The organism is Ochrobactrum sp. Marseille-Q0166, from assembly GCF_014397025.1.
Taxonomy (GTDB): Bacteria; Pseudomonadota; Alphaproteobacteria; order Rhizobiales; family Rhizobiaceae; genus Brucella.
Genome location: NZ_JACJUO010000002.1, coordinates 1,257,094 through 1,372,436 on the forward strand (window position 1 = coordinate 1,257,094; position 115,343 = coordinate 1,372,436).

A 115,343-nucleotide genomic window follows, 5' to 3' on the forward strand; every position below is an offset into this window, starting at 1 on the left:
TCTCTGCCAAGCCAGAAACAGGTTAGGCAAATCGCTGACGCCGTCACCAAGGCACTTAGACGATGGGAGCCGCCGTTCGCGGTGAACGCTCTCGTCACCTTCGATTATTGGCGGACTGACTACATCCGCGCTCCCGGCATCAATCAGGTTTCGATCCAATACACGGCCATCATCGAGACGCCGTAGTTCGCGCCGCAACCACCCCCAAAACACGAGGACCAATATGGCCCAAGCTACGACGATCAAGTCGGGCAAGATCCGCGTCTTGCTCGGCAATGACGCCACCCCGACAGTTTACTCCGCACCTTGCGGTTTTACACAGCGATCAATCACTATCACCAAGGGCCTCGAAGAGGTCAATGTTCCCGACTGCACCGATCCTGATAAGGTCGATTGGGTTGGTCGCGACGCAACCAGCCTTTCGATGAGTGTAAGCGGCGAGGGTGTTCTTGCTGCTGAAAGTGTGGATACATGGCTAGATGCTGTTGATAGCATTGATTCAGTGCCGGTGAAGATTGAATGGGAATTCCCTTTGAAGACGATCACATGGACTGGGTCGATGCATGTCGAAAGCATGGAAGTTGGTGCAACCAACGGCCAGCGTGCCACGAACAACGTCAGCCTACAGTCTGACGGCGTTATGGTTCGCGTGGCTACACCATAATGAGCCGGGACGCATCGATCGAGCTAACCTGGGCAGATGATGATTACAAATTCCGCCTTGGGTGGAGCGAACTTGAAGCACTTCAGGAGGCCTGCAACGCGGGCCCCTGGGTTATTCTTGAGCGCTTGATTTCGAAACAGTGTAACGTTGGTGATATTTCACATGTCATCAGGCAGGGGCTTATCGGCGGCGATATGAAGCCGACTGATGCAACAAAGCTCGTGCAACGTTATGTTGAAAGCCGTCCTCCTGCCGAAAACCTTTTGTTTGCCATCGCGATCCTGCAAGCTGGCATTCAAGGCGTACCGGAGGAGCCAGTGGGGGAGCAGGGAGCGGCAAGTCAGAGCAAATCGACAGTCTCCCCAACGGAAAGATCAGATTTGCCGCCATCTACGGAAACGGAGCTGCAATAGGCTTTAGTCCGCAAGACGTTGGTAAAATGTCTATGTGGAAGTACATGGCTGCACTTGATGGTTACATCAAGGCGAATACCCCAGACGAGCCAGGTAAGCTTTCAGAATCCGAAAAAGACGATCTTTGGGATTGGATTAAGGCTGGGTGATGCTGGTGACTAGCTATTGCAACCGTAATGGGTACGCCACATCAAGTTTAACCCCGAAGTGTCCGTCGCCGCGACGACCTCTTACCCATCCTCCTACAATGACTGCGTCTACTGACGCGGATCTTCCGTTTAGGATGTTGTGAAAATCAGATGTTTCGTCCCGAGGAATATAACCTACGGGGCGTCCATCTATATCCACACGGATAGCTCGCTTATCGTATTCATTAGTAGGTTCAGGGATTAGCTGAGCTGTGCAGTAATATTCAGCAGATTCGTCGCTTCGTCCAGCGATGGCTTCAAGCGCATGCTGATAGTTAGATTCTCCGACAACATTAAAGTCATAATCACCGTCGCCTGAAACTATAATCTGACCCGAAAGTGCGGGTAGCCCGTCGTCGTGTTTAGTGCTTTTTGCTAAACCCCACACAATTCCAATTAAAACGCCGACGCCAACTAAAAACCAAAGCATAATATCCCCCGACTATGTGATGCATTAGACTTGCAAAAACAATTTGGGGTTGTCCAGTTTTTATTCTGGAATCTCTATTTCTTGTCGGAAAGGTAGTCTTCGATAAATTGCTCGTAGATAGACTTTTCCATATTGCCCGACTCAACCGCATTTTGCGTTGCAAGGCCAGCAAGTAGAAGCTGCCGTATAGCCTCGCCTCGCGACCTTATCCTGTGCGCGAAAGACCAGTCATCAACAGCCTCCAACTCTGAAGGCGTGAGCATAACTGCAATGCGCTGATCTTTAAGCTCTTTTGTCATGCCGATTTAATAACCCAAGTTTACAACTTGGGCAAGTTTGTTGACATGTCCAATTCTTCATGGCAACTTGTGCAAGTGTGAATGTTGCACAAGTTGCGGTGAGGCTGTTGGTAGCAGTCCTCACCGCTGGCCCCAGAAGGATTAAAAAATGACCAGAGCCGAAACAATTGATACCAGAAGATTGATCTCTGTCGCAGACCTAAATACCGAAATTGACAAAGAGCCGCGTGTTGTTGACGTGCGTCTCGGCGAGGCTCTAGGCTTTGCTAGACCGCGTAAAATACGAGAAATTATCGAAAGAAACCTCGAAGAAATAGAGGTGTATGGCTCTAGCGCCCCACGGCGGGGCGCTTATCGCGGCAATGCTTTTACAGAGTATTATTTGAATGAACCACAGGCGCTACTGATTTGCATGTTTGCGAGGACAGTTGCAGCCGCAGCAGTTCGCAAGGCTCTGATCGACGTATTTATGGAATACCGACTTGGACGAATCGAAAAGCCAGTCAAGGTGCAGGCGCACAATCGCCGCACATCTACGAAGATTGATGACGCGCTTCGTCTCAAGCAGAACGTCGACCGGCTAGAGAGGGTTGCAGCTTCCTTGCAGCAACCCGAACTAAAGCCCCAAAATGTGTGCGCCATGATAATCGACGGCGAACCAGTCTGGGTTGATGTAAACAAATATGATGGAGATGGACGTGCCGTTGTGATTGAGCACGACGGTCGCATGCGTATTCAATCAGTCGAGCGCGAAACGATAAATCTTAAACCGTTTGGAGAGCGCACAGCGCTCGGTCCGCGATTCCGATCACCATATGGCGGCACTTGCCGAAACTCTGTTGCGGTCGTCGGTATGGTGATTGAGAATCGAAGCGACCAATCTTCAATCGTGCATCACGGCAAAACAATCGATCACGAAGCAATACGTAAGCCGAAAGCGCCTTACCGTGATCGTATCATTCCGTTGTTAGGGACTGGCCTTTCAAAGCGGCAAATAGCTGAGAAGGTTGGATGCAGCGTTCATGGCGTAGATTACTGGCAACGGCGCGTTAGTGCCGTGTAGGCAGTTTGCCGGTTTTGAGAAAATCAACGCAATCTTGAATTCTTTTTGACGCTAGGCGCTTGTCGCTTGGCGTCTCATCTGGTGGGCCGTTCTGCGCAATTGAATGACAATTGGCAGCGAATTGCTGTCGTTCAACTTTTTGCCCATTCCAAAAATAGTAGCCAACGAACGCGATAATCGCGATGCAGGCTGCACCAATCAATAATTTCATCAGCTTCCCCAAGCTCGCATTCGTGCGGGCTTTTTTCTTATCAGGACATCGTTGACCATGGCAAGAACCGACCTTGAAAGTCTGGTTGTTCAGCTTTCTGCTGACTTCAAGTCGTTTGAAAAAAGCTTGGCGCGCGCCAACGATGTTTCTAATCGCCAATTTAATGCGATTGAACGACGCGCCCGCCAGATGAACAAGAATTTGGATAGTATTTTCACGCGCTCGTTTAGCGGCCTCACGGCACCGCTCGCCGGAATCGGCGCTGCACTGGGTGTCGATCAGCTTCGCAAGATGACTGATACGTGGACGGATATGACGTCCCGCGTTAATCTTGCAGCAGGTTCTATCGATAAGGGTACTGAGGTTATGGGCCGTCTCGGAGAGATGGCTCGGCGTACCTATTTGGATTTTTCGCAGACTGCTGAGAGTTACCTATCGAATGCTACAGCACTGAAAGAACTTGGTTACAACACCGATGAATCTCTGAACTACACCGAAGCGTTGAACAACGCTCTCGTCGTGTCAGGCGCTAAGGGTGATCGAGCTAAACGAGTTATCGATGCTCTTGCCAAAGCTATGGCTCTTGGAAAGCTTCAAGGCGACAACCTCAACACAGTGATTGATTCTGGCGGTCGTGCTGCTAAAGCATTAGCCGCAGGCCTTGGAACAACCGTTGGCGGGCTGCGCAAGCTCGGCGCAGAAGGTAAAATCACAGGTCAAGACATTGTTCGCGGATTGTCGAGCCAGATGGAGAAGCTGCGGCAAGAAGCATCTGACATGCCTGCTACCATCGGCGACGGCTTCACTCTACTGAATAATGCTCTGTTGCAATACGTTGGCAATGCCGACAGTGCTGCTGGTGTCTCGGCCAAGATTTCTGAAGCACTGGTCATAATTGCTGACAACTTCGACAAGGTTGCTGACAATGGATTAAGGCTTGCAGGAGTTATCGCTGGCGCCTTGGTTGGTAGATCGCTTCTTGGCATGATCCGTACACTTGGACTTGGAATAACGGCTCTTGGTCAATTTAGAAAAGCACTTGCCGCTGCTCAGACGATGGGCGGCTTGGCCACTGCTTTTGGTGGCCTTGGCGCAGCTGCTGGCCCAGTAGGCATGATTATTGGCGGCGCAGTTGTCTCATCGCTCATTCTCTACAATAACACCGTGGGCAAGGCCAGTGAGGCGTCAGAAGTTTATGCTGCGGCCCTAAAAGAAGTTCAGGACGCTGCAAAAAACACAGGCGATGCAGTCGAAGAGGCGGGCGGAAAAGTCGCCCGCGGACTCCCTGAGAAGCTTGAGGGCGGTATCGCTTTTTCGTTGGAAGAAATAGCACAAGCCACTCAAACCGTTACAGATCAGTTCGATAATCTTCGAAATGTTAGTTTTGAAGGCGTCCCGCAAGATGAAGTCGATAAGGTGAGATCACTTGGCGAACAGTTCCGTTCAGGTGCAATTACAGCGCAAAAGTTAGCATCAGAGCTTGACGGCATCACACGCGCAAACCCTGCCTGGGAATCTCTCACAAGTTCCGTGGAGCTTTTCGTTGGTAAGCTGGTTGAAGCAGAGAAAGCCGCTCGCTTATTACAGGCAAGGCTGGCGGACACGCGTGCCGATATGGGGCGCTCTGCCAAAGATGACGTTATCAAAGTCGATTTAAACGAGATTGCTGCGGGAACTTACGAGAAAGAAGCTCTTCGCCGGGCTGCACTTGGTAAAAGCCAACTCACACTTGAAAACGAGATTGCCAAGGTTCGCAATGATGCCCTCAAAGAAGGTATTACGCTAACAGAAAAGCAGATCGAGACGATTGCTAAGGCTAATATCGCAGGTGATGCGGCACGGTCAGCCGAAGGCAAGAAGCCGAAGAAGGAGAAGAAGGAAAAAGAAACGCCAGAGGAAAAATTCTCTAAAGGCGACCTTCAGTCCATCACGGATCGCACTGCCGCACTTGTCGCTGAAACCGAGGCTTTGCGTCAGCTTAATCCTTTGATTGACGACTATGGCTTCGCTGCTGAAATGGCTCGAACTGAGCAAGAGCTTCTTAATGCTGCTCAGAAGGCCGGTATCGAGCTTACACCAGCCCTCAAGGAAGAAATCAGGCAAACTGCTGAACAGTGGTCACTAGCAACCGTTGAGGCGAATAAGCTTGCAGAGGCTCAAGGCGAACTTCGTCAAAAGGCGGAAGAATGGCGCGATGCTGAGAAGGATGCATTGGGTGGCCTCGTTTCTGATCTTGCTGCTGGGAAGAATATGGCCGACGCCCTTGCCGATGCGCTCCAGAAGGTTCTCGATAAGCTGTTAAGCTTCGCATTCGATGGCTTGTTTGATGGCATTTTCGGTAAAACGGGCTCAATCTTTGGCGGTCTATTCCGTAAGGACGGTGGCCCTGTCAAAGCTGCAACTGGTGGCTTGATCCGTGGCCCCGGTGGCCCGCGTACAGACAGTATTCCAGCAATGCTCTCGGATGGCGAATACGTCATTAATGCCAAGGCTACAAAGCAGAACCGCGCGCTGCTTGAGGCAATCAACAGTGGACGATCACTAGCGCTTGCTGGTGGCGGTATGGCTTCGCTTCGTGCTCCAACCATGCCGGTTTTGCAGGCGCCGCAGCGCCAGGGCGTTATGGACAGAACAAGAATTGATATTGGCGTTAGCGTAGATGAGAAGGGCAATCTTCTCGCTAAAGTCAAAGACATAGCGAAGGCGGAAAGCAAGAAGGAAGTTGGGAGGTATGACAAGAGCGGTGCATATCGCTTTAAGCGGGATAGCCGTGAGGCATCAAGACGAGGTTATCGTCTGAGAGTTCAACCCAAAGAGGTAAATATGAAACTGTTTTTTGTTACGAACGATCCGTCAGGCGATGATGATGGCGAGTTCAACTTTGCCGCAGCACCTCAGAACGTTTCAGCTTTCCTCACTTATGAGGATGCAGTTGAGGAAGCAGAGTTTAACGCCCGTTCATATCCGGGAACTAAATTCGTAATCCATGAGGCTAAAGCGCTCGCATCGTTTGAATGCGAAGCTTTACCTGTCAAAAAGACTGATCTGTAAATCGCTTGAAACATAGAATTTAGAAATTAGGCATCCTCAGCGGTGCTTTTTTTATTGGGGTTTTCATGATCGACCTTCCTTCAAATATCCGCTTTGCACCTTCTTATCCGCAGCTGACTATTCCTGTCAGTCAGACAAAATTCGGCGGTCGGGTAATCTCGACCGTTGAATATGCTGATCGGTATCGCACCGTGGACATGGAAACGCTGCCGATGAAGGCAAGTGAGGCCGTACAGCTTCAAGCCTTCATTGCAGCGGCGCAGGGTGGCATGGAAACGATAGTTTACCGTCCAAAGCATATCTGCATCCCTCGTGCATACTGGGGCGATCCTGATAATGCGCACATCACTGGCACCGGATCACGCGGCACTGTGACGGGCGGATACACGGTTCAATTAACCGGAGTTGCTCCCGGCTTGCAGCTTATGGACGGTGATATGTTCTCGCTCAAGAGCGGCGACTATCGCCAGTTCTTGCAGGTCGCCTATGGCGGAGGCGCTACAGCTGTCGGCACGACAATAACCGTTAAGGTCGATCAGCCAATTGCGTCTTATATCGCGACCGGAGCAACGGTGCGGTTCAAGCAGCCGGAGATGAACACGCGTCTGGTGAAAGACAGCTTTCAAATGACAAAAGGCCCACGGCCTACAGCATCTTTCCAACTGATTGAGGTGCCGAAGTAGCTCGTGTTGGTTCATTCTCATTAAACTTAAATGGAACAACAATTGGACCCGATATGGAAGTTTTATATGGCTCGCATCTTTTGATTGCTCGTATCGCGAATACACCAACGATGTAGTTGATCAAATTTCCTGATTTTACGACTTTCGCATCAGTGACCGTACCGTCAGAGTTTAATTGAAATTCAATCGTTGCCTCACCTGATTGCTTGATTGGCATAATAACACATCTTCTAATCTGCTGAGCCAAAGACCATGCCTCATCACGGCCTGGCTGTCCGCTTGCAAGTGCTGCATTTGCACCTATGCAGATCATGAAGACGATCAGACAAGATATGAGCTTCATTGGATATCCTCTGTTAAACTCGATTTCTGCAACATAGTCGTTTGTCATAGAAAGAATATAGCAACTATGGCTTTCCCAACTCGTCTACAGCAATTGCTGGAAGAGGGGCGCATTGTTGTGCGCTCCCTTGGTGATTTCCACTTCGGAACCGGCTTCTGGTACATGTGGAATGGATCGTCGGAACTGGTCTGGAACGGCAATACCTATATTCCGAACCAGCTTATTGCGATTGAAGAGCCGCCTTACCAGATGGGCGCGGAGGCTTTGCCAATCACCATAACTATGCCGACAGCGGCGGATTACGGTGTGACGCCGGATAAACTCGCTGAGATTGAAAGCGTTGATTACAAAGGCCGCACGGTCATTCTGTATGATGCTTACTTCGATCCTGATACGCGTGAACTACTTCACGTCGAGCCGATGTATCGCGGATATATCGATACAATTGATCATGTGATTGACGATGGCGAAATGGTGCTGAAAGCAAACATTGAAACGTCAGCACTGGAAAACCACCGTGACGGTTACCGCACCGCCTCGCACGAAGATCAGCAGCTTATCTCACCCGGCGACAAGTTCTTTGAATATGCCTCAACCGTGAAGCGCGAAAACTTCTACATCACGCCTTATCAATAAGCCTATTCATCAGGATATATCGTCAATGAAAGCTGCTCTGACTGCACACGAAGGTCATGTGCTGGTGTGTCTGCGTAATTGGACACAACGGCGCGTAATTGATCCATCGCTTTTTTCAGAAGAAGCTCTTCGATCTGCGAAAGCGTTAAATCGTCGTGGGATTGTATCCGCAGATCAATTGAAATGCCTTGATGTACTGCCACGTCACCGGCTTCGTCGGGTAGGTTGAATTCGACTTTCCCGCCAATAATGCCGCTTTCAATATCGAATTTGGTAATGTCTTTGATAATGAATTCCATCGATGCGGCTCCACTTCGCATGAGTGCGATGGCAGATAAGCACACCCTTTCCAACTAAGGCAACAGATATGCACCAGCAATGGGAAAAACGCCTCGTGGCAGTCACGGAGGCGCACATAAACACGCCTTTGGTTTGGGGGAAGTCTGATTGTCTCCTGACCACCTGTGACGCGATAGAAGCCATGACTGGCGTTGATCCGGCTGCGGATATTCGTGGCAAATACAAGAGCACGGCCGGAGCTTATCGTCTGATTAAACAGCGTGGCTATGACAGCTTGGGTGCTGTTCTGGCTGATCGATTTGCCGAAATCCCGGTTGCAATGGCGGGGCGCGGCGATGTTGGCATTTACCAGAACACGGTCGGCTACTTCTGTGAATATGGCTTCGCTGTGAAAGGCGAGGACGGGTTGCGTTTCCTGCCACGCACGATGGCTGAGCGAGCTTTCAAGGTTTCCTGATGATTTACATTCTGGTGGCATTCTTCGCGCTTCTGGCCTCGCCAGCGGTGGCGGACCCTGTTTCTATTGTGACGGGCATTGTCGGCCTTGGTTCATGGCTGTTCGGCGGTACGGTTCTTGCGAATATCGTGCTGGGTGGACTTCTGGTTGCGGCTAAATACGCCCTGACTTCAATCTTCCAACAGACGCCGAAGTCATCCGCATCGGCTACGGAAACCAAGTACGGCGAAAACCTCGTGCGTGAGGTCGGGCTCGGTATCTTTGGCACCATGGGCCATCACGTCTACCGAAACGCGTTCGACAAGGGCAATCATATTGTCCAGGACGTGTTCAAGCTGTCTGACTTTCGCTGTCTTGAACTGCTGCGCTTTCAGATGGATGGTGAATGGAAATCACTGTCTCCCGATCAGCAGGGCGACGAAGGCCGCATCTATGGGCAGCGTATCCTTGGTGTAGAAAACGGCGGTCAGTGCTTCGTGCGCTTCTATCACGGTACGCTAGACCAGACTGCCGGTCCTGCTTTTATTGCTTTCGCCAATCCTCCAGGCCGCTGGGCTTCTGCGCATCGCGGCGCCGGCCTTTGCTATGCAATCGTCACGACTATAACAGACGTAGACAATCTCACATCTGTTCCGAACCTCATGTTCGAGGTGCGTGGCGCACCGCTTTACGATCCTCGCAAGGATAGCTCGGTCGGCGGTTCTGGCTCGCATCGCTGGAACGATCAAAGCACATGGGAATTCAGCAACAACAACGCCGTCATGATGTATAATCTTGAACGCGGCTTGTTTAACGGCGCTGAAAAGATTGTAGGGCGAGGCGTGGCAGCAAGTCGTCTGCCTTTGTCTGAATGGTTCACCGCAATGAATATCTGCGATGAAACCATGCCAGACGGCAGCAAGCGCTACACAGCTGCATTGATCGCTTCCTCTGGCGATGGCGTAACGCACGAAACCAATATGACACCGTTACGCGAAGCGTGTGCCGGGTCATGGATTGAAGGTGTAACAGGCGAATACCCGCTCGTTGGTGCAAATCAGGCTATTGTTGCGACGATCACCGATGATGACATTGCATGGGAAAAGTCGTTTCAGGTTTCGTTTTCACGTACCCGTACAGAATTGGTGAACACAGTTGCGGCTTCCTATGTCAGCCCCGATTTGTTCTATGAGACGACTTCACTCACCACGCGTATTGATGCAGTGGCTCTGGCTGAAGATCGGGAGCGTCTGGCGTCAAAAGTTGATTATACCGCTGTCACCGACCCTCGTGTGGGCGACCGGCTGGCAGACATTGCAATCCGTGCATCGCGCTATCAGCCGAATGGCGGCTTCACGATACGTCCGAAGTTTCTTTCACTTCAGGTCGGGCAATGGGTGCAGTGGGTTTCTGCCCGTTACAATCGCACAATCAGGATGCAGATCCATTCCAAGTCTCTTGGAGCGATGGGGAGTGACAGCGTTCGCGATGTCTCTATCTCTTGGCAGGAGGTCGGTGATGGCATCTTTGATCCGACTGCTTATGAAACCAATCCGCCTGTCTTAGTCCCAAATGGACAGCCAGATTATCAGTCGCAACTTGTCAACTTCAATGCAGTGCCGAACAAGGTCATTGGCGATGACGGTCAGGAACACCCCGGCATTCGTTTGTTTTGGGATGAAATCACTGACACGACAGTCGAAGGCGTAGAAATCCAGTATTGGCCGGAGAATGACCCGGACCAGATATTCACGGCCTACGTGCCGCGTGATGTGACTGTTTTCCAGATCGTCAACGGCCTTACCAGTTTGTCAGATTGGTGGGTTCGCACTCGGTTACGCGTAGCCGCTGGCACGCGTCCGGTTTCTTGGTCCACAGCTATTAAGGTCCGAACACTGAATGCACAGAGTGAGCAGAACCCGATCGATTACAGTGGGCTTGCTGAGGATTTGAAAGGCTATTTGGGATGGATCGGTCCCCAGTTACGCGAAATCATTCGTCAGGCAGAAGAACTCGCAACGCTGACTTCCGACAATCACAACTCGACCCATTCAAATATCCAAACCCTTAGCAGGAAACTGACCAGCACTTTCAACAATGCAAAGGCACAATGGGAAGAAGAGATCCTCGTTGCAACTGGCCCAAACAGTGCGATTGGTCAGCAACTAACCCTTATAAACGCGCAGCTGTGGGACAGCACTGGCGCCAGTATTACCCAACTTTTACAGGCACGTGTTGATGGTGTTGAGGATGAGATTGAGGCCCAGACAAATGCAATCACCAGTTTGACGGCGGTCGTCAATAATGTCAGCGCGAATGCGACATTCCGCATGGCAACGTCTGTCGCACCGTCTGGCTGGAACTCTCGTATTGGTATGCAGGTTGAGGGCGGGACGGTCGGCGACTGGAAAAGTGCAGGGCTGTTTCTTGATGCCAATGCATCGGGCGCTCGGATAGCCATGATTGCAGAGCAGATCGTTTTCACGAATGGCGAAGATTACTTCAAACCCTTCGTGATCCAAGACGGTGTGATGTATGGCGATGCCTTTGTTATGGATTGGGCAAAAATCCATAATGTTGAAATCACATGGGCGCAGATTGGTACGGCTGTTGTCGATAATCTGATCGTCGGAACGAGCAACCTCGACTTCAACGCCGTCACGCGTTCCTATTCCAATTCTGGTTCCGCCTCGGCTGCGGGTGCTTTCGTCACATTGAACACGACAAGTGGCCAGGGAAATACAGCTCTCATAGATTGTCAATTTACCACTTCCTTCACGACGACTGGCGGTAGCAATACCGTTACGATCAGACTGGAAAACCTAACCACAAACACTGTGCTTCGTTCATTCACTCAACAGTATGGGAATGGGGGACAGTCCTTTAACGGAAACTCAATGGCTATCGATAGCTCTGCCGTGGTTGGTCAAAATGTCTACAGACTAATGTTTGTATGGAATGGCACAGGAACCGGCAGCATTAACGCATCGGGCGCTTTGAAAGCCCTGATCTGGAACCGCTAATCATCAAAATTCAATCATTCGCACCGCATGAATACGCGGGGAGGTAACTCATGGCTGTATTGCCTGATTATGTCAGTGGCACCATTACACTCGCCAATGGCTCAACAAATGTGACCGGATCAGGGACGGCGTTTCAACTCGCAGCTTTCAAGTCTGGTGACACACTTCAAATCCAGAACCTGACCGCTGTCATTGCGAGTGTCAACAGTGATACATCGCTGACACTGACCTCGCCGTGGACAGGAACAACGCTGACCAACGCAGTCTACCGCGCTCGCTATCTGCCAGACGGTGCGCGTGTGACTGCGCAGACAACCACACTGATTGAACTTTTGGGCAACGGCAATCTTCAATCCATCGCGGGTCTGACAGGTGCCGCCGACAAAGGAATTTATTTCACTGGTGCCGGAACGGTTGATACGTTTAATCTGACTTCATACGCAAGGACGTTGCTAGGAAGGTCGTCCGGCTCTCAGGTCTATAGTGATTTGGGAACTGTTCCAGAAGCGCAAATTCCCGAAAGAATTAGAGCCGCTCAAACAAACGCTGTTACCGATTGTAATTCTGTGCAGTCTAGTGGATGGTCTTACGCTGGAGGAACTGCGCTAAATAAACCAACATCAAATGTTGGTATGTTGTTAACTTTGTTTCAGATTTCCGGTTACGGAACACAAATTTTCTTCGATCGTTCAAATGGTGCGGACACATACAGAAGGGTGTGCAATAATAATGTTTGGACGAATTGGTTACGTTTATCAGCAAACGACTTCACGCAAGGATTTAACGGTGATAACGGTTGGTGTCGATTACCTAACGATTTAATAATCCAATGGGGTAGACCTATAGTAACCTTAAACACTGGTAGTGCCGGAACAATAGTTTTACCGACTACTTTTCCTAACAATCACTTTACACATGTATTATCAAACGGTGATTGGGGCGTTGCAAACGCTAGAGCAGGAACATTTGTGACATTTAGCAAAGCAAACAATAATATAGGTTTTGCATGTAACGGGGTTCCTGCAAATGGAACTGTGAGAGTGAATTTTTGGGCGGTAGGAAATTAACATGACAAATTTTGCGATATTTGATGAGCATGGGTTTCCTGAAGCCTTCTTTTCCGAGGAGATCCTCGGATACAAAGAAATCGTAATCTCGGAAACGCCGATTTATGGTGAGAAGCCGGAAGCAACTGAAGATGATCCTCATCCGGTTGCACCTGTTATTGGTTTTACTCCCGTAATGGGTCCAAATCCCGATTGTCGAATTCCTGAAAACGCCATCCGTCTGACAGACGAGCAGTGGTTAGAATTCATCAACAACGCCGGTTTGCGCAAGTGGAATGGTAGCGAGGTGGTTGTTTACGATCCGCCGCAAGTTGATCCCATTACAATCCTTCCAGCCGTCACCCTCTGGGAGCGTATGACGGAAGCTGAGGCCAAACAAGTGGCGGAAGCGATGGCGACGCAGCCTTTCCGCACGCGTAAGATATTTGAGACAGCCGCAACATTCCGATCAGACCATGAGCTTTGGCCGCTTCTAGATCAGATAGCAAACGAGCTTTTTGGCGCAGAGAGAGCGGCTGAACTGCTGGCACCATAAGCCATCCACAATTGATCTAGTCGACCGCGCCGCCTTATGAGGCGGTCTTCATGCGCGCCTATCCCCGTCACGCTGGCGCAGGGTAATGTGGTGGGGTGACAGTACTAATAATCTGAGGCCCTGCATTACGGGCCTTTTCTTTTGCCGGAAGGAAAGCTCCGAGACACGACGCATCAATGCGGCGGGGCTTTCGCTTAGCTAATTCAAGGACAATCAAATGAACAAAACAACGTTCTTCGCGTATGCGAGGCGCGCGCCTTTTGGCGGCCGTTTGAGCCAGGCTCAGGTTGATGGCACATCGGCTATCTTGGCCGAAGCCGAGCGCCGTAATTTGCCCGACGAGCAAATCTCTTATATTCTGGCGACCGTCTTTCATGAGACCGGCGGCAAGATGCAGCCTGTTGTCGAGAATCTGAATTACACAAGTGCGGCCCAAATTCGGAAAACATGGCCGAAGCGCTTTTCGTCCATCGCAGCAGCCCAGCCTTATGTTAAGAACCCGCAAGCCCTTGCTAACAAGGTCTACGGCGGTCGCATGGGGAACAACGATGTCAACGACGGCTGGACCTATCGCGGACGTGGTCTGCCTCAGATCACCGGCAAGGATAATTACAAGAAATTCGGCATTGCTGATGCACCTGAGAAAGCGCTGGAGCTAGCCACGGCAATCCGCATCCTCTTTGAAGGCATGGTGTTGGGCAAGTTCACCGGCCGCAAACTGAGTGACTATTTTGGCGATGGCAAAGCAGATCCAGAAGGCGCGCGAGTCATCGTCAACGGAACCGATAAGGCCACGCTTATCGCTGGGTATTATCGCAACTTCCTCGACAGTCTGACCGCTGCGCGCGAAATGAAAGCCGCTGCTCCTGATGACGCCAAGCCAGACGACGTGCCTTTGCTCAAGGACAAGACGGTGCAGACCATTGTTGCAGCCGGCGGCGGTACGTTTGTGACCGGCCTTATTGGTGCGGTTTCAAATCCGTGGGCATTTCTGACTGTAGCCTTAATCGTGGTGGCATTGGGTGGCGGCTTTTGGCTCTGGCATACAGGCAGGCTGGAACTGAAGAGGGTGGCGGCGTGAAAATCGTAATTGAATACGACGCTGAAGCGCAGACTGCAGAAGTCGCAATTGATGGGAAGGTACAGCGTTGGACCCATGCGAGGCTAACTCTAGCGCAAGACATCACCGAAACACGCGACGGGTATCTGATCCGCCGCGAATGCGACGGCTCTAAGTCCTTGCTTCTTACAGGAGAGCAGACATGACCTTCCTCTTAGCCCTCCGCTCCAAACTGACAGGCTATGCCGTTGCTCTTAGCGCGGCGCTGGCCGTCCTTGTCAGCGCGTATCTGAAAGGCCGGTCTGACAGCAGAACAGCGCAGACCGCACGAGACGCGCAATCGGCAACCAAAGCACGGAAGATAGAAAATGAAGTCAGCCGTCTTGATGACAGCGCTGTTGACGCTCGGCTTGCTAAGTGGATGCGCGACAAGCGGTAATTACTGCGACGTGGCGCGGGCGATCTATGCCAGCCACAACGACACATCAGAAACCAAGCGCCAGATCCTGGCCGAGAATGAGAAAATAGAAAAGCTGTGCGGGGTACGGCCTTGAGGAATGCTGCAATGAACGAACTGATGGGTAAAACGAAATGACTGGAGCCGAAATTATGGGGGCTGTCGGCTTTATGGTGATGCTGTTCGGCGCAATCGGTGGTTTTTGGTATCGCTTAAACGGTGGCATAGACAAAAATAGAGCCGACCTTGCAGCCCACAAGCTTCACGTCGCTGAAACTTATGTGACAAAGGCAGGCATGTCTGAGCAAACAGCGCAGATCATGAAGGCAATCGACGGCGTTGGCTCCAAGATCGATCGAACAAATGATCGGCTGGATACCTTCATGCAGCCTAAGACAACGCGGGCGAGGGGGTAGGGCAGTAACCCGACAGGAATTAATGAGTTCGCGTAATGGATCAACATTAGCTAAGTAAAACATCGTGCGGCGACTTCCCGCCAGATCAAAAAAACAAGCTATTGTTTCATCTCGTGTGGATCGTGGTACTTCTCACTAATGTTGTTTACGCGCCCTCTTCTTTTTTGCCACTGGAGGAACAATAGTTTCTTCATATTCCATCCGAGCTTTCCTGAGGCGCAAGGTCTTTGCAATTCGAGCATCTGTCTCGACCTTCTGAATGGAACGTGCAGTACGATCTATTCTTTCCGCGATCGACTCTCTAACAGATGAGGTTGGCTTAAATAGTGTCTCTTTTGTGTAGGTTGGTTGCATTTCAATGGACATAAAAGAATTCCTTTTTAAATAAAAAAGGTTAGGTCATTGCCTGACCTCTAAAGCAAACTTCTTTCAACAGTGCCAGTACATCCGTGGTCAAAGGAAAGAAGGATAATATTTATGCAGCCTGGAGGTTGCCAGCCGACATCCTGCCCGACTTGCTGTCGCGTTCCAGATCGTAGCCGATTTTCTGGCCTTCGATGAGTTCGCGCATTCCGGCGCGCTCGACAGCAGATATGTGAACAAACGCATGGAGGCCGCCATTATCAGGCTGAATAAAGCCGAATCCCTTGGTGGAATCGAACCATTTAACTGTGCCAGTGCTCATAATGAACCCTTTCTTAGCAATAAAGATAGCAGCACGCATTTGCGTGACGCAAATTGATAACGATTTTTAAAAGGGGGTTCGTTCAGGGCGCGTTGCTAAACGCGCAATAAGCAAAACACATCAAGAAAATATCGATAAATAATGAATAAAGATTTATTTTGTTTTTGTCAAATTATATTTATTTTTGTTATTAAGGTGACAATCGTAGTTAGATTTTTTACATGTATTTATTCTTTAATTATTTTAAAAATTGCGAAAGAATATCTTTGGAAAGTCGGGTAGCTGCGGTATTTGCCACTCAGAGAATTAGGGACTTGCTGCCGTTATTTCGTCGACACACTTGACGCCCCTTTCACTTCCACCACAATGAAAATTGTGTAAATGTCTCTTGACATGTTGTCTCGAGACCCTTTCCATCCTTCGCGTCGGACAACCAATCCGACTCTGCCGCCAAGCAGAACAAAACCAACACGAGGAGACTGTATGTGTGAACAGGCACAGGGCGCGGGTGCGCGCGCAAATACGGGTGGTAACGCCTTTCCTTCACCAGACTGGAACGGCGACTGGAAAGGTCCAGAGGCCAGCCATGGCATGACGCTGCGTGATCATTTTGCTGGGCAAGCACTTCCGGCGCTAATCGAAAACGCCGATCTTTCTATTCTTGACAAGATAGCCAAGGTGCGCAGCGTCTCTATTATGCAGGTTTTTGGCATCATAGCCTGCGAATACGCCGACGCCATGATTGCTGCCAGAGGACACTAAATGCTCTCAAAACAAGAACTATCCCGCCGTGTTGCTGCGTATCAGCAGCACGGCACTATAACAAAGGCCGCTGCGGCTTGTGGCGTCAAGAAGTCTGCTTTTCACGACAGCATCAAACGCGCGGCTGAGCTTGGCTTGATGGGCCCGAAAGAAACGCTGCCGGGCTATGCAATCAAAAGCCTGACCGAGACGCCTAACGGCACATACATGCGCCAGACGAAAGAGGCTGGCCCTGTTTATGAGGCGACTGCCGGTCTGGCGGTGAAAGGCAAGACGACTCTCGTAAACAGCGAAGGTCGGATCGTTACGCAGCACATCATAGAGCGTGCGGACGCCGACCAACTGCGAGCCGCAATCACGGCCATGGTTGAAGCGCTTAAAGAGGATTTGCCCCGTGTTTCGATCATGCCGGCACCGAAGGGATGTCGCGAGGATCTGTTGAATCAGTTCACAATCACTGACAACCATTTCGGAATGATGTCGTGGCGCGAAGAGACTGGCAGCGATTACGATCTGCGGATTGCCGAGCAGCTATTGCTGGATTGGTTCTCTGCCGCTGTAGCGCAAGCGCCTGACGCTCACACCGCAATTCTGGCGCAGCTCGGCGACCTTATGCATCACGATGCGCTTGAAAGCGTCACGCCCGCCCACAAGCATGTCCTGGACGCCGACAGCAGGCTTCAAAAAGTCATTCGTATTGTGATCCGCACAATCAGGCGCATCATTGATATGCTGTTGCAGAAGCACGAGCGCGTTCATGTCGTGATGGCTTCGGGCAATCACGACCCGGCCTCATCTGCATGGCTGCGCGAAATGCTGGCCGTTATGTATGAAAACGAGCCGCGCATCACTGTCGATAATTCACCGTCACTCTATTACGCATTCGAGTGGGGCAGCACGATGCTTGCCTATCATCACGGGCACAAGCGAGGTGTCGCAAATATCGAGGGCACGATTGCTGGCATGTTCCGTGGGATGTTTGGACGTTCGCTACAAGCTTATGTGCATATCGGACACAGACACAGCGACGACGCAAGAAAAGGTACTCTGATGTACGTCGAGCAGCATGAAACGCTGGCGGCACCAGACGCTTATGCAGCTGGCGGCGGCTGGCTGTCGGGCAGATCAGCGAAGCGGATTACCTACAGCAAGCAATTCGGCGAAGTCGGCCGCGACATTCTTCGGCCCGAGATGGTCGCAGGAAAATATCAGGCTGCGAATGACAATGCGGCAAGCGAGAGGAGGGTGGCTTGAGAAAAATTGTACGATGGATTCTGACTAGGGCGGCCAATCTTACTCCGAACGTTACCTATTATGCGAAGTCATGGCCCATGCGAATAAATAACCAATTGGCTGAAGTCGCATCGCAACGTGGAGGCAAGTCAACTCCGATGACCGTTGCAGCGATCTCATTATGCTGCGCGATGCATGAAAGTCTTCGCGTCGGTGATGAGGCCACTATAGATCTGACAGGCGTTACAACGGGCGGATTAGACGTGGGAAGCTTCACTGTAACTCTGAAACGGGTCGCCGCTTAACGACCCACGCCGCCCACCAAGCGGCGTTTCACCACAACATGAGGAGTGAATATGCTTGAAGAAGCAGAAGACAAAGCTGCGCGTGCAGCTGTTGAAGGGCGTCCCATAGCGGAGTCGGCTACGCGCATTACATTCGGTGCCAGCGGCATAACGCTTAGCTCAAAAGACGAGCACGGCGTCTGGCATAGTGTGCCGTGGATATTCAATCTCGCGCCTGTGAAACAGCCTGCCGACCTCGTCATCATCGAAACGCCTTACAGCGGCGATGTGGAAGCCAACACCGCATATGCACGAGCTTGCCTTCTAGACAGCCTGCAACGAGGTGAGGCACCGATTGCCAGCCATTTGCTACATACTCAAGTGCTGGATGACACGCAGCCTGATGAACGGTCGTTGGGCATTGAGGCTGGCCTTGCCTGGTATCGCGTTGCAACGAAATGCGTTGTTTACACTGATCGTGGTATCAGCGGTGGAATGAGAAAGGGGCTAGTTCAAGCGATGCAGCACGATGTGACAGTTGAGTATCGAAGCATTGATGCGAGGGCAGCAGCATGACTGAGCGAGCATACACTGTGTCGGAATTAGACGCCCTTCGTTCTGCGATCGAATACAAATGGCTGTTTGGAAGCTACACGCCGCAAAGGCATGAAAGCGGAATAACATTTGGCCGCTCTTACAAGGAAAGCGAGAAAGCGGCGTGTGTCGAGGAGTTGGTGCGCACTCACATGGTGGCTGGTCACACTGCCGAAGACCTATATGCATCAGAGGAATCCGCATGACGATCCCAGAAGACATTATGGCCGCAGCAGAAAAGGCGTGCTTACGTCCAACGACGGCGCAAGACCGCATTAACAATGTCGCCAAAGCCATCCTCGCAGAGCGCCAGCGTTGCGCGGATGTAGCAAAGTCCGTTTGGAAAGATGCGCAAAGGCAAGGGCATTTCGACATAGTGAAGGCCATATCACAGATCCGCAGTCGCATTGATACAGGAGCAGCAGCATGAACCAATTCCACGTTGGCCAGAAAGTGGTCTGCATCGATTCAGTCGTTGGCTTTGAGCAATATCTTGAGGTGAAGGAAGGCGAGATTTACGAAATCGAGTGGATCGGACCTTTCGAACATTATATTCATGGCTCCTACATCGGCGTACGCCTCAAGAGCGTCGATCGCGGAACTTGCCCGCAGTTTGGTTATGAAAACCCGCCTTTTGCCGCGAGACGCTTCCGGCCGCTTGTGGAAGATAAGTTGTCAGCGTTGCGCGGTCTGCTTGCTGACGGGCCTGTGACAGAGAAGTTCGAAGAGCCGAAGCGTAAGGTGAGGGAGGATGTGTGATGGTTGTGAGTGACGGCGGCTCCACCAGCTATTACGAGCTGCCCGAGGGCGCGAGCGAGCTCAATGATCTGATCGAACACAAGGGCATGTCCTTTGCGCTCGGGAATATCTTTAAGGCTTGTTATCGATTTGGCGAAAAGGACGCGGCCAGCCGAATGTATGATCTGAACAAGATCATATTCTTTGCCGAGCGGTTGAAGGCTGTGGAACGAAAACGGGCGCAATAAACGCCGTCCCTCCCGGCACCGGTAGTATCCTCGTAGTCCACAGTCGAAAAGAAAAGGGCTTCGGATTTAACCGAAGCCCTGCTCTCAATTTTTATTAATCGTCGGATCTTACTTGCGGTAAGCTAAGCCACCCCAAATTCTGCCTTCATCGCGATGACGACCACCGTGTACGGCTCCGATATATGCGGCAGCTGCGGCAACAAGTGCAGATGCTGCAAGAAGGAATGCAGTGAGAATGCCAGTTATCCGAGCCTTTTCAGCAGCGTCTGCTGCTTTAGCTTTTACTTCTTCTGCCGTTTTTTGAGCCTGTGCCTGTATGTCAGCAAGTGTCTTTTGAGCTTCGTCAACCTTCTTTTGAGCGTCAGTGCGCAGAGTCTGAACGCGTTCAATCGTTTGGTTTACACGAGTTTGAGCATCGTTTTGACTTAAGCCGGTTCGAGCGGCAACCTGATTGGTGAGCCATGCGCGATCTGTATCGGAGATTTCACCAGTGGTAAGCAAGTTTCCAAGAATACCACTTATCTGCCGCTGAAAATCCGCCAAATTCTGCGTTTCCTGACCGGCAACAGAGTTACCTTGGCTATCTGTGCGTAGCAGAGTATCGGTGAGGTAATCTAACGGATTGGTTTTCAATCCTTGAGGCAGCATCTGTTCGACAGATGGAGCGGCAGCTTGTCCTGCACCCTGAGCCAAACCTGATACTGCCTGTCCAGCTCCTGAAATGACGCCACCTGCCAACTGACCAGCTCCTTGAGCTGAACCGCCAACAACAGTGCCTGCGGTTTGGACTGCTGTTTCAGCGGCACTTCCAACAGCTTTCGCACCGCCTGAAATAACGCTGATAAGCATGAGAGCAGATACGATTGTACCAAGGCCCCAAACCACTAGGCCATTCAATCCGTCTCGAACGGTTGCTTCATCGCGCGTTGCCGTTCCAGACGGGCGGCGCATTCTTCCGGTGATATAACCACCGAGCATATAAGAAGCTACCATTGATATGATAATAAAAAGGGCAGTAATCACTAGCCAAACTGCACTAATGTCTCCTCCATCATCGACGGAGAACGAACTTAAACCAAGTCCACCAGCAAATGTGGTCAGAACAACCATTACACCTGATGCGACCGTTGCTCCAGCAAAAATAGCCGCCCAATCGACATAGCTGCGATCAGGTGCGTTTTCTACGACAGTTGGATCTACCATCAACGTAATCCCAGAAAAGAGAGGATGAACAACACAATGACTACTAGTCCCACTAAATAGATGATGGAGTTCATGTTGGTTATCTCCTTTAAATAGTAACAGTGTCCGGCTGGCCGGCATATTATGTGTCGGGATTTACTCTCTCTTTGACAAAACTCGTTAGTCAGTAAAAGGTTTCAGTGATTGCTAAACTTATTTAAGCTATCAATCCTTTGATCGATCTGGATAGGGCTCATTCGGCAGCTTTTTCTTCGGATTACCTGGAGCATTGGTTTGCTCGTGCGTAGGCTTTTCCTGATGATCTCTTTGTTCAATTGGCGAAGGGTCAGTCGCTTGGTGCTCACGATGAAGATCATGGTCTGACCATGGGCTTTTCTTTTTATTCATTTAATCACTCCTGAAATGGGAAAACCCCGCCGAAGCGGGGTTCAAGAAGTTAGGCAGCCTTCAAATTAATTTTGGTTTCTGCCAGTTTGGTCAAATCATGATCGGTTTGACCCTCTTCCTGGAGTGTTGCATCGAGAAGCTTAGCTATATCTTTATGACCTAGTTCAATGGCCCAGCGCTTGAGCGTGCCGTATCGTGTAATTTCGTAATGTTCGACAGCCTGTGCGGACGATATGAGCCCGGCGTCAAGCGCTTTTGTACCCTTGAATTCGTCGATAATTTCTTCGCCCTCGGCGATAATCCCCTCAATTGCATCGCAGGTTTTTCCCTGAGCGCGCTTGCCGAGAAGTTCAAACACCTGCTGAAGCCGTTCAATGTGCTCCTGAGTTTGTTCCTTATGTTTTTCGAATGCTGTTTTGAGTTCAGGCGCTACAGCCGCCCTTGCCATCTTTGGTAACGCTTTAACGATTTTTCGCTCGGCGTAATAAATGTCCTTGAGCGTGTCGTAGAACAGATCGTCGAGGGTTTTTTCCTTGGAAGTTGGCATTTTTCTCTCCATTAGAGTTTATGCCCCTGCATGGATAGTCAACGCTCTTGGATGCTCTTGGTTCCTCGGCTGAAACCTAATTTATTTTGACGCAGATAGGATAAACTATTCATTCTTGAGGAATTAAATTCCTAAAACAGCTTAGGCTGGCCGTCATTGTCATTGCTTGGCGTTAGATCGATCAAGTCAGTGTCAGGCAATGGCTTCTGCATTTTCTTGGCTTCATCCCATGGCGCACTTAACCAGGTATCGATTTCCTCTGTCGTGCGCAGGATTACTGGCATCGCCTTGGGATGGACCGGCTTGACCACGGCATTGGGCTCGCTTGTCAGGAAGCCGAATATATCAACTTCAACTAGGCCTTCCTTCTTCTTCCGCACACCTTTCCAAGTCGTCCAAATGCCAGCGAAGGCAAAGAGCGGCTTTTCCTCGTTCAGAGCGAACCAGTGTAATGGTTTGCGTTTTGTCTTTGGGTCGGGTTCTTGCCCGTATTCTGAGAATGAAGTGGCGGGCACAACGCAGCGACTTTCAATGCCCTGCCAGCGCCGCCAATGAGGAGAGGTGAGGTTGCGTATGTTTGTCACGCCGCTGTCGGCTTCGCCCTTAACGTACATTGGCGGCGTAGGCATTCCCCAGCGAAGATGCGAAAGCTCGTGCTCACCGTCTGCTATATTTCGCAGCACAGGAGCGGGATAATCTGGGTACACATCCAATTGAGGATCAACGCGATTCGTCACATCGCCAAACTTTGGGAAAAGACGGCGCATAGCCTCATGTGTGGTGGTTAAATTATAAAGATTGCACATGCGCTCCTCCTGCTCCGAAGAGAATAGGGCGCAGTTTATCGCCGTCCAGCTAACGCGTCTTCGCCTTGCTGCTGGTGCTCGCAGCAGAACCAAAGCTGTCCATATTTTGTTTTGTATCCGTATGTGCCCCAAGCTTTGCAGCCGTCAGCATCGCACCAATGCTCAAACTTGCCACCACTTGTTACTGCGACACCACTATCAGCTTTATATCCTGACATTCTTTACCTCGGCGCTCGATAGACTACGAATTCGCTTTCACCCTTCATGGTGCAATCTTCACAGCGCAGCTTCCATTGATGAGTTTTCAATGGGTCGTGCGCAGCAATTTTGCGCCCGATGGATTTTTTATTAATGTCGCTAACGTGTCCGCACCTCGTACATAGTCCGCAAAGCATAGCCCACGGCTCTAAATCGGCTAGACATGTGAAAGCAGTGATCTTTTCATAGGTAGGTGGTCTTGCCATACGTTTTACCGAACGACGATTTGGTCCCAATTGCCATCATCCAAAGGCTTACCGCCATGGCGATTCATAAAGACGCTCATTCGCCTTTCTGATGGGAAGCTAAATACACAGAAGTCGATTCCAGCCTTACGCGCCATGCGATGAGGTAGATGGGCGCCAAGGCGACCGGCGTCTCTATGAACTTCTCGTCGAGCACACTTCAGTGCGTACGCTTCAGGAAGAGCTACTTGGAAAGTCTTCATTAAGCCGCCCTCTTAAAAGAATTGGTGCGTTTGCCGTGGGTGACAGCAATGGCCGCGTACTCAACTTCCTTGATCAGAAATTCCCGATCCTTGAGCAGTGATTCGATTGACGCACGCACGTCCCCCTTATGGTAAGCTAATATCAGATCAATCTCGGCGTCGTAGTTTTGCAATACTCCATTCATGGCATACTCCATAGCTTATTAACATTTGCTAATGTTCTTGTTGTGTTCTAATTTTAGGAGCGTGTCAACGGCTTGATTTGTACTGAAAATACAGGCTACATTTTGGGTTACATTTAGGTTGTTATTGAAGGTAACTAAGTTGCATATATAATTGAAATTATTGATAAAAGAGTTTGGTTCGATTTCCCTGAATAATCCGGCCCGGGGAGCCACTTCTCTTCAGAGGTTGCTTATTTCTCAGTATTTTCAATGCCTAAGGCTTCCTTTCAGTACACAGCGCGGTACGCTGAGGGATACACATGGGGCTTATCTTGAAATACGTTCAGAAGACCGCTGCTGGAACATTCCGATATCGTCGGCGGGTTTCCGAGGAACTGAGAGCAACCATTGGCAAAAGAGAATTGACCGAGTTTTTGGGTGATACTCAGAAGCAAGCGGCGGTTCGTTATGCTAAAACCCACAGCAAATTTGAAACCACCATCAAAAACGCATTGCTGAAATCAGCCGGTGCCACGCACGCATCGAGATCGACATTGCTAATCGAGATGACGTCGACCCACTGATTTTTAGATGGGTAGAAGCAAATGGTCCTCAGGTGACTAAACCCGAGCGAATTGGGTTTGGATTAAAACTTGTCCGAATGGAATTGAACGGCGGCGGTGTTAAAATGGAATTCCTGCCGACTGGTTTGAAGAGTGAGTTTTCTGGCCCACTGTATTCATTGTCAGAAGAAGCACGTCATTTACGTGAGATGTAGTTGCAATTATTCCGATACCAGCGCGTTGCTGATTTTTATCCAAATCGGTTATATTATTTTTGGCATTTAATATAGCGGAGAAAAATCAATGAGTGGCTTGTTAGCCCTTCTGGACGACGTGGCAGCAATTTCAAAAATTGCGGCAGCGTCTGTTGATGATATATCCGCTAATGCTATGAAAGCCGGTAGCAAGACCATTGGTGTATTGATCGATGATGCTGCCGTGACGCCGAATTACGTTGTCGGAATAGCCGCGGCGCGTGAACTGCCTATGATTGGAAGAATTGCGCTAGGAAGCTTGCGGAATAAAGCGCTTTTGATACCTGCGCTTTTGGCGCTAGATTATTTCTTACCAGTCGCAATAACGGTGCTACTTATGATCGGTGGCGCTTATCTATGTTTTGAAGGTGCTGAGAAGGTTTGGCACAAGTTTTTTCTGACTGAAGAGCATGATGGACACAGCAAGAGTGAAGAGAATGATCCCACCGCTCTTGAAGAAAAGCGTGTTGCGGGTGCTATAAAAACAGATCTTATTCTTTCAGCGGAAATTATGACTTTAGCTCTTTCTATGATTGAAACAGATTCAATTTGGATAGAGCTGGCTACGCTAATATGTGTAGGTATAATTATTACTGTTATGGTTTATGGAGTTGTTGCATTTATTGTTAAAATTGACGATTTTGGCGTATTCTTAGCAAGAAAAGGATATTTTTATGTTACAAGAGTATTTGGGCGATGGATCGTCAAAGGTGTTCCGAAATTGCTTGCCCTATTGACAGTTATTGGCACTGCAGCTATGCTTTGGGTAGGTGGTAATATATTTATTCATGGTTTGCATGAGCTTGGCATTCACCAGCCGTTTGCTTGGATTTCATCTTTTTCCACGATTTTAGCAGGTCAAGTAACATTGAGCCTTCGTAGTGCAACGAGCTGGCTGGTAACAGCATTCGCGGATGGTGTTTTTGGCTTCATTCTGGGATCGCTAATTACAGCCTGCTTATTAAAAATTATTACGCCAATTTGGAAACCGGTCAGTAGAAAAGCATGACATGATAAGAAACCTAGACATTTCTAAGTATGTCTGGCCATTGTTTTGTCTGCGCTTAATAGGGGGGGTATTAGATACTCTCGTTGAGCAATTCCATGCACAAAGTTTGTACATGATCAAAAGTTTCGGGGTTCCACACGAGCCAATAGCCCTTAGTGCTAGTAATGGTAATATCACATGCAGGAACCAATTGGCCTCGTTTGATGGCGCCGTCAATAAGACCTGACCAGCCAAGCGCTATTCCTTGATTTGCGATGGCCGCCTCCAGAACCAAGTTATAAGTGTTAAAGATCAGTCCGTAGTTTCTGTCGTCGATTTCTTCGTTGATCTTGTTAAGCCAGCTTTGCCACGTATACCACCGATCACCTTGCAATGTGTCGAGATGCAAGAGCGCCGATGATTTAAGTCCTTTTCCGTTGGGAAATGGACCATGTTGGCGGAGAAATGCTGGAGAGCAGACAGGAGTAACTGCCTCTGGAATAAATGGGATGGAATTTTTGGGAAAATCTTCGCGAGCGCCAAACAAAATCGCAATATCAGATTCTTTGTTATCTAAAGGCTGGAGCATGGACGATGCGGTAATACGAACATCCACATCTGGATGTTTAGAGCGGAATTGCGCTACCCTCGGCATCAGCCAAAACGCTGCGAAACCGTAATCGGTTGCAATGCGAAGACCGGGTGTTCGCTTTTTACGCAAGATTTGCTGCATCGCTTCGTCGATACCCTCAAGTCCATGTCGTACAGCTTCTAAAAGTATACGGCCGTCTGGTAAAAGTTCGACGCCTCTTGCACGGCGCGCAAATAACGCAACACCTAATTGATCTTCTATACGCTTTATTTGATAGCTGACAGCAGGTTGAGTCATTCCCAGTTCACGCGCGGCAAGAGTTAAATTTTCTAATCTGCCGACAGCTTCGAATACACTGAGGTTGCCGACTTCCCAAAACGGAGAAACCATAAAAAAATTTTATCCCTTTTATAAAAAATGAATGTCTTTCCCCTTCACTATAAAGATGTTTCTTTAAAAGAATCCAGAGAAGACATAACGATTTTTGATTGAAAATATCGTTTCGTTAAAGCGAAAAGGGAGTTTCAATGCGTTCTTTCAAACTTATTTCTTTAACGCTGGCGGCGTTTACCGGGCTCGCCGGTGCAGCCTACGCAGGCGATCCGGAAGCATGTGCAACTATTCGGTTGTCGGATCCAGGCTGGACAGACATTACATCAACCAATTCGATCGCTAGCGTTCTGCTTGACGGACTCGGCTATAAAACAGATATAAAAACCATGTCGGTGCCTATTGGATACGAAGCACTTAAAACCGGGAAAATAGATGTTTTTCTCGGTAACTGGATGCCTGCGCAGCAGAAATTCAGAGATGATCTTGATAAGTTAAATGCTGCTGAAGTTCTGGTTAAAAACCTCGAAGGTGCGAAATTTACGTTGGCCGTGCCTGATTATGTAGCACGTGAAGGCGTAAAGGATTTTGCTGATCTTGCAACACATGCTGAAAAATTTGATAAACAGATATTTGGCATTGAGCCGGGAGCGCCAGCTAATGAGAATATTCAGAAAATAATTGAAGACAAAAAATTCAATCTGGATGGCTGGAGCATCGTTGAATCGAGCGAACAAGCCATGCTGGCCCAAGTGGATCGGAAAAATCGCGACAAGCAATGGGTTGTTTTTCTGGCGTGGGCTCCTCATCCGATGAATACCAAGCTTAACATCGCGTATCTCACTGGTGGTGATGATTACTTTGGTGCAAATTATGGTGGTGCAGAAGTTTATAGTGTTTCACGAACTGGCTGGACCGCAGAATGTCCAAATGCGGCGAAGTTCTTTCAGCAATTAACATTCACTATCGATACAGAAAATGAGCTCATGGATAAAATCCTGAATGAGGGAGTTGACGGGCCTACAGCGGCCACAGAATGGCTTAAGAAAAACCCCGAACAGATCGATGCATGGTTGCAAGGTATAACCACTTTCGATGGTAAGCCGGGCGCTGCTGCCGTGAGGGCAAAGCTGGGACTTTAATCGTTTTTTGTATGGAGCAATCAACGGGCGTTAAGGCGCCCGTTTTCTGTATTTTTATTATTACCAGTGGTTATCAAAATGAAAAAACCAAATATTCTTATTCTGATGGCCGATCAGTTAAACGGAACTTTTTTCTCCGATGGGCCTGCAAATTTCCTTCATGTTCCTCATCTGCGTAAATTAGCGATTAGATCGGCTCGATTTTCAAATTGTTATACGGCAAGCCCGTTGTGCGCGCCTGCTCGAGCTTCATTCATGTCTGGTCAGTTACCGTCGCGTACTGGAGTTTATGACAATGCTGCGGAGTTCTCTTCAGAGATACCTACCTATGCGCATCATTTGCGAAACGCTGGTTATCAAACTGCACTGTCGGGAAAAATGCATTTTGTGGGACCAGATCAGCTGCATGGATTTGAACAGCGCTTGACCACAGATATATACCCCGCAGACTTTGGCTGGACTCCAGATTATCGAAAACCTGGTGAGAGAATTGACTGGTGGTATCATAACCTTGGGTCAATCTCGGGTGCAGGAATTGCTGAAATCACAAATCAGTTAGAATATGACGACGAGGTTGCCTACCAAGCTGAGGCAAAGCTTTATGACCTCGCTCGTGGTCATGACGAGCGCCCATGGTGTCTTACGGTAAGTTTCACCCATCCACATGACCCGTATGTTGCGAGAAAACGCTTTTTTGATCTTTACGCGGGCATACCGCAGCTTGATCCTGAGATAAAATTCTTATCGGCAGAAGATATTGATCCTCATAGTGAGCGTCTGTTGCGGGCGTGTAAAGCTGAAGATTATGAATTAACCGAGGATCAAATCAGAGCTGCCCGTCAGGCGTATTTCGCTAATATTTCTTATATTGATGATAAGGTTGGTATTCTTCTTGATGTACTTGGACGTTGTGGGATGGCGGATAATACGATTATCGTATTTACATCAGATCATGGCGATATGCTTGGTGAGCGGGGGCTATGGTTCAAGATGAATTTTTTTGAGGGTTCGGCCCGCGTACCTTTGCTTATTGCTGCTCCGCAGTTGCAACCGAAATGTATTAATAGTGCAGTATCGACACTTGATGTGCTGCCAACGATTTCGCAACTTGCAGGCATAGACCTTAACGATATCATGCCTTGGACTGACGGCGTATCGTTGGTTGATGTTGTATCCGGTATTAAGTCGCGTGGTGATGTCCCTATGGAATATGCTGCAGAAGGAACGATAGCACCGATGGTCTCGTTACGCGCCGGTGAATGGAAGCTCAACTTGTGTCGGGTCGATCCACCACAACTATTCAATATAGCCAAAGACCCTAACGAATTGGATAATCTTGCGTTTAAGCCTGCGTATTTTGAAATTTTGAATGAACTCGTTAAACAGGCAGAAAAGCGTTGGGATCTCGAGTCATATGATAAGCAGGTCAGGGCCAGTCAGGCTCGTCGACAGGTGGTCTACAAGGCGCTGCGTAATGGAGCTTATTATCCTTGGGACTATCAGCCGCTACAGAAAGCATCAGAACGCTATATGCGAAACCATATGGATTTGAATATTCTAGAGGAAAGTCAGAGATTTCCACGATGAATTTAATCAAGCGACTTTTTGTGAACTGCATTTGTATGAAAATGGAGTAGGGATAGTTCTTACGCTTATGGATAAGTTATGGATATCGTATATGATTTTTTATCTTCATTGAGCGCGGAAGAAATTGCGTTCACAGTTAACACTGCCACTCCAGTTTAAATGAGATGTTATGTCGGTCCAGCGCGTAAGCTTTTTTATTCTCCTTGCTCTGGTCACGATAGCTTTTGCGTGGCTACTTATTCCTTATTATTCCGCTGTTCTTTGGGGTGTTATTCTCGCCATTATATTCTATCCGGTGCAGCTGTGGTTCGTGCGCATCTTCAATGGAAAACGCAATTTTGCAGCACTCCTTTCCGTCTTGATGTGTTTATGTCTGGTTATTCTGCCGGCACTCGTAATTTTCGGGTCTTTGGTTCAGGAGGGCAATTCCGTTTATCAGCGATTGAGTACGCGTGAGTTCGATTTGAATAGCTATATTACAAGCATTCTGGGTGCTCTGCCTGAATCTCTGGAAGAGTGGATGGTGCGTTTCGAGTTGGGCAATTTTGCAGATTGGCGCTCACGTATATCTTCCGCAATCTTGCAGGGAAGTCAGATTTTTGCCGGCAGGCTCGTAAGCCTCGGTCAGAATACGCTGCAATTTTTCGTCAGCTTCGGCATCATGATCTACCTTTTGTTTTTTCTTTTTCGCGATGGAGCAGAATTGGGGGTAAAAATTCGTCAAGCCATACCGCTTAGCGATGAATACACCACACAGATAGTGGAAAAATTTACCGCAGTGATCCGCGCGACAGTAAAAGGCAATATTATTATTGCTCTTATTCAAGGGACGATCGGTGGTGTTACTTTTTGGTTGCTGGGGATCGAGGCTGCATTGCTCTGGGGCGTAATGATGACAATTTTCTCGCTTCTCCCTGTTGTCGGAGCATCATTGGTATGGGCGCCTGCTGCGATTTGGTTTGCCGCTAATGGCATATGGTTCAAGGCTGGATTTTTGATTTTTGTCGGAGTTTTTGTAATTGGTCTGATCGATAATTTCCTTCGTCCGCCATTGGTCGGCAAGGGAACGCGAATGCCCGACTTCGTCGTGCTTATTTCAACGATTGGTGGCATATCTCTTGTCGGCATTAACGGGTTTGTCGTGGGCCCGATGATTGCAGCGATGTTTATAGCTGCATGGTCACTTCTCGCGGAAGAGCAGAATGCGCCAGTAATATCTGAAGATAGATAGCCGAGAGAATAGGCAACTTTTTATAAGTGCTAGAAATAGAAAGCCCGCTGCACTGGGAGGAGGAGTGTGCAGCGGGCTGATCTGAAAAGCGCGACTGGGAGGAGGAGTGCCGCGCTTCGAGTTCAGTCTCTGGGAGGAGGAGTGAAACTGAACAATTTGAAAATAGGTGCGAGGCGATACATTTACAAGCGCTGATGCTGCAGGGCAGATATGCATTTCTGAATAGCTAAAAAAAGAAACCGCCCCGCTGCGATATACGCGCTGGGGCGGTTCTAACTCCTCCAAGTCGCGAGACAATAACAAGAGAATATTAAAAAGCAACCATTTTATAATCCAGAGCATATTTCACTAATTACTGAAAATTATGTAACCAGCTACCTCTTTAAAAAGTTTGTTACTGGCCCCAGGAAATCCTATAAAAGAAGACACGCAATACAGATCGATTTTTTGAACATCGAAATTTACAAATATGCAAAATTTTACATAAACTGTAATTTATTGCCGATTTTATAAATCGATTTAATGGTGTTTGATTTCCGCATTGGAGATGGCTTCTTATCAGCCAAAAAAGCGTTGATATTGCGGGCATAAATAAAGTTGACTCTGTAAATCAAGATTAATATAGCCTCCATTAACTTGAGTCTTTTTATCATCTTAATGAGTTGACGATGAAGGTCGTCACGGGGGTCGAAATGCAATCGAAGCGTGGTCGTTCTGGTTATTTGCTCGGGACAACTTTTCTCTGTGGTGTCGCGAGTTTAGGATTTTTGGTTTCAGGTCCTGCAGGCGCTCAAACAGCGAAGCTGCAAGATGAGAAGCAAAAACAAGAACAGCATAAGGAACAAGTGCTTCAACTTGACACGATTACCATTTCGCCAACGATTCAAAATGCTGCTGCAATCGACACGATGGCTTCAACAAGTGTGCTCACTCAGCGGGATATTGATCGCATTCAGGCGACAACTGCGGCTGATTTATTCCGGGCGATGCCGGGCGTTCATGCGTCGCTTAATGGTGACGATCCGGCGACCTCGATCAATATTCGAGGCCTTCAGGAAAAAGGTCGTGTTGCTGTGACGGTGGATGGTGCGCGTCAGGATTATTGGCGTGTTGGTCACGGTTCTGGATCGTTTTATATAGAACCTGAAATGCTAAAGCAGGTGACCGTAATTCGCGGCCCCGTATCCAATGCTTATGGAAATGGTGGAATTGGCGGTCTGGTAGCTTTCGAAACCAAGGATGCAAGCGACTTTTTACGCGATAGCGAAACCTGGGCGATAAGTGAAAAACTACGTTATGAAACGAATGGCAAGGGCTGGCTGACCAGCACTGTCGGCGCTTATCGCTTTAATGAAAATGTCGATGTCATCGGCAATCTGAATTACCGTGATAGCAGTGCATATAAGAATGGTGACGGCGATTTCGTTCGTTGGACGGGTGAACGTGTTGTTAGTGGGCTTGGTAAGATCACAATCCGTCCAGCTGAGGGGCACGAACTGAAGTTTGGTTATTCCCGTCAGAAATATAATGACGTTATGACCGGCAGCAGCGGTTCTAACTCCAAAACGCTCTCTACCTATGATGCAGATACAGTCGTTAATACCTATACCGGAAATTACACTTATAAGCCCGAGGACAACCCATTCTGGGACCTGTCCGTTAACGCTTACTACAGCGAGACGGATAATGATCAGTACCAAATCTGGACGAAAGCAAATATTGGAAAAACGCGTTTCTATAATGTTTCCACCGCTGGATTCCGTGCTTACAACAGCTCAAAAATAGAAACCGATGCTATGATCCACACCATTACCTATGGCGTTGATTATTATAAGATGCGCGGCGAGTCAGACACTGACAACTTCGGTAACGGTGATCAGCAGGCTTATGGTGGCGTTCTGCAGTGGCAGGGTGATTACCAGAAGTGGCTCGAATTGATCGCTGCAGTGCGTTACGACGGATACCGTCTTGACGGTACTATCAAGTCCGATGGCGCCAATCCAGCCCAGGATGTTAATGTTGATGGGCATCGTTTCTCACCACGCTTAAGCATTGGTGTGACGCCATGGGACGGTGTGCAGTTCTATGGTCTTTATTCGCAGGGCTATCGTGTACCGCATATGCAGGACATGTTCCGCCAAAACGGCGCACATGGCTCGGGGTATGAGCCAAATCTGCTGCTCGAGCCTGAAGTTGCAACATCGTTTGAAGCTGGTATTAATTTGCGACAGGATGGCTTGCTCGACGCTGGCGATCAGGTGCGTGCAAAGATAAACTTCTTCCACACCGATGTGAAAGACTACATCGAGACCGTATCCAAGGGCACTTACACAACCTCTGAGAATGTCGGTACTGCGCGCCTGCGCGGTTTAGAACTTGAAGCCACCTACGATAACTGGTGGGGATACATCAATCTGGGTGCTTCGTTCACGGACGCTGAAATGAAGGACGGCATCTACAAAGGTAACAGCCTGACGAATACGCCGCTCGACAATGTAAGCGCTACACTCGGCCTCAAGGCATTTGAGGAAAAGCTTGTCTATGGTGTTGAGTATGAAAGCGTTGGAAAAGTTAATCGGATAAGCAGTAATACGATCTATACTTACCCGCGGCACGATCTCGTCAACCTGTTCGCTAATTGGCAGGTTAATGACAATGTAAAGCTTGATCTTGGGGTCGATAACCTTTTCAACAAGGCATATACGGACCCACAGACGGGCTGGGCAACAACGTCGGATCAGAACCAGGGTAAGGGACGAACCTTCAAGATAGCGATTACTGGCCGCATTGGCGGCTGAAGTCTTCGATCAGGCATGAAACCATAAGGCTTTATTCTTTCAATCTAACACATAAATCGAGAAACTCCTTGTCGCAGTCAACTCTTGAAAATTCGCACGCACTGCTAAGCCATGCAAATATCGCTCTGCAAAATGGCCGCTCATATCTGCCCAATATCATTGATCGCCTGAATTCATATCATGCTCAATATGATATGGATGGTGACAGTCATAGGTTTGATTTTTCTTTCGGTCGTATTGAGATTGATAACAAAACAGACGGTTATCGCGTGGCGCTTCATGCTGAAGACGATACTGGCTTATATCGTCTCAAAGATCTTGCAGCTGTTGCAATCAAGCTTTACACCAAGGAAGAAGCCCCGGAAATTGTCTGGCAAGGAGACAGGGCAGGGCACCAGGTTTTACCGCAGTTTCGTCTGATGCAGGTTGTGTCAAGCAGTCTATTGACGCCGCGCATGTTGCGCGTGCGCCTAACAGGCGAAGACCTGAAGCGCTTTTCGATGTTTGGCGCCATGCATATTCGGTTGCTTCTTCCAACTGACGAGGTTCCACAGCCGGTTTGGCCAATTATGGGGCCGAATGGATTGCCTTTCTGGCCGGATGACTCTCGAAAGCCGCTATCTCGTGCTTATACGGTCCGTAATCTCGACATAGACCAAGGCTGGCTTGAAATTGACTTCTACCTTCACGACGTTGAAGGACTTGCTTGTGCGTGGGCGAAAAATGCAAAGGCAGGGGATCAGGTTGGTTTGATGGGGCCTGTCGGGCGTCCTCTCCGCCAGGCAGAACGCTATCTCATGGGTGCGGATGCAACCGGCCTTCCGGCGATCGGACGTATGCTTGCAGAGTTCCCTGAAGACGTGACCGGGCGTGTTGTGATTGCGGTGGATAGCCAGGCCGACGTTCAGAATCTGGTTCATCCATCGGGCATCTCTGTGGACTGGATTATCGATTCTAACCAGACACGTGCCGCGGAAACGTTGACACAGGTGCTTTGTGAAGCTGAGTGGCCCGAGGGACCGGATAGTTTTGGCTGGTTTGCAGGAGAGGCTGATCAAGCGAAGATTGTCAGAAAGCACTGGCGCGAAAAACTCGGTAAAAGCCGTGAAGAAACGCTGGTCGCAGGTTACTGGCACAAGGATGCGGTCGGTTTTATGGCCGGTTAAAGTATCAAGTCATAACAATGCTGAGCAAAGAGGTCATAATAACCTTTCGCTCAACCATATAATGCGCTAGGCACCCTATAAATTGTGATTGAAGGAGCCTCGCCATGGCTGAATTGTTGAAGCGCTTTGCGGGTTATTACAAGCCGCATCGCGCTTTGTTTATGCTCGACTTTTCATGCGCTGTGGCGGCAGGCCTTCTTGAGTTGGCGTTCCCTATTGCTGTGACGGTTTTTATTGATCGTCTGCTGCCGACAGGTCAGCTCGGTATTATCGGTTTGGCAGCAGTTGGGCTTTTTGCAATCTACGTCTTCAACGCTTTTCTACAGGTTGTTGTGACATATTGGGGCCACATGCTCGGCATCCGCATTGAAACGGAAATGCGGCGGAAGGCATTTGATCATCTCCAGAAGCTATCATTCGGCTTTTTCGATAATCAGAAAACGGGCCATCTCGTCGGACGCTTGACGAAAGATCTGGAGGAAATCGGCGAAGTTGCACACCACGGACCGGAAGATCTCTTCATTGCGGTTATGACCCTTATCGGCGCTTTTGCATTGATGATATGGGTACATGTTCCTCTGGCGTTGATTACAGCACTTATCGTGCCGTTGTCGGCATATGTCACGCTACGCTACGGTGGGCGGATGACATCGAATTGGCACGCGCTTTATCGGCGGGTTGGCGACTTCAATGCACGCATTGAAGAAAACGTCGGCGGTATTCGTGTGGTTCAGGCCTTTACCAATGAAGACCATGAACGCAAGCTGTTTGCCGAAAGTAACGAAAACTATCAGAAGACCAAGCTTGCCGCCTATAAAATCATGGCAGCGTCGATGTCGCTCTCTTATCTGTCCATGCGTTTTGTGCAGGTAGTCGTGATGTTGGCCGGCGCTTGGTTTGTCGTGCGTGGTGAAATGACCGCGGGTGGTTTTGTCGGCTTCCTTCTGTTGGTCAACGTGTTTTTCCGCCCTATCGATAAGATCAACTCCGTTATCGAAAGCTATCCGAAAGGCATTGCTGGCTTTCAGCGTTATATTGATTTTATGGATACGCGTCCTGACATTGCAGACCGTCCGAATGCCCAATCGGTTTCGCGTCTGAAAGGCGATATCGAGTATCGTGACGTCAGTTTTGGTTACAGCGACAAACGTCCAATTTTGAGCCATCTCAATATTGCAATTAAAGCCGGTGAAACGATTGCGTTTGTCGGGGCGTCTGGCGCAGGAAAAACCACGATCTGTTCCATGCTTCCTCGTTTTTATGAAGTGACAGATGGTGGCATTTTCATAGACGGTATCGATATTCGCGATATGACGCTAAAGTCACTTCGTTCAAATATCGGCATTGTCAGTCAGGATGTGTTTTTGTTTGCTGGTAGTATTCGAGAGAATATTGCTTATGGCCGCCTTGAAGCAACCGATAAGGAAATTGTCGAAGCGGCACGTCGCGCGCGTCTTGACGACGTAATAGCCAATCTTCCCGACGGCTATGATACTGTTATCGGCGAACGCGGCGTAAAGCTCTCAGGTGGGCAGAAACAGCGCTTGGCTATTGCGCGTATTTTTCTGAAGAACCCACCGATCCTCATTCTGGATGAGGCAACGTCTGCATTGGATACCGAGACCGAACGTGCAATTCAGCAATCGCTCGCAGACCTTTCGGTGGGCCGTACAACACTTGTTATCGCGCATCGTCTCGCAACTATTGTAAATTCAGATCGTATTCTGGTGGTTGAGGGCGGCGAGATCGTAGAGCAGGGAAGCCACAAAGAATTGCTCAATATAAATAATGGCCGTTATCAGCGCCTGCATAGCGTACAGTCAACATCGATCAATGGATTGCTGTCGGCCTGAATTCGCCGTGTTAATCCGCAAACTGCTTCTCACCAAACCATATATGGAGGAAGCTAAAATGCAGATTGCCGGTGTTAGATTGCGCCGCGAAAAGTGTGAAGCGGTTTTCGGGAAAAGATGCGAGATAAACAGAAGGATAGAGTGTCTATCTGATCCAATCAGATAGACACTCTAAATCAGCTTGTTGAAGGCTTTGCGGGAAAGCACATGAGTTTGCTTTATGGTGCAAAAGACGAGTACGATTACAAGCAATCTTATTGGGGAAATTCCTTATGAGTTTAATTTGAATTACATTATTAAGAATTATGATTAAATAGATGATAAATATAAAAAATAAGCACCGTGAAACGGTTATTTACGGTGCTTATTCTTATATCTTACCACTTCGTATGAATGCGCAATAATGCTTTTCTGCCTTCTCCATATCCACAAACAAAGACACCCTGACAGCCTGCAACGTAGTTTTTATCGAACAGGTTGGTGACGTTAAGATCGACGCCCCAATTGTCTTTTTCGTAGCCCAGTTTCAGGTCTGCCAGAGTAACGGCTGGAACTTTGAGCGAATTCTCTTCATCCGCATAGGATGAGCCCAAGTAGCGTATGCCACCGCCCAGCGTCACGCCTTTGAGCTGACCTTCAGGTACTGTGTATTGAACAAAAGCCGAAGCCTGCTGCTCGGGGAGCAGGTATGGGCGATTTCCAATGATGGATGGATTGGAGTCATTTTCCTTGATCTTCAGATCATAGGCCGTAAGCGAAGCCGTCACTTTCCAATCATCATTGATATTGGCCTGAACCTCCACCTCAACCCCACGGGAATTCACTTTTCCCAATTGTTCACGTGCAAAACTACTGCCCGTGAGAGCATTTTCTTTTGTAAGGTCAAAGAGCGAGGCTGTAATGAGGCCATCGAAAAGCTCAGGACGATATTTGACACCCACCTCATATTGCGTGCCTGTTTCTGGCTGCGCATAAGTGCCATCATACAGCGTCTCAATAATCGGATTGAAGAAGGTGGCTACGCTGAAATAGGGCGTAATACCATTTTCAAATTCATAACCGATACCGGCGCGCCCGGACAAACGGCCTGTATTATATTCATAGGAAGGCAAACCAGTTGCATCTGTCCAGACATAATCATAACGGCCGTTCATTGTAACAATCCAGCCGTCGCCAAATTCGATGCGGTCCTGCGCATAAATTCCAAGCTGATGACGCCGCAAATCCTGATCAATATAGGGTGGGTTCATCGGACCCTGCGGTGCACCATAAATCGGGTCATATGGATTAATCGAAGTCGTGTCCGCACCGGTTTGCTGCATTTGATTGATGCGGAAATAGCGGTATTCAGCGCCAAATAGCAGATTATGGGTTAGCGCCCCAGTGTTCACGACACCTTCAAGCTGGTTATCTGCTTGAAAGGTTTGCACTGTTGTGTCGTGCTTAAAGTTAATGCGCGAAACTTCCGGATTGCCGGGAGTGGGCTGTGGCAGGAAATTATAGCCATATGCATAGAGGCTATGTTCCTTCACATGTGCAAAGCCATAGCGGACATTCTGACGAACCGTCCAATCATCGTCGAAATGATGCTCAAATTCATAGCCGATTTGAACCTGTTCGCGCTTGTAGTCATCGATATCGGGTTCGGTCAGATTAGTCTTGCGTGAAATTGTTCCAAACTCTGTTGGAACAACTGTGCCGTAATAAGGCAGAAAACTGCCGCCATCATGCGTTAGGTCGAGATGCGTATAATTCGCAAGGATGGTAAGCCGGGTTGCTTCATCGGGTTTGTATTCGATACTTGGTGAAAGCACGCCGCGAAACTCTTTGGCGTAATCAGTGTAATTATCGCCGCCCTGTATCTTGCCGTTGATACGATAATTGACACTTTCTGTGGCTTTGTCGCCAATATCGAAACCGACATAGCCATTGCCATAACTGTTAATGCCTGTTTCCAGATAGCGGATGCGCTCACCATTGGGGCGCTTGCTGATGTAGTTGACAATGCCGCCCGGATTGGAGCCGCCATAGAGAGCGGAAGATGCGCCACGAAGCACATCGATGCGCTCAATATCGAAGCTATCGATCAGAAAGCCACCAAATCCGTAACTGAAATTCTGCAATCCATTGAGATAAGTGCCGTATTGTGTGGCTTCAAAACCGCGAATGTAAAGCCAATCCGTGTCGTTATCGACGCCAAATGGCTGTCCTAGAACCCCGGGTGTGTAGCGCAAGGCTTCATCAAGCTTCTGAGCGCCAATTGCGTAGATCTGATCACGCCCGACAACTGAAACAGATTGCGGGATTTTTTCAATCGCAACACTGCTTTTTGAGCCGGTCGTCGTTGCTTGAGGGACAAAGCCTTCCACAGGTGCGATGCCAGCGGCTGGGTTGCCTGTCCCGGTCTGCACTGTAACCGTATCGAGCTTGATTGTTGTACTCGAATCCTGTGCCAAAGCGAGCGCGCTTGCGAATGGCAGAAAGGCGAGTGCAGTTCCACTTGCAAGAGCCGTCTTCATTGTGTGCTTCTTCGAAGTGGTCATATAGCGATAGCCCCTCATAAAGTCAGATGAGTGCCGTCATTTTCGACGAAGATGTTGTCTTCGAGTGTTGTCAGGCACATTAGTTGCACACTCGAAACGAGTTGCAAATTAATATGAGTATTTACATCATGATATAGGTGCGGGATTGATCGTTATTTCGCTGAATTGAACGAATTTTTGATAATATACGTGACTTATAAATGTTGAATTATGCCTGCATCCGCGACCATACCGCGGGTGTCAAGCCCGTCAGCTTTTTGAAAACGCGTGTAAAATGCGCCTGATCAGAAAAACCTGAAATTGCTGCAATATGCGGAAGCGAAGCATTTGGCTGCAACAGGAGTTTTTGGGCGTACTCAATGCGTCGCTGCATTTGCCATGTATGGGGTGAAACACCGGTGGAAGCTTTGAAAGCGGTGCAAAAATAAGCTTCTGAGAGATCAGCTAAGTCGGCGATTTCTTTTAAACGTATGATACGAAAACAATTGCTTTCGATGAAATCCGTCACGCGCCGCAATTGCCAGGGGGAAAGTTTATTCGCCCGTGGATTTTGTTCCTGACGCACTTCAAACAATTCGCTTATAAGCGCACTGATCAATCCTTCGCCATACAGATCGTGAAGCGGAGCTTTCGACTGACATTCCTCTGCAAGCAGACTGCCAATTTGCTCAAGCTTGCGGTTTGAGAATGAAAGGCGAGGGCGCTCCATTGCATTGTAATCGAGCGTATTGCCAAAACTCTGCTGGAGTGCTCGGCTATCGATATGCAGATCCAGGTGTTTAAGCTTGCCGGGTTGCGCGACCCGGCTCCAGACTGTCATGCCGGCAGGTATATAGCAAAGGCGTGGTCGATCTTGTGTGGTAACCGGAAGTCTTGCTCTTTGATCGGGGCCGATTATCAATTCGCCAAGGCTTTCCAGAACCAGAAAAAGGCGTGGGGCCTGAGATACATATTCGCCACGTGCACCGGGGCCGCAGTCAACCGTCCAAACATCGGCAATCGCTCCATTCCAGACGCGGTAATGAAGATCGTCAAGCAAGCTGACATCTTCGATGTGGCTGGTCATGTTTGGATGAAAGCCCAATTTATCTTTCCACGGACAGAATTTGCAGTCGTTGATTGCGACAAAAGCAGCGCATGAGAATTATAACATGTATATAACGATCATGTTTTGGTATCAACCAGCAACCCTTTTTCACACGGGATAGACTTATGACTGCCGCATTGTTTGAGCTTGAAAATGTCAGTTTTGCAGTTCCGGGGCGCACCCTCTTGCAGCCCTTGACCATGTCTATACCTGCTGCAAGTTTGACTGCACTCATAGGTCATAACGGGTCCGGAAAATCGACACTCCTTAAAATTCTCGCACGACAACATCCCGCATCAGGCGGAACCGTGCGGTTCGCAGGCAGACCGCTCAACGAATGGGGCGACCGTGAATTTGCACGCAAGCTCGCCTATCTGCCCCAGCAAACTGCAGCCACACCCGGAATGTTGGCGAAGGAATTGGTGGCGCTGGGTCGCTATCCCTGGCACGGTGCTTTGGGTCGTTTCGGCGCCGTTGACCGACAGAAAGTAGAAGAGGCTATTGAACTAACAGGAATAGCTCCTTTTGCAGAGCGTATGGTCGATACACTTTCAGGCGGTGAACGCCAGCGTGTCTGGCTTGCAATGCTTGTTGCACAGGATGCCGAGTGTCTTTTGCTGGATGAGCCGACATCCGCACTCGACATCGCGCATCAGATTGAAGTTTTGTCCCTTGTGCAAAAGCTCTCACATGAAAAAAATCTGAGCGTATTTGTAGTTCTTCATGATGTGAACATGGCTGCCCGGTTCTGTGACGCGGTGTTCGCTCTGCACAGTGGCCGACTGATCGCAAAATCAACCCCAGAGGGCATCATGGTGCCTGATCGCCTTAAAGAAATTTACGGAATCTCGATGGACGTCATGCAGCATAAGACCACAGGCCATCTGATCGCCGCACCAGTATAATGCATTCGGATTGATTGATAAGGCCGCATCAGTTCCCGGTCTTATAGTCTGCTCTGTTGATGCCATGTCTCTGCATTTTATCGTAAAATGTCTTGCGTGGAATGCCGAGTGCTTCCAGCGTGTCCTGGACATTTCCATTGTTGGCAGCAAGCGTTTTCCGAATGAGATCGGCTTCAAAACGCTCCAGACGCTTTGGTAATGTCTCTTGTTCTTCCTGCAGGCTTACTTGCTGTTGTGAAACAGGCTTAACCCCCAAAGCGTACCGTTCAGCAAAATGGACGAGCTCTCGCACATTCCCCGGCCAGTTATGTTCCATCAGATAGCGGTGTGTCGCGCTATCCATTATCGGAATGTCGCGATTAAATCGCCGCGCAGCACGTTCAAGAAAATAAGAAAAAAGCAGCGGAATATCATCACGGCGCTCGCGCAATGGCGGGATCGTCAGTGTTACAACATTTAAGCGATAATAAAGATCTTCACGGAAATCACCGCGCTGTTTAGGGTCTCCGAGATCAATCTTTGCGGCAGCAACAACACGAAGATCAACGGGGCGAACTTCATTGGTGCCCAACGGTGTGATCTCGCGCATTTCCAAGACGCGGAGCAACTTCACCTGAGTAGCGGCGGGCATGCTTTTTTTTTTATCCAAAAAAAGAGGGCCACCGCCTGCATGTTCAATGCGACCAATGCGTTTTTTCTTAGCACCCCTGAACGCACCGGCTTCATGGCCGAAAAGCTCGCTTTCGATGACTGTTTCCGGCAATGCACCGCAATTAAGCGCGACAAAATTGCCTTTACAACGACTGCCCCAGTCGTGAAGCAACTGCGCGACAACTTCTTTGCCGCTTCCAGTTTCTCCAGCGATCAAAACATCGACATCGGTATCGGCAATATCGCGGATGGTTCGGCGGAGATTTTCGATAGCAGCGGTCTGGCCAATGAGGGGCATGTCATTCTGTGCGTCGACTGCCAGCCCCCGAAGTCTGCGGTTTTCCAGAACCAGTTTTCTATGTTCTGCGGCTCTCAGGATGCTGTGAATCAGCCTTTCCGCTGCAAAAGGTTTAGCAATAAAGTCATAGGCACCGTTCTGAATTGCCTGAACAGCCATTGGGATATCGCCATGGCCAGTAATTAAAATAACCGGCAAATCCGTATCAATGGACTGGATGCGCGAAAACAACTCCAGACCATCGATATTTGGCATCCGCACGTCTGTTACGACGACGCCTTCGAATGCGGAAGAGATTACAGTCAATGCTTCGACTGCTCCGCCAAAGTCCTGAACCTCATAACCCGCAAGCTCTAGCGTTTGCCGTGTGGCCCGGCGCAGGGCATTGTCGTCGTCGACCAGTATAACCGGAATGTTCTTCATGCTTTTTTGAATTCTACGCGGAATGATGTGCCTTGGGCATTGCTTTTTACTGATATTTTCCCACCGTAATCATTAAGGATTTCCTTGACGATCACGAGGCCAAGGCCAAGGCCATGGTCTTTTGACGTGTTAAATGGTGTGAACAGATTGTCCTGTATATGTCGCGGGATACCGGGGCCATTATCGGAAATCGTCAGAACAACAGTCTTGGAAAGAGACTTCGTTCTGACTTTAATCTTGCCACTATTTCCTTTGCCTTCAACGGCTTCCAGAGCATTTTGAAATAGGTTGATGAGTATTTGTTCAAGCCTTAGTGAATGTCCGGCGACTTTCAAATCCATGGGCGGCAATTCAATATCAAACTGATCCATATTGCCGGAAAAGCGGCTGCGTAACAGGATCAGTGCTCCAGATATAACATCTGCGAGCTGCACGGATTCCGACGGGCGATGTCCCTTGCGTGCAAAAGTGCGCAGGTCGCCGGTGATGATCCCAATGCGCTCTGTCAAAGCGGCGATTTCAGCAAGATTTTCTGTCGCAGCATCCAGTTGCTTCCGTTCAAGAAAGACTCGCGCATTGTCGGCATAAGCACGAATGGTTGCGACAGGTTGATTAATTTCATGCGCAACACCTGCTGCAACCTGGCCCATGATTGCCAGTCGATTGGCATGTACAAGATCTTGCTGCACGCCTTGGAGCATTGTTTCCGTTTTATGATGGTCGCTGATTTCCGATTGTAAGCGATCACGCGCTTTGACGAGATCACGTGTTCGCTCAATAACGCGGTCTTCCAACTCCGATTGTCGCCGCTGCACATCTGCAATTCGTGCAATAATGCGCTGCCTGCGGCGCAGCAAGATACCAATTATTGCCGCGAGCGCCGCTATAACAATGAAAGCAACGAGGCGCGCTTCTCTAACAGCGGCTTCGATTGGTGCTCTCATTGGAGCCAGGCTATATATCTGCCATGGCGTTGTCTCGACATGAGAAGTAATCGCCAGATAGTCCGCGTTTTTGGCTGTGCCGGGAAGAAGGGCATTAACGAGAACGGCGTCGGATTCTCCAGCAAGCGGCTTTATAGACAACGGAAGCGGCTTGAGTGGAGCATCGCCAAATTGAAGAGTCTGGCGAATAGCTTCAATCCGTTTCGGAGGAAACGCGCCGATCGTCATAAACCGCCAGGACGGAAGACTGGTAATCAGCACTATGCCGCGATCGTCTGTCACAAAAGTGGGGCGGCCAGTTTCGTGCCAGTCTTTTTCAAGTTGATCGAATGAGAGCTTGACCACGACAACCCCAAGTGGGCCGTTGTTGCCGTCGATACGACGCGAGATGTAAAGGCCGGGAAGGAAGCTGACATTTCCTAATGCGAAATATTCCGTACTACCATCTCTCAGGGAACCTTTAAAATAGGACGGAACTTATAATCATTGCCAACAAAGCTGTCCGGTTCACGCCAATTGCTGGCAGCAATCGCTGCACCATCAAGGCCAATAAGATAGATAACCGCCGCCTGCGTTCCTTCAGCAAGCGCTTCGAATTTTCGGTTCAGCATATCAAGTGCGGTAGGATTTTGATTTTCCAGTGCTGCTGCAAGCTCTCTATCTTTCGATAAAACGAGAGGAAGGGCACGCTGCTTTTCGAGCACGGCACGAAGAAATGCGGCATTGAGATTGGAGTCGATCCGCGTTTGCTCGCTCAGGGACTGCAGTGCGCGATGGCGGGCGTTGGTCCCTACAAACCAGAAAGCCAGCGCAAACACGACGACGCATACAACACCAAACACCCACCAGGTAAGGTGGCCGGTATTCCGGGTAAATGCCATTTTTCTGGTCGTGCGTAACGGGTTTTGCATCTTTATATTGTGCATCAGATCACACAGTTAGAAAAGGTAAATGTGTGAAAAGTCGCACAAAAGTAAGGTTTAATTGTGGTGTGAATAAATAAAGTCCATATTTTTCAATATGTTATATGAAATCTAATAAACTGGCACGGACTTTGCAAATCATGGCGCGAGAGACAGCAAATGCTGTTGAAGGAAGAACGAATGGCTCGGGAGGCTGGACCTGATCCGGATAGAGCCAAACGGAGGAAGTCATGATTGCCATACCAAATGGTGCCGTGGATGAACCACGCCGCCCAATTCCACTCTATAAACAACTTTATGTCCAGGTTCTCGTTGCGATTGCAGCAGGCATTCTGCTTGGACATTTCAACCCTGATCTGGGCACCCAGCTAAAGCCGCTTGGTGATGCCTTTATCAAGCTTGTTAAGATGATCATTGCTCCGGTCATTTTCCTGACCGTTGCAACCGGGATTGCCGGTATGACGGATATGAAGAAGGTCGGACGCGTGGCTGGTAAAGCCATGATCTACTTTCTCACATTCTCTACACTTGCCCTCATTATTGGTCTTATCGTTGCAAATGTGGTGCAGCCGGGCGCTGGCATGCATATCGATCCTGCTTCGCTTGATCCGCAGGCCGTTGCGAATTACACCGAAAAGGCACATGAGCAGACGATAGCAGGTTTTCTGTCTGGTATCATTCCAACCACCATTGTCGGTGCTTTTGCCTCTGGCGACATTCTCCAGGTGCTGTTCTTCTCAGTGCTGTTTGGCGTTTCACTCGCCATGGTTGGGGATAAGGGCAAGCCTGTCACCGACTTCCTTCAGATGTTGACAACACCTGTTTTCAAGCTGGTTTCAATCCTGATGAAGGCCGCGCCCATTGGCGCATTCGGTGCCATGGCCTTCACAATTGGCAAATACGGTATAGGTTCTATTGCCAATCTGGCCATGCTGATTGCAACATTCTACATCACAGCTTTATTGTTTGTCCTGATCGTTCTAGGTGCCGTTGCGCGTTATAACGGCTTCTCGATCATCGCGCTTATTCGCTATATCAAAGAAGAGTTGCTGCTCGTACTCGGCACATCCTCGTCTGAAGCGGCGCTGCCAAGTCTTATGGATAAGATGGAAAAGGCGGGTTGTAAGCGTTCTGTCGTCGGTCTCGTTATTCCTACAGGATATTCCTTTAACCTCGACGGTACCAATATCTATATGACGCTTGCAGCGCTCTTTATCGCACAGGCCACCGATATCCCTCTATCGTTGACCGATCAGATCTTGCTTCTGCTTGTTGCGATGTTGAGCTCTAAAGGTGCGGCCGGTATTACCGGCGCAGGCTTCATCACATTGGCAGCAACATTATCTGTCGTTCCAGCGGTTCCCGTTGCGGGTATGGCTCTAATCCTTGGCATCGACCGCTTTATGTCGGAATGCCGCGCCTTGACCAATCTGGTTGGTAATGCAGTCGCTACTATAGTGGTTGCACGCTGGGAAAATGAACTTGATACCGAGCGTCTCAACGCTGCGATGAATGGCCAACCGATCGAGATTGAGCCGGAACCGGTTGAAGAGGGCTTTTTGCAGCCAGCAGAATAGGTCTTACATCTCAGGCAATGAAAAGGGCCCGCTTTTGGCGGGCCTTTTTGTTTACTTACTGTCTTCTGTTGCCTTACCCTGCGTTATTAGACGTGCACTGTGCTGCCCTGATATAAATGTCCAAAGCCAACTCCAGGCAACAGCTGCACGACTACGTGTACCAATCAGGAAAAAGATATGGGCTATGCCCCAAACCCACCATGCAATAGAACCTTTGAGCTTGATCCTGCCCATATCAACCACAGCTGCTCCACGGCCAATTGTTGCGAGATTGCCCTGATGTCGATATCGGAATGGGGCAGGTGCCACATTGCCTGATAAGCGGCTACGAATGACCTTTGCAACATAAGCGCCCTGCTGTTTGGCGGCTGGAGCGATACCGGGAACAGGTTTGCCATCTGAACCTTCGACCCATGCTGTATCTCCGATTACGAAAATGTTTTCGTGTCCGGGCACACTCAGGTCCGGTAAAACGCGTGCACGACCCGCGCGATCACGTTCCGCGTCGAGCCATGCTGCTGCGGGTGAGGCGGCTACACCTGCAGCCCAAATCGTTGTTTTGCACGGAATAAATTCGTCACCGACAGTTACGCCATCCCCTGTGATTTCTTTGACCGGTACGCCAAGACGCACCTCCACACCGATTTTCTCCAAAGCATTTTTCGCATAGGCAGAGAGATCTTCTGGGAAGGCCGCCAAAATACGCGGACCCGCTTCGACAAGCAGAATACGCGCCTGACGCGTATCAATATTGCGAAACTCTGGCCATATCGTATCCTTAGCCAGTTCTGCAATGATGCCGGCAAGCTCAACGCCGGTCGGTCCCCCGCCAACCACTGAGAATGTCAGCAGTGCTCGTCGTTTTGCAGCATCGTTTTCACGCTCGGCCCGTTCAAAAGCAAGCAGCAGGCGACGGCGAATTGTCGTTGCGTCCTCCAGCGCCTTGAGACCCGGAGCCACTTTTTCCCAGCGGTCATTGCCAAAATAAGCGTGGCGTGCGCCCGTAGCCAATACGAGTATGTCGTAACCGACTTCGCTACCGTTTTCGAGTTTTACTGTTCTTGTGCCTGCATCGACACCAACAACTGTACCGAGCAAAGTCGTGACCTCTTTACGGTCCTTAAAAAGGTGACGAATGGGCCATGCAATTTCTGACGTAGCGAGAATCGTCGTAGCAACCTGATACAGCAGAGGTTGAAACAGGTGGTGATTGCGCTGATCGATAAGCGTAATGCGAACATTTGCGCCTTTCAAATCATGGATTAATTGCAGGCCGCCAAAGCCGGCACCGACGACAAGGATATGGGGCGTATCCGATCCACTCATTGAAGATATAAACCTGAGGTTGGCGTGATTGCGAGTCGCGCTGTTGGAAGGATGGTCGCGCCCGATAAGATAACGCACTCAGATTAGCCGTAAAGAACTTAACGACAATTTGAATTTGAATTATGACAAGAATATTCAGGTTTTTTGTGAAAACTGTTTCATACGATAAATCACGACTGATCTAACGTGCCAAAGCTCCAGATATCGAAATAACTTCACTAACTAAAATAGCCGGATTAGCTGCGTTCGATTACTCACGCCGAATAAACTCGCTAAGTTACGACGTCGAGCGCTTTAATGAGGAACGCTGAAGGCAACTCAATTCGTGTGCGCCAATACCGTCCCGATTGCGTTGCCAAGTCGGTCGCGCTGGTCGGGTTTTAATTAAAAGTCATCGCGATGATTCAGATGGCGCAAATAGGCAAAAGCTGTGCCTGCCAAGATCGGTAAAATCACCAAGGCCATCCAGAAGAATAAATTACTCATATTTCCCTCCCATTGTTTACGCATTTTAACACAGTTTTAAGATAAATGAAGAACGCGTTAATTCGCGTATCGTTCCGAAGCTTGGCGGAGGTCATTTGCTATCGGATTTCAAATGTGCGGAGCTTCTGCCTCGGCAACGTTTGCAAGAATGTAAATCTCATCGAATTTAAATTTCTGGAATGCGGTTCCAAGAAAGTGAAACTGTCGCGCCTCAATGTCTATTGCCAGCTTGTGATTGTTTGATTAGAAGTAGCGTTACATCAAGAGTTGGGGCGACGCCCAACGCCAACCTGCCTTTCCGGGCAAGGTGGTACTTTCTTAAAAGAAAGGATGTGGCCCAACCGGCAAATATACGGATGAAGCCACCCGCGTCTGCCCCGATATAACGAAGGACTGACGCGAATGCCTATTAAAATTCCTGACGATCTGCCTGCAACCAGTGTTCTCGAAGCTGAGGGCGTCATGGTTATGCGCGAAGCAGACGCCATTCGCCAGGATATAAGGCCGCTAAAGATTGGTCTTCTCAACCTGATGCCCAACAAAGTGACGACAGAGACGCAGATTGCGCGGCTGCTTGGTGCAACACCGCTTCAGCTTGAACTGACGCTTGTACGCATTACCAATCACGTCGCCCGTCATACACCTCAGGATCATATGCTCTCCTTTTACCGCCCGTGGGAAGAAGTGAGCGAAGAACGTTTCGACGGCTTTGTCATTACCGGCGCTCCAGTTGAACGCATGCCATTCGAAGACGTGACCTATTGGGATGAAATGCAGCGCATCTTCAATTGGACGCAAACGCACGTCCATCGTTCTTTCAATATCTGCTGGGCAGCGCAGGCGGCTGTTCATCATTTCCATGGAATGGCGAAATATGATCTGGAACAGAAGGCATATGGTGTGTTCAGCCAGCGCAATCTTGCGCCTTCGTCACCTTATTTACGCGGCTTTTCTGATGATTTCGCCATCCCGGTATCGCGCTGGACCGAAGTGCGCTCCAATGACATTCCTGAGAACAGCGATCTGAAAGTGTTGGTTGATAGCCCGGAAAGCGGTCTTTGCCTGCTGGAAGATCCTCAACATCGTGCTCTTCATATGTTCAACCATGTTGAATATGACACCACGTCTCTTGCAGATGAATATTTTCGGGATATCCAGTTGCAGCCTGACATGCCGGTTCCCGCGAATTATTTTCCAAATAATGATGCAAGTCAGAAGCCGCAAAATTGTTGGAGAGGTCATGCTCATCTCCTGTTCGGCAACTGGATCAATGAAATGTACCAGTCAACACCTTACGACATGAATGACATCGGACGAAGAGAGCATCGCTAAGAAAAACCTCCGGAAGTGTAATAATTCCGGAGGTTTTTTTATGCTGCATATTGGGTACGAGGAAAAAAGTCGAAGGGATGTGGTTTATTTTCGCGCTCTTTGACAAACTGACCGAACGGGCGGGCCATATCCTTCGGACATCAAAATGAGCAAGCGAACTACTGCGTCTAAACACTTCGACGCGGAAAAAACCCGCCCAAATGCCTTTCCTCGCATATCGGCTTATTTCAGGCGCCATTTCCATTAAATTAAAGGGTTCTGAGCCTAGCTTGCAAACCTTTGAAGCCACTGTTGCCATTGATCTTCATTGCCGTGGAATACATTCAGGTCGATTTTACCGTTCACGCCCTGAGATAGCCCTGAGCCTGAATACTGCCAGAACAACCAGCGGCGACCCGGATAGACCTTTGATGGGTGCTGTGCGACTGCGCGCAACCAAAATGGATAATCTTTAAAGGCGCCTTGGAGATTATCTTCGTAAAAGTCTGGTGCGGTGTAAATCACCGGACGCTTGCCATAGTGGCGCTCAAGGGCATCCATGAAGACCTGCATTTTTTCACGAACCTGTGCAGGTGACGGACGACGCTTGCAAGAAGAGTCTCCATTCCATTCCACATCGATAACCGGGGGTAGCGCATCAGGATCGTTTGGAACATTGCGAATGAACCAATCTGCCTGCTGACTGGCGACACGGCACCAGTAGAAAAAGTGATATGCACCACGCTTGAGACCTGCTGCCTTTGCTTCTCGCCAGTTTTTCTTGAACATCGGGTCGAGATGATCACCACCATCGGTCGCTTTGATATACGCGAAGTTTGCGCCGTTCTTGCGCAAAGTCACCCAATCGATGTTTCCTTGCCAACGCGAAACGTCGACACCATGCACAGCGTGATGACGCGGAGAAGCTTTTCCGAAGTTGATTGGCTTTGCATCGCGAAACCGTTGACCATAAACGCGAAAACGCTCTTGGGGTGATAACCGAACGGGCGGATAGGCAGCTACCTCCGGTTTTGGAATTGAAACAGGTGTAATAGTCCTTTGTTCAGCAGGGTGAGCCATCGGAGCGGGAGGTGTCGCTTTGAACGGCCCGGCATCGGGTACAGGTCCAGCCCATGCCAAAACTTCCTGTTGCGGTTGTGGGGGGAGAGATTGCGGCGCTCTGGCGACGTCTGTTACAGGTTCCGACGGCCTGACAACGGAGCCAGTCAGGTCGGACGACGGTTGCGGCATAAGATTGTCTATACCGGAACTCGATGTGCACCCTGCAAGAGCAGTGCAGGCTAAAGCAATCGCTGTCACAATCGAAAAACGCATGATACCCGTACGCAAACCCAGACGCTTCAGAGCCTTAAATCGAGGCTACATGAAGGCCATCGACCAACACGCGCAATGCTCACCTCGAGCAAATTGCTACACAGATAATACGGTGCAATGCTGAACCCAAAGTTTACGAAAGGCTTAATAAACAGGAGATTTCATTTATAGTTAACTTACAAAATTTGTTAATAAAACAGTACTTTAATGTAATTATTTAAGAATTTAATTTGCAAAAAGAAATTTTATTTTTAATCCCATCATGCACGCTTGGCAGATTGATCAAAACCCTGTTCCAGTATTTGTTCTGCAAATGGCTTCGGTTTTACACTTTCAATCTGCATCATCAGATCAGCAATTTTTTCAGGGCTTGAAATTCCGCATTCGTAGATTTGGATTATTTCTCGCACCATTTCGTCTTTCTGAGGAGACGTTATCGGGCAACGACCAAGTTGGTGACACGACGCAACAAATGCTGCCTGTAACTGTTCAAGCGCAGCAGGTGAGAATCGTTTGAAATAATAGTCCCTCGAAAACGGCATACCGGTTCATTCGCTTATTGGTCGTGATCGACCGCATTCCAACTTGCATTTCTTTTTAAACGCAAATCTCTAGTAAATCTGATAATTATATTAGCATAATCGCGGATAGTTTACATTCTGTAACTGATTTCAACTGCGTGCTAATTCCACTCGCGCTGCGATTGCGGCTATTTTTTCAGGGTCACATTCGCCGGTTTGATAAGTCCTGATAATAACACGTGCGAGCTCATTTTTTGCCGCATGTGTTGTTGGGCAACGATCTAGCAGCTCGCAACTGCGATTATATGCAGCTTGCATGAGTTTCAGATCCTCGGGTGTGAACGTTCCGTGATACTCTTTGCCTCTGAATGGCATGTTGTTCTCCCCCATCAAATTTATGATTGAAGCTTGTATTTTCGCCGAAAGCAACATCATTTTTAGCCAAACCTGATATACAAGATTTAAGCGTTAACGATGCAGATTTTAATAATCTTCACAGCCATGGAGCCTGTCTATATAAGTCAGCAACAAGATCTAATAAAAAGGAAGCGATAGTGAAAATCGGCGTCGTTACAATTTCTGACCGTGCAAGTCGCGGTGAATATGAAGATTTGAGCGGACCAGCTATCGAAAACTGGTTGAAAAACGCAATAGTAACGCCATACGAAATCATCAGTCGCGTGATACCTGATGGTATGGAGTCTGTCCGCGATACTCTTATTAATCTTGCTGACAACGATGCTTGCGATCTTATCCTGACGACCGGCGGCACTGGCCCTGGCCCGCGAGACGAAACGCCGGAGGCAATGAAGGCTGTTCTTCACAAAGAGCTGCCGGGGTTCGGCGAACAAATGCGTCGTGCAAGTCTCGAACAGACGCCGACTGCAATTTTGTCCCGTCAGACAGCTGGCAGTCGCGGCAAGACTTTTATCATCAACCTCCCAGGAAAGCCCGTTTCGATTGCAATGACCTTGCAAGCGATCTTCCCCGCTGTGCCCTATTGCCTTGATCTTATTGGTGCGGGCCGGATCGAAACCGACCCATCGGTCGTCAAAACACATCGCCCCAGTTGATTTTGCGCATTATCGCGAGCAACTTTTATTGCGTCGCGACGAAATTGCGCAACCCTGCTTTGCACTTTTGCATAATTAGTACACTTGCATTTCTCTAATTTGAGGCCGACTATCAGCGAAAAATAAGGGGAAATAAGTGAAGCCATTTGATGAGATGCTTAATAACGGTGGAAGCGTCCGCCAACCATATGAATTTCTCAAGCAGTGGCTGGATGAGCAGGATCAGCACAAACTCTTGCAAAAGACAGTAGATGCTGAGAGCGTTTTCCGCAAAACCGGCATCACTTTCGCAGTCTATGGTGATGAAGACGCTGCAGAACGCCTAATTCCGTTCGATATTATTCCACGTATCATATCTGGTCAGGAATGGCGGCGGCTTTCGCAGGGAATTGAACAACGCGTGATGGCGCTCAATGCTTTTCTGGATGATATTTATCACCGTCAGGAAATCGTCAGGGCAGGTCGTATTCCAAAAGAGCTGATCACCAACAATGAGGCATTCTTGCCTGAAATGATTGGTTTCCGCCCACCCGGCAATGTTTATACGCACATTATCGGGGTCGATATTGTGCGCACCGCTGAAAATCAGTTTTATGTGCTTGAAGACAATGCCCGCACGCCGTCCGGTGTTTCCTATATGTTGGAAAACCGCGAAACAATGATGCAGCTTTTTCCAGAGCTGTTTCAAAATGTTAAAGTGCGCCCGGTGGAAAACTATCCACAATTGCTGCGTCAGTCGTTGGCAAGTGTTGCGCCACCCGGAACGCAAGGCGTGCCAACAGTCGCTGTTCTTACGCCGGGTATTTATAATTCTGCCTATTTTGAACACGCGTTTTTGGCTGATCAGATGGGCGTCGAATTGGTGGAAGGCAGTGATCTCCGCGTCGTGGACGGTCGTGTTGCGATGCGAACCACCAAAGGATATCGTAACATTGACGTGCTTTATCGTCGTGTTGATGATGATTTTCTCGACCCTCTGACATTCAGGCCGGAGTCAACGCTGGGCGTTGCAGGTATTATGGATGTCTATCGCGCAGGAAACATAACCATCGCCAATGCGCCTGGAACTGGTATCGCTGACGACAAGGCAATCTATTCCTATATGCCAGAGATTGTTGAATTTTATACTGGTCGCAAAGCCATTCTTGAAAATGTGCCCACGTGGCGTTGTTCAGAGCCGGACAGCCTTGCCTATGTGCTTGATAATCTCGCCGATCTTGTGGTGAAAGAAGTGCATGGATCGGGAGGCTACGGAATGCTGGTGGGGCCTGCCGCGACCAAGGCCGAACGCGATGCATTTGCGGAAAAGCTGAAAGCGCGCCCGCGTAACTATATTGCACAGCCGACACTGGCGCTTTCGACAACACCGATTTTTACCGAAAGTGGCCTTGCACCGCGCCACGTTGATCTCAGGCCTTTTGTTTTGGTTTCAGATCGTATCCGGATCACCCCCGGAGGGTTGACGCGAGTGGCCCTGAAAGAAGGATCGCTTGTTGTAAACTCCAGTCAGGGTGGTGGAACGAAAGACACCTGGGTGCTCGACGATTAAGATAAAATTACACGCAATAGCTGGCGCAAGATCAGAGCGTGAAAAGGGGAATGAATTTATGCTTCTAGGCCGCACGGCAAACGGACTTTACTGGATGTTTCGCTATATCGAGCGCGCAGAAAACATGGCGCGTCTGGTTGATGCGGGACTGCGTATGGCGCTTACAAAAACATCGGATGCACCGGAAGAGTGGTCTTCTGTCGTTGTGTCGGCTGGCGCGAGCCAGTCATTCTCGGCGAAATATCAGGCTTATAATGCAGCAAACGTAGCTGACTTTCTTCTGCGCGATATGGATAATCCATCCAGTGTCATGGCTTGTATGGAAACAGCGCGTTCAAACGGGCGTATGGTGCGCACAGCACTCACCCGAGAGGCATGGGAAAGTATCAACGAAGCATGGATGGTTCTCAAGAAGTCATTGTGCAAGCCTTTGAAAGAGGCCGATCTGCCGCCACTGCTTGATCAGATCAAGCGCGAAACCGCTTTGATACGGGGTGCGTTTCACGGAACGATGCTGCGCAATGAGATTTTCGATTTTGCCGGTCTAGGCACATTTATTGAACGTGCTGATAACACTGCACGTATCCTTGATGTGAAATATTATGTTCTGCTCCCTGCTGTTTCCTATGTCGGAACCACGCTCGACAACTATCAATGGGAGTCAATTCTCCGTTCAGTTTCCGCGCATAGATCCTATCGATGGGTCTATGACGGAGACTATCGACCGGCACATGTTGCAGATTATCTTATTCTGAACGGGCGGATGCCGCGCTCACTCAATCATTGCTACCAGAGCATCAATGGGCATCTAAGCTTCCTTGCCAAAGATTATGGCGATAGCGATGTGTGCCATGAGACGGCTGACAGAATTTATGCGACGCTGCAAAATCAGGACATCAGTGCCATTTTCGATATCGGCCTGCATGAGTTTCTGACAGAGTTCATTGCGCGGAACAACCGGCTCGGCAACGAGATTGCGGAAACCTATAATTTTTATTGAGGTGATTGCTTGCTGCTCAATATTCGCCACGTTTCCCATTACCGTTATGAAAATCCGGTTCCTTACGCGGTACAGCGTCTGCGCCTTCGTCCGCCTACGCTTCCCGGTCAACTGGTTAAGCATTGGGAATTGAAAATCGAAGGTGGGGAGCCGGAAGTCTCTTATATAGATGGCTTCGGTAACAAAACTGATCTGGTCCAGCATGCGCGCAATGTTACCGAGATCATAATTACAGCCAGTGGCAGCGTCGATGTGGAAGACCGCGTTGGTGTCCTCGGACCAGTCTATGGATATGCCCCTTTGTGGCTGTTTGAACGCGAGACACAGCTAACCTTGCCCGGTGAACATATTCATGCGCTGACGGGTGATTTACAGCCGGGGATGGACCGGTTGGCGTTAATGCATGAATTGATGAATAAAGTTCACGCAGCTGTTGAGTATGTGCCCGGTACCACGAGCGTTGCCACTGATGCTGAAAGTGCATTGGAGGCAGGGAAAGGTGTTTGTCAGGATCACAGCCACATTTTCCTCTCTGCTGCGCGGTCGTTGAAAATTCCTGCTCGTTATGTATCTGGTTATTTGCTGATGGAAGGCACGGATGAGCAGACTGCAAGTCATGCATGGGCGGAGGCGCATGTCGAGGGCTTGGGTTGGGTCGGTTTTGATGCGGCAAACAATGTCTGCCCTAATGATCGCTATGTGAGGCTCGCGACGGGATTGGATTATCGCGATGCGGCACCGATTTCGGGGGTAAGGCTTGGAGGAGCCGTTGAAAGTCTTGCGGTCCACATCAATGTAGGGCAGTGATTAAATCAACTTAGGATTTGCCTGCCGGAAATTGTCGATGACTTATTGCGTTGGAATGAAAATTGATCGTGGCCTCGTGTTCATGTCGGATACGCGGACGAATGCCGGTCTCGATAATATTTCTAAATTCTCGAAAATGCGGACATGGACAAAACCTGGTGATCGGGTGATTGTTCTCCTATCGGCTGGAAATCTTGCAACCACACAGGCGGTTTCAAGCTTGCTCGATGAACGCATGAAAGCGCCGGAGGAGCGTCATCCGTCATTGTTTGATGCGCCGTCGATGTTTCAGGTCGCCCGCCTGATTGGTGATACGGTTAAGGAAGTCATCAAGAATTCTGCAACAGGTGGCCAGAACGCCGATGCATTTGGAGCATCCTTTATTCTCGGTGGCCAGATCGAAGGCGGACAACCGCGATTATTTTATATTTATCCTGAGGGTAATTTTATCGAAAGCTCTGAGGATACACCATTCTTCCAGATTGGTGAAAACAAGTATGGCAAACCAATACTGGTGCGTGCCTATCGGCCAGATATGAGCTTTGAGGACGCAGTAAAGCTGCTTCTGGTATCGTTTGACTCAACGTTGAAAGCTAATCTCTCCGTCGGGTTGCCGCTCGACATGCAGCTCTATGAGACGGACAGCCTCAAATTGGGTGAGCATCGCCGCTTTGAAGCCAGTGATCCTTATTATCAGACGGTGTCGGAAAGCTGGTCTGAAGCCTTGAAGGCTGCATTAGAGCAGCTTCCGCCATTTAGCTTCGAGAAATAGAAAATGGCCGGGCGATTCAGCACCCGGCCATTTCTGTTTAGTCTTTTGTGACCGTGGCAACATAATTGGCATCTGCAACCATGTCGAAGTTGTGCACATTCGCGCCCGTTACCGCCGTTTCGATCTGCTGATAAATGACAGCAATCGGGCTTGTATCCTGAAATTTCTTCTGAATATCATGATACATTGCTTCACGCTTTGCCGTATCGCGCTCTTCGGCTGCAGCCATGGTTTCTGCTGTCAGCTCAGGAATGTCCCATGAAGCCTGCCATGCAGTGGTACGAAGATTAACTTCATCACCATTGTTCGGATTGTTGGTGAATGTGACGGCATTGGTATGAGGATCCCAATAATCCGGTCCCCAGATGCCAAGCGCAAGCTGGTGTTTACGTGCACGGACTGTTGTTGTCGTGAGTTTGCCATCGCCCTGCAAAATTTCGACATTGACGCCAGCTTTGGCCATAGTCTGCTGAATGTTTTCTGCAATACCGACATAAGGCTGAGTGTTTCGGACGTTCAGCGTGACGCTGATACCATCTTTTAAGCCAGCTTTTTCAAGTAGTTCCTTTGCTTTTTCAACATTATAGCTGAAAGGATTGTCATCAATCGCGCCAAACATGCCGACAGGCAGGAATGACTGATGCTTACGGCCAATTCCCTTGATAAGCGTGCCTTCAATTGTATCGTAGTCGATGAGATATTTTAGCGCCTGGCGCACTTCAGGCTTGGCCAAATCGGGAACGTTCTGGTTCATCGACAGATAATAAACACGGCCTTTTGGAGCGTTGATCACATTAAATTTGCTGTCTTTTGCGAGCTGCTCAATGTCTCCAGGTTCAAGATTGCGCGCAATGTCAATGTCGCCGGCCTCAAGCAAAAGGCGCTGCGACATGCCTTCTTTGACATGGCGATAGATGATGCGCTTCATTGCCGGTGTGGCATCTGTGTAGTTGTCATTTCGTTCAAGCAGCAGCACTTCATTGGCGCGCCACTGTTTGAGTGCAAACGGACCTGACCCAGCATAGTTGTTCTTCAGCCACTCATAGCCGAAGTCTGTCTCAAATGGGTAGGTGTCGGTTTTCTCCGTCTTCTGTTCGTGTTCCTTGACCAACTTGCTGTCAACAATCGATGCAACACTTGATGTCAGGCAGTTCATCACGAAGCTGGGCGCAAACGGCTTACCGGTTGTGAAAACAAAAGTCTTATCATCTACTGCGACGGCATTTTGCTCAACATTATCAGCCGTAATACCAAACTGGCTCAGGATAAAAGCCGGGCTTTTATCGAGCTTGATCGCGCGCTGTATCGAATAAGCAGCGTCGTGTGCTGTGATGGGATTGCCCGATGCAAACTTCAAGCCATCGCGGATTTTGAAGGTGATGGACTTGCCATCGTCCGAAAAAGTCCAGCTTTCAGCAATCTGTGGAATGATCTTCGTGGGATCTTTTGTGTCTGTGGTAACCAGGCGCTCGTAAGTGCTGGTCAGCATTTCCGACGTGGTGATTTCAAAGATTTCGGCTGGATCAAGCGAAATAATGTCATCAATGCTCATGGCGATCACCAGCGTATCAGCCGGTGTTGCAGCTTTGACCGCTTGCGGTGATGCGGAAAGGCACAGGGCGAATACGAGTGCGGCTGGAATAGTTGAGCGCATCAGGCGCTTTGGAGCGGTTAACTTCATGCTTTGTCCCTCTGGAAATCACTGCTCTTTACAAGCCTGTGATCATCGATATGTCATGCGTTTCAAGAGTATATTCCCGGATACGACTCTCAAATATGCCTTCACAATAGATTCTGATTTTTGAGGGTATACAATAGTCAGAGGGACCTGCTGGCAAATAAAAAAGCGGCTGGAAAATCCAGCCGCTTTTCGCATGGAATTTGAACGAATTATCCGAAGACTTTGAAGCGCTCGGCGTCGTCCATGAAACTCTTTTCGCCAAATGGCTGTTCATTCGAGCCGAATGGCATTTGAGCGCGCAGCTTCCAAGAAGATGGCACACCCCAAGTCTTGGCGACTTCTGCGTCGATCAGAGGATTATAGTGCTGAAGGCTTGCCCCAATGTTTTCGTTCGCCAGAGCTGACCAGACAGAAAGCTGTGCCATACCGCCAGCCTGTTCAGACCAGACAGGGAAGTTATCGGCATACAGTGCAAACTGTTCCTGAAGACTCTTAACAACGTCCTGATCTTCAAAGAACAGAACAGTACCGGCGCCGGCAGCAAAGCTGTCAAGCTTGGCTTCAGTCTGTTCAAAGGCATCAGCAGGGACGATTTTACGAAGTTCTTCCTTGGCAATGTTCCAAAGCTTATCGCTTTCAGCGCCAAATAGGATCACAGCGCGCGAGCTCTGCGAGTTGAAGGAAGATGGGGAATGCTTTACTGCTTCACGGATCAGTTCTGCAACGGCATCCTTGGAGATTGGGAGATTCTTACCAAGTGCGTATTGCGTGCGGCGCTTTTTAAGGGCGTCAATATAGCTATTGCTCATCGTACATGTCCTGTTGTTATGGCGATTCTGCACTGCAAACCTAATGCAGCAAACTGAAAACTGTTATCTGAAATATTGTGATTTTTGAATGAGAAGCCAGCCCATGTTTCTGAAACACACTGTCAACAGATGTGGTGTCTTTTCATTTCACTGTTTTGTTTTTCGATCATAGTTAGAGCGGTCAGTTATCACGAAACTGCTTTTAGCTTTTATATTCAAACGAAATCTGACAAAATTTATCGGAAATAAAAGGAGCCTAGAAAAGTGGACACGAGACTTGTTCGTGATCAACTCAAGGCAAATGGGGTTTATGATTTGAAGTCATTTATTATCATTGGTGGTGGGGCGAGCGGCGTGCTGATCGCCGCTCAATTGCTTAAACAGTCGTCCGAAGCGCAAATTAGAATTTTTGAGCGCACTGGCAATATCGGGGCGGGGATCGCTTACTCGACAGAGAATCCCAATCATCTGCTTAATGTTCGCGCCAGCAATATGAGTGCATTTGCGGACGAACCAGATCATTTTCTGAACTGGCTTAAAACATGTGACAAGACGGCCTCAGAAGGCAAATGGGAAGCCCAATCTTTCGTGCCCCGTTGCGTTTATCATCGCTATCTCAACGATCTCCTCAAACCACATTTGGAAGCCGATACGCCACGCATTTTTATTGAGAATGAAGAGGTCATCGAAATTGCGTTTAAAGGCAAGCAACCGCTCGTCGTAACAACCAAAGGACAGAGTTTTTCAGCAGGCGCGATCATTATTGCTACCGGTAACGAGCCAGCCATCGCGAAGTCAGGTGATCTTGTGACTGAATACTGGTCGAGTAATGGCTATTTTAATATTCCGGCAGACCATTCAGTTGCTATTTTCGGCACCGGTCTGTCGATGGTCGATAGCGTGATTTCCTTGCTCGATAAAGGGCATAAAGGTGAAATTCATGCAATTTCGCGCCGAGGACTCATTCCTGCTTCACACGTGCACACTGCCCCATTTCCGATAGAAGAAAATGCGCTACCAATAGCTGACGGTTTACCTGCGCTGATCCGCGTAGTCCGTAAGATGATTTCGCAATGCGAAGCGCGAGGTATAAACTGGCGTGGCGTGATTGATGGCCTTCGACCGCACACCAAAAACATTTGGAATCACCTGCCGTTGCGTCAGCGCAAGAGTTTTTTGCGACACTTGCGACCTTGGTGGGATGTTCATCGTCACCGCATGGCGCCGGCTATCGCAAATCGCATTGAAGCAGCACAACAATCCGGCCAGCTAACCATTACCGCAGCCCATCTTTTATCTGTCAAAAATAAAGGCGAACATATTGCAGTCCGTTATCGCAGACGTCATGCATTGAAGGATATTGAACAGAATGTTCAGTCCATCATTGATTGTCGTGGGGGAAGCTCACGCTTTTCAACGACACGGAATGCAGCGTTGATGAGTTTGATGGAGAGTGGTTTGGGTAAACCGGATCTTCTCGATCTCGGTCTAGATGTGACAGCGGACTTGCAGCTTGTGAACGCCCGGGGTGAACTGTCGGGACCCATATTTGCTATTGGTCCCGTAACCAAGGGTTTGTTCTGGGAAGTGACAGCTGTGCCAGATATTCGTGTACAGGCTGCACAACTATCAAAAACGCTTCTCGAAGGTTAGGAATCACTTATTCAATGAATTTGGCCCTTGTCATTTGATCGCAAAAATTGCCGGGCAATATGTCTGATAAGAAGCAGCCGCTCGGAAGGTTCATGCCATGAAAGCGGTTTTCTGAATCACTTGTAGAATAAAATGATTCAAAATAATGCGATAAGCCATTGAAAGCTATTGCCATAAAAGTGCCTAGCCGGTCATAATAAAGACATTGGAACATATGATTCCTCTCGACACCTTACCGGAGCGTTTTTGTTGCTGTTTTCTTGAGCGGTGCCTGCTTCGGATCAACCTTGATTACGGATAGGAGGCCTTGGGCGCATGACGATGGACGGCAGGATGCTCTTTTTGCTGGTCCTTCTTCCGTTTCTTGGCAGCGCTGTTACAGGTCTATTTCGTGGAGTTGATAGAAGCGGATCTGCCTGGTTTACGGCGGCAATCGCCCTTGTTGCTTTTGTCATCACCACAAGCCTTTACCCGATAGTGGCGGACGGTGGCGTCGTTCGGGGATCGATCGACTGGCTCCCGAATTACGGGTTAAACGTAACCTTCCGCATGGATGGTTTTGCATGGCTTTTTGCCATGCTTATCACCGGCATCGGTTTGCTTGTCGTGATCTATGCGCGTTACTACATGTCGCCCGAAGACCCTGTCCCGCGCTTTTTCTCTTTTCTGCTATCATTTATGGGATCAATGCTCGGCGTGGTTTTGTCGGGTAATATCGTGCTGCTTGCAGTTTTCTGGGAGCTTACGAGTATCTTCTCGTTCCTGTTGATCGGCTACTGGTATCACAATGCCAGTGCGCGGGATGGCGCACGTATGGCGCTGACTGTGACGGGTATTGGTGGCTTCTGCTTGCTGGCTGGCGTGTTGCTGCTTGGCCATATCGTTGGCAGTTATGATCTCGACAAGGTTTTAGAAGCCGGGAATGTCGTTAGAACACATCCGCTTTACACAGTCGCTCTCGTTCTTATTTTGATGGCAGCTTTTACAAAGTCTGCGCAATTTCCATTTCATTTCTGGTTACCCAATGCAATGGCTGCGCCGACACCGGTTTCTGCCTATCTGCATTCCGCAACAATGGTGAAGGCTGGTGTCTTCCTGCTGGCGCGTCTGTGGCCGGTTTTCGCGGGTACCGAAGAATGGTTCTGGATTCTTGGATTGGCGGGTTTGACAACCTTGTTGATCGGCAGCTTCTTTGCTGTTTTCCAGCAAGATTTGAAAGGTTTGCTCGCTTATTCGACCATCAGTAATCTTGGACTGGTCACAGCCCTTTTAAGTCTTGGCAGTCCACTCGCGGCTGTCGCTGCGATTTTTCACATGGTCAACCATGCGATTTTCAAAGCTTCGCTGTTTATGGCTGCTGGCATCATCGACCATGAAACTGGCACGCGTGATATGCGTAAGCTCAGCGGTCTCGCGCGTGCTATGCCCTATACCGCGACGCTTGCCATGGTGGCCAGTGCTTCGATGGCCGGCGTTCCGCTCCTCAATGGCTTCCTTTCCAAGGAAATGTTTTTTGCCGAAGCGGTCGAAACACACATGGCTTCGACTCTTGATACACTCACACCTTATATCGCGACATTGGCTGGTATTTTCACCGTCGCTTATTCGGTTCGGTTTATCTATTCGACGTTTTTCGGGCCAGCGCCACACGATTTGCCGAAAACACCGCATGAGCCGCCACACTGGATGCGCCGTCCAATCGAGCTTCTGGTATTGCTTTGCCTATTGATTGGTATCGTGCCGAATATCGCGATTGGTCCGTTTTTGCATTCGGCTGTTACGTCGGTTCTGGGCGATGCGACCCCGCAATACAGTCTCTCTGTCTGGCATGGATTCAATCTCCCGCTGATGATGAGTATCGTGGCCATGATTGGTGGCGTTATTCTCTTCTGGACGCTCAAGAATTATCTTGCGACCAGCGAAGATGGCCCGCCGTTTTTCCGCCATTTGCAGGGGCAGCGCATTTTTGAGCGTGTTCTTGTTACTGTCTCGTGGAACTGGGCACGTAAGGCTGAGAGTTTCTTGAGCACGCGGCGTCTTCAGCCGCAGCTACGCATCGTTGTGGGTTTCGCACTCGTTGCTGCCGCATGGCCTATTTTGGAAGATGGTATCCACGTAGGCATCCTGGGTGTGCAACCAGTTGATCCAATTTTTGCGGGTCTCTGGATTCTTGGCGGTGCTTGTGCAATCGGTGCTGCTTATCAGGCCAAGTATCATCGTCTTGCAGCTCTGATATTGCTTGGCGGAGCCGGTCTCATCACCTGTATAACTTTTGTTTGGCTTTCGGCCCCGGACTTGGCTGTAACGCAGTTGCTGGTCGAAATCGTGACGACCGTTCTCCTGTTGCTTGGACTTCGCTGGCTGCCAAAGCGCTTCGAGGATCCGGATCCGGTTCCTGTGAAGTTTGGTCCGCGCATTCGGCGTTATCGCGATTTTGTCCTTGCGATTGGCAGTGGTGTCGGTGTGTTCATTGTGTCCTACGCAATGATGACCCGCCCATCACCCGAAAGCATTGGCGACTTCTTCCTGCAAAATGCCTATTCAGGTGGCGGCGGCAAAAATGTCGTGAATGTGACCCTCGTCGATTTCCGCGCCTTTGATACGTTTGGCGAAATTGCCGTTCTTGGCATTGTCGGTCTGACTGTTTACGCACTGCTGCGTCGTTTCCGCCCGGCACCCGATAGCACGGGCTCTACAGCACAGCAAAAAATACAGGATGCTTACGATGAAGCGATGGAAGATCGTGAGAAGGGCGAAACGCTAACCGATTATCTGGCGGTACCATCGGTCATCATGAAATGGCTGTTCCCGGTTATCATCGTGCTGGCGGTTCACTTGATCCTGCGCGGGCATGATCTTCCCGGTGGTGGTTTTGCTGCTGGTATCACTTTGGCGATTGCGTTCATTTTACAGTATCTGGCAGCAGGCACGCGGTGGGTTGAGGATCACCTGCGCATTCTGCCTGTACGATGGATTGGTTTCGGCTTGCTCATTGCAGCTGCGACTGGAGCCGGGGCATGGCTGTTTGGTTATCCATTCCTGACGAGCTTCTTCCAATATGCTGATATTCCATATGTCGGTAAAATGCCGGTCGCAAGCGCCCTCGTGTTCGATATTGGCGTCTTTGCGCTTGTTGTCGGTGCAACAGTGTTGATGTTGATTGCGCTGGCGCATCAGTCGATCCGTAAACATCGCGTCGAAAAGCTGGCTGCTGCGAAGGAGGACAACTAATGGAGCTCGTTCTCGCTGTCGCAATCGGGGTTCTTATGTCATCCGGCGTGTGGCTGATTTTGCGTCCGCGCACATTTCAGGTGGCAATTGGGCTCGCACTCGTTTCCTACGCAGTGAACCTGTTTATTTTTTCGATGGGCCGGTTGCGTACAAACGCACCGCCTGTGCTTGATTCCGGTATCAATGTTCAGGCGGCGCAATATACTGATCCCGTGCCACAGGCATTGGTACTGACTGCAATTGTTATCGGATTTGCAATGACGGCTCTTTTCCTTGTCGTTCTGCTCGCATCGCGCGGTCTGACGCGAACCGACCACGTTGACGGCAAGGAGAATTGATTTTGGATTGGAAATCACATCTCATTGTTGCACCAATTCTGCTGCCACTTGTGACGGCAGCATTTCTGCTGCTGTTTGATGAGCGCAAACGCAAGCTGAAAATGGCAATCAATACGATTTCCATCATTGGCTTAATTGCTATCGCATTTACATTGCTTGGTGTTGCGAGTGATATTGCTCCAGCAGCCGATGTGTACCTGATTGGTAACTGGCCTGCACCTTTTGGCATCGTTCTGGTGCTTGATCGTCTTGCGGCATTAATGCTGGTGTTGACCAGTGTGCTGGCATTGGCAGCATTAAGTTTTGCATTGGCGCATTGGCACAAAGCCAGCCCGAATTTTCATACGATTTTTCAGCTTCTGCTGATGGGCTTGAACGGAGCGTTTCTTACTGGCGATCTGTTCAATCTGTTCGTTTTCTTCGAAGTTATGCTGGCAGCGTCTTACGCTCTGGCGTTGCATGGTTCCGGGCCTGCGCGCGTAAAGGCAGGCATGCATTACATCGCAGTCAACCTTGTGGCGTCCTCCTTGTTCCTGATTGGCGTCAGTCTGATCTATGGCGTTACGGGTACGCTGAACATGGCAGATCTGGCGCGCAAGATTTCGCAGGTTGCAGCTGAAGATCGCATGTTGCTTGAAGCGGGAGCTGCAATTCTGGCTGTAGCATTTCTCGTGAAAGCAGGTATGTGGCCGCTTAATTTCTGGTTGGTCCCGACGTATACCGTTGCTGCAGCGCCGATCGCAGCAATCTTTGCGATCATGAGTAAGGTCGGCATTTACGTATTGCTGCGCTTATCGCCGCTCATGTTTGGCATTGGTGCCGGAGAATCCTATGGTTTCGGCAACGACTGGCTCTATTACGGCGGTATGGTTACGCTGGCATTCGGTCTGATTGGTGTGGTTGCATCTCAGGCTATGGGACGCTTGGCGAGCTATAGTATTCTGGTTTCTTCTGGAACTTTGCTTGCAGCAATCGGTAGCGGGAATACCGCAATGACTGGCGCTGCACTGTTTTATATGGTCAGTTCGACCTTAACGATTGCGGCTTTCTTCCTCTTGATCGAATTGGTGGAGCGCGGTCAGGACGCTGCAGCTAACGTTCTGGCTGTCACGATAGAGGCCTATGGTGATGACGAAGAGGAAGAGGAAGAAGAGGAAGTTGGCGTCGTTCTGCCAGCGACACTTGCTATTCTTGGTACCTGCTTTGCAATCGTCGCCATCTTGCTTATTGGTCTTCCACCATTTTCAGGCTTCATAGCAAAATTCCTGATCCTTGCGGCGGTGTTCAATGGTGACGGAGCTGCACCAACATTGGCAATGCCGGTTAGCCCGGCAAGCTGGACATTAATCGCGCTTATTCTGTTGTCTGGCCTCTCTGCGCTGATTGCGATGACCCGTACAGGTATCCGCACGTTCTGGGCATCACTCGAAGGCAACGTTCCACGCGTGCTTGTACGTGAAGTGGTGCCAATTGCAGGCCTTCTGGCTGTTTGTCTTGCACTCACAATTGGGGCGGGTCCGGCCATGCGATATATGGATGCGACTGCCCGCTCACTTCATTCACCGCAAGATTACATCAACAGTGTGCTTAAAGCGCCGCGCGTGAGCGGAGAGACGGTGGAGGTAAAATGAAAAAAATTCTGCCTTTTCCGCTGCTTTTTTTAGCGCTGATCATATTCTGGCTTTTGCTCAACGGTTTCACGCGCGCGCAACTGCTCCTATCAGTTCCGATTGCGTTGTTAGCTTGCTATGCAATGACTGCGCTACAGCCGCAAAAAAATCATCTGCGCTCAATTCCAACGATGATTTGGCTTTTCGGTGTGGTGAGCATTGATATTCTGACGTCTAACTTAGCTGTGGTGAAACTAATCCTGTCACCTCGAATGCAGCGACATCCCGGTTTTGTCGTTATTCCGTTAGAGCTTGAAAACCGGACTGCGCTGGCAGTGCTCGCTTGCATTATCACGACAACGCCGGGTACCGCATGGGTTGATTACAATGTCGCTCGCAAGGCACTGACAATCCATGTCCTCGATCTCGAAGATGCGAAGGCATGGCGTACCCTAATCAAGCAACGCTATGAGCAGCCGCTTATCCGAATATTTGGTGCAAGAGATATCAATAAAGAGGAGCAATCAGCATGAGTGCAGTCATTCTTTTCTGGTCGCTGCTCGCTGCACAGATCATGCTCGTCGCCGCAATGGGCTGCGTTGTTTACCGTTTGCTGGTCGGACCGCGAGCGCAGGATCGTGTCCTCGCGACAGATGCTCTTTATCTTAATGCACTCTTATTGTTGCTGACCTTCGGCATGCGCACGGGCAGCGTAATTTATTTTGAAGCTGCCCTGATCATTTCATTGCTTGGCTTTGTTGCCACGGTAGCACTTGCAAAATTCCTGATGCGAGGGGAGGTGATCGAATGATCGGAGCTGCTGATCTACCCGTCTGGGCTGCAATCGTGATTTCGTTTTTTCTTGTTGCCGGCGCATTCCTGACGCTCGTCGGATGTATAGGTCTTGTCCGTTTTAAAAGCTTTTATGAACGTATTCATGCGCCAACGATAGGCTCCTCGTTCGGCGCTGGCGGAATCTTGATCGCTTCCATCATGTTTTTCTCCATCTTGCAATCCAAGCCGATTCTGCATGAAGTGTTGATTACGGTTTTTGTGGTCATCACAACGCCGGTAACGCTCATGTTGCTAAGCCGTGCAGTGATTCATCGTGATCAAACGCAGGATAGCAAAGAGCTTCCTTCTTCTTCCGACCAGAAATGATGGTTGGAAGCATCTGCCCGAGGCATTTGGAGGAGTGCTGAGGGCTGCGGCCAATTGTCCATATGGAGCAAGTATCCAGACATGCGGATTGAAGGATCAGGCAATTTAAATTATCTGAATTTCAGTAATTTCTGAAAGTTCAGAATTTACGGGAGAGAAGACTTGGAATTAACGCCAATTGTTCAGTCGTTTGTACTCCACTTCGGAGAGATGGGTAGCCGCTGGGGTATCAACCGTACGGTTGGTCAAATTTATGCCCTGCTGTACCTGTCGTCTGAGCCTCTATGTGCGGACGATATTGTTGATGCGCTCGGTGTGTCGCGCTCCAATGTTTCGATGGGCATACGTGAGTTGCAAGGCTGGAACCTTGTGCTGCTCAAACACATACCCGGAGATCGCCGCGACTTTTTCACTACGCCAGGCGATGTATGGGTGATCTTGCGAACTTTGGCTGAGGAACGCAAGAAGCGCGAAATCGACCCCACATTGTCAGTGTTGCGTGAAGTTCTGATGGAACAGCCACAAGACGATGGTGACAAGTTTGCACAGGAGCGCATGAAGGACATGTATGCGCTTATTGAGCGACTTACCAACTGGTATGACGACGTTAAGAAGCTCGATACAGATCGATTAACCAGCCTTCTGGCGCTTGGTGCCAAGGTTACGCGTTTTCTGGAAACGACCGACAGGATCGTAGCACTGGGACGCGGCAGAACAGCGGCCAAAAAGGAGCCTAAGCGAGAGTGACAGTCGCGAGCCCCCAGACAGAAGAAGTGACGCAACAAGACAGCGAAAAAACGAATGAAAATCGTCGTTCGCGTCGCCGTCCAGTTCCTTCTCTCCTGAAAAAAGGGGCAAGGCTGCAAGCAGTGGCAGCACTTATATGGCTGCCACAAGCAGCAATTCTCGCTTACGGCGTGGGTATGCTTGCAGATACTGGCTTCCACGCCACAATTTACTATCTGGCTGCAGCACTTTTTTTCCTGGGTTGCATACGTAGTTTGCTTGATGCCAGTGGCGGTGCAATGGCGTTCGATGCTGCACGAGCTGAACTGGCCAAGCTTCGCGAAAAAGCAGTAACGGCGCTCGCCCAAGGATCACCTTTAGACGCATTACGCCCATCATCGGGTGAAGCTGCCAGCATTCTTGCCGAGCAGGCAGAAATGGTTGTTCCTTACCTGTCCCGTTTCGTGCCTGTTCGCATTCGTGTGATGTTGGTCCCGCTCGTAATTCTTGTCGTCGTTTTGTGGTTTTCGTGGATCGCTGCACTTACTTTGCTGATTGCAGCGCCGTTGATCCCGATCTTTATGGCACTGATTGGCTGGCGTGCAAAAGCTGCCAGTGAAAAGCAGCTTGTCGCTTTAGGTGACATGAATGGTTTTTTGCTCGACAGACTTCGCGGTCTGGCAACCATTCGCAGCTTTCATGCCGTTGATTTGACTGCAACGCGATTACGTGAGAATGCGGAAACTTTGCGCAAAAAGACGATGATCGTCTTACGAATTGCGTTTCTTTCTTCAGCCGTTCTGGAGTTATTTGCAGCAATCGGTGTTGCCATGGTTGCTGTTTATATCGGTTTTCATCTTCTGGGAACGCTAGATTTCGGTGCGTGGGGGCATAAACTCTCGCTTGCTGAGGGGTTGTTTATTCTCCTGCTTGCTCCTGCATTTTTCGAGCCTTTGCGTGATCTTTCCGCTGTATGGCATGACAGGGCATCGGGAGAAGCAGCTATTGATGCTCTGGAAAAGCTGGCCACGCATGAAATGGCTGTTCTCGGTGCGGTGAGCGACGTTGATAAGACAGAAGCCGAACCTTCGCTGGCCATGCGCAATGTTTGTTTTCACTACAGCAACGGCCCGGATGTTTTCACCGATTTCAATCTTGATATTGAGCCAGGTGAACATGTCGCCCTCCTGGCACCCAGTGGTTACGGCAAGTCCACTTTGCTTGCCCTGATCGCGGGACTTGCAGCACCGCAGTCAGGAGAGATACGTATAGGCGGCATTGCTCTTGAAGACGAAACTGCTGCAACAATCCGTTCTCGGATGCGATGGGTGGGCCAAAAGCCACATATTTTTGCTGGCAGCGCACGATTCAATATCACGCTTGGCCGCGCTGCGGATGCAAAGAAAACCCAGATGATCGTGGATCAGATGGCACTTGGCCATGTCGCGGGCATTACGGGAGCGGGCGTCATTGGTGAAAACGGTGCCGGACTTTCCGGTGGTGAGGCACTCAGGCTGGCCTTGGCACGTGTTGCTGTTGACCAGGACGCCGACATAATCCTCGCCGATGAGCCAACGGCACATCTCGATTACGAAACGGCAGACCGCATTGCCGATAGTCTCATAAACATTGCCAAGGGCAAGACACTCGTCATTTCCACTCATGACGAGAAACTCGCAGGACGCATGGACCGTATAATTCGGCTGGATGATATGAGCGAAACAAATCAAATCTGGCCAAAGAGGGCTGCGGAATGAACGGTCTTCAAGCACTGCGCCCAATTTTACGCCTTTTCTTCAGAAGCAAGGGCAAACTGCTTTGTGCCGGCATTATCGCCGCGACAATGACAGTGCTTTCAGGCATAGCGCTGCTTGGGCTATCCGGCTGGTTCATTACGGCGACTGCAATTGCAGGCTTGAGTGTTTCAACTGCCATTATTTTTGATGTTTTTATGCCAGCTGCAGGCATTCGTTTTTTTGCGATCCTGCGCACGGGAACGCGCTATCTGGAACGGTTGGTAACACATGAAGCCACTTTGGCTATTCTTGCCGCTCTTCGTGAGAAGCTTTTCAGGGCATGGGCGCGACCTTCCGCAGCGAATGTATTGCTGAAGCGCCCAGCGCGACTTTTGTTCCGGCTGACTGCTGACATCGACGCGCTTGACTCTCTTTATCTGCGTGTTCTCGTACCGGCTGGTGCAGCTCTTGTGACTGCTATCGTTGCAGGTATCGCACTTGGGTTGATGCATCCAGCATTCGGAATTGTGTTCTTGTTGGCGCTGTTGGGATTTGGACTAGGCTTTCCGCTTCGGGCCGCAAGACGTTCGGAAAAACCGATGCGACAGCGTGCAAAAGGAACAGAAGCCTTGCGCGCCCGAACCGTTGATCTTGTGGCCGGACAGACTGAGCTTATCATGGCGGGAAGATTGGTTCATCAAAACGCCAATATCATTCGTGCGGATCGTTACGTTGAATCGAGCGACCGTGTACTGAACCGCATTGAAATTTCAACCGGAGTGAAACTTGGAATACTCCATGCCGGACTGATGGCTGGAGCATTGATCAGTGTCGGGCTCCTCGTGCAGGCAGAACTCATCAATGCGCCTGTGGCTGCGCTGGGACTCCTGATCATTCTGGGTTCAATGGAACCATTTTTAACGCTCAGACGCGGTGCCATGGAGCTCGGTCGCACGATACTTGCGGCGCGTCGTGTTGTTCCGGCATTGGAAACAACTGATACGATTCCGGTATTGTCGTTGCCCGATACTGGCAATTCGGTTGAGATGAGAAATGTATCTTTCTGCCACGAGGGCTCAAATACGAAGTCGCTTGACGGGATTAATCTGACTATATCCGCTGAAGAACGTGTTGCGATCATCGGCGCGAGTGGCGCTGGTAAGTCCACCCTGTTCAACTTGCTTGCAGGTGAGTTACGCGCTGAGAGTGGCGAGGTTCACGCTGTTCCTGCGCGTCTTCTGACGCAACGCACTGAGCTTTTTAAAGACAGTATCCGGGACAATCTCAAACTCGCAAAGCCGGATGCCACCGACGCGGATTTGAATGCTGCATTGGATGCAGCCGGGCTTGGCGAGTTTATGAAAGCCCAGATTGAAGGTTTGGATACAGTTCTGGGCGAAGGCGGACTTGGGCTTTCTGGCGGTCAGGCCAGACGCCTCGCCTTGGCTCGTCTTTTTCTGACGGATGCACCTTTATGGCTGCTGGACGAACCTACCGAAGGGCTCGACCAGGCAACAGCTGAGGATGTGCTTCGTCGCCTAAGCGCTCAGGCACAGGGACGTAGTGTGTTGATAGCAACGCATATTCGACGCGAAGCACAGATTTGTGATCGAGCGATTGTTTTGGATCAAGGCGTACTGGTTAAATCGGTAGACAAGGGACAGGCGCCTTTTGGTGAAACCCTCAATTCCCTGAGGTAAAGTAATATAAGGGGCTGTTTTTGGCGCATGCCGGTAGCAGCTCATAAAATCAGGAGGACCGGACTTTCCGGCTAAAGAGATGGAATTCGATATTGTCTCCCTGTCGCGATTGCAGTTTGCAATCACGGCACTTTATCACTTCCTCTTCGTACCTCTGACATTAGGTCTTTCCGTGCTGCTGGCCATCATGGAAACCGTTTATGTCATGACCGGACGTCTCATCTGGCGGCAGATGACGAAATTCTGGGGTACGCTGTTTGGTATCAACTTCGTTATGGGTGTCGCGACTGGTGTTGTGATGGAATTTCAGTTCGGTATGAACTGGAGTTATTACAGCCATTATGTTGGCGACATTTTTGGAGCGCCGCTGGCGATTGAGGGTTTGATGGCCTTCTTCCTTGAGGCGACCTTCGTTGGTCTCTTCTTCTTCGGTTGGGATCGTCTCTCCAAGGTCGGCCATCTTATGGCGACCTATGCAGTTGCGGCCGGTTCCAATTTTTCGGCGCTTTGGATTCTGATTGCTAACGGCTGGATGCAAAACCCGGTCGGTTCGGCCTTCAATCCTGAAACCATGCGGATGGAAATTACTGACTTCTTTGCGGTTCTGATGAATCCTGTGGCACAGGCGAAATTCGTACATACTGTTTCGGCTGGCTATGTGACGGCTTCGATTTTTGTACTCGGCGTGTCAGCCTGGTATCTATTGAAGGGGCGTTCAACCGAGCTTGCCAAGCGGTCAATGACCGTCGCAGCGTCTTTTGGTCTTGCGGCTTCCCTCTCAGTCGTCGTTCTGGGTGATGAAAGCGGCTATCTTGCAAACGAACACCAGAAGATGAAAATTGCTGCAATCGAAGCCATGTGGGAAACCGAGCCAGCTCCGGCTTCATTTACTGCGTTCGGCTTTCCTGATCAGGAAACCCGCGAAACCCATTATGCCGTGCATATTCCCTGGGTTATGGGTCTGATTGGAACACGCTCGCTGACGACACCTATCGAAGGTATCGAACAGCTTGTCGAAAATGCTGAGGGTCATATTCGCAAAGGCATCATCGCATATGATGCGTTGCAGCAGATTCGTGCGGCTGGCGACACCAATGCTGTTTCGCAAGAAGTAAAAGACCGCTTTGCCGATAACAGCCAGTGGATGGGCTATGCGCTTCTTTTGAAGCGTTATGTCGATGATCCGCGTCAGGCGACAGATGCACAGATTACTCAGGCTGCGAACGATACCGTTCCCGGCGTTCTGCCGCTGTTCTGGGCTTTCCGCATTATGGTCGGTATAGGATTCTTCCTGATCTTGCTGACAGGCACCTTCTTCGTACTCTCAGCACGTCGCGCTCTGGATCGTCATCGGTTTCTGCTGAAAGTGGCAGTCTTTGCTATCCCACTTCCATGGATTGCTGCTGAGATGGGGTGGATTGTTGCCGAGTTCGGACGTCAGCCATGGATCATTGAAGGCATCCTGCCGACAGCAGTTGCAGTCTCCAATCTTGGTGCTTCGACGGTTCTCTTCACAATCGTCGGTTTCGTTGCGATCTACACGGTCCTTTTCATCATCGAGATGGGCCTGATGCTGCGCGCAATCAAAGCCGGCCCCGAACCTGACAGCAAACCGGAGGCGGAGCTCGCCCCTCAAAGCATTGCGCCAGCGGAGTAAGGATCATGATACTCAGCGAATTGTTGGACTATGAAACACTGCGCATCATCTGGTGGGTGCTGCTTGGGGTCTTGCTGATCGGCTTTGCCGCGATGGATGGTTTCGACCTTGGTGTCGGTATACTTTTGCCGTTCATTGGCAAAACCGACATCGAACGCCGTGTCATCATCAACACCATCGGCCCGGTATGGGAAGGCAATCAGGTTTGGTTGATCCTCGGCGGCGGTGCAATTTTCGCCGCCTGGCCACCCTTATATGCTGTGTCCTTCTCTGGCTTTTATCTGGCAATGTTTGCCATATTGTTTGCACTCATCCTGCGACCGGTCGGTTTCAAATACCGCTCCAAGCGCGACAGTGATGCTTGGCGCACGGGCTGGGACTGGGCACTGTTCATCGGTGGCTTCGTACCTTCGTTGATATTTGGGGTCGCGGTCGGCAATGTGCTTCAGGGTGTGCCATTCCGCTTCAATGGTGATCTCCAGATATTCTATGACGGAACATTCTTCGGACTTCTTAATCCATTCGCACTTCTTTGCGGAGTGATTTCAGTCACCATGCTTACCATGCACGGCGCAGCTTGGCTTGTGCTGAAGACAACCGGCGAAGTGCAGGCGAGGGCGCGAGCCTATGGCAGCATTGCCGCATTGCTCACCAGTGTTCTTTACGTCGCCGCCGGCGTCATCAGCTGGTATTGGGTGTCTGGCTATAAGATTACCAGCGCAGTCGTCACAGGTGGGCCATCCAACCCCTTACGCAAAACTGTCGAGCTTGATCATGGTGCTTGGTTCGTCAACTATTTGAACTATCCGGTACTGTTGATTGCACCAATACTCGGTATTCTCGGACCGTTGCTTCTGTTTGTTTTGCTGCGCAGCAAGCGTGAAGTGGCGCCATTGCTTATTGGCCAATTGTCGATCTTCGGCATTATCTCATCGGTCGGTGTGTCGATGTTCCCATTCATCTTGCCATCGTCAATCGATCCACGGTCAAGCCTGACAGTTTGGGATGCATCGTCAAGCCATATGACCCTGTTCATCATGCTCGTGGTGACGCTGATCTTCCTGCCACTCATCGTCGCTTATACGTCTTGGGTCTACAAAGTCCTCTGGGGCAAGGTTGAAAAGCGAGACATCGAGGACGAAAGCAATCACGCTTACTAGCCTGTCTTCGGGCCATTGTCGCCCGCATAACCTTAATCGAGAAAGGAGAGCAAGATGTGGTATTTTTCCTGGCTTCTGGGCCTACCACTTGCTGCAGCTTTCGCAGTTTTGAATGCAATGTGGTATGAATTGATGGATGACAGGGCGCGGAAGCGCCTCGCCGGAGACCCGACCGCGGAGCTTGCGCGCGAAGGCAACAAACATCACTGAATTGAAAAAGCGGTCCGAAAAGGGGCCGCTTTTTTGTTTAAGGATACTGGCTAAGTGGCACAGTACAGGATGAACCAGTGGACAAAGTGCCTCATCCCCTATGCTAAACGCTTCACGCAGCGTTTCGAGTGCCGAAAACGTACCGTATAGTACTGGTCTTATCATTAATTAAAAGCAATAATATTACGTATTTAATATCATATCTTTTCACTAAAAATTTATATAAAAACAAATGTATAAGCTTATTTCCGGAAAAGACTTAAATCGTCATTCAGCGTCATCAGAACCCCTCCAAAAAATACCATCCGTAATCTTTGAAGAATAATCTTGCTTTATTTCAAAACCCGTTCCACCTTTACCAAAGTGAAATCGGAGGAGGAAACCGGCTTCACGTCGCATGGGAGGAAATGAAGCTGATCCTATCTGGATCGGCAACTCGCTTAAGTTAAAGCTCACAGGCGGAACAAAGCGCAGTTTCTTTCATTCGACATTTTGTGCAAGTTTACGAGGAACACCTGCATGAGCGATGATGTCGTACTTTCTCTGCATGTCCCAGAACCGGAGTGGCGCCCCGGCGATACTCCAGATTTCTCCCACGTTAAAATTCCGCGGGCAGGGAGTGTCAGACGACCGGAGATAGACGAAAAGCCGGAAGCAATGCGCGATCTGGCTTTCAGCATCATCCGGGTACTGAACCGCGAAGGAGACGCGGTTGGCCCTTGGGCGGGTACGCTGACTGATGAAGAGCTGAAAGACGGCCTCCGCCACATGATGATCCTGCGTGCTTACGATGCCCGTATGATGATGGCGCAGCGGCAGGGGAAAACCTCGTTCTATATGCAGCATCTGGGTGAAGAGGCGGTCAGTTGTGCCTTTCGCAAGGCGCTGCGCAAGGGCGACATGAATTTCCCGACTTATCGACAAGCCGGACTCCTCATCGCTGACGATTATCCGCTCGTGAGCATGATGAACCAGATTTTCTCCAACGAGCAGGACCCGCTTAAAGGTCGCCAGTTGCCCGTCATGTATTCCTCGAAAGAACATGGCTTTTTTACCGTTTCCGGCAATCTCGCCACGCAATATACGCAGGCTGTCGGCTGGGCGATGGCTTCAGCCATTAGCCATGACACCAAAATAGCGGCTGCATGGATTGGTGACGGCTCTACCGCTGAAAGTGACTTCCATGCGGCACTTGTTTTTGCATCCACCTATAAAGCCCCGGTGGTGATGAATATCGTCAACAATCAATGGGCGATCTCAACATTTCAGGGCATTGCCCGCGGTGGTTCTGGCACTTTTGCGGCGCGGGGACATGGCTTTGGCATTCCGGCGCTCAGGGTTGATGGAAACGACTATCTTGCGGTTCATGCGGTCGCAAAATGGGCAGTCGAACGCGCACGCCGCAATCTTGGCCCGACCATCATTGAATATGTCACCTATCGTGTCGGCGGACATTCGACCTCTGACGACCCGTCTGCCTATCGTCCCAAGGCCGAAAGCGATGCCTGGCCGCTGGGTGATCCCATCCTGCGGCTGAAAAATCATCTCATCCAGCGTGGTGTGTGGTCTTACGAGCGGCACAAACAGGCGGAAGCGGAAATTCTCGATCTCGTGGTTACTGCGCAGCGCGACGCAGAAGCGATCGGCACGCTTCATGATGGTCGCAAGCCGTCGATGCGTGACATGTTTGAAGATGTTTATGCCGAAACGCCGCCGCACCTTATTCGTCAGCGTCAGGAGGCGGGATTCTGATTATGACAAAGCTTACCATGATTGAAGCGATCCAGAACGCCCACGATATTGCCATGGAACGTGACCCAAAGGTAGTCGTGTTCGGTGAAGACGTGGGTTACTTCGGCGGTGTTTTCCGTTGTACAGCGGGTTTGCAGAAGAAATACGGCAAGGAACGCTGTTTTGATGCACCAATCAGCGAGCTCGGCATTGTCGGTACGGCGATAGGTATGGCGTCTTACGGCTTGCGTCCGTGCATCGAAGTACAATTCGCGGATTATGTCTATCCGGCCTATGACCAGATCGTTTCGGAAGCTGCACGGCTTCGCTATCGTTCAGCGGGCGAGTTTACCTGTCCTATCGTTATCCGTATGCCTTCGGGCGGCGGAATTTATGGCGGTCAGACGCATAGCCAAAGTCCCGAGGCCCTTTTCACCCATGTTTCCGGTCTGAAAACTGTGGTGCCTTCAACGCCTGCGGACGCCAAAGGCCTGTTATTGGCAGCGATTGAAGATCCTGATCCAGTCATCATGTTTGAGCCGAAACGGCTTTATAACGGACCCTTTGACGGACACCACGACAAGCCCGTCATTTCCTGGAAAAAGCATGATCTGGGAGAAGTGCCAGAAGGCTACTATACCGTGCCGCTCGGTAAGGCCGCGATCCGCCGTGAAGGCAGCGATGTGACTGTTCTTGCCTATGGTACGATGGTTCATGTGGCTTTGGCAGCAGCGGAGGAAACTGGCGTCGACGCGGAAGTGATTGATCTTCGCACGCTGCTCCCACTCGACACGGAAACAATTATGGCTTCTGTCAGGAAGACCGGGCGTTGTGTCATTGTGCATGAAGCAACATTGACCTGCGGTTATGGTGCCGAGCTTGCGGCACTTGTGCAGCGCGAATGTTTCTATCATCTCGAAGCACCGATCATCCGCGTAACGGGCTGGGACACGCCATACCCACACGCGCAGGAATGGGCCTATTTTCCGGGGCCAGATCGTGTCGGTCGTGCACTCGCTTCAATCATGGAGGCTTAAATGGCTTATTTTGCGATCAAGCTCCCTGATGTTGGCGAAGGCGTTGCAGAGGCTGAACTTGTCGAATGGCATGTGAAGGTTGGCGATATTGTCCGTGAGGATGATCTGCTCGCTGCCGTTATGACCGATAAGGCAACGGTTGAAATCCCTTCTTCGCGCAGCGGTAAAGTTATCGCGGTGAATGGAGAAATCGGCGAGAAAATTGCTGTTGGCTCCGAACTCGTTCGCCTTGAAATCGAAGGTGGAAGCAGCGAACAAAAAGCGGAAGCGTCAGAACCTGTAGCTGCCGCGTCTGCTGAATCACCTCGGCCGCAGCCCACTGGCGGGGAAGCGCCAGTCCTGCTGCAGACTCCCGTTCCACCTAAACCCGTTGCACAGAAAAAAGAGAACTCAAGCCGGGCCTTTGCCGGAGCAGGGCCGGTGCGAGCCGAAGGTGAAAAACCGCTGGCAACACCATCGGTCAGATTGCGCGCACGCGATGGAGGGGTTGATTTAAGACGTGTTAAAGGTAGCGGCCCTGCAGGACGCATCACGCATGAAGATCTGGATACCTTTTTCCAAACTGAAAGCGGTGCCGCGTCTGCAGTGTCGGGTTATGTTGCAGACACGTCGATCAACGAGATCAAGCTTATCGGCCTGCGCCGCAAGATTGCCGAGCGCATGGCGGAAGCCAAGCGCCACATTCCGCACATTACCATCATTGAAGAAGTGGATGTGACACAGCTTGAAGATCTTCGCACGGGGCTTAACAATGAGAAAAAGGAAGGGCGTCCACGCCTGACCGTGCTTCCATTTGTTATCCGCACAATCGTCAAGGCAGTCAAAGAACAACCGGGTCTCAATGCACATTTCGATGATGAAGCAGACGTTATTCGGCAGTTTGGCGGCGTGCATGTGGGCATTGCCACACAGACGCCAAACGGCCTGATCGTGCCGGTGGTGCGTCATGCGGAAAGCCTGTCTGTATTTGCAGCCGCATCAGAGCTTGCGCGGGTAACGGAAGCTGCGCGCAACAACACAGCCAAGCGCGAAGAACTGACAGGCTCTACGATAACCATCACGTCATTGGGGCCACTAGGCGCGATTGCAACCACGCCAATCATCAATCGCCCGGAAGTGGCGATTGTCGGCATAAACAAAATAGCCGTGCGGCCGATGTGGGACGGCACACAATTTGTGCCGCGCAAAATGATGAACCTTTCCTGCAGCTTCGATCATCGCGTTATTGATGGATGGGATGCGGCGGTATTCGTGCAAAAGCTGAAAAGCCTGCTGGAAACACCAGCTATGATTTTTGTAGAGGGTTGATCGGATGAGTGAGATTTCCTGCAAACTTCTGATCATTGGCGGTGGTCCCGGCGGTTATGTCTGCGGTATTCGCGCAGGCCACCTTGGAATTGATACGGTTCTGGTCGAGAAGAAGCGGCTGGGCGGTACCTGTCTCAATGTTGGCTGCATTCCATCAAAAGCCGTTATTCATGCCGCTGACGAGTTTCATCGCCTCACGACCTTCGCGTCTAAAGGCGCGCTTGGCATCACAGCTGAAAGTCCTAAGATCGATTTTGCCAAAACGCTTGAATGGAAAGACGGCATCGTCAATCGCCTGAACAGCGGTGTCGCCGGACTTTTGAAACGCTCCCGCGTTCGAATGTTCCAGGGGCAAGCGCGTTTTATGGATGGTAAAACAGTTTTGGTCGATACCGATACTGGCCGCCAGACTATCCATGCCGAGAACATCGTAATCGCAACGGGGTCCGTGCCGGTTGAAATCCAGTCACTGCCGTTCGGCGGCAATGTTATCTCTTCGACGGAAGCGCTTTCACTCGATAATATTCCTGAAAAGCTCGCTATTGTTGGCGGAGGCTATATCGGGCTTGAAATTGGCACGGCCTTTGCAAAGCTTGGTGCAAAAGTCACCATCATTGAGGCCACGGATCGCATCCTGCCCCAATATGATATAGAGTTGACGCGCCCGATCATGGCAAGGCTGAAAACACTCGGCGTTGAAGTACTAACGAATACTTCGGCCAGGGGCCTATCTGCTGATGGGAAAGCACTTGATGTGTTGCTGGCTGATGGCAAAACACAAACAATTCCGGCTGACAAGATTTTGGTGACGGTTGGCCGCAAGCCACAAACCGATGGATGGGGTTTGAGCGAAATCCGGCTCGATATGGACGGGCGCTTTATCCGCATCGATGATAAGTGCCGCACCTCGATGCGCGGCGTTTATGCCATCGGCGATGTGACGGGCGAACCCATGCTTGCGCATCGGGCGATTGCGCAGGGCGAAATGGTTGCTGAAATCATCGCGGGCAGCAAACAGGCCTGGGATAAGCGTTGCATCCCGGCTGTCTGCTTTACTGATCCTGAGATCGTAACAGTTGGCTTATCTCCAGATGAAGCGCGCAAGGCCGGTCATAATATTCAGACCGGCATCTTCCCGTTTCAGGCGAATGGACGTGCGATGACTATCGAACGGGAGGATGGTTTTGTTCGGGTTGTCGCACGCGCTGATAACCATTTGATACTCGGCATTCAAGCCGTTGGTGTCGGAATTTCCGAGCTGTCATCCGCATTTGCGCTTGCTGTTGAAACAGGCGCACGCCTTGAGGATATCGCCGGGACGATTCATGCTCATCCAACCCTCGGAGAAGGCTTTGCCGAAGCTAGCATGAAAGCACTCGGCCACGCTCTCCATATTTAGAACATGTCTTTTCCCAAACCGGCTTCCACTTCTGGGAGATATGCTCTTAGTCCTTTGATTTGCGATCGTGCCTCCACACGAAAATGGCGGCCCCAGCAATCATGGCTGCAAGTGCAAACCAAGTGATTGCATAAGAAAGATGGTTGTTGCGGAAAGTAACAACCGTCAGCCCACCGATTGGCACATTGTCGGGATTGGATTTAGCATCCGCATCAATGAAATATGGCGCGACTATCCCCAACCCTTCTTTTTCAGCGAAAGCTTTGACATCACGAGAATTCCAGTCATTGCGGGCAGGGTCGTTGGGACGCAGGAAAAAGCCATCAGGTTCCGGCATGCGCAGAAGGCCAATTACCGTCGTCTCTCCCGCGATTTGTGTTTCGACGCGTGAAGATGGATCGCGCTTGGCATCCGGAATGAAGCCACGATTGATGAAGGTCAGTGTACCATCATCTGAACGCAAAGGCGTCAGCACCCAAAATCCCGAACCACGTTCAGTCAATGCACGAACCAGTACCTCCTTGTCATTGAGATAAGAGCCTGTCAGCGTGACATGCCGATATTCGTCATCGGCTTGATTGACATTTGCCCAATCATCCTTGCCAGGCGCGGCCACCGGATCCGCATGAACGCGCGCATCGACGCGGGCAATCAGGTCGAGTTTCCATTGCAAGCGCTCGACTTGCCAGATGCCAAGGCTCAGAAACAAGGCGAAAAACAGTGCGCCCAGAACAGCCATAAAACCAAGAAAGAAGCGAGATTTCTTCTTTTGCGGTGTTGAGCTGGCTTGCAAAGGCGTTGTCATGATTATTCCTGGGATATGGGGGAGAATTTCCGATTGAAATACTCCAGATGCGCGCCGTAATAAAGGGCGGGCATGGCAAAAGAACGTGATTGATGAATAAGAAACAGCGCCGGCATCCATTTGACCGGATGCGGCGCCTGAATATTATAAAGATTTAATTATGTGTTTTTATGTGCGCGGCGTCTGCGATGTGAATAGCCGCCTTTGGAAAGACGAAGAACATTGCAAACCTGTGTTTTATCTTCAGAAGGCTTTTGCATCTGAGTTTGAGCATTCTGCAGCATCTGTTTTGTTACAGGTGTTGGCTTTGCACTCGGTCCAATTGTGATGCTTCTCATCGATCATTCTCCCTATTTTGGGGCTCGGCAGAAGCCCCACGGGCTCCTCCGTCCAGTCGTCAAGAATGTGCGAATAAACTAAGTATTAACCTTATTGGGGTGCTTGACAAGTACCAAATACAACCCTGCGTAAGCCGTTGCATCTGAATAACAAAAAGCCGGATCGTTTGCACGACCCGGCTTTATAGCGAGCAAATTTATCAGTTAGTCGCGATTGCCAGTCAGGATTTCACGCTTGCCGACGTGGTTGGCAGCACCGACAAGGCCTTCCTGTTCCATACGCTCGACGAGCGAAGCTGCTCGGTTGTAGCCGATGCCAAGACGGCGCTGAATGTAAGAGGTCGAGCACTTCTTGTCGCGCATGACGACTTTCACAGCCTGTTCGTAGACATCATCGCCGTCTTCTGACCCCATGGCCGATGCGTCGAAGACTGCTGCATCCTGCACGGTATCGTCGTCTTCTTCATCTTCAGTGACGGTCGCCAGATAATCTGGACGGCCCTGTTCCTTCAGATGGTTGACGACCTTTTCAACTTCTTCATCAGAAACGAATGGTCCATGGACGCGGACAATGCGGCCACCACCGGCCATATGCAGCATGTCGCCCTGACCAAGAAGCTGTTCGGCACCCATTTCACCAAGAATGGTGCGGCTGTCGATCTTCGATGTGACCTGGAACGAGATACGGGTCGGGAAGTTGGCTTTGATCGTGCCAGTGATAACATCGACCGAAGGGCGCTGCGTTGCCATAATAAGGTGGATACCAGCAGCACGCGCCATCTGTGCAAGACGCTGCACTGCCCCTTCGATGTCCTTACCGGCAACCATCATCAGGTCGGCCATTTCGTCAATGATCACGACGATATATGGCATTGGGGTCAGGTCAAGTTCTTCCTGAACATAGGTTGCTTCACCGGTTTCCTTGTCAAAGCCGGACTGCACCGTACACATCACGGTTTCGCCCTTGCCCTTGGCAGACGCCGCGCGCTGATTGAAGCCTTCGATGTTGCGTACGCCTAGACGTGCCATCTTGCGATAGCGGTCTTCCATTTCGCGCACGGCCCACTTCAAAGCCACAACGGCCTTCTTCGGATCGGTCACAACTGGCGTGAGCAGGTGCGGAATACCATCATAGATGGAGAGTTCCAGCATCTTCGGGTCAACCATGATCAGGCGGCATTCTTCGGGTTTGAAGCGATAGAGCAGCGATAGGATCATCGTGTTGATCGCAACAGACTTACCCGAACCGGTGGTGCCGGCAACGAGAAGATGAGGCATTTTCGCAAGTTCAGCGATAATCGGCTCGCCACCAATGCCTTTGCCAAGGCAAAGCGGCAGTCGATAGTTCGAAGATTCGAACGTGCGAGAGTCAATCATTTCACGCAGATAGACAGTTTCGCGGTTCGCATTAGGCAGTTCGATGCCAATGACGTTACGACCCGGAACCACAGCGACGCGAGCAGACAGTGCCGACATGGAACGCGCAATATCATCAGCAAGGCCAATCACACGTGATGATTTAACGCCGGGAGCCGGTTCAAATTCATAAAGGGTGACGACAGGGCCGGGGCGAACATGGATGATTTCGCCACGCACGCCGAAGTCTTCCAGCACGCTTTCGAGAAGGCCTGCACTGCGCTCCAGCATTTCTTGTGTGATAACATTGCCATCAAGTGACGGGGGTTCCTGCAGCAGTTCACGCGGAGGAAACTCATAGTCGCCATGCATGACGACAGCTTCCGTACGGGGGAGGGGCTGCGGCTGATATAGAGCGATTGAAGGAGCTGCCTTCACTGGAGCTTCGACCTTCGGCGCTTCCATAACAGGTGCAGGAGCGACGACGTCTTCGACAACATGCTCTTCTGCTTCGGCCGTAGTCGTCAGCACGATTTCATCTTCCGTTGCTTCACCAACAACGTCAGCAATGATTTCGACAGATGGCTGAAGTGCAGCTGTTTGGGCAGGTGCAACAGGCGTTTCAATCTTCACTTCTGCAACAGGGGCCGTAACAGGCTGTGGAACTGGAGTAGCCTCAACCGGCTGAATAATTTCAGCGACAGAAGCAGGTTGCTCGACGATAGCAGCAGGTGCCTCCTGAGGCTTACCCTTGTTCCATTCAACAGTACGGAACCGTGCAATGATCGATTCAACCGTCGGCGCAGCAGGCTTTGGCGCTGCAACCGCTGCGGGAACAAAAATAGGCTGAACGGGCGCAGTATCAAAATCAAAGCTTTCCCAAAAGGCAAAGTCTGACAGATGTGCAAATGCTAAGGCAGATGCAGCCACAGTTGTTTCAGGCGCGGCTTCAACAGAAGAGGCAGTATGAACGGGCGCTACTTGGGCAGGCTCATCGAGGCCATCAACGGGAATGTTCGTCAAGACAGGTGGCACAGGCGCGACCGGGGTGCGAACCAAATTCTGTGAAACAGACTGCTGAAGAGCAGCTACAGCCATTGGCTGAGCTTCAGCGATTTTGGCGACCTCAACCGGAGCATCTTCAATAGCGGTAGATTTTTTGCGCCCATTGATATCTGGTAGATCTTCACCACGACGGCGAACCAGTTCAATTTCTGGCGTGCGGGTAAATCTCACGTTTTCGCCGAGCGAAAAATACGATTTCCACATGCCATCCGAGTTTGGCGAATGCGCTCCCAACGGATCACGCTGTGTCTTCTGCTCTGAAGAAGAGTCTGCACGATTGCCATCATTATGGGGAAGATTTTCTCTCAAATTACGCATGATACCTGAACCATAGATATGTCGCCCGAATGAGCCTTAGTAATAGAAAATGAAGGTTAACAACCCCCTTCATAATTTGCTCAAAAACGACAAATTTCTTTGGTGTATCGCGTATAAGAAAAATCCGAAACAATGTGTATTTAGGAATAAAGAAATTTAATTTCAATGCATTATAGGTATTTTCTAATTTGAAACATCAGAAGCCTGCTTGTTGACTGTTATTATGAACAGGTATGTAAAATGTTTGAAAGATACGCACTGGAAGACTCAATGAGTCTCAGATTGCCTTAACCACTCAACCAGTGAAATACGACGGTTTCCACCGCGGCCAATAAAAGTTTCAGCAGCGCACATTGAATTCAATACGGCTTCCTGTGCAGATTCCGCCGCAGCCCGAAAAAGAATGTCGATGCGATTCTCATTCAGGCTTTGCATTGGAATGATATCCCGAGTTTCATCATGGTCGAAACTGATCGCGGTGGAGAACGCGAGTGTAATATCGCCACTGCCATTACCCCAAAAGGCACCGAGTCGGGCCAGCCCCGCCCCACATCGTTTAGACACCCTCTTTAGTTGTCTGTATTCCAGCGGCACATCTGTCGCCAGAACAAGGATGACCGAACCTCTTTCTGGGTCAGCTACAGTTTTGGGTGAGGGCCTCCGGCCATCCGGCAGCACAAGATCACCTGAACGACCAAAATTGGTCAACGCCAGAATACCGAGATGATATTCCGCACCATCCAGTTTAAAATGACGCGAGGCACTCCCGATGCCGCCCTTAAAGCCAAAACATGTCATACCGGTGCCAGCACCGGCATTTCCCTGCTTGAAGGTACTCTTGGCATCTTTGAGTGCCAGCAGTGCATGTTCTTCTTTTAGTGCAATCGCTTGAATGTCATTAAAAGGCCCATCATTGCATTCAAGCACGATTGGATTGACCGTAGCGGTGGTTCGACCAATATCTGGGTTGCATTTTATCGCTTCTCTTATGAGAGCATTTGCGCAGGTGCCGACCCCAAATGTATTGGTGAGCAGGATAGGGGTCTCGATGCTTCCCAACTCTTCAACCTGTGTCAAACCAACACTTTTGCCAAATCCATTGATGACATCAACGGCACCGAGAAGTTTGTGGCGGTAAACATTGCCCGAATGAGGCAAAATGGCCGTAACGCCTGTGTTTATATCGCCATCGCGTAAAGAGTGGTGCCCAACCAGCACGCCCGGCACATCGGTGATTGTGTTTAGCTCACCCGTTGGCAAGGTCCCGCAAACGATACCAAAATCACGCGCTGTCAGACTCATTTTGTTGTCTCTTCATTGATGGTGGATTTGAAATAAACCAATATCAGCCTCCTGCAAACCGTGCGCAACCGTGGCGATAAAATCACAGTTCGAGATACTTATGCTCAAATTAAGCAAAAGTGTATGCTGGTTTAGTTTCTATGTGTTGACACTCGACCTTTCAAAGCGCAGCAACAGCGACGTTAAGAGATTTCAGCCGAACAAGGGGATCTATCCGGCATGAAAGTTACCATTGAACAAACGCTTGATCAGGCCGGGATCGGCCCTTTCCAGCGCAATCTTCTCGGCGTGTTTGGTTTGGTTTGGGCTGCAGATGCTATGCAAGTGCTTGCCGTCGGCTTTACGGCAGCATCAATCGCCATGACATTCGGCCTTACAGTCCCACAAGCCTTACAGACGGGGACGCTCTTCTTTTTAGGTATGCTGATTGGCGCAGCAGCTTTCGGACGACTGGCTGACAAGTATGGTCGTCGTCGTGTTTTGCTGATTACAGTCGGTTGCGATGCAGTTTTTGGGTTGCTATCAGCTTTTTCGCCGAGTTTTGCAATTCTGCTTGGCCTGCGTTTCCTTACCGGCATCGCAGTCGGCGGTACCTTGCCGGTCGATTACGCAATGATGGCAGAGTTTTTGCCCTCCAAAAATCGCGGCCGCTGGCTTGTCATGCTGGAAGGGTTTTGGGCCGTTGGTACGGTGATTATAGCCTTGGCTGCTTGGGCTGCGAGCCTTGCAGGTGTTGCCGATGCGTGGCGCTATATCTTCGTCGTTACCGCTGCACCTGCTCTGATCGGCATCTGGCTGCGTTTCTGGGTGCCGGAATCGCCGATGCATTTAATGAAGACGGGGCAAGCCCAAGAAGCCAAGACGGTCATGAACCGTGTGCTGCGCAAGAATGGTAAACCTGAACTTTCGCCAAAAGCGATCCTTGAAGCACCGCTTCTGGTAACAGACGAAAAATTGCTATCGCCTCAGTTGCGCCAGCGAACACTGACCACATTGGCGATCTGGTTCCTCGTGTCGGTGTCTTATTATGGCATCTTCACATGGATACCTGCTAAATTGGCAGGCGAAGGCTTTGGTTTCGTACGCGGATATGGCTTTTTGGTGGTTGTTGCTCTGGCCCAACTACCGGGCTATGCGCTCGCAGCTTATGGTGTCGAGGCGTGGGGACGCCGTAAAACACTGATTGGCTTTTTGTTCATCAGTGCCGCTGCCTGCGCACTTTTCACTGTCGCTGGAAGCTCTGCTCTGGTTGGCGCATCAATCCTCATCATGAGCTTCGCTCTCCTCGGGACATGGGGAGCGCTCTACGCGTTCACGCCGGAGCTTTATCCGACGGCCTTGCGTGCAAGTGGCATGGGCGCCGCAGGCGCAATGGCGCGCCTCGGCGGGTTGCTTGCACCTTCGGCATTGGCAATTGTCGTCACGCAGAGCTTCAATACGGCTGTTGCAATGTTTGCAGGCTTGTTGGCGCTTGCCGGTATTATTGCCTTCTTCATCAACGTGGAAACGCGAGACAAAGCGCTTAACTGATAAAAAGGTGCCCGGATTTCAGATCATAAATCCGGGCGCATTTACTTTAAATTTCTTGATTAGTTAGTGCGTGAGGTCTTGCTCAAGCGCGACTTTTGCAGTCTGAGTTTACAGATAACGCCTTCTGTTTGTGACTAGTTTCTGCCGAAAGACTTCCGCAGGTGTTGTGTCCCCTAGGATGGAAAGTCGAACACACTTATGCGATTCATGCTAAAATGCGTATAACAGCGATGAGGTCAACAATTTTGACTACATCCAGAGATGGATGAAACGGTTTTCTGAAAAATGTTTGTTAAATCAATGTGATAAAGCGTTCTATCTAAGCGTTTTATTAAATTTATTTAGCCTTTCTGAAGGTAAGATTATAACGATTCCGGCCAAGCTGCGGATGCTCACCATCCTTCAGTTTTAGAATTCCATGATAAAAGAGGCGTGACGGGCCACCCCAAACCACCACATCGCCGTGATGCAGCACGAATTTGCGCACCGGATCAGTGCGCTGCAATCCTCCGAATTGAAACGTCGCAGGTAGTCCGAGTGACACAGAAACAATCGGATTGGTGAAATCCTTCTCGTCCTTATCCTGATGCAAAGACATTTTTGCACCGGGTTCATAACGATTAATGAGACAGGCATCCGGCGAAAAATCAGAATAGCCGCCTTCTGCTGACGCGCGTTCTGCTAGGTCACGAAATGCCTCCGGTAATGAAGGCCACGGCTTTTCTGTTTCAGGATCAATGGCGCTGTAACGATATCCCTTGCGGTCCGAGACCCAACCATAACTACCGCAATTGGTCATGGCAACCGACATGCGAAACCCGTCGGGCGTTGTCATATTTCGAAACGGTGAATCATTCTCAACAGCTTGTATGGCCCTAATAATTTCGACTTCTTTTGCCAGGGCAAAACCTCGCAAAAGAACGGCGCCGTCGGCAAGCTTTTCTCGAGTTTCGAGCTTGGAAAACAGATCAATCATATGATTATTCTAACACAAAGCAGCACAAAAACGCCCTGAAAACTGCTTTCGCATATTCCTCTCTGCGTTACCATGAGAAAACGCATAGAAATGCCGACCGGTAAAATTGTTATAGCGAATGGGGTGAAAGCGGCAAATATAGCTAAGTGTTTTATTCTTCTATCATTTAATAAGAAAACGGGGACAAGGCCCCGTTTTTATTGCTTTAATTGCAGGTTCCAAAACGTTCTTCGCTCAGAGCTGCGGCCATAAGAGCCTTCGTATAATCCTCATGAGGGTTATCGAAAACCTGTTCTGTATCGCCCTGTTCGACTATCTTTCCGTTTCTCATAACGATCACATAGTCGGACACAGCGCGAACGACCGCCATATCGTGACTGATGAAGAGATAGGAAAGGCCGTGTTCCTTCTGCAAATCGCGCAATAGCGTAACAATCTGTTTCTGCACAGAACGATCCAGTGCACTGGTCGGCTCATCAAGCACGATCACCTTTGGTTTCAGGATCATCGTGCGCGCAATGGCGATACGCTGGCGCTGGCCGCCTGAGAACTCGTGCGGGTAACGATTACGCATTGCCGGGTCCATGCCAACTTCGCGAAGCGCTTCCTGTGCACGGCGATCCCGCTCCTTTGCCGAAAGGTTCGGCTCATGAATAAGCAGGCCTTCGGTGATGATCCGCCCCACCGTCATACGTGGGCTGAGCGATCCGAACGGGTCCTGAAACACCAACTGAAGCTCTCGGCGTTTAGGACGCATTGCCTGCGATTCAATCGGTAGTTCTTTGCCCAGATAGGTAATCCGACCATCTGATGCGAGAAGACGGAGGATAGCACGACCAAGCGTCGATTTGCCCGAACCGGATTCACCGACAATCCCGATGGTCTGGCCTTCCTTCAACGTTAGTGAGACATCGTTTACTGCCGTCATGTAGGTAGCGGCACCTAGCCAGGGCTTGTTGATAAGGAAGTTCACCTTCACATTATCAGCCCGGATCAAGACGGGAGCCTCTGCAGGTGGAGACAGCTTCTCGCCTTCTGGCTCAGCATCAAGCAGCATCTTGGTATAGGGATCCTCTGGTTCGGTAAAAAGCTTTTCTGTCTCGTTTGTTTCCACCACTTCACCCGAACGCATCACATAAACACGGTCGGCAAAGCGGCGAACGATGCCCAGATCATGCGTGATAAAAACCACGGCCATGCCAAGACGCTTCTGCAAATCGGCTAGTAGATCAAGAATCTGCGCTTGAATGGTAACATCCAGTGCCGTTGTCGGCTCATCTGCAATCAGAATATCCGGCTCATTGGCAAGCGCCATGGCGATCATAACACGCTGGCGCTGGCCACCTGAAAGTTCATAGGGATAGCTATTGATGCGGCGCTCCGGTTCTGGAATGCCGACCAGTTTAAGCAGCTCCAGAATACGCGGACGCGCCTGTTTCTTGCTCATTCCACGATGATAGCGCAGAGGTTCTGCCAGCTGATCACCAATCCGATAAAGCGGATCAAGCGATGTCATTGGCTCCTGAAAGATCATGGTGATCTTAGCACCACGGATCTTGTTCAGCGCCTTGTCGGACATGCCGATGAGATCCTGGCCTCGATAAAGTGCATGTCCTGTCGCTCTACCATTTTGCGCGAGCAACCCCATCATCGCCATGGTGGTCTGGCTCTTGCCGGAACCGGATTCACCGACGATTGCGATTGTTTCGCCCGCTTTGACATCAAGATTGATGCCACGCACGGCATCAACCGGGCCATCATGCGTATCGAAAGTCACACGCAGATCGCGAACGCTCAGAATATTTTCGTGTGTCATCTCAGCGATCCTTCGGGTCAAGGCTGTCGCGCAGGCCGTCGCCAAGGAAGTTCAGCGCAAACAGTATGATGGTGAGGGTTGCGGCAGGCCAGATAAGAAGCCAGCTTGCGCCGCGCATGTTCTGAGCGCCTTCCGAGATAAGAAGCCCGAGCGAGGTGAGGGGGTCTTGTACACCAAGTCCAAGGAACGAGAGAAGGCTCTCAAGCAGAATAGCCTTTGGAACGAGCAGTGTCACAAAGACGATAACCGGCCCCAATGCATTGGGGATGATGTGGCGGGTGATAACACCACGACGGGTTGCGCCGAGTGCTTCTGCCGCCTGCACAAACTCTTGCCGTTTCAAGCTCAATGTTTGTCCTCGCACGATGCGTGCCATATCCAGCCATTCGGTTGCGCCAATGGCAATGAAGATGATGAAAATCGACCTCCCGAAAAAGACGAGCATCAGTATCACGAAGAAGATGAAGGGCAGGGAATAGAGAATATCGACAAGCCGCATCATGATGTTGTCGGCACGGCCACCGAGATACCCCGAAATCGCACCATAACCGACGCCAAGCACCAGCGCCATTGCCGAAGCGAGTAGGCCAATGGCTAGCGAAATGCGCACGCCAATAAAAATGCGTGTCATCAAATCGCGGCCAAGATTATCAGTCCCGAGCACAAAATAATTGCGCGCCACATTGAGCGTCAGCTTGCCCGAAAGTCCGTCGCTGGCGAGTTCAATCTTCGGATTGCTAAAAAGGTCGGAACGCTGGAAGTAACGCAAGACTCGTTCATCTGTTGGACGTTGCGCGGTGAAATCAACAACAACACTGTTGCCGGTAAGCTCTGGCTCTCCGGTTGGCTGAAGCCTTGCGCGCGAAAGTTCTCGCTCCAGTCCCGGCATAATTGTATCGGCACGCGGATAGGCTTCAAGACTTGGAGCCACTCGCACAAACTGTGGATAGATTTTATCATAGGGATGTGGGCTGACCATCGGACCGAAGATGCCAACAAGCGCAAGAACGATCAGCACGATAGCACTTGTTACAGCCGCCTTATTCTTGCGCAGGCGAAGCCATGCATCCTGCCAGAGCGATCGGCTTTGTACTGAACCCAGCTTTTCTGTTTCAACGGCTGCAGTAAAATCAGTCATAGCGAACCCTCGGATCAAGCCACGCATAAAGAAGATCAACGATCAAGTTGAACACAACGACAAAGATTGAAATGACGACAACCGTGCCCATGACGAGGGTATAGTCGCGGCTGAGAGCGCCCTGTACGAAGTAACGACCGATGCCAGGAATGCCGAAAATCGTTTCGACGACAACCGAGCCAGTGAGCAAACCGGCAGCTGTCGGTCCAAGATAAGATACAGCGGGCAGCATGGCCGCGCGCAAAGCATGGACACCAACCACCACGCGCGCCGGAAGGCCATAAGCACGCGCTGTGCGCACATGGTTGGCGCGCAGTGCTTCAATGGTTGCACCGCGTACAAGACGGGCAATAACGCCAACCTGCGGCAATGCCAATGTCAGAACCGGCAATATCCAATAGAGAACATTGGCCGACGACCAGCCACCAGCCGGAACCCATCCGAGAATAACACCAAAAAGCAGGCTTAAAAGAGGGGCAACGACGAAATTAGGCGTTGTAATACCGAAAGTGGCTAATGCCACAACAGAATAGTCAAGGCTTGAATTTTGCCTCAGTGCTGCCATCGTACCCAGAAGGGTGCCGAGAATAGCAGCCAGAACCAGACCGAGCGAACCAAGCATGACCGATACAGGAAGGCCAGACGCAAACAGGTCATTCACGGTAAAGTCACGTCGCGTGAAGCTCGGGCCCAAATCCCCCTGCAAAAGATTGCCCATATAAATAAGGTACTGCTGCCAGAGCGGCGCATCCATATTATAGGCTTTCTTGAGGTTTTCTAGGATGAGTGGATCGATCGGGCGCTCAAGATCGAAAGGGCCGCCTGGTGCAAGCCGGATAAGGAAGAAAGTCAGTGTGACAATGATAAAGATAGTCGGTATCGCACTACCCAATCGTCGGAGCGTGTAGCCCAGCATTTTCATTTTCCCTTCTTTGCCCAGCTATATTCACGTAGTCGGCAAACCCAACTAAGATATTGTTTCTTTTTGTCCTTTTATCGATAACCAGCGTGTGGCCTTCAAATTCATCAGATTGTCGTCATAGCGTTCGGTCTTGTCAGTAATCAGTGTGGTAGACAAATAGTGAAGCTGAGGAGTTTCAGTTGGATCTTTAAGCAAAATCGTCTCCGCATCAGCGGGGATATTTGCCCGTTCGCCGATATCTGACGTGATGGCTACGAAGTCTGAACAGATATCCGTTTCTTTTGCCTCAAAGTGGTGCATAGAGCTGGACCAAGCCTGAAACGATATCCAGTTGACCTGATCGATCTGAATATCGTTGGCATCCCAATAATATGGGCGCTTCTTCATGATGATCGCGTCGTTAGGGTTGAAGATGACCAGCTCATAGCCGCTGTTGCTGATCATTTGATCCTGTTGAATGAACTTCCTTCCAAATTCCTCGGCCGGCTTTGGATTAACCGGGAAGCTGCCATTATGGATCAGAGATTCCATGAAATAGAGAGTTGGGATATTGAGGGTGTTGGGCGGGGTGTTGTCCTCAATGGCTTTCACGCCAAGCTCATCAACCGACATCTTGCCATTCGCAATCTTTGTGGAAGGATCTGTGCCATTGCCACGATTGATCGCTGCCGCAGCCGATAAAGCCAAGCAGAGAATGGTCAGGCAAACACCTGGCGGCAAAACTCCGCGAACCATTAAAACCTCCCATACAACTAAAAAATACTCTCCGATCAAATGAGAAATCCTCCGAACCTGCGGGAACGAAGAAAAAGGGCTGCGCGACAACACGCAGCCCGAGCTGAAAATTTATTGTTTGAACGAGAGCCAGCGGGTTTTGTGGCTGTTCATAAGGTTGTCGTTCCAGCCATCGATCTTGTCAGACACAAGAGCGCGCGAGGAATAATAAAGGATAGGAATATTGCTCATATCATCGAGCTTGAGCTGCTCGGCTTCAGCCAGAACCTTGGCACGGGCATCCAGATCAAGGATCTTCGCTGCTTCAGCCATCTTCGCATCATATTCCGGGTTTTTAACCTTGGAATAATTGAAGCTGACATCACTCTGGGAAATGTAGAGGAAGTTCTGCGGATCGTTGTAATCGCCGATCCAGCCAGCGCGTGCGATATCGAACGGGCCGTCTTCACGCAGGAAGTTGAAGTACGTAGCGCCTTCGGTTTCGTTGAGCGTTGCCTTCACACCGATATTGCCAAGCTGATCGGCAATTGCTGCCATCGTGTTCTTGTTGTTTTCAGATGTGTTGTAGAGCAGCTCAATCGAAAGCGTGTTTGGCTCAACGCCTGCTTCCTTCAGCAGCACTTTGGCCTTGTCTTCACGATCCAGCATGTCGTCGGAATAGTCGAGCTTAGGCGCATCCTTGACGTAGTGGCTGATACCGGGAGGAACCAGCGAATAACCTGGGAGCATGGTGCCCTGCCATACCTGATCGGCAATGAAATCACGGTCGATCGCCATGGAAATGGCCTGACGAACGCGCGGGTCTTTCAGCTTGCTATCAGCTGTCTTGCCCTTAACTGGCAAATAATAGACACCAAGATACGGTGCCATACGGAATTCATTGGCGAGGTTCTTCTTCACATAATCCATCTGTTCGGCTGGAACGTCCGAGCAGACCTGAACTTCCTTGGCTTCGAACCGACGCATACAGCTGGCACGATCTTCGAATGGAATCCAGTTGATGGTATCAATCTTGACCTGATCCGCTTCGTAATAATTCGGGTTCTTCTTCATGACGATCTTGTCGTTTGGCGTGAAACTGACGAGTTCATAAGCGCCATTGGTGACAAGTTTGCCCGGCGTGGTGAACTTGTCACCATTTTCCTCAACGCTTTTCTGGTGCAGCGGGAAACCCGTCTGGTGTGTCAAAAGTTCAAGGAAATAAGGAGCAGGGGAGTTGAGCGTTACCTTCAGAGTGTGATCATCAACGGCTTCAACACCCAGCTCATCGACCGGCTTTTTACCACCAGCAACGTCTTCCGCGTTCTTGATGACAAACAACATGCTCGCATAGCCGGCAGCTGTCTTGGGGTCCATCAGACGGTGAAAAGCGAAACTGAAATCACCAGCCGTTACCGGATCACCATTTGACCATTTCGCATCATCACGTAGATGGAAAGTGTAAATCAAGCCGTCTTCCGAAATATCCCATGACTTCGCTACCCCCGGTACGGCTTCGCCGTCTGCGTTCTGAATAGTCAAACCGTCATAAAGGTCGCGAAGAACGTTTCCTTCAGACACGGTAGAAGTCCGGTGATGATCAAGTGTTGCCGGGTCGGTATCGTTGCCACGGTTCAGAACCACCTCGGCAGAAGCTGCGCTGATGAGCGCTAGAAGACATACGCTTGTCAGTAGAGTTTTACGAAGCACAAGAAATCCCTCCTCGGTAATTTTTGAAATGAAGTGCATCTTATGGATAAGATTCAAGCTTGCAAGGAAAGAACATAAAGTACTGATATAATTATACTAATTGTAGAAATCCTATCAAAACATAGTTTTGGGGATGGGTACTCTCTAAAAGAGATTTCCAACTTGAAGAGCAAATCCATAATCGCGAGAAAGCCGGAACCCCCTGTGTTTCGGGAGTTTTTCCATAAGAACTGTCAGGTATTTGTAATCGAATGACGATTCGCACTCGAAAATATTAACCGAGCGTTGTGGATTCAATTTAACGTGTAACTATAAAGAATCTTCACTACAACTTCCGTGAAATAAGTAAACTTGCAGCAAATTCAGAGCAAAATCCCGTCGCTGCATGCCAATAGGTTCCATAACCTATATTATGCGATTAGTTCCTATAACGGGGGTGGGTTCTAACTTGAAGTGCGACTTGCAAATGATAACAATGAGTTATCCAATGCAAGGAACTCTTCATGGACCGCGCACCTATTCGCATATTGATTTGGATGAACGCCGCAGAATAGCGCGCTGGCGCACTGCAAAGCTTTCCGTCGACGTTATTGCTGAGAAGCTTGGAAGGCATCGCTCGACCATTTTTCGTGAACTGAAACGCAATCAGTTTAACGATGATGAGATCAAGGATTTAAACGGCTATTATTGTACGATTGCTGACCAGAAATGCCATGAGCGTCGCTCGAAGCAACGAAAACTTATTCGTTATGATCAGCTCCGGCAGTCCGTGATCCAGCACATCAGCGATGGGTGGTCACCGCAACAGATTGCCGGGAGAATGCGGTTGGAGCGGCATCCCGTTTCTGTCAGTCATGAAACGATCTATCAGTTTGTGTATTCCACCGACGGTCGAAAAAAAGAGCTTTGGAAATATCTGCCCAAACGCCGTGCCAAACGACGCCCACGTCATGCCCGACGTCATCAAGGACGCCGCTTTCCACCGGAATTGAGCATTCTTTATCGTCCAGACATGGTCGCCAGACGCAAGCAGTTCGGACACTGGGAATGCGACCTAATCCAGTTTCGCAAGAGGTTTGGCAAGGCCAATGTGACGTCTCTGGTTGAGCGGGTGAGCCGCTTTACGGTGTTGCTACGCAACAATGATCGTCAGTCAAGGCCGGTTATGGATGGGGTGATTAGGGTACTCCAGCCCCTGCCCCAAATGGCCCGCCGATCGATAACTTTTGATCGTGGTACTGAGTTTACAGAATGGTCCTATCTGCAGAATGGGATAGGGTCTCAAACATGGTTCTGTGATCTGCAGTCACCCTGGCAGAAAGGCACTGTTGAGAACTCCAATAGGCGCACAAGACGCTGGCTTCCCCGAGACTTTGATCCGCTCACCCTCAGTGATCGCGACCTCGCATTCATCTGTCATTGCCTCAACAATACACCGCACAAATGTTTGGGGTACAAAACACCTGCAGAAGTCTTTCGGCAGAAACTCTTCGCAAACAGACATCGTTTTGCGTAAACTCAAACCGAAAAGTCGCGCTTCAGCCTGACCTCACAAGCTCCGGTTTTGGAGGACGGAATGGGAACTAGAAGCAGGTTTTGTGATCCCAACTCACTCTGGCAAAAAGGTGCGATTGAGAACAGCAACTAGCGGATTCGACGGTATTTACCCAAGCAATACTGACCTGACGTAGGTCAGTCAGGCTTAGTTGACTGACCTCGCCCACAATCTCAATGCAACGCCGCGGAAGTATCTAGGATTTAAGACGCCAACCGAAGTTTTTGCTACACTTTTGCAGGAAGCAGCATAATCAGATAGCCTCATCAACGGCATGATGCACTTGTTTGCACTTCACCGAAGATTTTAAAATAAGCTTTTCTCCTATGTTTTCTTCAATGCGGCCCCACGAGTAAAGCATCGGCAAAGGCTTGCTTTCATGCCAGTTTTCAAGAAGGTCGGTATAATGCTGGGATGTCGGTACTCCCGATTGTCCGGGATTGTTGACAAACAAACTTTTATCCCACTCCCCCACGTCAATGATCATCCGGACAGATGGACCAGCTATAACCGAGAAGTCGTGCAATCGGTACGTGGAATAATTAAGCGTCGAGCTGCTGCCGCCCAGGGCTACCGGTGCAATCGACCAGTCGTTCTTTGTCAACGACTGTAACGGATGGCGTAGTTCAAGTTTATGAATGGCGCCCCAAGCCCATTGCGCGGCATCTGCCCCCATCAAAGAGGCGCATTCAGTCCAGGCGTCGGCGAGGCTTTGCTCAATAGCTGCGATATGCTTGGAGGAGGTTTCCGCATTTTCCAGCCATGTGACTATGCTCGGTGAATCAAACGGCATAAGCAGCGGCACAACATCCGGGGCAGCACCTTCTGCCTTTGCAACAATCGGACCAAGATACTTGTTCAACCAGACTTCAAAAAGTGCTGCCGATGCAGATTTTGCCGATAGGTCCGCATCCCAATCGCGAAGAAGCAGTACAGCCGGGTCATCGCTGTTCGGATACAATTCTTTGAGGCATTTCAGCGCTCGAGCTGCAATGGGCGAAAAAGTGGAGGCTTGCAGGTGCGCGCAGTCTTCAAGCGATATTGGCGCTTTGCGTGACAGCGCTTTATGCAAGGTGTCGTGACGACTGCTATCCAGCCATTCATAACCAATGGCTGGATTGGTGGCAGTCCACTCATCAGGTACATTCATGGCGTTGGCGGTCGCGATAAAGCCGCGTTCTGGGTTAACTTCAACAGGACCAGACTGCGCAGCCAGATAGCCATTCCACTCATAACGCCCATCACCGGGGACCGGTAAAAGTCCGTCCCAATTCTCGCGAACAGGCGTGGCCCCTGAAGGCTTCCATGCAATAGTGTTTGTTGTATCTGCATAGATGTGATTTACCGACGGGCATCCCCAGCCATCCAGCGCGCTGACATAACCAGCATAGGTTTTAGCCCGCATGACGGACAGGCTGGCCATATAAGGTGCCATTCCCGCTTCCATCCAGACAGTGCGCAGGCCAAAGGCGCGATTGTTCGCTTTATCCTCGTAGAGCACAGGACCATGCCGCGTGAATTTGAGCTCGACGGTTTGATCCGAATGTCCCTTAACGGGAATCTTTTCAGTAATCGTCGTGAACCTTTCCCAACTTCCTTGATATGCATATTGGTCGTGATTGTTTTCATCAGTCTGATAGACGTAGATATCTTCCTGATCTGCTCCAAAGATGGTGAGGCCAAAAGCTGCGGTGCCGTTATGGCCCATCGAAATCCCGGGAACCATTGGCTCCCCTGCGCCGATCACATCAAGGCCCGGCATCGACAGGTGAACCACATAACGGATTGATGGCAGGCCGTGAGTCCGGTGGGGATCGAGCGCCAGTATCGGTCGCCCGGTCGAGGTCTTTTCAGCTGCGATTGCCCAATTATTGGAACCCTCTTCAAAAGAGGCGCGGGCGATGGCGCCGGACGCCGAAACAACCGTCCAGAGACCTGCTTCATCAAGTGTTGCAGCTAAGCGCTCTTTGGAGAAGGTGGCAGGACTGACGGCAAGCTGGAAATCGCGTAAAACCCTGTCAGTCATGATGTTGGGGTCAAAGCCATCAACCGGCTTTGGTGCCACATCATGCGACAATTCCTTGCGCAACCGATCAAGCTTTGAGCCCTGCTCCACACCTGCTTTTGCCATGACTTTTGAACGCAAAAGCTCCGATGATGCATTGCGCGTCAGCGAATGGGTGCGTACGCGCACAACGTCTTCAGCACACCACCGATCAGGCTTGTGCCCGAGCAGAGAGAACTCCGGCGGAAGTGCCCTCTCGCCCGCTTCACAGGCATCGATATATGAATTGATACCTTCAGCAAAAGCCGCGCATATCTGTTCAGAGTCTGGGCCATAGGCATCCCATTCCGGTGCCATATCTCCGCGATAAAGCAGCAGGCGTGCGGCCCTGTCCTGCTCAAGATAGCCGGGGCCAAAATCACGCGCCAGCAGGCCAAGTCCACGCTTGCGCGCAATATCAATCTGCCAAAGGCGGTCGCGCGCGGCATTAAAGCCTTGCGCGAAAAACAGATCATGCAGGTTTTCCGCCCTGATATGGGCTACGCCCCAATGATCCACACTGATCGTGACATCATCAAGCAGGCCCGCGACGTGAACTGCCGTTAATCTTGTAGCATCGGCCATGGCCGCACCTCTGGCTGTTATTCCAGTGAGAGAAACAGGCCCGCATGAAGGCGGGCGCGTTCGACCAGACTGTCTTCGAAAATATACTCGCCCAGCGTATGCAGACCTTCACCGCGTACGCCAATGGAATCGAGCGTCGGCACGCCGAGAGCTCCGGTAAAATTACCATCCGAGCCGCCGCCCGAACTCTGGACCGACATTGTGAAGCCGATTTCCTTTGCAATATCATTGGCAAAGTTGAAGAGCTTCATATCCTGCGGCTGCCCCGGCTCCCAAACCGGACGCGTAACGCCGCGGGTAACAATCAGCTCAACACCGTCTTTGTCGCCGCCCAATGCCATGATGCGCGCAACGCCGTCTTCCAAATCTTTCTGCGTTTTGGCCATACTGAGAGCTTCTGCATTACAGCTAGAAGAAACACAATTAACCCATTGACCTGCATGAATAACACCTACCGAGAAAGTGCAATCATCTGTCGTCAGTGCCTCAATCTCGATAATTTTTTCGGCCATACGACGGATTGCCGAGCGGCCTTCCTTTAGCAACCAACCGGCATGGCTTGGCTTGCCCACGGTCTCAAGATTGTATCGCGCGATTGCATAACGGCCAACGACCGCGCCACCATCACGCAGTGCAGGTTCCGGCACCAGCACATATTTGTTCTTAAGCGCTTCCTGCTCAATCAGATCGCGGGTCGAAGGTGTGCCAACTTCTTCATCCGGTGTCAGCAGGAACGTAACAGGAAGCTTCGTAGTCAAGCCGCTTCGGGCAATCTCACGCATGGCTTCAAGTGCAACGAAGTTACCGCCCTTCATATCCTGAATGCCGGGGCCGTAAAGTTTACCATCCTCGCGGCGATAGGGATTGATGTTGAGCACACCGAGCGGATGCACCGTATCAAGATGGCCTGAAACCAGAATGCCCGGCTTGCCCTGATCCTTGTGGGGAAAACGGGCACGCAAAGAACCGCCAAAGCCCATGCGACCCGGAATGAATTCAATTGTGGCACCTGCCGCAGCAAAATCATAAGCGGCAACTTCAACCATGCGATTAACAGCGCTTGCATCGAAGGTCGGGCTTTCTGTCTCAATCCAAGGTCGCAGGCGCGCGATCATATCATTAAGATTAAATGGCAATTCATGCATGCTCATGCTGCTAAGTCCTTATTTAAAGGCAGACGGGTTTCAACAATTCGAGCATAGATCGACGCGCCAATAGGCAGCGTTTCCGGTTCAAGCACGAAAGCAGGATTATGCAATGCAGCTTTACCGCCATGCATCACGTTGATGTAAGCGCCCGGTACACGCGCGAGCATATCGGCAAAATCCTCGCTGCCCATGAAGGCTGGGCAATCGTCGCTCACATTGTCTTCACCCAGCACATCGCGGGCTGCCTCCATATAAGCATCGGAGAGTTCATGGTCGTTGCGCAGGACATCAAAGACGTTGCGAAGATCGACATCGACCGTAATGCCGTAACCCGCTGCCACACCTGCACAGATTTCACGGATGCGGCTTTCCGCGAGATCGCAGACACGCTGCTCGAAATAGCGGATGGTGCCGGTAATGGTTGCCACTTCCGGCACGATATTATAGGCACTGCCAGTATGGAACTGCGTGCAGGATACAACGCAGGCATCAGTTGCCGGGATGTTGCGTGACACAATGGTCTGCAACTGTCCGACCAGATCAGCGCCAATCACCAGCACATCTCGGGCATTGTGTGGCTGGGCAGCATGACTTCCCTTGCCGGTCAGTTTGATATCAAAGAAGCTTGCACCGGCCATAGCCGCGCCCTTCCGGATAAAAGCTTTGCCAAGTGTGCCCATGGGCTGATTGTGCATTCCGTAGATTTCATCGCAGGGGAAGCGTTCAAATAGGCCTTCGGCAATCATGCCGCGTGCGCCACCAAGCCCCTCTTCCGCAGGTTGGAAGACAAACACCGCAGTACCTTCGAAATTACGTGTTTCCGCAAGATATTGGGCTGCACCAAGCAGCATGGTCGTGTGCCCGTCATGCCCGCAGGCATGCATCCTGCCGGGGTTTTGCGACGTATAAGAGACGCCCGAAATCTCATCGATCGGCAGCGCATCCATATCTGCGCGCAGGCCCACACGCCGATTACCTGGATTACGGCCTTTCAGAATGCCGACCACGCCGGTTTTGGCGATGCCGGTATGAATCTCGTCAAAGCCCCACTTTTCCAAAAGCCCCGCTACAACGCCGGAAGCGTGCTGTTCCTCAAAACCAATTTCCGGGTGACGATGCAGATCCTCGAAAACCGCGCGCATCTCGCCGGCTTTCTCCTTAATAAACGGTATGACGGGCATAATTTCATTCCTATTTAAAACACTGAAGATAGTCAGGCGGCGGGGCGTCCCGCCGCAAAATCCCAGAAGCGACCGGGAGCCGCTTCAATCAATGAGCGCGTATATTCATGCGATGGATTGCCAAGCACATCGGCTGCATTGCCCTGCTCAACCACCTGACCGCGCTTCATCACCAGCACCTCGTCGCAAATCTGCGCTGCCACACGCAGATCGTGGGTGATGAAAATGATCGCAATGCCGGTATCGCGCTGCAATTCGGCGAGAAGTTCGAGAACCTGCGCCTGTACCGAAACATCAAGCGCTGACACGGCTTCATCTGCCACCAGAATATCCGGACGAAGAGCTACCGCACGCGCAATGGCGATACGCTGCCGCTGACCACCGGAAAACTGATGCGGATAGCGCTTAAGTGAATCCTCTGGCAGCGAAACGATCTTCAGCAGACGCTTTGCTTCAGCGACCGCCTCCTCATAAGGAACGCCGTAATTGACCGGGCCTTCGGTCAGGCTTTGTTCAATCGTCCAGCGTGGGTTCAGCGAGCGGAACGGATCTTGAAATACGACCTGAAGCTTTTTGCGAAACGGCTTCATTTCGCGTTTTCCAAGATGCGCAATATCGCGCCCGTCCACGACGATTTCACCCTCCGTCGGTTCGATCAGACGCATGATCGAGCGTGCGACAGTGGTTTTACCGGAACCCGACTCCCCAACGATGCCGAGTGTTCTTCCGGGTTGAAGCTCGAAATTTACTTCATAGGAAGCCTTAACCCCCGGTTTTGTGCTGAACAATCCGCCAGCTTTATATGTCATGCCAAGGTCGTGAACGCGGATTACCGCGTCCCGTCCTTGTGGTTCACGCGCCAATCGTGGCGTGAGGCTTGGGACAGAGCCAAGCAGGTCTTTGGTATATTGCTGCTGTGGCAATGTCAGAACGTCACGGATGGTTCCCCGCTCCACGATCTCGCCACTGCGCATAACACAGACACGATCAGCAATTTCAGCAACAACCCCCATATCATGGGTGATAAACAGCACAGCCGTCCCGTGTTTTTCCTGCAATTCCGCAATAAGGGAAAGGATTTGTTTTTGCGTGGTGACATCGAGTGCGGTGGTAGGCTCATCGGCAATCAGAACCACGGGCTCCAGAATGAGCGCCATGGCAATCATGATGCGCTGGCGCTGGCCACCTGAAAGTTGGTGCGGGTAGCTCTGATAAATCCGCTCCACATCCGGCAGATGCACCTGCTCCATGATGTTGATGACTTTCGCACGCTTGGCCTCTGACGAAAGACTGGTATGAACGTCCAGAACTTCCGTGATCTGTTCACCCACCCGCATAACAGGATTAAGCGCTGTCATTGGCTCCTGAAAGATCATGGAGATACGTGTTGCACGCATCTTTTTCATGTCCGCAGCTGACAACTTCAGCAAATCGGTGCCGTCGAGCTTGATCGATCCTTGTTTGACCATCAACGCATCTTTCGGCAAGAGTCCCATTGCGGTGAGCGACGTCACCGACTTGCCAGACCCGGATTCGCCTACAAGACAAACGGTCTCGCCCTTGCGAATGTCAAAGCTTACGCCCCGCAGAACTGGTATGCCGCCCGGAAGCGCCACAACAAGATTTTCGACGTCAAGAACGACCGGCTCATTTGTGAAATCACGATTGCGCAGTTCCATATCAGCCCTCCCGCTTTTTCAGTCGTGGGTCGAGTGTATCGCGCGCTGCGTCACCCAATAGATTGATCGACAAAACACAGAGTGTCAGCAACAGACCCGGCCAAAGCACGATCGATGGTTTGATGCGGAAGAACTGACGGCCTTCTGCCATGATGTTGCCCCAGGTCGGAATTTCTGTGCTGATACCGGCACCGAGAAACGACAGGATTGCTTCTGTCAGGATTGCCGACGCAATGATGTAAGTACCCTGCACGATGAGCGGTGCCATCGTATTGGGCAGCAGATGCCGGAACAGAATCTTCGGTGTGCTTGAACCAAGTGCCAGTGCTGCTTCGACATAAGGTTCCTCACGCGCGGTCAGAATGACAGAGCGAACCAGACGCACGACGCGGGGAATTTCCGGAATGGTGATGGCTATGATGACAGAACCAATCGACGGACCGTTGAGAGCCACCAGAGCAATCGCGATCAGGATCGATGGCATCGCCATGAGAGCATCCATCATACGCATGATGATGGCATCCGCAGCACGGAAGAAGCCGGCAATGAGACCGATAATCACACCGACCCCGATGGAAGCTGCGGCTGCCAGCAGACCGATCAGCAGTGAAATTCGCCCGCCGAGGATCATGCGTGAAAAGAGGTCGCGACCATAATTATCGGTGCCAAGCAGATATTCATCCGATGGTGGCTTAAGCCGCATCATCGGGTTCATGGCGAGAGGATCGTGCGGAGCAATCCACGGCGAAATGAGAGTGAGAACTATGATTGCAGTCAGCAATACACCTGCAATCAGCGGCCCGATGCCAACACGCGCAAGGCGTGGCAACGAGAAGTAGCGGAGCATCCACTGCATGCCCGCCGATGTCTGTTCTGGGCGCATCAGTAGCGTATCCTTGGGTCAAACAATGTGTAGGAGAGGTCGATCAGCAGATTGACGAACACATAAAGTGCGCTTGTCAGCAGGATCATCGCCTGAATGACAGGGTAATCACGCGCAAGCACCGCATCGACCGTCAGTCGTCCGATCCCCGGAATATTGAAGATGCTCTCCGTTACCACCACGCCCGAAATCAGCAGTGCAAAGCCGGTGCCAACGATTGTCACGACTGGAACAGCCGCATTTTTCAGCGCATGGACGAAAAGCAGGCGGCGATCACTCACGCCTTTGGCACGTGCGGTGCGAATATAATCTTCACCAAGTACATCAAGCATTGCCGCACGGGTCATGCGGGCAATGAGCGCAATGTAAATTGAAGCCAGTGTCAGCGCTGGCAGAATTGCGCGCTCAAGAAAGCCGCCAAGGCCTGATGAAATCGGCTTGAATCCCTGAACGGGAAGCCACCCAAGATTGACCGAGAAAATCAATAGCAGCACATACCCCACAAGGAAAACGGGAACGGAAAAGCCAAGCACCGAAAAACTCATGACGAGATAATCGGCCCATGAACGATGCTTCCATGCGGCAATCACACCCATCGGTATCGCAACGAGAACGGCGATGATAATCGTCAGAATTGCTATTGAAATGGTTGGTCCGATACGCTGGGAGACCATATCGATAACCGGGACCCCGGATATCAGCGAAACGCCGAAATCACCCTGCAGAATGTTACCCATCCAGGTGAAATACTGCGTGAGGATCGGCTCATTAAGACCCATTGCTTGGCGGATGCGATCAAGCTGTTCCGTGGTGGCAGCATCGCCAGCCAGAATTGCAGCCGGATCACCCGGCGTCAGTCTCAGGAGAAGAAATACAAACACCGACACCAGTAACAATACCGGCACAAGTGCAAAGATACGTTTTACCAGATAGACAGCCATATGCGCGTCCCGCTTGAGCGCATCCCGAAAAGTGTGAAACGGTTTTCGGAACAAGATGCGCGTAAAAACAGATCCTTAGAGCGTTTCTAATGCTCTAAAGCCGGAACCGGCCTAAACCGACTCCGCATTGAACTGGGAGCTATCGCGTGCATCGCGATAGCTGCGGGCGGATTATTCCTCAGTCTTTTTCACATTCCAGAAGACGGGAACGGGCGAGCCAAGCATATCAACGACATTGCTTCTGCGGGCCTGCGGCGGGTTATATTCACCGAGCGGAATGTAGAGAACATTTTCCAGTGTCTGAGCCTGTATTTTCTCAACCGCAGCTTTCTGCTCTTCAGGTGTTTTTGCTGCGATATATTCCTTTTTCAGTGCTTCAATCTTCTCGTCTTCCGGCCAGCCAAACCAGCCCTGCTCACCACGACCGTTCAGCATGACTGAATTCAATGGCGTTGATAGTTCTGGAATCTGCCAGTTGGTGAAGAACATATTCCAGCCTCCCTTGGAGGGCTCATCTTTCGATGCGCGACGGCCTACCAGTGTTTGCCAGTCCATCGGCTGCATATCGACTGTGAAACCAGCCGCACGCAGTTGCTGCGCGGCAACAACTGGCTGTGGCGAAAGGCTGGAAACATCTGTTGGCTGCATCAATACAACCGGCGTTCCGTCATAACCTGCCTTTTTAAGCAACGCCTTTGCTTCTTCGACATCACCCTGTGCAACAATAGTTTCGGAGCCGACATCGGTCGCATTTGGTGTGCCACAGCCAAAAATTGCGCCGCAAACCTTATAGTAGTTCGGATCGGCCATAAGAGCAGCCAGCACCGGTTCCTGCGACATGGCCAGGAAGGCAGCACGGCGAATGTCCGGGTTGTTGAATGGCGGATGTTTAAAGTTAAACCGCCCCATGGTTTGATAGCCGAGCGGATCGCGCTGTTCCAAAACAACCGAATTATCGCCTTCAAACAGCGGCACCAGATCGACTGGAACCTGTTCAATGTAGTCGATTTCTCCGCTTGTCAGCGCATTTGCAGCGGTTTGCGCATCCGTCATAGTGACCCAGCGAACCTTATCGACATTGACGACCTTGCCGCCTGCCATCCAGCTCGCTGGCTCGCTGCGTGGCACGTAGTCTTCGTTCTTTATGTAGGTCACACCCACACCCGGCTGAAATTCAGCAGGTACGAACTTAAACGGACCCGAACCGATATGTTCAGTAATGGCCGTATCGGCAGGCGTCGCAGCAATACGAGCTGGCATAATAAATGGCGGAAGAGCGGATTGTTTGGCTATCGTATCGAGGAAGGGTGCAAATGGTTCCTTGAGCGTCCAGACAATTGTTTTATCGTCGTTCGCTTTCAGCGAATCCGTGATGTCCATGATCAGCTGGCCACCGGTATCGCGCTTGGCCCAACGCTCAAGCGATGCCACAGCATCTGCAGCTGTCACAGGCGCGCCATCATGGAATTTGAGACCATCGCGCAATGTGAACGTATAAGTCTTGCCGTCGTCCGAAACGGTCCACTCTGCCATCTGCGGCTGCGGCTTGAAGTTTTCATCAACTGCAACCAGCACATCATAAATCATGTAGGCATGATCGCGCGTGATATGAGCTGTGGTGATTACCGGATCGAGCATACGTAGATCCGAGTGCATGACAGCAGTCAGTGTGGTTTCTGCTGCGGCATGACCGGCACTCAACGCAATCAGCGAAGCGGCAATGCCATATTTGAGTTTGCGGAGGATAGGCCCAGTGTGTGGTGGTTTAAAAAACGTCATATACTTGGTTCCTCTGAAGGTTGTTATTGTTGTTTTATTTGAATGTGTCTCCCAGCGGCTCAAGCCGGATACCTGAACGCAAATTCTTCCATGATAGTTTTGCGGGGCTGAGAGGCATTGCGCCGGGAGCGGTGCAGACGAGAAGCTTTTCGGCGATGGGTGCGAAGTCTGCGCGAAAATGCACTGAACTCTTATTGACCAGAATAGCTTCCTGTTCCGGCTCAATGCCGACCATGCGATAAAGCGCGCGATCTGCCATCTGTGCCAGATTTGTAGTCACGACGACGCGCGTTCCGCCGAGCCTTAAACAGGCAGATGGCCCCATATCAAGCCAGGTTCCGCCATAATAAGGGCCTGTTGCATGCGCCTTTCCATCGGACAGTTTTTCAACGATAAACTTGCCTCTATAGGGTTCGTCACCTGAAATACCCGATTTGCCGCCGAGCGCGATTTCAACTTCCGCCCCCTCGCCTGCCTGATGCGCGATCCTTGCTGCTTCAGGATCATGAATACAGCCGATAGAAGCGCGTTCTGCACCACCTGAAACCAGTGCGCGCAACATTCCAGTCGTATCCGAACTGCCACCCGCACCAGGATTATCCTGTGTATCAGCAATAATAATCGGACGGCTTGCACCCCGGGAAAGCTCAATGGCTTTCGCAACGCCTTCTTCAGCCTGATAGGCCGTACCTGCAAAGGCAGGCTCTGCCGCAACCAGTGCTGCCAAGATATTGTCAGCGCAAGCCTCGACTGCCTGCCTATCCCAGCCATAAGCAAAAACGGATGGACCGCATTCTGCAAAGTCAGCCGCTGGAAAGCCCATGAACAGCGAAGCCGTCAGCACTTTTTCTGGCAGATCAATTGTCATGCCGTAAAGCCTCTTGGCGGGCTGTTCATCCGTGCATTGCCATGCAATCGGAATGAGATAGTCACCCTGCCGCATTGCCTTATGCCAGCCTTCAGGCTTGTCCATCAGTGCCTGCAGTGCTTCCGCCGCGCGATAACCGGTTTCGGCCATATCGATATGCGGATAGGTGCGGAAACCGACCATGACGTCGGCATGGTCGAACATGCGCTTTGTGATATTACCATGCAGATCGAGTGCTACCGATAACGGCTCATTTGGGCGCACCGCACGCACACGCTCCAGAAGTTCACCTTCCCCATCATCAACGTGCTCAGCAACCATAGCACCATGCAGGTCGATGAAGATACCATCGAGCGGACCGCAATCCTTTAAGCCCTCGACAATCTCGGAGACGATTGTTTCATAAGCATCGTTTGTAACAGGTGCTGAAGGGATAGCGCCGGCCCATAGGATCGGCACAATTTCCCACTCAGCTTCCCGTGCAAATTTCAATGCACCGGCGATACCAAGATTGACGTTCTGCGCATTTTCTAAAATCGCATCACCGCGTGAAAGCGGAATATATCCGCCACCCTGAACGAACGCTGCCAATGTTGCTGGAGTGGCAGCAAAAGTGTTCGTTTCATGCAAAAAGCCAGCCACAGCCACGCGTTTTGACACGAGCGTACTCCCATTTTCCTGTTTGCCCCCTCGGGCTATTACGTGTATCTGTGAGCGATACATCTATATTGATTTTTTATGATAGGGACCAACTTTGACGCTTGTCAATCACTGAATCTGGATTAAAGCTGTTTCTCATGAACACATTTCGGGACTTGCGCGGAATATCTACTTTTGATCCGGAAGAGGCAGAGGCCTTTAACGATGATCCGTTGTTCTTGCGATCGGTCGCGAGGACAGTTGCCGTAATGTCCGCATTCCAAAGCGCTCGACATCCTTTGTCGCTCAGTCAGGTTGCAACTGCTGCGGGCATTGACAGGAGTGCTGCACAGCGCATTGTTCACTCGCTTCTAAAGCTGAATATGCTGGCGCGTGACCCCGAAGACAGGGGCTATCTGCCGGGCTTACGTATACTCGATATGACGCATGATTTATTGCGCCTCAACCCGATGTTGCAGCGTGCAAATCCTGTCATGCTGGAACTCAGGCGGCGTGTTAGTGAGCGCGTTGACCTCTCGCTTTTTGATGATGTGCGCGTGATTTACGCTCTGCGCATGCCTTCAAAACATGAGGTGTTTAGCGCGACAATTGTTGGGAACGCCGTACCGACTTATTGCACTGCGGGCGGGGTAGCCATTCTTTCTCGGCTGCCGGACGAAACAATTGCTGATATCGTCAATCGCTCGGATATGACTCCATTTACGCCGCATACCGTGCGTGATCTGGAGGGGGTCATGGAATATGTGCGTGCTGCGCGTGAACGTGGGCATTCTTTATTATGTAGCCAGCTTCTGAATCATGAGGTGGTGATAGGAGCGCCAATTATGGACTGGCGTGGCAAGCCTGTGGGCGCAATCCACGTCGCTGGCAGCTTGCAAGAATGGACGCCGGAAGGTTTCAGCGACAGTTTTGGGCCACTTATTCAGAACGCAGCCCAAACGATTTCAGAACCCAAAAGAGGTTAACAATTCAAGCGCCTTCACACTGATGGAATAAGAGGGCCAGCTACTGATCGCTTTCCACCACGTTCACCGGCCCTGAAATTTTTAGGGATGAGGAAATTCAGAGAAAACGAAATGGTGGTATTCTAAATAATAATGAAAGGCTCCCAAATTTAAATAAGGGAGCCTTTGTAGCTGTAGTCAGAAACTAGCAGTCAATGATGCATAGAATGTGCGACCTGGTCCCGGCTGTTGAACAAGACTAAGTGGATCGACATAATACCTGTCAGTCAGGTTCTCCACCCGAACAGCAGCAGTATAATTTTCGTTGAGCTTATATTCTGCGAACAAGTCGACAAGTGCGTATGGTTCCCATTCGATCTGTCTAATGAATTGCGACATGCCTTGTGCTGTCGCATCACCGTGGCCGATTGCGCGATTTGAAACATAAGACACGCGACCGCCGACAGTGAGAGCCTCTTCCAGCAGTTTCTGCGACAATGTCAGATCAATTCCATACTTAGGCGGAATAGCATTGGTTGAGTAATCCGCATAAAGCGACTTGTCTTCGCAAGTTTCAGACGTTCGGCAAAACTCCACATTCAAATAATAGTTTGCTGCAAGTTCTGCGCTAAATCCACCAAGGTCATAGCGGGCCGAAAGTTCAAGCCCGGAGAATTTTGCGCGATCAATATTGATTATGCGCATTCCTGGATAAATTTTATTTGGGTCTTTGTACCACTCGCGAGCGATATAATCCTGAACATCCCAATTAAAGTATCCAAACTTCAACATCGCCTGATCTGTATTGGCAATGAGACCGTCTTCAACAAAGTTTACACCAATTTCCCAGTTATTTGAGCGTTCTGCCTTCGTATCGGCATTTACATTCATGCTAAACGCTGTGACGGATTCCATGATACTCGGAGCACGAAGCGTACTGGAGTAGTTTGTATAAAACTGGGTGCCTTTAACGGGCTCAACCGTAACGCCGATTGATGGGCTGAATCCCCCTTCTTTAACGGCTGCCATGGAATAATCCATCTCAGGTAGAATGACGGTCGGATTACTTCTGTCCTTCGACCACATATAGGAATAGCGCAGGCCACCATTCAAAGTGAGCCAATCAACCGGTTTGTATGCTGCCTTAATATAGGTTGCAGCCTCTTCACGTTTTCCGTCACGCAGATCAAGCCACGTATCCCATTTACGCGTGCCTTCAGACGGGGAGGTATCTTCAAGTTTGTAAGATGCGCCATAGGTTAGATCGAGTTCGCCATATCTCGTATTGAGATGAGATTCGTTGCTGACATCCGCTCCCCAAGTCCATAAATCAGGGCCAGACTTGAAGCCTGCCGGTGCACCAACATTGCCACCGTAAGCAGGAGGGCTACGCTGCTCAAGACGCGTTACCCAGATGTTCGATTTGACATTAATCAGATCGTTCTCTTCGGGCTTCCAACGATATTTAAATGTGCCAGTATGAATATCAGCATCTGTTGTTCCACTCTGCTGACGAGCTCTTGCACCAAGCCCATTGAGGTTAGAAGCCATACGATCAGCCGCTATACTCTGGAAGCCCGTATATCCCACTTGAATACTGTGACCGTCACCAAATTTATACTTTCCTTTAACCAACCACGATTTTGTTTCAAGCTGTGTGTTGAGAACTTGTTCACCTGCGCGATAGTTTGTGAGTCCCGTATGCTCCATATATTGCGGATACCACATCCAGTTATAGGGATCGCTTGGATATAACTGACACGACAGCGTGTTGCAGACTGACGACGGACCTCGTTCAATGACCTCGGCCGCGGTTCCATGTTTTCCAGCATAATAATTCCCGCGTTTGCGGTAAGCATAACCGGCGAGAAATTCAAACTGCTCGTCTTTCATTGCAGTTACAATGCTTCCCGACCCATTGGTGGGTTCCAGAAAAGCCGGTCTGTGCATTGTATCTTCGCTGGATGTAACCGAAGGTATGAAAAGGCTATCGTAGTCTGGTAGTTCCGGATCATTAATCTGAGGACCAGCGTAACCTCTATTAATGACCTCATATCCGGCAACGGTATTCTGTACTGGCTTGCTTGAATTGGTCCCAAAACCACCTTTCACACGAATGCCGAAGCGGTTGCCTTCCTTGACAATATCACCCGCTTCAACAGTGCGCATGGCGACCGTACCAGCGATGCCGCTGGACGCTGCGTCCGATCCTTTCTGAATTTCAATGCCTGCCAGCAGATCAGGATCAACAAAGGTCCGGTTTGAAATGCCCTGATACCCCTGGTAAATGTTGATTGCATTTTCCGCACCATCAATCGTCGTTTTAACGCGGCCCATCCCCTGCATGCCGCGAATATTGACATCGATAGAACCTGCGCCATTGCGAGCCTCAGCAGACATGACGCCAGCCGTTCCCCGGAAAATATCCGCTGGGCTGGCGCCTCGGAAGCGCTCAATAGATTGTTCGGAAATGTAGGCCGTTGGTGCCGGCGTATAATAAGGCGCTTCAGCTGCGGCAACGCCATTGCCGCCACTGACTGTTATTGTATCGAGCAGAGTGGTGTTTAACGCGTCCGGCGCAAATTGAAAATCACGTGCGGGATTGGCAACCGTAACCGTTGTGCCATCAATACGATAAGTAAGACCGGAACCGGAAAGAAGCCTTGAAAGTGCTTGTTCGGGTGTAAAGTTACCTCGGACCGACTGGCTTGTTTTTCCCGCAACCAAACTCGATTGCAGCAGCAATTTCAATCCTGCACGGTCCGCAAAGGCGGTGAGTGCACCGCCCATTTTCTGCGAGCGAATGTCAAATGCGATTGTTTGTACTGAGGCCTGCTGAGCATATGCGGCACTGAAATAAGGAACCGGAATTGTGCTGATTATCGCAACGGATGCGAACAGACTGCCTTTAATTGTGCTCCGTGACAGTGACCGCTTATTCTTATTCCTAAATATATTACGCATGAAACTTTGCCCGTCCTGATCATTTTCTCAACCGAAGAGCCAGCTTTCAAGCAGCTCACTCAGCCTCTCAGTTTCAAGGACGAAACGAATTCCTGAATCTTACACCAAAAATAATAAAAAACTTGATTATAAAATTCATCTAATTGCCACCATGCATCGGCCTATCGCAAGATGGTTACAAATGGCATCCGCGTGACAGATACAGGTAACGTTTTTTCAATTGTTTCGAGTACAGTTTCCGGCTGCGCAAGATCAAAAACGCCGGTCACCTCGAGTGAGCTCAACTGGCTGTTGGCAATAATAATTTTGCCAGAACGATTGCGCGACACAGCATCCACAACTTCGCTTAGTGGCTTGGCATTAAAAATAAGCTTGCCGCGCCGCCAGGCAGTTTCAATCTCGGCATCCACATCTTCGGGGAGAGACGGTTTAACATGAGACTGATAGCTAACGCGTTGGTTAGCGGCCACTCTCACAGAACCACCATCAATAGCGCTCACCCCTCCTCCACTGGACACACGGACTATACCTTCTGTAACCGTAACAACGACCTTTTGGGAGCTTATATCGATGTCAAAGGCGGTTCCCAAAGCTTGAGTTTCACCACCAGCGGCTTCAACTATGAATGGACGAGACGCATCTTTTGCGACCTGAAACAACGCCTGACCCTGATACAAGTACAACCGGCGTTCATGCTCGCTCATTTTTGAAGAAAAGGCGGTCATGCCATTCATGATAACGGTCGAACCATCGACAAGTCGCACTGTTCTTTGTTCTGCTTTACCTGTCACATAGTCAGCATAGAGTTGAGGTCCGATAATACCGACACGCTGAAACGCCACGCCCGTTGCACCAGCTACCGCTAAACCGAGCATGACTCTGCGCGTCAATTTTGTATTGCGCTCAACTTTGCGCATCCGATTTCCCGTTGCGCCGATGCCATGCCACAGGCTTTCAGCCTCAAGGGCAGCGAGTTCATGTTCTTCACTTTGTTGTCGCCAGAGATCGAATTGCGCGCGATCTTCGGGCGTTGCATGCCCGGAGCTCAGCCTGACAACCCAGTCAATCGCTGCGTCGCTGAGACCTATATCAACGTCAAACTTTTTCCTGTCAGAAACCATGTGATGAACGGCGCTCTAAAATCATGCAATTAAACCAAAAATGGAAATGGACCTACCAATTAAGACGAATGAAGCACTGAGATCTTGCACCTTCAAAAGGTCGATTATTGAAGGTTTCTAAAATGATCTCTACAATGACGAAGCGCTTGCGCCAAATAGCGCGCGACCATGCTTTCGGAAACACCAAGTTGGCGAGCGATATCCCGGTGAGAAAGGCCGTCACAGCGCGCCAAAAGGAGAGCAGAGCATGCATTCTTAGGAATCTGTGTCAGGGCTATCGCTAGTTGGCGAAGATTGTCACGATCCAGCGCGAAGGTTTCCGGTGATGGATAGCTGTCAGCTATCGATGCAAGTATCTCGTCATCAGTGATGCAGTTTGCATTATGACGCTTGTCCTTTCGCAAAAGATCAATCGCAATATTGCCCGCAATTCTAAGAATAAAGGCACGGTGGTCACGAATTTCCTGGTGTTTACTTTTTAACGACGCAAGTCTTAGCCAGGTCTCCTGTAAAGCATCTTCGGTTATTTCATGAGAACTAACCCGTCTCTTAAGCGCATCGCGAAGCCACTTTAATTGACGAAAATAAACGCTAATGAGTTCATCATCCGTATTTTCAGTGGATTGTAGTTTCATGCGCTGGCGCTACCCTCGGATGCCAGGTTCGCAACCGATGTCTTGAGATGAGAACGATTTTTCGCGCTTAATACCATACCGCTTTAGTCAAGTTAAGGCGTAAATTCGAATTACCCGCTCTTGTTTATATCTTGTCAGAAACTGATTATCTCTTGTCTTTCAGCAAAGGTTCATAATTCTCCCATTAACGATTTTGTGAAGCCGTCGTACTTTGCTCTTAATCTGCAAATAACGATGGCGATCAAAGGTGCCCTGTATATGCAGGGGACACTTGCCTTTATAAGGAGAAGGGCCATGCCTATTCGTTCGAAGCGCCTTGTACTGCTTGCCACGGTTTTCGCTCCAGCAATTTCATTATCTATAGATATACAGCCGAGTATCGCTCAGCCTGCCGAGACATCGGTAATTCTCGCTCAGGATAGCAGCGAAGAGTTTCCCCAGGATCAAAATCTTGAGCAGCAGCAAGCCGAGGAAGAAGCGCGTCGTGCTGCCGAAGAACAGCAACGAGCCGCTGAAGAAGAAAACAGACGCCAAGCCGAAGAGCAACAGCGAGCTGCACAAGAAGAAGCGGACCGTCAGGCAGATGAACAGCGAAGAATCGCAGAACAAGCTCAACGAGAGGCAATCGAACAGCAGCGCGCTGCTGAGCAGCAGCGTGCAAATGAAGAAGAACTGAAGGATCAGGCAGAGCAAGCTCGACAGAAAGCTGAGAGTGAGCAACGTGCGGCCGAAGAACAGATGCGGCAACGTGCGGAAGAAGAAAAAAGAATTGCTCACGAGGAAGCTGAAAAGCAGGCCCGCGCGCAGGAAAAAGCTGCCGAAGAAGCAAAGCGGAACGCAGCCGAACATCAAGCAGGTGAAGAGCAGCAGCGTGCTGTAGAAGAACAGGCCCGGCAGAAAGCTGCGGAAGAATCGGCCAAACAGGAAATAGAAAATCTACCCTCGGCCCCAGTTGAAGAAACTAAAAGCGAGGCGCCTGCTGCTCAACCTTCAAAAAATGAAGGTGAAGAAGAACAGCCAACGCCGCCAATTGTACAGGAAGCGCCTCAGCCACAGCCGGAAGCACCGGTTGAACAACCAACGGAGCAACCGCGTGTCGATCATTCCCCTGAGGTGCCAACACCTCAGCCAGAAATCGTTGATCAGCTTACGACTGAAGAAAAGCGGGAAATAGCCAAAGATCCTGCTAAAAGCGATGAAACAGTTGTTTTGCCGGTTGAGAATGGTGCTGCGGTTCTTGATAGCGACAAAGATGCAGACAACCGCGGCGGCAACCTGTCACGAGAGGATCGCCGCAAGCAGCGTGAACAGCAACGTGTGACAGAAGAAAATACGTCTCCTCCTGCAGATGACGCAGCAGCTCAGGTCGCAATGCCTGATGATATCAAGGATAATCTTTCTCAAAAGATCGAAGCTAACCTGAAGGAAGAAGGTAAGCGGATTAAGGATGCACCGGCTTTTGCAGTGCCGGAAACGACCAACATCATCAAAAATACGGTTATAAATAACACGGTCATCAATAATACGGCCGTGAACAATATCGATAACAGTATGACGAATGTGAAGGTTATCGAGCAAATTGACAATCGCGTCATTCTAGATGTCGGCGACCGTATTTTCGTACGTGGCGATGACCGTCCTCGGCTGCGTCGTGACGCAGAACGCTCATACTATGATGAATTGCCTGGCGGTCGCATGCGCGAAACCATAGTGCGTCCCGGCGGTTACGAAATCGTAACGGTTTACAACCGATACGGCGATATTCTCCAGCGCACCCGCATCGATCGCGATGGTAATGAATATCTAATGATGTACGCGCCGGAATATGATGACGGACCGCGCGCAGCTATAGTTGATGTTGGCTATGAGCTCCCACCCATGCGCCTGACAGTGCCTGTGCGTGATTACATCATAGATGTTGCAGATGATCCTGATCGCGATTTTTACGACTTTCTGGCAAGACCTCCGGTCGAGCGGGTTGAGCGTGTTTATACGATCGATGAAGTACGACATTCCGCACGTCTGAGAGACAAAGTGCGCCGCATCGATCTCGATACAATTCATTTTGCTACAGGAAGTGCCGAGGTTTCACTGTCTCAGGCAAAAACCCTGCGTAAGGTTGCTGATGCCATGCACAAAGTCCTTCAAAAAGACCCCGGCGAAACTTTCTTCATTGAAGGGCATACCGACGCCGTAGGATCGGATCGGTCAAATCTCATACTGTCAGATCGCCGAGCTGAGTCAGTTGCGAGCCTGCTCACGGAAGTTTACGACATCCCGGCAGAAAATCTTGTTACGCAAGGGTATGGAGAGCGCTTCCTGAAAATCCGCACTCAGGCGGCAGAACAGGAAAACCGTCGGGTCACTATTAGGCGTGTGACACCTTTGGTTCGCCCTGTGGCACAGCGCTAAATTCAGAAGAATAAGTGACCGGCCAAGTGTGGCATCAACTTTTTTGAACAGGCCGCGACCAGCATTAAAGTATTTCCAGCAAAAGTATGAAGCGGTTTTGCGTTGGATAATGCTTAAAAACAAAGAGATAGAGTGGTTCCAACGACTTCGTTTTAAGCGGAACCGCTCTAGCTGGATCGTTAAAACGTTTTGATGATAATGGAGACGTTCCGTCTCCGTTATCACCAACTTCGTACCCCCTGTCGCCAGCTAAAAATATGAAAGTATTAGAGGTTACCGAACGTATTCTCAGCTGAAAAAGCGATTTGAAGGGCGTGGGAGACCGAGATGTTCGCGCAGCGTGCTGCCCTCATAATCGGTGCGGAAAATACCACGACGCTGTAGCTCAGGTACCAATTTTTCCACTACATCATCAAGGCCTTCGGGCAGGAAGGGGAATGCAACCGTAAAGCCGTCACTGGCGCCCTCCTCCAGCCACTTCTGCATTTCATCAGCAACGCTTTTGATGGTTCCGACGAAAGCAAGCCCCGAATAGCCGCCATAACGCTGGGCAAGCTGTCGGACAGTCAGCTTCTCCTCTTCGGCCAGTTTAAGCACCTGCGCCCTGCCCGACTTACTTGCATTGGTTTCGGGAATTTGAGGCAAATACTCATCTGGATCAAAGCCTGAAACATCATGCCCAAGAGCAATCGATAGCGATGCGATACCGCTGTCATAGTGAACAAGACTATCGAGCTTTGCACGCTTCTGCTTGGCTTCCTCAATACTATCGCCAAGGACAATAAAGGCTGCGGGCAATATCTTGAGCGACGATGACGTTCGACCGGCGGCAGTCAACCGCGATTTCAAATCAGCATAAAGCTTCTTTGATTCAACAATGTCTCGTGGCGCGCAGAACACCACTTCCGCGGTTTCCGCCGCCAGCTGCCGCCCCGGTTCCGATTGGCCAGCCTGAACAATCACCGGCCATCCTTGTACAGGACGCGCGATGTTGAGTGGCCCACGCACATTGAAATCATCGCCATGATGATCAAGAACATGCATTTTAGACGGATCAAAGAAGATGCCGCTTTCCTGATCCCGGATGAAAGCATCATCCGCAAAGCTGTCCCAAAGCCCCGTTACGACGTCATAAAACTC

At 50.2% G+C, this 115,343-nt stretch carries 106 protein-coding genes, 1 pseudogene and 1 riboswitch (2 of these 108 only partly in view); of the genes and pseudogenes, 60 read left to right on the forward strand and 47 right to left on the reverse strand.

Annotated features, from left to right (window positions below; genetic code table 11):
* The 4 genes in view from H5024_RS17160 to H5024_RS21550 are tightly spaced (at most 37 nt apart) and all read left to right on the forward strand, a layout consistent with a single transcriptional unit that may run on beyond the window.
* Positions 1-186, forward strand: the final stretch of a protein-coding gene (locus tag H5024_RS17160; protein ID WP_187548311.1) for a DUF3168 domain-containing protein. 234 nt of this gene lie to the left of the window's left edge; only the last 186 of its 420 coding nucleotides appear in the window; its start codon lies off the left edge, out of view; the stop codon is at positions 184-186.
* 37 nt (positions 187-223) lie between these two features.
* The gene (locus H5024_RS17165) at positions 224-664 is read left to right on the forward strand and encodes a phage tail tube protein (RefSeq protein WP_187548312.1); all 441 of its coding nucleotides are present in this window, start codon (positions 224-226) and stop codon (positions 662-664) included.
* Entirely contained in the window at positions 664-1,077 is a 414-nt protein-coding gene (locus H5024_RS17170; RefSeq protein ID WP_187548313.1) for a gene transfer agent family protein, read from the forward strand. The genes H5024_RS17165 and H5024_RS17170 overlap by 1 nt, the downstream gene beginning before the upstream one ends.
* Before the next feature lie 26 nt (positions 1,078-1,103).
* Positions 1,104-1,226, forward strand: a complete 123-nt coding sequence (locus tag H5024_RS21550; RefSeq protein WP_282186073.1) for a hypothetical protein — start codon at positions 1,104-1,106, stop codon at positions 1,224-1,226.
* Positions 1,227-1,239: 13 nt separating this feature from the next.
* Here H5024_RS21550 and H5024_RS17175 read toward each other — a convergent pair whose 3' ends face one another.
* Together H5024_RS17175 and H5024_RS17180 are read right to left on the reverse strand one after the other, a co-directional pair.
* Positions 1,240-1,695 carry an HIRAN domain-containing protein gene (locus tag H5024_RS17175; protein ID WP_187548314.1) on the reverse strand — a complete coding sequence of 152 codons (456 nt, stop codon included), beginning with the start codon at positions 1,693-1,695 and terminating at the stop codon, positions 1,240-1,242.
* 74 nt (positions 1,696-1,769) lie between these two features.
* Positions 1,770-1,994, reverse strand: a complete 225-nt coding sequence (locus tag H5024_RS17180; RefSeq protein ID WP_187548315.1) for a hypothetical protein — start codon at positions 1,992-1,994, stop codon at positions 1,770-1,772.
* A 148-nt stretch (positions 1,995-2,142) separates the two neighbouring features.
* Between H5024_RS17180 and H5024_RS17185 the strand changes: the two genes are divergently transcribed.
* Complete coding sequence (locus tag H5024_RS17185; protein ID WP_187548316.1) at positions 2,143-3,057, forward strand: hypothetical protein; 915 nt, start codon at positions 2,143-2,145, stop codon at positions 3,055-3,057.
* Here the strand turns inward: H5024_RS17185 and H5024_RS17190 are convergent.
* A complete protein-coding gene (locus tag H5024_RS17190; protein WP_187548317.1) occupies positions 3,044-3,268 on the reverse strand; it encodes a hypothetical protein in 225 nt (74 codons plus the stop codon). The genes H5024_RS17185 and H5024_RS17190 overlap by 14 nt on opposite strands.
* A 57-nt stretch (positions 3,269-3,325) precedes the next feature.
* On the opposite strand from H5024_RS17190, the gene H5024_RS17195 reads away from it, so the two are divergent.
* Together H5024_RS17195 and H5024_RS17200 are read left to right on the forward strand one after the other, a co-directional pair.
* Positions 3,326-6,319 carry a tape measure protein gene (locus H5024_RS17195; protein ID WP_187548318.1) on the forward strand — a complete coding sequence of 998 codons (2,994 nt, stop codon included), beginning with the start codon at positions 3,326-3,328 and terminating at the stop codon, positions 6,317-6,319.
* Between the two features lie 65 nt (positions 6,320-6,384).
* Positions 6,385-7,002: a hypothetical protein gene (locus H5024_RS17200; protein ID WP_187548319.1), complete on the forward strand. Its 618-nt coding sequence runs from the start codon at positions 6,385-6,387 to the stop codon at positions 7,000-7,002.
* On the opposite strand, the gene H5024_RS17205 is transcribed toward H5024_RS17200, so the two are convergent.
* Complete coding sequence (locus H5024_RS17205; protein WP_187548320.1) at positions 6,965-7,345, reverse strand: energy transducer TonB; 381 nt, start codon at positions 7,343-7,345, stop codon at positions 6,965-6,967. The two genes, H5024_RS17200 and H5024_RS17205, sit on opposite strands and share 38 nt — an antisense overlap.
* A 66-nt stretch (positions 7,346-7,411) precedes the next feature.
* On the opposite strand from H5024_RS17205, the gene H5024_RS17210 reads away from it, so the two are divergent.
* Positions 7,412-7,981, forward strand: coding sequence for a hypothetical protein (locus H5024_RS17210; protein WP_187548321.1), 570 nt, complete (start codon positions 7,412-7,414; stop codon positions 7,979-7,981).
* 2 nt (positions 7,982-7,983) lie between these two features.
* On the opposite strand, the gene H5024_RS17215 is transcribed toward H5024_RS17210, so the two are convergent.
* Positions 7,984-8,280 (reverse strand): hypothetical protein, encoded by a 297-nt coding sequence (locus H5024_RS17215; protein WP_187545051.1) that lies wholly within the window; start codon positions 8,278-8,280, stop codon positions 7,984-7,986.
* A 68-nt stretch (positions 8,281-8,348) separates the two neighbouring features.
* Here H5024_RS17215 and H5024_RS17220 point away from each other — a divergent pair, with 68 nt between their 5' ends.
* The 8 genes from H5024_RS17220 (at position 8,349) to H5024_RS17255 (ending at position 15,275) form a co-directional block, all read left to right on the forward strand.
* Positions 8,349-8,738, forward strand: coding sequence for a hypothetical protein (locus H5024_RS17220; RefSeq protein ID WP_187545049.1), 390 nt, complete (start codon positions 8,349-8,351; stop codon positions 8,736-8,738).
* Positions 8,738-11,740: a phage tail protein gene (locus H5024_RS17225; RefSeq protein WP_187548322.1), complete on the forward strand. Its 3,003-nt coding sequence runs from the start codon at positions 8,738-8,740 to the stop codon at positions 11,738-11,740. Before H5024_RS17220 ends, H5024_RS17225 begins: the two co-directional genes overlap by 1 nt.
* A gap of 50 nt (positions 11,741-11,790) precedes the next feature.
* Positions 11,791-12,807, forward strand: coding sequence for a pyocin knob domain-containing protein (locus H5024_RS17230; RefSeq protein ID WP_187548323.1), 1,017 nt, complete (start codon positions 11,791-11,793; stop codon positions 12,805-12,807).
* 1 nt (position 12,808) lies between these two features.
* Complete coding sequence (locus H5024_RS21340; RefSeq protein WP_247875325.1) at positions 12,809-13,342, forward strand: hypothetical protein; 534 nt, start codon at positions 12,809-12,811, stop codon at positions 13,340-13,342.
* A gap of 217 nt (positions 13,343-13,559) precedes the next feature.
* Positions 13,560-14,423, forward strand: a complete 864-nt coding sequence (locus H5024_RS17240) for a chitinase (RefSeq protein WP_187548324.1) — start codon at positions 13,560-13,562, stop codon at positions 14,421-14,423.
* A complete protein-coding gene (locus H5024_RS17245; protein WP_187548325.1) occupies positions 14,420-14,608 on the forward strand; it encodes a hypothetical protein in 189 nt (62 codons plus the stop codon). The genes H5024_RS17240 and H5024_RS17245 overlap by 4 nt, the downstream gene beginning before the upstream one ends.
* Positions 14,605-14,841, forward strand: coding sequence for a hypothetical protein (locus H5024_RS17250; protein WP_187548326.1), 237 nt, complete (start codon positions 14,605-14,607; stop codon positions 14,839-14,841). The genes H5024_RS17245 and H5024_RS17250 overlap by 4 nt, the downstream gene beginning before the upstream one ends.
* A gap of 152 nt (positions 14,842-14,993) precedes the next feature.
* Positions 14,994-15,275 (forward strand): hypothetical protein, encoded by a 282-nt coding sequence (locus H5024_RS17255; RefSeq protein ID WP_187548327.1) that lies wholly within the window; start codon positions 14,994-14,996, stop codon positions 15,273-15,275.
* A 135-nt stretch (positions 15,276-15,410) separates the two neighbouring features.
* Here H5024_RS17255 and H5024_RS17260 read toward each other — a convergent pair whose 3' ends face one another.
* Both H5024_RS17260 and H5024_RS17265 read right to left on the reverse strand, forming a co-directional pair.
* The gene (locus H5024_RS17260; protein ID WP_187548705.1) at positions 15,411-15,641 is read right to left on the reverse strand and encodes a hypothetical protein; all 231 of its coding nucleotides are present in this window, start codon (positions 15,639-15,641) and stop codon (positions 15,411-15,413) included.
* A gap of 109 nt (positions 15,642-15,750) precedes the next feature.
* Entirely contained in the window at positions 15,751-15,960 is a 210-nt protein-coding gene (locus H5024_RS17265) for a cold-shock protein (protein ID WP_187548328.1), read from the reverse strand.
* Positions 15,961-16,443: 483 nt separating this feature from the next.
* On the opposite strand from H5024_RS17265, the gene H5024_RS17270 reads away from it, so the two are divergent.
* The 7 genes from H5024_RS17270 (at position 16,444) to H5024_RS17300 (ending at position 19,819) form a co-directional block, all read left to right on the forward strand.
* Complete coding sequence (locus H5024_RS17270) at positions 16,444-16,722, forward strand: hypothetical protein (RefSeq protein WP_187548329.1); 279 nt, start codon at positions 16,444-16,446, stop codon at positions 16,720-16,722.
* Positions 16,723-17,976 carry an oxidoreductase gene (locus tag H5024_RS17275; RefSeq protein ID WP_187548330.1) on the forward strand — a complete coding sequence of 418 codons (1,254 nt, stop codon included), beginning with the start codon at positions 16,723-16,725 and terminating at the stop codon, positions 17,974-17,976.
* Between the two features lie 335 nt (positions 17,977-18,311).
* Positions 18,312-18,815, forward strand: a complete 504-nt coding sequence (locus H5024_RS17280; RefSeq protein WP_187548331.1) for a hypothetical protein — start codon at positions 18,312-18,314, stop codon at positions 18,813-18,815.
* Complete coding sequence (locus tag H5024_RS17285) at positions 18,812-19,039, forward strand: hypothetical protein (protein WP_187548332.1); 228 nt, start codon at positions 18,812-18,814, stop codon at positions 19,037-19,039. The genes H5024_RS17280 and H5024_RS17285 overlap by 4 nt, the downstream gene beginning before the upstream one ends.
* Positions 19,036-19,263: a hypothetical protein gene (locus H5024_RS17290; RefSeq protein ID WP_187548333.1), complete on the forward strand. Its 228-nt coding sequence runs from the start codon at positions 19,036-19,038 to the stop codon at positions 19,261-19,263. Before H5024_RS17285 ends, H5024_RS17290 begins: the two co-directional genes overlap by 4 nt.
* Entirely contained in the window at positions 19,260-19,592 is a 333-nt protein-coding gene (locus H5024_RS17295) for a hypothetical protein (protein WP_187548334.1), read from the forward strand. The genes H5024_RS17290 and H5024_RS17295 overlap by 4 nt, the downstream gene beginning before the upstream one ends.
* Positions 19,593-19,597: 5 nt before the next feature.
* Complete coding sequence (locus H5024_RS17300) at positions 19,598-19,819, forward strand: hypothetical protein (RefSeq protein WP_247875326.1); 222 nt, start codon at positions 19,598-19,600, stop codon at positions 19,817-19,819.
* Between the two features lie 108 nt (positions 19,820-19,927).
* Here the strand turns inward: H5024_RS17300 and H5024_RS17305 are convergent, their stop codons facing one another.
* The 5 genes from H5024_RS17305 to H5024_RS17325 form a co-directional block, all read right to left on the reverse strand.
* Positions 19,928-21,022, reverse strand: coding sequence for a hypothetical protein (locus H5024_RS17305; protein WP_187548335.1), 1,095 nt, complete (start codon positions 21,020-21,022; stop codon positions 19,928-19,930).
* Between the two features lie 204 nt (positions 21,023-21,226).
* Positions 21,227-21,409 (reverse strand): hypothetical protein, encoded by a 183-nt coding sequence (locus H5024_RS17310; RefSeq protein ID WP_187548336.1) that lies wholly within the window; start codon positions 21,407-21,409, stop codon positions 21,227-21,229.
* Between the two features lie 49 nt (positions 21,410-21,458).
* Entirely contained in the window at positions 21,459-21,956 is a 498-nt protein-coding gene (locus H5024_RS17315) for a ferritin-like domain-containing protein (protein ID WP_151091651.1), read from the reverse strand.
* Between the two features lie 131 nt (positions 21,957-22,087).
* Positions 22,088-22,762, reverse strand: coding sequence for an SOS response-associated peptidase (locus H5024_RS17320; RefSeq protein WP_187548337.1), 675 nt, complete (start codon positions 22,760-22,762; stop codon positions 22,088-22,090).
* A gap of 705 nt (positions 22,763-23,467) precedes the next feature.
* On the reverse strand, positions 23,468-23,653 hold the full coding sequence (locus H5024_RS17325) for a hypothetical protein (RefSeq protein ID WP_187548338.1): 186 nt from the start codon (positions 23,651-23,653) through the stop codon (positions 23,468-23,470).
* 299 nt (positions 23,654-23,952) lie between these two features.
* Between H5024_RS17325 and H5024_RS17330 the strand changes: the two genes are divergently transcribed.
* Together H5024_RS17330 and H5024_RS17335 are read left to right on the forward strand one after the other, a co-directional pair.
* The gene (locus H5024_RS17330; RefSeq protein WP_187548339.1) at positions 23,953-24,216 is read left to right on the forward strand and encodes a hypothetical protein; all 264 of its coding nucleotides are present in this window, start codon (positions 23,953-23,955) and stop codon (positions 24,214-24,216) included.
* A 282-nt stretch (positions 24,217-24,498) separates the two neighbouring features.
* Positions 24,499-25,458, forward strand: a complete 960-nt coding sequence (locus H5024_RS17335; protein WP_187548340.1) for a DUF808 domain-containing protein — start codon at positions 24,499-24,501, stop codon at positions 25,456-25,458.
* A gap of 70 nt (positions 25,459-25,528) precedes the next feature.
* Here H5024_RS17335 and H5024_RS17340 read toward each other — a convergent pair whose 3' ends face one another.
* Complete coding sequence (locus H5024_RS17340) at positions 25,529-26,419, reverse strand: LysR substrate-binding domain-containing protein (protein WP_187548341.1); 891 nt, start codon at positions 26,417-26,419, stop codon at positions 25,529-25,531.
* A gap of 137 nt (positions 26,420-26,556) precedes the next feature.
* Here H5024_RS17340 and choX point away from each other — a divergent pair, with 137 nt between their 5' ends.
* From choX to H5024_RS17370, 6 genes are all read left to right on the forward strand, one after another.
* Positions 26,557-27,501: a choline ABC transporter substrate-binding protein gene (gene choX / locus H5024_RS17345; protein WP_187548342.1), complete on the forward strand. Its 945-nt coding sequence runs from the start codon at positions 26,557-26,559 to the stop codon at positions 27,499-27,501.
* A 78-nt stretch (positions 27,502-27,579) separates the two neighbouring features.
* Positions 27,580-29,088: a choline-sulfatase gene (gene betC / locus H5024_RS17350; RefSeq protein WP_187548343.1), complete on the forward strand. Its 1,509-nt coding sequence runs from the start codon at positions 27,580-27,582 to the stop codon at positions 29,086-29,088.
* 169 nt (positions 29,089-29,257) lie between these two features.
* The gene (locus tag H5024_RS17355; protein ID WP_187548344.1) at positions 29,258-30,319 is read left to right on the forward strand and encodes an AI-2E family transporter; all 1,062 of its coding nucleotides are present in this window, start codon (positions 29,258-29,260) and stop codon (positions 30,317-30,319) included.
* Between the two features lie 845 nt (positions 30,320-31,164).
* Positions 31,165-33,117, forward strand: coding sequence for a TonB-dependent hemoglobin/transferrin/lactoferrin family receptor (locus H5024_RS17360; RefSeq protein WP_348770710.1), 1,953 nt, complete (start codon positions 31,165-31,167; stop codon positions 33,115-33,117).
* A 68-nt stretch (positions 33,118-33,185) separates the two neighbouring features.
* On the forward strand, positions 33,186-34,283 hold the full coding sequence (locus tag H5024_RS17365; RefSeq protein WP_187548346.1) for a siderophore-interacting protein: 1,098 nt from the start codon (positions 33,186-33,188) through the stop codon (positions 34,281-34,283).
* Positions 34,284-34,387: 104 nt separating this feature from the next.
* Positions 34,388-36,136 carry an ABC transporter ATP-binding protein gene (locus H5024_RS17370; protein WP_187548347.1) on the forward strand — a complete coding sequence of 583 codons (1,749 nt, stop codon included), beginning with the start codon at positions 34,388-34,390 and terminating at the stop codon, positions 36,134-36,136.
* A gap of 377 nt (positions 36,137-36,513) precedes the next feature.
* On the opposite strand, the gene H5024_RS17375 is transcribed toward H5024_RS17370, so the two are convergent.
* On the reverse strand, positions 36,514-38,679 hold the full coding sequence (locus tag H5024_RS17375; RefSeq protein ID WP_187548348.1) for a TonB-dependent siderophore receptor: 2,166 nt from the start codon (positions 38,677-38,679) through the stop codon (positions 36,514-36,516).
* Between the two features lie 208 nt (positions 38,680-38,887).
* Complete coding sequence (locus H5024_RS17380) at positions 38,888-39,745, reverse strand: AraC family transcriptional regulator (protein ID WP_247875328.1); 858 nt, start codon at positions 39,743-39,745, stop codon at positions 38,888-38,890.
* Positions 39,746-39,891: 146 nt separating this feature from the next.
* On the opposite strand from H5024_RS17380, the gene H5024_RS17385 reads away from it, so the two are divergent.
* Positions 39,892-40,671 carry an ATP-binding cassette domain-containing protein gene (locus H5024_RS17385; RefSeq protein ID WP_187548350.1) on the forward strand — a complete coding sequence of 260 codons (780 nt, stop codon included), beginning with the start codon at positions 39,892-39,894 and terminating at the stop codon, positions 40,669-40,671.
* Between the two features lie 28 nt (positions 40,672-40,699).
* Here the strand turns inward: H5024_RS17385 and H5024_RS17390 are convergent, their stop codons facing one another.
* The 3 genes from H5024_RS17390 to H5024_RS21350 all read right to left on the reverse strand — a co-directional run bounded on the left by H5024_RS17390 (position 40,700) and on the right by H5024_RS21350 (position 43,868).
* A complete protein-coding gene (locus tag H5024_RS17390; protein ID WP_187548351.1) occupies positions 40,700-42,043 on the reverse strand; it encodes a sigma-54 dependent transcriptional regulator in 1,344 nt (447 codons plus the stop codon).
* Positions 42,040-43,332 carry an ATP-binding protein gene (locus tag H5024_RS21635; RefSeq protein WP_348770711.1) on the reverse strand — a complete coding sequence of 431 codons (1,293 nt, stop codon included), beginning with the start codon at positions 43,330-43,332 and terminating at the stop codon, positions 42,040-42,042. The genes H5024_RS17390 and H5024_RS21635 overlap by 4 nt, the downstream gene beginning before the upstream one ends.
* 104 nt (positions 43,333-43,436) lie before the next feature.
* Positions 43,437-43,868 (reverse strand): hypothetical protein, encoded by a 432-nt coding sequence (locus H5024_RS21350; protein ID WP_247875329.1) that lies wholly within the window; start codon positions 43,866-43,868, stop codon positions 43,437-43,439.
* 272 nt (positions 43,869-44,140) lie between these two features.
* Here H5024_RS21350 and H5024_RS17400 point away from each other — a divergent pair, with 272 nt between their 5' ends.
* Positions 44,141-45,487, forward strand: coding sequence for a dicarboxylate/amino acid:cation symporter (locus H5024_RS17400; protein WP_187548352.1), 1,347 nt, complete (start codon positions 44,141-44,143; stop codon positions 45,485-45,487).
* A 51-nt stretch (positions 45,488-45,538) separates the two neighbouring features.
* Here H5024_RS17400 and H5024_RS17405 read toward each other — a convergent pair whose 3' ends face one another.
* Positions 45,539-46,813 (reverse strand): NAD(P)/FAD-dependent oxidoreductase, encoded by a 1,275-nt coding sequence (locus H5024_RS17405; protein ID WP_187548353.1) that lies wholly within the window; start codon positions 46,811-46,813, stop codon positions 45,539-45,541.
* A gap of 738 nt (positions 46,814-47,551) precedes the next feature.
* A riboswitch (SAM-I-IV-variant riboswitch) is annotated at positions 47,552-47,661 on the forward strand.
* Positions 47,662-47,701: 40 nt separating this feature from the next.
* On the opposite strand from H5024_RS17405, the gene metA reads away from it, so the two are divergent.
* Positions 47,702-48,631, forward strand: coding sequence for a homoserine O-succinyltransferase (gene metA, locus H5024_RS17410; protein WP_187548354.1), 930 nt, complete (start codon positions 47,702-47,704; stop codon positions 48,629-48,631).
* A 264-nt stretch (positions 48,632-48,895) separates the two neighbouring features.
* Here metA and H5024_RS17415 read toward each other — a convergent pair whose 3' ends face one another.
* From H5024_RS17415 to H5024_RS17425, 3 genes are all read right to left on the reverse strand, one after another.
* Positions 48,896-49,945, reverse strand: a complete 1,050-nt coding sequence (locus tag H5024_RS17415) for a GH25 family lysozyme (RefSeq protein ID WP_187548355.1) — start codon at positions 49,943-49,945, stop codon at positions 48,896-48,898.
* Between the two features lie 260 nt (positions 49,946-50,205).
* Entirely contained in the window at positions 50,206-50,487 is a 282-nt protein-coding gene (locus tag H5024_RS17420; protein ID WP_187548356.1) for a hypothetical protein, read from the reverse strand.
* A 129-nt stretch (positions 50,488-50,616) separates the two neighbouring features.
* Positions 50,617-50,901: a hypothetical protein gene (locus H5024_RS17425; protein ID WP_247875330.1), complete on the reverse strand. Its 285-nt coding sequence runs from the start codon at positions 50,899-50,901 to the stop codon at positions 50,617-50,619.
* A 119-nt stretch (positions 50,902-51,020) separates the two neighbouring features.
* Here H5024_RS17425 and mog point away from each other — a divergent pair, with 119 nt between their 5' ends.
* From mog to H5024_RS17450, 5 genes are all read left to right on the forward strand, one after another.
* A complete protein-coding gene (gene mog / locus H5024_RS17430) occupies positions 51,021-51,539 on the forward strand; it encodes a molybdopterin adenylyltransferase (protein WP_187548357.1) in 519 nt (172 codons plus the stop codon).
* A 136-nt stretch (positions 51,540-51,675) separates the two neighbouring features.
* Positions 51,676-53,088 carry a circularly permuted type 2 ATP-grasp protein gene (locus H5024_RS17435; RefSeq protein ID WP_187548358.1) on the forward strand — a complete coding sequence of 471 codons (1,413 nt, stop codon included), beginning with the start codon at positions 51,676-51,678 and terminating at the stop codon, positions 53,086-53,088.
* A gap of 58 nt (positions 53,089-53,146) precedes the next feature.
* Positions 53,147-54,088: an alpha-E domain-containing protein gene (locus tag H5024_RS17440; RefSeq protein WP_187548359.1), complete on the forward strand. Its 942-nt coding sequence runs from the start codon at positions 53,147-53,149 to the stop codon at positions 54,086-54,088.
* A 9-nt stretch (positions 54,089-54,097) separates the two neighbouring features.
* On the forward strand, positions 54,098-54,895 hold the full coding sequence (locus tag H5024_RS17445; RefSeq protein ID WP_187548360.1) for a transglutaminase family protein: 798 nt from the start codon (positions 54,098-54,100) through the stop codon (positions 54,893-54,895).
* A gap of 37 nt (positions 54,896-54,932) precedes the next feature.
* Complete coding sequence (locus H5024_RS17450; protein WP_187548361.1) at positions 54,933-55,667, forward strand: proteasome-type protease; 735 nt, start codon at positions 54,933-54,935, stop codon at positions 55,665-55,667.
* A gap of 37 nt (positions 55,668-55,704) precedes the next feature.
* Here H5024_RS17450 and H5024_RS17455 read toward each other — a convergent pair whose 3' ends face one another.
* Together H5024_RS17455 and H5024_RS17460 are read right to left on the reverse strand one after the other, a co-directional pair.
* Positions 55,705-57,348, reverse strand: coding sequence for an ABC transporter substrate-binding protein (locus H5024_RS17455; protein WP_187548362.1), 1,644 nt, complete (start codon positions 57,346-57,348; stop codon positions 55,705-55,707).
* 209 nt (positions 57,349-57,557) lie between these two features.
* A complete protein-coding gene (locus tag H5024_RS17460) occupies positions 57,558-58,157 on the reverse strand; it encodes a nitroreductase family protein (RefSeq protein ID WP_187548363.1) in 600 nt (199 codons plus the stop codon).
* A 315-nt stretch (positions 58,158-58,472) separates the two neighbouring features.
* On the opposite strand from H5024_RS17460, the gene H5024_RS17465 reads away from it, so the two are divergent.
* From H5024_RS17465 to lpdA, 17 genes are all read left to right on the forward strand, one after another.
* Positions 58,473-59,810 (forward strand): FAD/NAD(P)-binding protein, encoded by a 1,338-nt coding sequence (locus H5024_RS17465; RefSeq protein WP_187548684.1) that lies wholly within the window; start codon positions 58,473-58,475, stop codon positions 59,808-59,810.
* Between the two features lie 315 nt (positions 59,811-60,125).
* Entirely contained in the window at positions 60,126-63,041 is a 2,916-nt protein-coding gene (locus H5024_RS17470; protein ID WP_187548364.1) for a monovalent cation/H+ antiporter subunit A, read from the forward strand.
* Complete coding sequence (locus tag H5024_RS17475; protein ID WP_187548365.1) at positions 63,041-63,379, forward strand: Na+/H+ antiporter subunit C; 339 nt, start codon at positions 63,041-63,043, stop codon at positions 63,377-63,379. The genes H5024_RS17470 and H5024_RS17475 overlap by 1 nt, the downstream gene beginning before the upstream one ends.
* 2 nt (positions 63,380-63,381) lie before the next feature.
* Positions 63,382-65,010: a monovalent cation/H+ antiporter subunit D gene (locus H5024_RS17480; RefSeq protein ID WP_187548366.1), complete on the forward strand. Its 1,629-nt coding sequence runs from the start codon at positions 63,382-63,384 to the stop codon at positions 65,008-65,010.
* The gene (locus H5024_RS17485) at positions 65,007-65,522 is read left to right on the forward strand and encodes a Na+/H+ antiporter subunit E (protein ID WP_187548367.1); all 516 of its coding nucleotides are present in this window, start codon (positions 65,007-65,009) and stop codon (positions 65,520-65,522) included. The genes H5024_RS17480 and H5024_RS17485 overlap by 4 nt, the downstream gene beginning before the upstream one ends.
* Positions 65,519-65,800, forward strand: a complete 282-nt coding sequence (locus tag H5024_RS17490) for a K+/H+ antiporter subunit F (RefSeq protein ID WP_187548368.1) — start codon at positions 65,519-65,521, stop codon at positions 65,798-65,800. The genes H5024_RS17485 and H5024_RS17490 overlap by 4 nt, the downstream gene beginning before the upstream one ends.
* Positions 65,797-66,150 carry a monovalent cation/H(+) antiporter subunit G gene (gene mnhG / locus H5024_RS17495; protein ID WP_094575081.1) on the forward strand — a complete coding sequence of 118 codons (354 nt, stop codon included), beginning with the start codon at positions 65,797-65,799 and terminating at the stop codon, positions 66,148-66,150. The genes H5024_RS17490 and mnhG overlap by 4 nt, the downstream gene beginning before the upstream one ends.
* Positions 66,151-66,312: 162 nt before the next feature.
* Positions 66,313-66,897: a GbsR/MarR family transcriptional regulator gene (locus H5024_RS17500; protein WP_187548369.1), complete on the forward strand. Its 585-nt coding sequence runs from the start codon at positions 66,313-66,315 to the stop codon at positions 66,895-66,897.
* Positions 66,894-68,633 (forward strand): thiol reductant ABC exporter subunit CydD, encoded by a 1,740-nt coding sequence (gene cydD / locus H5024_RS17505; protein WP_187548370.1) that lies wholly within the window; start codon positions 66,894-66,896, stop codon positions 68,631-68,633. Before H5024_RS17500 ends, cydD begins: the two co-directional genes overlap by 4 nt.
* Positions 68,630-70,312 carry a thiol reductant ABC exporter subunit CydC gene (cydC, locus tag H5024_RS17510; RefSeq protein ID WP_187548371.1) on the forward strand — a complete coding sequence of 561 codons (1,683 nt, stop codon included), beginning with the start codon at positions 68,630-68,632 and terminating at the stop codon, positions 70,310-70,312. The genes cydD and cydC overlap by 4 nt, the downstream gene beginning before the upstream one ends.
* Positions 70,313-70,391: 79 nt before the next feature.
* Positions 70,392-71,969 (forward strand): cytochrome ubiquinol oxidase subunit I, encoded by a 1,578-nt coding sequence (locus H5024_RS17515; protein WP_187548372.1) that lies wholly within the window; start codon positions 70,392-70,394, stop codon positions 71,967-71,969.
* 5 nt (positions 71,970-71,974) lie between these two features.
* Positions 71,975-73,129, forward strand: coding sequence for a cytochrome d ubiquinol oxidase subunit II (cydB, locus tag H5024_RS17520; protein WP_187548373.1), 1,155 nt, complete (start codon positions 71,975-71,977; stop codon positions 73,127-73,129).
* Between the two features lie 54 nt (positions 73,130-73,183).
* Entirely contained in the window at positions 73,184-73,339 is a 156-nt protein-coding gene (gene cydX, locus H5024_RS17525) for a cytochrome bd-I oxidase subunit CydX (RefSeq protein ID WP_187548374.1), read from the forward strand.
* Between the two features lie 519 nt (positions 73,340-73,858).
* On the forward strand, positions 73,859-75,091 hold the full coding sequence (locus H5024_RS17530) for a 3-methyl-2-oxobutanoate dehydrogenase (2-methylpropanoyl-transferring) subunit alpha (protein ID WP_187548375.1): 1,233 nt from the start codon (positions 73,859-73,861) through the stop codon (positions 75,089-75,091).
* 2 nt (positions 75,092-75,093) lie between these two features.
* On the forward strand, positions 75,094-76,107 hold the full coding sequence (locus H5024_RS17535; RefSeq protein ID WP_187548376.1) for an alpha-ketoacid dehydrogenase subunit beta: 1,014 nt from the start codon (positions 75,094-75,096) through the stop codon (positions 76,105-76,107).
* Positions 76,108-77,415: a dihydrolipoamide acetyltransferase family protein gene (locus tag H5024_RS17540; RefSeq protein WP_187548377.1), complete on the forward strand. Its 1,308-nt coding sequence runs from the start codon at positions 76,108-76,110 to the stop codon at positions 77,413-77,415. It abuts the gene before it with no gap.
* 4 nt (positions 77,416-77,419) lie between these two features.
* Positions 77,420-78,814, forward strand: coding sequence for a dihydrolipoyl dehydrogenase (lpdA, locus tag H5024_RS17545; protein WP_187548378.1), 1,395 nt, complete (start codon positions 77,420-77,422; stop codon positions 78,812-78,814).
* Between the two features lie 46 nt (positions 78,815-78,860).
* On the opposite strand, the gene H5024_RS17550 is transcribed toward lpdA, so the two are convergent.
* The 4 genes from H5024_RS17550 to H5024_RS17565 form a co-directional block, all read right to left on the reverse strand.
* Positions 78,861-79,619, reverse strand: coding sequence for an SURF1 family protein (locus H5024_RS17550; protein ID WP_187548379.1), 759 nt, complete (start codon positions 79,617-79,619; stop codon positions 78,861-78,863).
* A gap of 158 nt (positions 79,620-79,777) precedes the next feature.
* Entirely contained in the window at positions 79,778-79,957 is a 180-nt protein-coding gene (locus H5024_RS17555; RefSeq protein WP_187548380.1) for a hypothetical protein, read from the reverse strand.
* 204 nt (positions 79,958-80,161) lie between these two features.
* A complete protein-coding gene (locus tag H5024_RS17560) occupies positions 80,162-82,696 on the reverse strand; it encodes a DNA translocase FtsK (RefSeq protein ID WP_187548381.1) in 2,535 nt (844 codons plus the stop codon).
* Between the two features lie 267 nt (positions 82,697-82,963).
* Entirely contained in the window at positions 82,964-83,998 is a 1,035-nt protein-coding gene (locus H5024_RS17565) for a P1 family peptidase (protein ID WP_187548382.1), read from the reverse strand.
* A 219-nt stretch (positions 83,999-84,217) separates the two neighbouring features.
* Between H5024_RS17565 and H5024_RS17570 the strand changes: the two genes are divergently transcribed.
* Positions 84,218-85,528, forward strand: coding sequence for an MFS transporter (locus tag H5024_RS17570; protein ID WP_187548383.1), 1,311 nt, complete (start codon positions 84,218-84,220; stop codon positions 85,526-85,528).
* 337 nt (positions 85,529-85,865) lie between these two features.
* Here the strand turns inward: H5024_RS17570 and alkB are convergent, their stop codons facing one another.
* The 6 genes from alkB to H5024_RS17600 form a co-directional block, all read right to left on the reverse strand.
* On the reverse strand, positions 85,866-86,504 hold the full coding sequence (alkB, locus tag H5024_RS17575; RefSeq protein WP_187548384.1) for a DNA oxidative demethylase AlkB: 639 nt from the start codon (positions 86,502-86,504) through the stop codon (positions 85,866-85,868).
* 205 nt (positions 86,505-86,709) lie between these two features.
* On the reverse strand, positions 86,710-88,320 hold the full coding sequence (locus H5024_RS17580; RefSeq protein WP_187548385.1) for an ABC transporter ATP-binding protein: 1,611 nt from the start codon (positions 88,318-88,320) through the stop codon (positions 86,710-86,712).
* Between the two features lies 1 nt (position 88,321).
* Entirely contained in the window at positions 88,322-89,458 is a 1,137-nt protein-coding gene (locus tag H5024_RS17585) for an ABC transporter permease subunit (protein WP_187548386.1), read from the reverse strand.
* The gene (locus tag H5024_RS17590) at positions 89,451-90,374 is read right to left on the reverse strand and encodes an ABC transporter permease subunit (RefSeq protein WP_187548387.1); all 924 of its coding nucleotides are present in this window, start codon (positions 90,372-90,374) and stop codon (positions 89,451-89,453) included. Before H5024_RS17590 ends, H5024_RS17585 begins: the two co-directional genes overlap by 8 nt.
* A 51-nt stretch (positions 90,375-90,425) precedes the next feature.
* Entirely contained in the window at positions 90,426-91,154 is a 729-nt protein-coding gene (locus H5024_RS17595; protein WP_247875331.1) for an ABC transporter substrate-binding protein, read from the reverse strand.
* 72 nt (positions 91,155-91,226) lie between these two features.
* Complete coding sequence (locus H5024_RS17600) at positions 91,227-92,804, reverse strand: peptide ABC transporter substrate-binding protein (RefSeq protein ID WP_187548388.1); 1,578 nt, start codon at positions 92,802-92,804, stop codon at positions 91,227-91,229.
* A gap of 487 nt (positions 92,805-93,291) precedes the next feature.
* On the opposite strand from H5024_RS17600, the gene H5024_RS17605 reads away from it, so the two are divergent.
* A complete protein-coding gene (locus H5024_RS17605) occupies positions 93,292-94,320 on the forward strand; it encodes an IS30 family transposase (RefSeq protein WP_187548389.1) in 1,029 nt (342 codons plus the stop codon).
* Positions 94,321-94,612: 292 nt separating this feature from the next.
* On the opposite strand, the gene H5024_RS17610 is transcribed toward H5024_RS17605, so the two are convergent.
* From H5024_RS17610 to H5024_RS17645, 8 genes are all read right to left on the reverse strand, one after another.
* Positions 94,613-96,988 (reverse strand): penicillin acylase family protein, encoded by a 2,376-nt coding sequence (locus H5024_RS17610; RefSeq protein ID WP_187548391.1) that lies wholly within the window; start codon positions 96,986-96,988, stop codon positions 94,613-94,615.
* A 17-nt stretch (positions 96,989-97,005) separates the two neighbouring features.
* A complete protein-coding gene (locus H5024_RS17615; protein WP_187548393.1) occupies positions 97,006-98,139 on the reverse strand; it encodes a M20/M25/M40 family metallo-hydrolase in 1,134 nt (377 codons plus the stop codon).
* Positions 98,136-99,317: a M20 aminoacylase family protein gene (locus tag H5024_RS17620; protein WP_187548395.1), complete on the reverse strand. Its 1,182-nt coding sequence runs from the start codon at positions 99,315-99,317 to the stop codon at positions 98,136-98,138. The genes H5024_RS17615 and H5024_RS17620 overlap by 4 nt, the downstream gene beginning before the upstream one ends.
* Positions 99,318-99,349: 32 nt before the next feature.
* Positions 99,350-100,996, reverse strand: a complete 1,647-nt coding sequence (locus H5024_RS17625; RefSeq protein WP_187548397.1) for an ABC transporter ATP-binding protein — start codon at positions 100,994-100,996, stop codon at positions 99,350-99,352.
* 1 nt (position 100,997) lies between these two features.
* Entirely contained in the window at positions 100,998-101,843 is an 846-nt protein-coding gene (locus H5024_RS17630; protein WP_247875378.1) for an ABC transporter permease, read from the reverse strand.
* 35 nt (positions 101,844-101,878) lie between these two features.
* Positions 101,879-102,820 carry an ABC transporter permease gene (locus H5024_RS17635; RefSeq protein WP_187548401.1) on the reverse strand — a complete coding sequence of 314 codons (942 nt, stop codon included), beginning with the start codon at positions 102,818-102,820 and terminating at the stop codon, positions 101,879-101,881.
* Between the two features lie 171 nt (positions 102,821-102,991).
* Positions 102,992-104,599 carry an ABC transporter substrate-binding protein gene (locus H5024_RS17640; protein ID WP_187548403.1) on the reverse strand — a complete coding sequence of 536 codons (1,608 nt, stop codon included), beginning with the start codon at positions 104,597-104,599 and terminating at the stop codon, positions 102,992-102,994.
* 34 nt (positions 104,600-104,633) lie between these two features.
* On the reverse strand, positions 104,634-106,127 hold the full coding sequence (locus H5024_RS17645) for a M81 family metallopeptidase (RefSeq protein WP_187548404.1): 1,494 nt from the start codon (positions 106,125-106,127) through the stop codon (positions 104,634-104,636).
* A gap of 137 nt (positions 106,128-106,264) precedes the next feature.
* Between H5024_RS17645 and H5024_RS17650 the strand changes: the two genes are divergently transcribed.
* Positions 106,265-107,092 (forward strand): IclR family transcriptional regulator, encoded by an 828-nt coding sequence (locus tag H5024_RS17650; protein WP_187548405.1) that lies wholly within the window; start codon positions 106,265-106,267, stop codon positions 107,090-107,092.
* 177 nt (positions 107,093-107,269) lie between these two features.
* Here the strand turns inward: H5024_RS17650 and H5024_RS17655 are convergent, their stop codons facing one another.
* The 4 genes and pseudogenes from H5024_RS17655 to H5024_RS17665 all read right to left on the reverse strand — a co-directional run bounded on the left by H5024_RS17655 (position 107,270) and on the right by H5024_RS17665 (position 111,791).
* Positions 107,270-109,861 carry a TonB-dependent receptor gene (locus H5024_RS17655; RefSeq protein WP_247875333.1) on the reverse strand — a complete coding sequence of 864 codons (2,592 nt, stop codon included), beginning with the start codon at positions 109,859-109,861 and terminating at the stop codon, positions 107,270-107,272.
* 335 nt (positions 109,862-110,196) lie between these two features.
* Positions 110,197-110,952, reverse strand: a complete 756-nt coding sequence (locus H5024_RS17660) for a FecR domain-containing protein (protein WP_247875379.1) — start codon at positions 110,950-110,952, stop codon at positions 110,197-110,199.
* A gap of 42 nt (positions 110,953-110,994) precedes the next feature.
* Positions 110,995-111,156, reverse strand: a pseudogene (locus H5024_RS21355) (FecR/PupR family sigma factor regulator); the annotation flags it as partial.
* A 104-nt stretch (positions 111,157-111,260) separates the two neighbouring features.
* Complete coding sequence (locus H5024_RS17665) at positions 111,261-111,791, reverse strand: RNA polymerase sigma factor (protein WP_187548410.1); 531 nt, start codon at positions 111,789-111,791, stop codon at positions 111,261-111,263.
* 294 nt (positions 111,792-112,085) lie between these two features.
* On the opposite strand from H5024_RS17665, the gene H5024_RS17670 reads away from it, so the two are divergent.
* Positions 112,086-114,203, forward strand: coding sequence for an OmpA family protein (locus tag H5024_RS17670; protein ID WP_187548411.1), 2,118 nt, complete (start codon positions 112,086-112,088; stop codon positions 114,201-114,203).
* Between the two features lie 288 nt (positions 114,204-114,491).
* Here H5024_RS17670 and H5024_RS17675 read toward each other — a convergent pair whose 3' ends face one another.
* A protein-coding gene (locus H5024_RS17675; protein ID WP_187548686.1) for an LLM class flavin-dependent oxidoreductase crosses the window boundary here: on the reverse strand, positions 114,492-115,343 show its 3' portion. 438 nt of this gene lie beyond the right edge of the window; only the last 852 of its 1,290 coding nucleotides appear in the window; its start codon lies off the right edge, out of view; its stop codon occupies positions 114,492-114,494.

Coding starts and splice junctions, on each gene's coding strand:
- H5024_RS17420 (WP_187548356.1), bottom strand. CDS start 50,487: ATGCCGTTTTCGAGGGACTATTATTTCAAACGATTCTCACCTGCTGCG.
- metA (WP_187548354.1), top strand. CDS start 47,702: ATGCCTATTAAAATTCCTGACGATCTGCCTGCAACCAGTGTTCTCGAA.
- H5024_RS17335 (WP_187548340.1), top strand. CDS start 24,499: ATGAGTGGCTTGTTAGCCCTTCTGGACGACGTGGCAGCAATTTCAAAA.
- H5024_RS17265 (WP_187548328.1), bottom strand. CDS start 15,960: ATGAGCACTGGCACAGTTAAATGGTTCGATTCCACCAAGGGATTCGGC.
- H5024_RS17630 (WP_247875378.1), bottom strand. CDS start 101,843: ATGCTCCGCTACTTCTCGTTGCCACGCCTTGCGCGTGTTGGCATCGGG.
- H5024_RS17370 (WP_187548347.1), top strand. CDS start 34,388: ATGGCTGAATTGTTGAAGCGCTTTGCGGGTTATTACAAGCCGCATCGC.
- H5024_RS17660 (WP_247875379.1), bottom strand. CDS start 110,952: ATGCGCAAAGTTGAGCGCAATACAAAATTGACGCGCAGAGTCATGCTC.
- H5024_RS17670 (WP_187548411.1), top strand. CDS start 112,086: ATGCCTATTCGTTCGAAGCGCCTTGTACTGCTTGCCACGGTTTTCGCT.
- alkB (WP_187548384.1), bottom strand. CDS start 86,504: ATGATTGATCTGTTTTCCAAGCTCGAAACTCGAGAAAAGCTTGCCGAC.
- H5024_RS17425 (WP_247875330.1), bottom strand. CDS start 50,901: ATGATGTTGCTTTCGGCGAAAATACAAGCTTCAATCATAAATTTGATG.
- H5024_RS17565 (WP_187548382.1), bottom strand. CDS start 83,998: ATGAGTCTGACAGCGCGTGATTTTGGTATCGTTTGCGGGACCTTGCCA.
- H5024_RS17180 (WP_187548315.1), bottom strand. CDS start 1,994: ATGACAAAAGAGCTTAAAGATCAGCGCATTGCAGTTATGCTCACGCCT.
- H5024_RS17175 (WP_187548314.1), bottom strand. CDS start 1,695: ATGCTTTGGTTTTTAGTTGGCGTCGGCGTTTTAATTGGAATTGTGTGG.
- H5024_RS17610 (WP_187548391.1), bottom strand. CDS start 96,988: ATGGCCGATGCTACAAGATTAACGGCAGTTCACGTCGCGGGCCTGCTT.
- mnhG (WP_094575081.1), top strand. CDS start 65,797: ATGATCGGAGCTGCTGATCTACCCGTCTGGGCTGCAATCGTGATTTCG.
- lpdA (WP_187548378.1), top strand. CDS start 77,420: ATGAGTGAGATTTCCTGCAAACTTCTGATCATTGGCGGTGGTCCCGGC.
- H5024_RS17415 (WP_187548355.1), bottom strand. CDS start 49,945: ATGCGTTTTTCGATTGTGACAGCGATTGCTTTAGCCTGCACTGCTCTT.
- H5024_RS21340 (WP_247875325.1), top strand. CDS start 12,809: ATGACAAATTTTGCGATATTTGATGAGCATGGGTTTCCTGAAGCCTTC.
- H5024_RS17185 (WP_187548316.1), top strand. CDS start 2,143: ATGACCAGAGCCGAAACAATTGATACCAGAAGATTGATCTCTGTCGCA.
- H5024_RS17460 (WP_187548363.1), bottom strand. CDS start 58,157: ATGAGCAATAGCTATATTGACGCCCTTAAAAAGCGCCGCACGCAATAC.
- H5024_RS17220 (WP_187545049.1), top strand. CDS start 8,349: ATGCACCAGCAATGGGAAAAACGCCTCGTGGCAGTCACGGAGGCGCAC.
- H5024_RS17205 (WP_187548320.1), bottom strand. CDS start 7,345: ATGAAGCTCATATCTTGTCTGATCGTCTTCATGATCTGCATAGGTGCA.
- H5024_RS17310 (WP_187548336.1), bottom strand. CDS start 21,409: ATGAATAAAAAGAAAAGCCCATGGTCAGACCATGATCTTCATCGTGAG.
- H5024_RS17375 (WP_187548348.1), bottom strand. CDS start 38,679: ATGACCACTTCGAAGAAGCACACAATGAAGACGGCTCTTGCAAGTGGA.
- H5024_RS17355 (WP_187548344.1), top strand. CDS start 29,258: ATGTCGGTCCAGCGCGTAAGCTTTTTTATTCTCCTTGCTCTGGTCACG.
- H5024_RS17515 (WP_187548372.1), top strand. CDS start 70,392: ATGGAATTCGATATTGTCTCCCTGTCGCGATTGCAGTTTGCAATCACG.
- H5024_RS17315 (WP_151091651.1), bottom strand. CDS start 21,956: ATGCCAACTTCCAAGGAAAAAACCCTCGACGATCTGTTCTACGACACG.
- H5024_RS17330 (WP_187548339.1), top strand. CDS start 23,953: ATGGGGCTTATCTTGAAATACGTTCAGAAGACCGCTGCTGGAACATTC.
- H5024_RS17240 (WP_187548324.1), top strand. CDS start 13,560: ATGAACAAAACAACGTTCTTCGCGTATGCGAGGCGCGCGCCTTTTGGC.
- H5024_RS17195 (WP_187548318.1), top strand. CDS start 3,326: ATGGCAAGAACCGACCTTGAAAGTCTGGTTGTTCAGCTTTCTGCTGAC.
- H5024_RS17580 (WP_187548385.1), bottom strand. CDS start 88,320: ATGACACACGAAAATATTCTGAGCGTTCGCGATCTGCGTGTGACTTTC.
- H5024_RS21350 (WP_247875329.1), bottom strand. CDS start 43,868: ATGGCATTTACCCGGAATACCGGCCACCTTACCTGGTGGGTGTTTGGT.
- H5024_RS17590 (WP_187548387.1), bottom strand. CDS start 90,374: ATGCTGGGCTACACGCTCCGACGATTGGGTAGTGCGATACCGACTATC.
- H5024_RS17455 (WP_187548362.1), bottom strand. CDS start 57,348: ATGAAGTTAACCGCTCCAAAGCGCCTGATGCGCTCAACTATTCCAGCC.
- H5024_RS17635 (WP_187548401.1), bottom strand. CDS start 102,820: ATGGCTGTCTATCTGGTAAAACGTATCTTTGCACTTGTGCCGGTATTG.
- H5024_RS17215 (WP_187545051.1), bottom strand. CDS start 8,280: ATGGAATTCATTATCAAAGACATTACCAAATTCGATATTGAAAGCGGC.
- H5024_RS17450 (WP_187548361.1), top strand. CDS start 54,933: ATGACTTATTGCGTTGGAATGAAAATTGATCGTGGCCTCGTGTTCATG.
- H5024_RS17405 (WP_187548353.1), bottom strand. CDS start 46,813: ATGAGTGGATCGGATACGCCCCATATCCTTGTCGTCGGTGCCGGCTTT.
- H5024_RS17320 (WP_187548337.1), bottom strand. CDS start 22,762: ATGTGCAATCTTTATAATTTAACCACCACACATGAGGCTATGCGCCGT.
- choX (WP_187548342.1), top strand. CDS start 26,557: ATGCGTTCTTTCAAACTTATTTCTTTAACGCTGGCGGCGTTTACCGGG.
- H5024_RS17640 (WP_187548403.1), bottom strand. CDS start 104,599: ATGACGTTTTTTAAACCACCACACACTGGGCCTATCCTCCGCAAACTC.
- H5024_RS17655 (WP_247875333.1), bottom strand. CDS start 109,861: ATGGGCGGTGCACTCACCGCCTTTGCGGACCGTGCAGGATTGAAATTG.
- H5024_RS17165 (WP_187548312.1), top strand. CDS start 224: ATGGCCCAAGCTACGACGATCAAGTCGGGCAAGATCCGCGTCTTGCTC.
- H5024_RS17665 (WP_187548410.1), bottom strand. CDS start 111,791: ATGAAACTACAATCCACTGAAAATACGGATGATGAACTCATTAGCGTT.
- H5024_RS17250 (WP_187548326.1), top strand. CDS start 14,605: ATGACCTTCCTCTTAGCCCTCCGCTCCAAACTGACAGGCTATGCCGTT.
- H5024_RS17555 (WP_187548380.1), bottom strand. CDS start 79,957: ATGAGAAGCATCACAATTGGACCGAGTGCAAAGCCAACACCTGTAACA.
- H5024_RS17190 (WP_187548317.1), bottom strand. CDS start 3,268: ATGAAATTATTGATTGGTGCAGCCTGCATCGCGATTATCGCGTTCGTT.
- H5024_RS17290 (WP_187548333.1), top strand. CDS start 19,036: ATGACGATCCCAGAAGACATTATGGCCGCAGCAGAAAAGGCGTGCTTA.
- H5024_RS17615 (WP_187548393.1), bottom strand. CDS start 98,139: ATGAGCATGCATGAATTGCCATTTAATCTTAATGATATGATCGCGCGC.
- H5024_RS17255 (WP_187548327.1), top strand. CDS start 14,994: ATGACTGGAGCCGAAATTATGGGGGCTGTCGGCTTTATGGTGATGCTG.
- H5024_RS17650 (WP_187548405.1), top strand. CDS start 106,265: ATGAACACATTTCGGGACTTGCGCGGAATATCTACTTTTGATCCGGAA.
- H5024_RS17275 (WP_187548330.1), top strand. CDS start 16,723: ATGCTCTCAAAACAAGAACTATCCCGCCGTGTTGCTGCGTATCAGCAG.
- H5024_RS17170 (WP_187548313.1), top strand. CDS start 664: ATGAGCCGGGACGCATCGATCGAGCTAACCTGGGCAGATGATGATTAC.
- H5024_RS17200 (WP_187548319.1), top strand. CDS start 6,385: ATGATCGACCTTCCTTCAAATATCCGCTTTGCACCTTCTTATCCGCAG.
- H5024_RS17490 (WP_187548368.1), top strand. CDS start 65,519: ATGAGTGCAGTCATTCTTTTCTGGTCGCTGCTCGCTGCACAGATCATG.
- H5024_RS17340 (WP_187548341.1), bottom strand. CDS start 26,419: ATGGTTTCTCCGTTTTGGGAAGTCGGCAACCTCAGTGTATTCGAAGCT.
- H5024_RS17485 (WP_187548367.1), top strand. CDS start 65,007: ATGAAAAAAATTCTGCCTTTTCCGCTGCTTTTTTTAGCGCTGATCATA.
- H5024_RS17400 (WP_187548352.1), top strand. CDS start 44,141: ATGATTGCCATACCAAATGGTGCCGTGGATGAACCACGCCGCCCAATT.
- H5024_RS17535 (WP_187548376.1), top strand. CDS start 75,094: ATGACAAAGCTTACCATGATTGAAGCGATCCAGAACGCCCACGATATT.
- cydB (WP_187548373.1), top strand. CDS start 71,975: ATGATACTCAGCGAATTGTTGGACTATGAAACACTGCGCATCATCTGG.
- H5024_RS17625 (WP_187548397.1), bottom strand. CDS start 100,996: ATGGAACTGCGCAATCGTGATTTCACAAATGAGCCGGTCGTTCTTGAC.
- cydC (WP_187548371.1), top strand. CDS start 68,630: ATGAACGGTCTTCAAGCACTGCGCCCAATTTTACGCCTTTTCTTCAGA.
- H5024_RS17560 (WP_187548381.1), bottom strand. CDS start 82,696: ATGCGTAATTTGAGAGAAAATCTTCCCCATAATGATGGCAATCGTGCA.
- H5024_RS17260 (WP_187548705.1), bottom strand. CDS start 15,641: ATGTCCATTGAAATGCAACCAACCTACACAAAAGAGACACTATTTAAG.
- H5024_RS17305 (WP_187548335.1), bottom strand. CDS start 21,022: ATGGTAGATCCAACTGTCGTAGAAAACGCACCTGATCGCAGCTATGTC.
- H5024_RS21550 (WP_282186073.1), top strand. CDS start 1,104: ATGTCTATGTGGAAGTACATGGCTGCACTTGATGGTTACATCAAGGCG.
- H5024_RS17530 (WP_187548375.1), top strand. CDS start 73,859: ATGAGCGATGATGTCGTACTTTCTCTGCATGTCCCAGAACCGGAGTGG.
- H5024_RS17470 (WP_187548364.1), top strand. CDS start 60,126: ATGACGATGGACGGCAGGATGCTCTTTTTGCTGGTCCTTCTTCCGTTT.
- H5024_RS17280 (WP_187548331.1), top strand. CDS start 18,312: ATGCTTGAAGAAGCAGAAGACAAAGCTGCGCGTGCAGCTGTTGAAGGG.
- H5024_RS17285 (WP_187548332.1), top strand. CDS start 18,812: ATGACTGAGCGAGCATACACTGTGTCGGAATTAGACGCCCTTCGTTCT.
- H5024_RS17230 (WP_187548323.1), top strand. CDS start 11,791: ATGGCTGTATTGCCTGATTATGTCAGTGGCACCATTACACTCGCCAAT.
- H5024_RS17385 (WP_187548350.1), top strand. CDS start 39,892: ATGACTGCCGCATTGTTTGAGCTTGAAAATGTCAGTTTTGCAGTTCCG.
- H5024_RS17270 (WP_187548329.1), top strand. CDS start 16,444: ATGTGTGAACAGGCACAGGGCGCGGGTGCGCGCGCAAATACGGGTGGT.
- H5024_RS17390 (WP_187548351.1), bottom strand. CDS start 42,043: ATGAAGAACATTCCGGTTATACTGGTCGACGACGACAATGCCCTGCGC.
- H5024_RS17380 (WP_247875328.1), bottom strand. CDS start 39,745: ATGACCAGCCACATCGAAGATGTCAGCTTGCTTGACGATCTTCATTAC.
- H5024_RS17570 (WP_187548383.1), top strand. CDS start 84,218: ATGAAAGTTACCATTGAACAAACGCTTGATCAGGCCGGGATCGGCCCT.
- H5024_RS17585 (WP_187548386.1), bottom strand. CDS start 89,458: ATGACTGATTTTACTGCAGCCGTTGAAACAGAAAAGCTGGGTTCAGTA.
- H5024_RS17210 (WP_187548321.1), top strand. CDS start 7,412: ATGGCTTTCCCAACTCGTCTACAGCAATTGCTGGAAGAGGGGCGCATT.
- H5024_RS17440 (WP_187548359.1), top strand. CDS start 53,147: ATGCTTCTAGGCCGCACGGCAAACGGACTTTACTGGATGTTTCGCTAT.
- H5024_RS17475 (WP_187548365.1), top strand. CDS start 63,041: ATGGAGCTCGTTCTCGCTGTCGCAATCGGGGTTCTTATGTCATCCGGC.
- H5024_RS17295 (WP_187548334.1), top strand. CDS start 19,260: ATGAACCAATTCCACGTTGGCCAGAAAGTGGTCTGCATCGATTCAGTC.
- H5024_RS17325 (WP_187548338.1), bottom strand. CDS start 23,653: ATGAATGGAGTATTGCAAAACTACGACGCCGAGATTGATCTGATATTA.
- H5024_RS17225 (WP_187548322.1), top strand. CDS start 8,738: ATGATTTACATTCTGGTGGCATTCTTCGCGCTTCTGGCCTCGCCAGCG.
- betC (WP_187548343.1), top strand. CDS start 27,580: ATGAAAAAACCAAATATTCTTATTCTGATGGCCGATCAGTTAAACGGA.
- cydX (WP_187548374.1), top strand. CDS start 73,184: ATGTGGTATTTTTCCTGGCTTCTGGGCCTACCACTTGCTGCAGCTTTC.
- H5024_RS17605 (WP_187548389.1), top strand. CDS start 93,292: ATGCAAGGAACTCTTCATGGACCGCGCACCTATTCGCATATTGATTTG.
- H5024_RS17620 (WP_187548395.1), bottom strand. CDS start 99,317: ATGCCCGTCATACCGTTTATTAAGGAGAAAGCCGGCGAGATGCGCGCG.
- H5024_RS17550 (WP_187548379.1), bottom strand. CDS start 79,619: ATGACAACGCCTTTGCAAGCCAGCTCAACACCGCAAAAGAAGAAATCT.
- H5024_RS17540 (WP_187548377.1), top strand. CDS start 76,108: ATGGCTTATTTTGCGATCAAGCTCCCTGATGTTGGCGAAGGCGTTGCA.